This is a genomic window from Buchnera aphidicola (Mindarus abietinus), from assembly GCF_964059085.1.
Classification (GTDB): domain Bacteria; phylum Pseudomonadota; class Gammaproteobacteria; order Enterobacterales; family Enterobacteriaceae; genus Buchnera_A; species Buchnera_A aphidicola_C.
Genome location: NZ_OZ060398.1, coordinates 410,185 through 525,527, shown reverse-complemented (window position 1 = coordinate 525,527; position 115,343 = coordinate 410,185). Strand labels below are relative to the sequence as shown.

The following is a 115,343-nucleotide window of genomic DNA, read 5'->3' as shown; positions in this document are numbered from 1 at the left end:
TTCTAATATATTTAAAGAAGAAAATGCTTTTAAAATAATAATTTTTTTATTATTTATTTTTTCTTTGGATATTAAATGAAATAAATTTTCACTATTCTCTTGAATTAATGGAAATTGTACATTTTTTTTAGCATGATATGCTAAGCTAATAGCTGTGCTATGTCCAATAGCGTAATAAGAAATATTATTTGGCCAAACCATTTTTTTTTCTTTTAAAAATTTAGAAGCATAAAAAACTGACTTTTTAGATAAAGCACATAGAATGTCATTCTTTTTAAAAAAATTTATTTCTTTTAAAAAAATATTTAAGTCTGGTAAAGGAAAAAAATCTATTAATGGAAAATTATAAGCTAAAATTTTAAATTTAGATAAATATTTAACTAATTTTTCTCCTTCAGAAGAAGGTCGAGTTATTAATATTTTCATATTTTTTAAAAAAATTAATTATTAACGTAAAATTTTTTTTGCTCCTTTTTTTAGTAATTCAGATGCTAATCCATAACCTATTTTTTTAGCGTCGTTTACCGAACCGATTTTCTCTCCTTTAATTATATCTTTTCCATCAAAAGAACTAATAAAAGTTCTTAACCATATTTTTTCTTTTTTTAAAATAGCATAACTTCCTACAGGAAGTTGACAACCTATCAATAATTTCTTACAGAAAGCTCTTTCAGCTTGAATTAAAATTTTACTTTTATAATGATGTATTTTTTCTAAAATAGTTATAAGATCTCTATCTTTTATTCTGCATTCAATACCAATAGCGCCTTGTCCACAAGGCGGAAGAGATAGTTCTGGAGGTATCAAATAAGAGATTCTCTTTTGTAACCCTAATCTTTTTAATCCTGCAGCAGCTAAAACAATAGCATCATATTTTCCTTTATCTAATTTTTTTAATCTAGTTTCAATATTTCCTCTTAAAGGAGAGATAATTAAATCTTGACGATAATTCATAAGTTGAAATTTTCTCCTTAAACTAGATGTACCTATTACAGCATTTTTCGGAAGTTCATTAATATTTTTATAATTCTTTGATATAAGAGCATCCAGAGGATTATCTCTTTTACAAATACAAGCTAAACTTAAATTTTTATGAATATTCATAGGAATATCTTTTACTGAATGAATAGCAATATCTGCTTTATTTTGAAGCAATGCTATTTCTAATTCTTTAATAAATACTCCCTTCCCATTGGATTTGATAAAAGAAGCATTTAAAAATTTATCACCATGAGTAATTATAGGAATAATAGTAATTAATAAATTTGGAAAAATAGAAATTAACTTTTTTTTAACATACATAGCTTGAAATAGAGCAAGAGGGCTCTTTCTAGTAGCTATCCTTATTTTTTTTTTTAATAAATTAATAGTCATTTTTTAGATAAATATTGTAAAAGTAATTTTTTATTTATAAATAAAAATTCAATTTGGTTTGAAAAACTTTATGTTTTTTAAAAAAATTTTTAAAAAAATAAAAAAAAATTTTGGAATATATAAAAAAATATTTTTTAAATATTTTTTTAATTATTTTAAATAATTTAATTTATATAAATATATAAATTTTATTTGTAAAATTTTTTAATCATTAATTACAGTATAATCAAAAATAGTTCACAAGTATTTATTTTTTTTAAAATCAAAAATTTTTTTTAGTTACAAAAAATTTATTTTTTTCGGGGTATTAAAAACATTTTTCAGTTATAGGCACCAATTTCTTTCTCTATTGATAAATAGTAATTATAATACTTAAAGAATTTAAAAAATAAATAATATAGTTTTGATAACTTTATAAATAATAATAAGAAAAAAATATGAAAATTAATTTTTCAAAAATGCATGGATTAAGTAATGATTTTGTAATAATTGAAAATATTACACAAAACGTTCATTTAGATTCTGAAAAGATTCAAGTTTTATCTAATCGTTATACAGGGATAGGTTTTGATCAATTACTTTTTGTTGAAAAATCTTTTCAATCTGGAATTGATTTTAATTATAGAATTTTTAATGCGGATGGAAAAGAAGTAGAACAGTGTGGTAATGGAGCACGTTGTTTTGCTCATTTTCTATATTTAAAAGGTTTTACAAAAAATAAAAAAATTTTAGTCAGTACAAAAAAAGGAATTTTAGTTTTAAGTATTTTAAAAAATAAACTTATAAAAGTAAATATGGGAAAACCTGATTTTAAACCGTGTAATATTCCAATATTAACTAAAAAATTTAAAAAAAAATATTCTTTATTAATTAAAGAAAAAAAAATCTATTTTGGCGCAGTTTCAATGGGAAATCCTCATTGTGTTATTTCTGTTAAAAACATTAATACAACACTTGTTAATAGTTTATCACCTTTAATACAGAAAAATAAATTTTTTCCAAATAGCGTAAATGTAGGTTTTATGGAAATTATTAATTCAAAAAAAATTAAATTAAGAGTATATGAACGAGGATCAAAAGAAACAAAATCTTGTGGAAGTGGAGCCTGTGCAGCTGTTGCTATAGGAATTAAACAAAATTTATTATTAGATAGAGTTACAGTAGAATTAATAGGTGGAAAATTAGAAATTTTTTGGAAAAAAGAAGATGGATATATATATATGGTTGGTCCAGCAGAACATGTTTATGATGGAGTAATTCATTTATAATAAATCATAATTTAGTTAAAAAAATATTAACTTATTTTTTTAAAAAAATATAAATGAAATTCATATAAATGTATTTAATAATAAAAAATTATTTACTTTTAAATTAGCAGCAATTAAGTTAGTCAATTTAATTTTTATTAATATATTAAAATTTAATTTAGGAGTTAATTTTGTTTAATTTAATCAAAAATAAAAAAGAAATAGATTTTAAATCAACATTTAAAAAAAATAAAATAATTAATTTTTCAGAAAAAAAAACACTTACATCAAAAAAAGAATTAGTAAAGAGAAACACTAAAAAATTTATAAAAATAGCATTATCTTTTTTTTTTGCTGGATTTTCTACATTTTCTATTTTGTACTGCGTACAACCTATTTTACCGATTTTTTCTAAAGAGTTTCATTTAACTCCATCACAAAGTAGTATTTCGCTTTCAGCTACTACAATAACAATGGCAATTGGAATGTTATTTACCGGATCTTTTTCAGATTTTTTTGGAAGAAAAAAAGTCATGTCGATTTCATTATTAATATCAGCTATATTAACTATTTTATGCTCCGCAGTAAATAATTGGCATGAAATAATCATTATGCGATTGTTGATAGGATTAGCTTTAAGTGGTGTTACAGCGGTAGGTATGAGTTATCTTAGTGAGGAAATCTATCCAAATGATTTATCTTTTTCTATAGGATTATATATCAGTGGAAATACTTTTGGAGGTTTTATTGGTAGATTTTTAAGTGCAATAATAGGAAATTACTTTTCTTGGAGAATAGTATTTTTAATTATTGGTTTTTTTTCTTTAATTTCAACAATAATTTTTCTTTTAATGCTACCTAAATCAAAAAATTTTAAATCAGTTTCGTTAAATTATATATCTTTTATAAATAGCTTTTTATTTCATCTAAAAGATAGAGCTTTAATAATTTTATTTATAATCGGATTTATTTTGATGGGAAGTTTTATAACATTGTTTAACTATATAGGTTATCGATTGATGGTATCTCCGTTTTTTCTAGATCCTAATTTAATTAGTTTACTTTCAGTAGTTTACTTGACAGGAGTCTATACTTCCCCAAAAGCAGGTACTTTAATAAATCGATATAATCGAAGTACAATATTAATTTTTTCTTTCTTTATTATGATAATAGGATTAATTGTTACTCAATTTAATAATTATTTAAGTATTTTTTTAGGATTAACCCTATTTTCAGGTAGTTTTTTTTCTGCACATTCGATAGCAAGTAGTTCAATAGGATATCGTGTCAAAGAAGCTAAGGGACAAGCATCTTCAATGTATTTGATTAGTTATTATTTTGGAGCAAGTATTTTAGGAACAATAGGAGGATTATTCTGGTTATTTGGATGTTGGATAGGTGTCTCTATATTTGTCTTAAACTTATTACTTATAGGCATATATTTGTCTTTTAAGTTAAAAAAGTATTAAAATTATAAAAAATAAATTTTTTGAAAATATATTATTGTAGAATATTTATAAATAAATTTTAAAAAATTAAATATTTAAAGAAAATGAATTTATTTGTAAGAATTTTTTTAAGTTTTTAAATACTTTTTTGAGGAGGATAAATATCAAATCGATATTTATTAGTAATTATAGAATTAATAACTTTTTTAGAAAAAAAAGGTGGCAGTGAACGAGGTCGTTTTATTACAATTCTATGTTTTGCATAAGAAAATGAAAAGTTTAATAAATCTATAGCATCTGAATCTTTTCCTACAAAAAATTTTAATAGGTTCATTTCTTTTTTAGATAAAGCTTTTTTTTTTATAGCAAACATAGGATCTAAATAAATAACATCTGGACGTTTTAATAAAATTTTTTTCATTCTAAAACTAGAACTATAAGAAAAAAATAATCTTTTTTTTAACCATGATCCAAATTTTAAATTATTGTAAGCCCTTTTTAATCCGTCGAACAATAATAATGCAACTATTGGATTTCGCTCAAACATATGAACTTTACACCCTAATTTAGAGAGTATAAATGCATCTTGTCCCAATCCAGCAGTAGCATCTATTATAAAAGGAAAATAATTTTTTTTAAGACCTACTGCTTTTGCTATGGCCTCACTATTTCTTGTGGCTAAATTAGCTCTATAAGAAATACTCTTCTTATTAAAATCTACACATATAGTCCCTAAATTAGAAAAATATCTATGTTTTAGTTCTATTCTTAAAGGATTAATTATTAATTTTATTAAAGATGCAGGATTATGTTTTAATTTCCATTTTTCTTTTATAAATTTTAAACATTTTTCATTAGAATTATTTTCTATATAGACCATATTTTTAGTTATTAAAAAATTTTAGATAAATGAACTTTATTTATAACATAAATATTGTTTATTTCCTAGTAAAAACTAAAAAAAATATTCTTTTTGAGAAATATTTAAAATAAAATATATAAATTTAAAATTATTTAAAATATCTGTTATTGAGATCTTGACTAAGAAAAAAAATGCGAGTAAAAGAGAATTAATCGAAAGTAAAGAAAGGATGTAAAAACTATGTCATCTATAATGGTTATTAATAAAACAAACCTTTTCGATATTAACCAAAGTAAAAATATTACGCCCGCTTCAGATAAAAAAATTTTAAATTCTGACTTAAAATTTTCTAAAGAAATTAATGAAATACGCCAAGATAAATTTAGTAACTCAGGTACGAATGTTAGTCAAATAACATACTTTCCAAAAAATACAAATATTTTTCCTCAAGGTTTTAGTTTTTTTATTGATGAAAATGATGAGTTTGATGTAACAAATATGCAAGATGAAGATTTCGATAATCCTATTTGGCAAAGTTTATCTAAAGAAATTCCATCAAAAAAAGATCCTTTTCCTAGCAATCCTTTTCAAAAATCATTTATTCATTTAAAGAATACAACTCAATTAAATAATAATTTTGTAAAAAATCTTGATAAGAATGTATCAATAACTGTGGATGGAAAAGAAATTAATGGAAATTCTCCTGAAGAGCTATTAAATAATCTTAAAAAGAAAGTACCTAATCTTTCAGATAGACAATTAATATCTAGTTATGTACAACCTTCTGTTTTTAAAAAATCTCTTGATGATTTACAAACATTAGAATCAGATTTTTCTAAATTTTTACCTACTTCTAGCAAGTTAAGTTATAAACTTAATAGTTTAGGAGATGGAAAGTATACTTTATTAGCAACGAGTATATCCCAAGTAAAATTAAAAGATTCTGAAACTTCTGATAAGGATTATACTTCTTATGGAGTTCGTGCATTTTTAACAATTTCTCCTTACGAAAATCCAACAATAAAATACTTATTTTTTATGAAATAAATTTTTATTTAATTTAAAAATAATTTATTTACAATAAATACGTACAGAACATAATTTTTATTATGTTCTGTATATTTTAGGTCTATATTTTTATAAAATTTTTTTAATATACAAAAAGGTGTTTTTATTTAATAATTATGAAAAAGAAAATTCAATGGTTCCCAAATACTTCAATTGATATTTTAATAAAACGATCTTTGATTATTTCTAAAATTCGAAATTTTTTTTCAAAATTATCTGTTTTAGAAGTAGAAACACCTATTTTAAATAAATATCCTGTTACAGATCCTAATCTTTCTCAATTTGTTTCTACTTATTTTTTACCTAATAAGGAAAAGAAATACGACTTATGGTTAAGCACTAGTCCAGAATACTATATGAAAAGATTATTAGCTGCTGGTAGTGGACCTATTTATCAAATTAGTCATAGTTTTAGAAATGAAGAAATAGGAAATTTTCATAATCCTGAGTTTACAATGCTTGAATGGTATCAACCAGGATATCTAATGCATGATTTAATTTTAGAAGTTATAAAATTATTAAAGTTAATTTTTAAATGTAAAAAAGTAGATGTTATTTCTTATCAAAATATATTTTTAAAATACTTTAAAATAGATCCTCTTTCGGTTTCAATAAAAACATTAAAAAATATAGCTAAAAAATTAGGTATTACTAATTTAATTATTTTAACAAAAAACATTAATAATTTATTAGAAATATTGTTTATGAAAAGGATAGAACCAAAAATAGGAAAAAAATACCCAATTTGCATTTATCATTTTCCTCGTGCTCAAGCTGCTTTATCCGCAATTAATATTAATGATAATAGAGTAGCAGATAGATTTGAATTCTTTTTTAAAGGAATAGAGTTAGGAAACGGTTTTTATGAGTTAACTGATGCGAAAGAACAAAAAAAAAGATTTCAAATAGATAATAAAAAAAGAATAGAGTTAGGTTTACCAAAGTCTATTCTAGATTTAGATTTTTTGAATGCTTTAGAAAAAGGAAAATTTCCTAAATGTTCAGGAATGGCTCTGGGAATTGATAGATTAATTATGTTAGCATTAAAACAAAAAAAAATTCAAGATGTTATTGCATTTGATTTAAATAAGTAAGTAAATTTTAAAATTTTTTTTTAATATATGTATAATTACCAATAATTTTCTGAAGTAATTTCTCCTGGTTTTCTTCTTAAATGTTTTTTCATATTTCTTGTTTTTTGAAGTAAAAGAATAGTTTCTTTAACCATTTCCGGATTTCCACATAACATTATATGAGAAGTTTCTTTTGTAATATTTAATCCTATTCTTTTTTCTATTAATTTATTTTCTATTAATTGAGGGATTCTACCAAATAATGAATTAGTGTTTTTTTTTCGGCTTGTAATTGAAATAAAATGAAATTTATTTTCATATTTTCTTTGAATTTTTTTTATTAAATATAGGTAATTTAAATCTTCATAGTAGCGAACAGCATAAATTAAAACAATTTTTTTAAATTGAAATACTTCTTTTTTTTCTTGTAGTATGGACAAATAAGGTCCAATTGCTGTACCAGTTGCAAACATCCAAAGGATATCTTTTTTAGGAATTTCTCTTGTAGTAAAAAAACCAAAAGATTTTTTTGAAATACTAATTTCTTCATTAACTTTTAAATTATACAAGAAAGATGTCATTTTTCCGTTTGGTACTAAAACAATATAAAACTCTAGATTAGAATTACTTGAAGAGTTTACATAAGAATAAGCACGTTGAATTCGATCGTCTTTATTTAAAAGTAGTTTAGTATATTGTCCAGGTATAAATGGAGATATAGAAGCTTTTAGTATTATGCTAAATAAATTATGATTCCATTTTTTTATTTTTAAAATTTTTGCTTTGATCCATTCTGTCATTTGATTTGCCTAAAATAATATGAAAATTTTTTTATTATTTTTTTTTTAAAAAAATAAATTTTTTTAATGTTTTTAACAGTTTAATTATAACATATAAATTAGTTTTTTTATAAAAAGTATCAAATAAAAAGAATATCAATAGATATGAAAAATAAAGAATAATTTTTATTTAGATTTTATTAAAAAATCCATCTTAATTGAATAAAAAAGATGGATTTATATAAAAAATATAAAATTTTATTTTTAATTAAATAAATTAATAAAAATTATTTTTTTAATTTTTTATAAAATAAATCTACTAAGATCTTCATTTCCTATCAGTTTATCTAGATGTTTACTAACGTAATTAACGTCGATAATAATTGATTCTCCATTCTTTTCATTGGCAAAAAAAGAAATTTCTTCCATTAATCGTTCCATAACAGTATGTAATCTACGAGCTCCAATGTTCTCCATAGATTCATTAACCTTCCATGCAGCTTCTGCTATTTTTTTAATCCCTTCTTTAGTAAAAGTTACGTTTACACCTTCTGTCTTCATTAAAGCAGTGTATTGCATAGTAATAGATGCTTTAGGTTTTGTTAAGATATTTTCAAAATCATCTATAGTTAAAGCGTTTAGCTCTACTCGAATTGGCAAACGACCTTGTAATTCTGGAATAAGATCCGAAGGGGTACATGTTTGAAAAGCGCCAGAAGCTATAAATAAAATATGGTCAGTTTTAACCATTCCATATTTAGTTGACACTGTACATCCTTCAACTAACGGTAATAAATCTCTTTGGACTCCTTCTCTAGAAATATCCAAACCAGCTGCATTATTTCGTTTGCAAATTTTATCTATTTCATCAATAAAAACAATCCCATTTTGTTCTACTGAATTAATAGCTTCTTTTTTGATTTCTTCTGGGTTAACTAATTTTGTAGCTTCTTCTTCTGTTAGTAATTTGAGAGCATCTTTGATTTTTAATTTTTTAGTACTTATTTTTTTTCCACTAATATTATGAAAGAGAGATTGTAGTTGACTAGTTAACTCTTCCATTCCAGGTGGTGCCATAATTTCAACTCCAATAGGAGTATTTGAAATATTAATTTCTATTTCTTTTTCATCTAATTTTCCTTCTTGAAGTCTTTTCCTAAAAAGTTCAATTGTAGCTGTAGGTCGAAGAGTATCTCCTGGTTTTTCCCAATTGCTTTTGGGTGTTGGAACTAATACTTCTAAAATTCTTGCTTCAGCTCTTTCTTTTACTTTTTCTTTATTAATTTCAATAACTTTTGTTTTAATTAATTTAATAGCAGTATCGGTTAAGTCACGGATAATGGAATCAACTTCTTTTCCAACGTAACCGACTTCAGTAAATTTTGTTGCCTCTACTTTTATAAAAGGTGCATTAGCTAATTTAGCTAATCTTCTAGCAATTTCAGTTTTTCCTACACCAGTAGGCCCTATCATTAAAATATTTTTTGGAGTGATCTCATGACGTAATTCATGATTTAATTGCATTCTTCTCCATCGGTTTCGAAGAGCGATAGCTACGGCTCGTTTTGCTTTTTTTTGCCCAATAATAAATTTGTTTAATTCTAGAACAATTTCTAGTGGAGTCATTTCTGACATATAGAGGATCCTACTTTTTTTGAATGTAAAGTTTTTATGGTGAAAGTATGATTAGTATAAATGCATATATTAGCAGCAATATTTAATGATTTTCTAACAATTTCTTCCGCGTTAAGACTAGTATTTTCTATTAAGGCTTTAGCTGCTGCTTGAGCATAAGGCCCTCCAGAACCAATTGCAATTAAGTCATCTTCAGGTTGAATAACATCTCCATTTCCACTAATAATTAATGAACATTCTTCATTTGCAACTGCAAGTAACGCTTCTAATTTTCTTAGAATTCGATCGGTTCTCCAATCCTTAGCAAGTTCAATGGCTGCTCTTTGTAATTGTCCTTGATACATAGATAATTTTTTTTCAAATAATTCAAATAATGTAAAAGCATCTGCTGTGCTTCCAGCAAATCCAGCGATAATTTTTTCTTTATAAAGGCCTCTTACTTTTTTAACATTACTTTTCATAATTGTATTGCCTAATGTTGCTTGCCCATCCCCACCAATAACAACTTGATTTTTAACTCTAATACTTAATATTGTAGTCACAGATCAGTCCTTTATAAAAAATAAAAATCTTTATTATAAAGAAATTTATTTTTTTATTTTTTAATAAATTAAATGTTATTAAATGTATTTTTTTTTAATTGATTTTTTTTAAATATTGTTTATTTGATTTTAACATAGTTTATGATAACAAGTTAATTTTTGAATAATTCTGGTTTTTCTATATAAATTTTTATTGAATATTTTTTTTTAAAATAAAATATATAATTTTTTATTTAAATAAAATTTTTTAATTTTTTTATTTTTAAAATATGAAATAATGATTTAATTATATTGAATGAATATTCAAATTAAATAGAAGCAATAAATACATTATTTAAATTTTTTTTATTAAAATAGTTTGCTAGAAAAAAGAAAATTATTCATAATAATTATATACAATTATTACATTAGTTTATAATTCTAACATGAAAAAGAAAATTCATCCTAACTATCATCAAATACAAGCTGTATGTTCTTGTAATAAAATTCATATTTTTTTTTCAACAATAAAAAATAATATTCAATTGGATATATGTTCAGAATGTCATCCGTTTTATACAGGAAAACAAAGAACAATTAATACTGGCGGTCGAATTGAAAAATTTAAAAAAAGATTTAATTATTCAGGAAATTAAAAAAATAAATATTTTTATATGTTTATTTTTTAAAAAAATAATATTTTTTGTTACATAGATATATTTTAAATAATTTTTTTATATTAATAGTTTAAGATATTTTTTTATAATAAAATTTTTTGGAAATTTTATTTATAAAAATAATTTTTTTTAAATTTTATACCTATATTTTTTAAAAATAGTAAAAAATTATTTTTTAGATTTTTTATTTTTCAAGATTTTTAAAAAGAGAAAAAATTAAACTATTAATAAGCTCATTTTTTTATTTATCTTAAGCAAGAAATATAATTTTTTATATCAAAGTATTTTTTTAATTAAATTTATAAAAAAAATAATTTTTTTTTTAGAGAAATTTATTTTTTATTTAAAAAAATATATATTTTTTTAAAGTTTAGTTAAAACTGATAATTTTTCAGAAAAAAATTTTATATTTTTTCATAAATTGGTTTATTATTACTAGGCGGAATAATTTACTCGTAAAATTTTCAAGATATTTTTATATTATATATTTTTAAAAATTTAAAAATAAGTAGACCAGAAATTAAAATAATTTATTTTTTATTTTTTATCTTTTTTTTTATTAGTATATAAATACTTTTTTAAAAAAGTATTTATATATTTTTATGGTAACTAGATAGTTAAATAAATGATTTTTAACGTATAAAAAATTTTTTTTTATTTATGTGAAAGGTTGAAAATATTAAGTAATTTTAAATATTAAAATTTAATTTTTTAATAAAAAAAATAAATTATATTTATTTTTTTGGAGCGGGAAACGAGATTTGAACTCGTGACCCCAACCTTGGCAAGGTTATGCTCTACCGCTGAGCTATTCCCGCTAATTGAATTTAAAAAATACTTTTTTATTTATTTTAAATAATAAATTATTTTTAATTTAAGATAATCATAATTTTTTTTTTTAGAAAAAGCAATATAATTTATTTTAAATTCGAATAAATTTTTTCCGATAATAAAAAAGTTCATTTATTGATAAATAAATATCTTGTAAGGCTATATGTTGTTTTTCCATTTTTATTTTTTTTATAAGTATAGAAGGTTTCCATCGAGCAACTAATTCTCTAATTGTACTAACATCTATACATCTATAATGAAAAAATTTTTCTAATTTTGGCATATATTCATATAAAAATCTTCTATCTTGTCCAATACTGTTTCCACAAATTGGGGAAGTATTTTTAGGAACCCATTTTTTTAAGAACTTTATCGTTTCTTTTTCTGCTTTTTTTTCATTAAAACAACTTTTTTGAACACGCTTAATTAAACCATTATTAGTATGAACATTTTTGTTCCAACTATTCATTAAAGATATTTCTTTTTGAGGTTGATAAATCGGTATCACAGGACCTTCTGATAAAATCTTTAAGTTTTTATCAGTTACTAAAGTTGCAATTTCTATAATTTTATTTTTTTTTGGATTTAGACCGGTCATTTCTAAATCAATCCAAATTAAATGAGTTTTATTTATTTTCATTTTCTATATAAAAATTTTTTTTATAAAAGTAACATTTTTTTTTTAAATTTTAAATCAATTTGTTTTTTAATAATATATATTTATTTTTAGTTCATTTTTTTTTGTTAAATGTTAATATTTTTAAAAGGAAAATTCTAAGTTATTAAAATAATAGGAATTTTTAAAATTAAAATTTTTAAATAAAAAAATTTGATTATAAGGATAAATTAATTTTATGAAAAATATTAATCCACTTGAAACTAAATCTTGGAAAAAATTAGAAGAACATTTAAAAAATATAAAAAAAATTCATATTAAAGAGTTGTTTTTTGCTGATCCTAATCGATTTAAAAATTTTTCTGCTATATTTAATAATAAAATAATTGTTGATTTTTCAAAAAATTTAGTTACAAAAAATACAATAAAATTATTGCTAAATTTAGCAAAAGAAACTTTTTTAAAAGATGCGATTAAGGAAATGTTTATAGGAAAGATAATAAATTCAACAGAAAATAGAGCAGTTTTGCATACCGCCTTAAGAAATTTTTCTAATAAACCTATTTATGTTAATCAAAAAAATATTATGTTAGATATAAATAAAAATTTAAAAAAAATGAAAATATTTTCAGAAAAAATTATTTCTGGAGAATGGAAAGGCTATACCGGAAAATCCATTGCTGATGTTGTAAATATTGGTATAGGAGGATCTCATTTAGGCCCGGAAATGGTTACAGAAGCATTAAAACCTTATAAAAACAAATTGAATATTCATTTTTTATCTAATATAGACGGAACACATGTTACTGAAATTTTTAAAAAGATTAATTTAGAGAAAACTTTATTTATAATCTCTTCTAAAACTTTTCTTACTCAAGAAACTATGACTAATGCAAATACTATTAAACAATGGTTTACAGTTTATACAAAAAAAGAAATAGATTTTCAAAAACATTTTATTGCAATTTCTATGAATATTCAATTAGCAATTAATTTTGGAATTCATGAAAATAATATATTTCCAGTTTGGGATTGGGTTGGAGGAAGATATTCATTATGGTCTTCGGTAGGTTTACCTATAATGTTATCTATAGGATATAAAAATTTTGTTAATTTATTAAAAGGAGCTTATGACATGGATCAACATTTTTTAAAAACAAAATTTAATAAAAATATTCCATTATTATTAGCACTTATAGGAATTTGGTATAATAATTTTTTTCATGCAGAAACAGAAGCTATTCTCCCTTATGATCAGTATATGCATAAATTTTCATTATATTTTCAACAAGGAAACATGGAGTCTAATGGGAAATCTGTAGATAGAAATGGTTTTTCTGTAAAATGGAAAACAGGACCTATTGTTTGGGGTGAATCAGGAACGAACGGTCAGCATTCCTTTTATCAATTAATACATCAAGGAACTAGATTTATTCCTTGTGATTTTATTATTCCTGCAATAAGTCATAATTCTATTAATGATCATCATATAAAATTAGTATCTCATTTTTTAGGTCAAACATATGCTTTGGCTTTTGGAAATAGTAATGATTTTATAAAAAAAGAGAATAGTAAAAATGACTCTTTTCATATGTTTAAAACTTGTATAGGAAATAGACCGACAAATTCTATTTTAATAAAAAAAATTACTCCTTCTACATTAGGAAGTTTAATTGCTTTATATGAACATAAGATATTTGTTCAAGGAGTTATATTAAATATTTTTAGTTTTGATCAGTGGGGAGTAGAATTAGGAAAAGAGTCTTCAAAAAAAATATTAAAACAATTAAAAAAAATAAAAATAAAAAATTCTCTTGATTCTTCAACATTAGGATTAATAAAATTTTTTAATCTTTTTAAAAGAAGAGATAAATAAAAAATTCTTTATTTATCAAGGAAATACTTTTTAAGCATCTAAATAGATAATTTAAAAAGTTTAAATATATTATTTATTTTTTAAATTTATATGATTTTTTTTTTATTTTTAAAAAAATCTATAAGATATCAAAAATGTTTAAAATATTCAGTCAAATAACAGAGTTATTTTTTTATAACTTGATAAGTTTAATGCTTGTTATAAAGTTAATAAAATTAATTAAATTTAAAATTTTTTTTAAAATTAATATTTATAGCTTTTGAAAAGAAAATTTTTTAAATTTATAAGCGATTAGCGAATATAGTTATTTTAATTAAATAATAAAAAAAAATTATTTTTTTTATATTCTATAAAAAAATAAGATCTATTTTTATAATTTTTTTTATTTTAAAAAAATATTTTATTTCTAAAAAAAATAATACTTTTACTCAAATAAATTTTAAAAATTTTAAATTCATATTAATAACAATAAGAAAATAAAAAAAAAATTTACTTAAAATTTAAATCTAAACAATTAATTTTTAATCTTAATTTTTTAGATGTTGTTTAATAAACTTATATTAATTAAAATTAGAAAAATAGTTATTTTATATAATATACACAATATCAAAGATAAAAAAATTAGTTAAAAATTAATTAATAAATTTAAACTATTTTTTTAAATAAAATTTATAGAGATTTTTTATATAAAAAAATTAATTTGGTTAATATTGCAAATATTATTAACGATAACTTTTTTAGAAATAAAAATTATTCAAAGATAATAATCTTTATAAATTTAAAAAATTTAAATTCTTTTAATTATGAAAATTTAAATTCTTTTTTATTTAAATAGTAGAGTTATGTATATGTCTATTCAAAAATTATCTTCAAAAGTAATAAATCAAATAGCAGTAGGTGAAATAATAAGAGAACCCGCTTCTATAGTTAAAGAATTATTAGAAAATAGTTTAGATGCAAAAGCAGATCAAATTTTTATTGAAATAAAAAAAGGAGGAATAAGTTCAATTAGTGTAATTGATAATGGATTTGGTATTCATAAAAAAGATTTAATTAATGCTATTTCTTCATATTCAACTAGCAAAATTATTTCTTTGGATGATTTATATAATGTTAGTACTTTTGGATTTAGGGGTGAAGCATTATTTAATATGTCCCTGGTATCTCGCTTAGAACTAATTTCTAGAACTAATGTTCAGAAAGAGGGTTGGAAAATATACTTGGATGCAAATAAAAAAAGTAGTTTTTTAATGCAACCTTTATCGCATTCAGTAGGTACAACTGTAACAATATTTGATCTTTTTTATAATTTTCCTGTTCGAAGAAATTTTTTAAAGAAAGAAAAAACAGAATTTTTAAAAATTTTAAAAATAGTAAATATTATAGCTTTGTCTCAAAGTAACACTACTTTTATATTAAAGCATAATAAAAAATTAATAAAAGAATACTTAGTTAACAATAAAAAAAATACTAAAGAAGAAAGAATAAAATCCGTTTTAGGAAGAGTTTTTTTTAAAAGTTTATTAAAAATTGAATTTCAAGAGAAAAGAAACAAATTATTTGGTTGGATTCAGAACCCTACATGTAAAAACATACAGTACGGTAAAAAAAATCGATTTTTATATGTTAATGAACGTTTCATAGATTCTCAAAAAATAACTGCTTTATTAAAAAAGATTATCAAAAAAATTACAGGATGTAATTTTTTACATATTTCCTACATTTTATATTTACAGATACCTAGTAATTTAGTTGATGTAAATTATCATCCTACTAAAAATGAAGTTTTATTTAATAATTCATTTAAAATTTATGATTTTTTTTATAATTCCATGTTTTTTTTTCTAAAAAAACAAAGCAATAATTTTTTTTATTTTTCAAAGGTAAATAAAAAAAATATAGTTGAAGAAAGATTTATATATAAAAAAATTATTAAAAATAAGGAATATACGAATACAAAAAAATTTATTGACTATAAAAATTTTTGTTTATCTTCTTTCCAAGAAAAAAAAACTAGAAAAAAAATGATATTTTCTTTTGGAAAAGTAATAGCATTTATTAAAGAGTATTATGTTCTTATTGAAAAAAATGAAAATTTTTTTTTAGTTTCTTTACCAAATATCCAATCAATGATAATTAAAAAAAAGATAATTCATGGAAATTTTTATGATTTTAAGAAATTTTTTTTAAAGTTTCCTAAAAAAATATTTTTTCTTATAAAAATAAAAAAATTAATTATAAATTATCAAAAATTACTTTTTAAATTAGGGTTTAGTTATTCAATACATTCCAATTTTATTGAAGTACAATCTGTTCCTAAATTGTTACAAGATGCTAATTTATTGAATTTAATAATTAGTTTTTTTTTATTTTTAGAAAGAAAAAAGAATATTACAGATATTAAAATAATTAATTATTTTGTATTTTTAATAAAATTAGAAGTTAAATGCTGGGGGAAAGAAAAAATGTATAGTATTTTACAAAAAATAGAGAAGAATAATTTAATCATTTCGAATATTTCTTCTGAAAAATTTTTACAAAATATTAATATAAAAACAGCTTTGTCTATTTTTGAAAATGAAAATTAATAATAAGTGTTTTAAACAACCTACGTTAATTTTTTTAATGGGACCAACTTGTTCAGGTAAAACTAAATTAGCTATTAAATTATCAAAGTATTTTCCAATGGAAATTATTAGTGTAGATTCTGGATTAATTTATAGAGAAATGAATATCGGAACGGCAAAACCAAACACAAAAGAATTGTCTCAGGTCCAACATCACTTAATAGATATAAAAGATCCTAACGAATATTATTCAGCAGGTGAATTTAGAAACGATGCTTTAAAAAAAATAAAAGAAATCTTAGCAGCTGGAAAAGTTCCTGTTTTAGTTGGGGGAACAATGTTATATTTTAAAGTATTAAGTAATGGAATAGCAGTTCTACCTTCATCAAATAATGAAATAAGAAATTTTTTATTGAAAAAATCGGAATGTTTTGGTCATAAATACTTACATAATTTTTTAAAATTGGTAGATCCTGATTTATCTATTCGTTTACATCCAAATGATAAACAACGAATATTAAGGGGATTAGAAGTTTTTCTGTTAACTGGAAAGAAAATTTCCGAGTTACAAAAGTCTACTATTTCAAATTTTCCATATGAAGTTATACAGTTTTCTATTTTTCTTTCTGAAAAAAAAGAATTAAGAACAAGAATTGAACTTCGTTTAAAGCATATGATCGATGTAGGATTTGAAAAAGAGGTTAGAAATTTATTTTTAAGAACAAATTTAAATAAAAACTCTCCGGCTATTCGACGTATAGGATATTCTCAAATGTGGGATTATATAGAAGGGAAAATTACTTATAAAGAAATGAAAAAAAAAATAATTTTAGCAACATTACAATTAGCAAAGCACCAGATTACTTGGTTAAAAAAATGGAAAAATTTATACTGGATTGATAATTTTGATGAAAATTTATCAATTAATAAAATTTTAGACGTTTTTTTACGTTAAAAATTATTAATTTTAAAAAGTTAATATTCTCATATTTTAAGTTAAATTCTTTTAATGAAAATTATTATTTTCAGTAAATAAATGTAATATTAATTAATGTTAATAACATTATTTTTTAATATTATCAAAATAATTTGATAATTTTAATGGAGTATGAATATGGTCTGGAAACAGCCAATTAACAAAATTTTTAATAAGGATCTGTTAGTTGAGAAAAAAGATAAAAAAAATAGTCAAAATTATATTTTTGAAAAAAAAAATAACTTTTTTAATTTTTTTTTCAAGAATAAATTTGTGAAAAAAAAATCTACTTTAGATTTAAATTCATATAAAATTACTAATAAAAATAATAATTTTTTATCTTTTTTTTTAATTTTTCTTGTTCTTTTTTGGATTGTATCTAGTTTTTATATTATTTCAGAATCTGAAAGAGGTGTGGTGACAAATTTTGGAAAATTTACCTATATTGCTAAACCTGGTCTAAATTGGATCCCAAAATTTATTGGTAATATTTTTCCAGTTAATATTAAAGAAATAAAAACATTTTCTTCTACAGGATTAGTTTCTACTACGGATGAAAATGTATTAAATGTAAAAATTAACGTACAATATAAAATTGTTAATCCTAAAAATTATTTATTTTCTGTTGTTTCACCTGATAGTACTTTTAAACAAGTTGCAAATAGTGTGTTATTCGATACAATGAGAAATTGTAGTACTTACCAGATTTTATTTAAAAAAAAAACATTAATAGATAAGAAAATAAAAAATAAAATTAGAAAAATAACTAAAAATCAAAAGTTAGGAATTAAAATACTAAATATAAATTTTTGGATTATTTCATCTCCTTATGAAATAAGAAACATTATATCAAAAGTATTTACTGCGGAGAAAGAAAAACAAGAAGATATTAATCAGGCAAAGAAATACTTTATACAAAAACAGTTTAACAGCAGTATCAATGAAAAAAAAATTTTAGAACAAGCAAAAGAATATAAGAAAAAAATTTTTTTACAAGTTAAAGAAGAAATAAATTATTTTTCTAAAATTTTTTTAATTTATAAAAAGTCAAAAGAAATGGTACAAATTCATTTGTATAGTAAATTTATAGAAAAAATATTTTCTCACTCAAAAAAAATATTTATAGATAAAAAAAGTGATAATTTTTTTTTATCTTTAGATAATTTATACTCAATTAATAATAATTTTTTTGAAAAAATAAGAAAAAATAAAAAAATTAGATCATTCAAAAATAAATTTTTTTCTTCAAATATAAAAAAAAAAATAAGAGGAAGTAGTAAGAATCTATATATATTAAAAAATAATATATTAGAACAACGCAGAATAAATTCTTTACGAAAAAATATTTTTTAAAATTTAAGAGAAAAATAATGAGAATATATAAAATGTTATTTTTTTTATTTTCTTTCTTTTTAATTTTTTTTTCTTTTTCTTTCTTTATTATACATGAAGGAGAAAGAGGAATAATTTTTCGGTATGGAAAAATAATAAGAAATGACTTTAATAAACCAATAATTTATAAACCCGGTTTACACGCTATAATTCCATTTTTAGAATCTGTTCAAATTTTAGATTCTCGTATTCAAACATTAAATAATTATCAAGATCATTTTTTTACCAAAGAAAAAAAAGAAATTTTACTTAGTTCTTCTATAAAATGGAAAATAGATAATTTTAGCAGATATTATTTTTCTACAAGAGATAGAAATAAATTTCAGATAGAAAATTTTTTAAAAAGAAAAATTAAAGATAAATTATGTTCTGAAATAAATTTATTAAGTATTAAAAATATTAATTCTAATTTACCTAGAATTTTAGGGAAAAATTTTAAATTTAATAAAAATATTAATAAAAAACTTAATTTTAATCGCTATTTAAGCAATGGGAAAAGAAATAGCAATCTGAATGTTTTTTTTAAAACAAAAATAATAGATAAAAGCATTAATCAGTTAGGAATAAAAATTATTGATATTTATGTAAAAAAAATAGAATTTCCCAAAAGTTCTTTTGTTTTAATGTATGACTTATTTTTTAAAAAAGAACAAAAAATAGCAATAAATAAAAGATTAAAAGGAAAAAGAGAATCAAAAAAAATTAAATTATTAGCTAATTTTTTATCGAAAACTACTATTTCTAATGCTAAAAGAAAAGCACTTTTTATTAAAAAAAATGCAGAATTAAAATCAGAAAAACTATTTTTTAAAATTTTTAGTCAAGATGTAAATTTTTATGCTTTTATTCGTAGTTTAAAAGCCTATGAAAATAGTATTAAAAATACTAAAAATGTTATAATTATTAGTACGGAAAATAATTTTTTTAAAAATATACGAAATATTTTAAAAAAAATTAATAAATAAAATTTAGAAAAATTTTTTTTAATAATAAAATTTAAAGTACATAGTTTTTATATAAAATATGTGTATTTTATATGAGAGAATTTATGAATAAAACAATAGTAATTTTAGGAACACAGTGGGGAGATGAAGGAAAAGGGAAAATTGTTGATTTTTTAACTAAAAACGTAGATTTTGTCGTTCGGTATCAGGGAGGGAATAATGCAGGACATACTTTAATAGTAAATAAAAAAAAAATAATATTACATCAGATACCTTCTGGAATTATACATAAAAATGTTATTTCTATAATAGGAAATGGAACGGTGATATCACTTGTTTCATTAATAAAAGAAATAAAAATGTTAGAAAAAAATAATATATTTCCTAGAGATAGAGTATATATTTCTCCATATGCATCATTAATACTTAATTATCATATAGCTATGGATTTAGCACGTGAAAAAAAATTAAATTCATCTGCAATTGGAACAACAGGAAAAGGTATTGGCCCTGCTTATGAAGACAAAGTATCACGTATGGGCATAAAAGTTTACGATTTAAATAATTTACATGTATTAAAAATAAAAATTAAAAGAGCATTAAATTATTATAATTATCAATTAGTTAATTTTTATAAAGAAAAACCTATTGATTATAAAACTACTTTTAATGAATTAGCTGAATCAGCAGATTTAATACTTTCAATGGTTAAAGATGTTCCAAAAATTCTTTATAAAGCTATAGAAAATAAAAATTCTATAATATTTGAAGGTGCACAAGGAACATTATTAGATATAGATCACGGAACATATCCATATGTAACATCTTCAAATAGTACGGTTGGAGGAGTTTGCACAGGCACAGGTATTGGTCCTAAAGCTTTAGATTATATTTTAGGAGTTAGTAAAGTTTATATGACCAGAGTTGGTTTAGGTCCTTTTTTAACAGAAGTCTTTGATGAAATCGATAATTATTTTTTTATCAAAGGAAATGAATCTGGTTCAACTACAGGAAGAAGAAGAAGAACAGGTTGGTTAGATATTGTCTTATTAAAAAAAGCTATAAAAATTAATTCATTAACAGCGTTATGTTTGACAAAATTAGACGTTTTAGATGAACTACAAGAAATTAAAATTTGCGTAGACTATAAAATTTCTAATGTTAATTCTTCTGTTAAAAAAAATAGTTTTCTTTTTCTATATAATACATTAGAGAATATAATTCCTGTTTATGAAATTTTGCCTGGTTGGAATACATCGACAGCAGGTATAACAAGTTTTGATTCTTTACCTATTTTAGCACAAAGATATATTAATAGAATACAAGAATTAGTTGGAATTCCTATAGATATTATCTCTACTGGTCCTTCTAGAAATGACACAATTGTTTTAAGAAATCCATTCAAAGTATAATTATAATTTTTATAAAAATATAAACTTGATAAGAGTAATTTTTTTTTTAAAAAAAAATTATTCTTATTTTTCAGAAAATTTTTTTTTAAATGTTAAATTTAAGGTCTTTTAAAAAAATAATTTTATTAAATGGAAATATAATGATTAAAAAAAAAAAATATTAAACTGGATTATTTTTCATCAAAAAATAATTAATTTTAATAAATTGTTATTTAGTTTGAATTTAAGTTCACAATTAAAAAAAGAATTTTTAATTTCTCCTATTACATTTATAAAAAAAAATAATAAAGTACTACTTTTTTTTTATAAAAAAAAAAATTTGATAAGTCTATTAAAACCAATTGAAGGAAAAATAATAGGAAATAAAGATGGATATGGATTTTTAAAAACATCTTTTTTTGATAAAGATTTTTGGATTTCTAAAGAACAAATGAGTTCATATATACACGGAGATATTGTTTTAATACGTTTCGTAAAAATTAGTTGGAATAAAAATAATAAAATCAAAATAATAAAATTATTAAAACCTAATATTTCAAATATTATAGGAAAGTATTGTATAAGAAAAAATTCTGTTTTTGTACGTCCATATGACGAAAAATTTAATTTTAAAATTTATATTTCCCTTAATAACAGAAATAATAATTTAAGTAATTCAATAGTATTAATAAATTTAACTCAAAGACCAAGTAAAAATAAAAAAGCTATAGGAAAAGTAATTCAGATATTAGGTAAAAATATAAATATTTCTTTAATTAAAAAAATAGTATTACAAACATATAATGTACCTTTTTTATGGTCTAAAAAATTAGAACCAGAATTATTTTTATTAGAAAAAAATAATTTAACTCAAAAAAGTAAAAATCACATAGATATGACGCATTTGCCTCTAATTACTGTAGATGAAGAAAATGCAAAAGATTTTGATGATGCTATTTTTTGTAAAAAAAATAAAAATTCTGAATGGATTTTATACGTAGCCATATCTGATGTAAGTCATTACATTAAAGAAAATAGTATTTTGGATAGAGAAGCATTGAATCGTGGAAATTCTATTTATTTTCCAACTAATGAAGTTATACCAATGTTCCCAGAAAAAATTTCTGAAGATTTATGTTCTTTATTACCATATAAAAAAAAACTTGTTTTAATTTGTGAAGTAACAATAAGTGAAAATGGAGAGTTAATTAATTATAAGCATTATAAAGCTAAAATTAATTCTTTTGCGAGATTAACTTACACTGAATTAAATAGTATTTGGAAGGGCAATAAAATTTTATCTAAAAAATACAGTAATATCATTGAACATCTTTTAAATTTATTTACATTTTATAATGTTTTAAAACGTTTAAAATTATTTAAAGATAGTTTATTTTTAGATAGGGTCGAGCCTAAATTTATTTTAGATAATTATTTAAAAATAAAAAAAATTAATTTTTTCACAAGAAATAAAGCTCACAAATTAATTGAATTATGTATGTTGACAGTCAATGTTGTTTCAACATATTTTATTTTAAAAAATAAATCTAAAGCTTTATTTAGAGTTCATGATAAACCTAGTGAAGAGAATTTATTACGGTTTAAAAAAATATTGCTATCATTTAAATTAGATTTAATAAAAAATAAGCGTCTTACTCATAATGATTACTTAAATTTTTTAAAAAAAATTAAATTTCATTCTGATAAAGATATAATTCAAACATTTTTTATGAGAGCTATGAAACAAGCGAAGTATAGTATTGTTAATATAGGACATTTCGGATTAGCTTTATCAGGGTACGTACATTTTACATCTCCTATTAGGAGATATCCTGATTTATTAATACATCGAATAATTAAAAGTTTAATATCAAAAAAAAGTTATACTTTTTTAAATAAAAATAATTTAGAGAATCTTGCTAATCATTGTTCTATTACAGAAAGAAGAGCTGAAACTGTAACTAAAGAGATTTTAGAATGGATGAAATATGAATTTATAAAAGATCATAAAAAAAAATCTTTTGTAGCTATTATATTTAATATTTTAAAAGATAGAATTTTAATTCGCTTGAATAATTTATTTATTGATGGTTTTATAAATATTAAAAATTTTTCTAATTTAGATTATATCTATAATAGTAAGAAAAAACAAATAATAGAAAAAAATACAAATAAAGTTTATAGTTTAGGTAGTAAATTGATAGTAAAAATATCAGCAATTCGTTCAGAAGATAGACGAATTCAATTCGATATAGTATCATAATTATTGCTATCTTTTTTTACAAAAATAAACATGATTTAAATAACTAGTCTAATTAATTTAAATTAATTTTAATAAATTATTAATGTCAGTTATCAATAAGGATTATTTAATGAGATATTATGAAGTTATATTTATGATTCATCCAGATCATAGTGAAAAAGCTAAAAACATTATTAATGATTATGTTATGTTAATCAAAAATAATAAGGGGAAAATACATCGGTTAGAAGATTGGGGAAGAAAACAATTAGCCTATGCTATAAATAAATTACATAAAGCTCATTATGTTTTAATGAACATAGAAGTAAAACCTAAAATTATTTCTAAAATTGAATCTAGTTTTAGATTCAGTGATTCAATAATACGCAATATAATAATAGCAATGAAGAATGTTATTACGGTACCATCTCCTATGATGAAATTAAATGATGAAATAAAAGAAAAAAATGAAAATAATAAACAGTCAATATCATCATCGATTTCTTCTTTTAAAAATAAAAAAAATATTTAATTTAAAAAAATAAATTAAAAATTTATTATAAGTAGGATTAATTGCTTGGTTGAGGTATAATTTAGATGAATTTAAATTAAAAAAAACTTTTTTTTGGAGATGCTTATTTATGGCCCGCTATTTTCGTCGTCGAAAATTTTGTCGATTTACAGCAGAAGGAATTAAAGAAATTGATTATAAAGATGTTTCTTTATTAAAAAACTATATTACAGAAAGTGGAAAAATAGTTCCTAGCAGGATTACAGGAACTAAAGCAAAATATCAAAGAAAATTATCAAAAGCTATTAAAATAGCTAGATATCTTGCATTATTACCGTATACTGATCATCATCAATAATAATTATAAAAAGTAGAAAGGATATTTTTTCGTGAAAGTTATTATTTTATCTAGATTAGATAATCTAGGAAATATTGGAGAAATTGTTAAAGTCAAACCAGGATATGCAAGAAATTTTTTAATTCCAAATGAAAAAGTAGTATTAGCTACCAAGAAAAATATTGAAAAATTCCGAGTTTCTAAAATAGAGTTAAAAAATAGAATAGCTAAAAAGTTTGAATTAGCTAAGCTAAGAGGCGAAAAAGTAGATAAAGTTAGATCATTAACTATTTTTTGCAAAGCTAGTTCAGAAGGAAAAGTATTTGGTTCTGTTACTGCTAGAGACATTTCAAAAAAATTAATATCTTTAGGAATTGAAGTAAACAAAAAAGAAATTCAATTATCTGACGGTTCTATCAAAAAAATCGGGGAACATTCAGTAGTTTTTAAACCTCATAAAGAAATTTCTATAAATCTCAAAGTAAATGTTGTTTCACTTGAAGATTCTAAAAAAAATAAATAAATATTTTTATATTTTCTTAAAAATAATTTTTTTAAAATTAAAAAATTTTGTTCAGGAAAAATATGCTTTCTAAAATTTCTAAGATATTGTTCTATTCTGGAGATATTGCTATGAATTTTTATAATCAAAAAGAAAAAATTATAATTGAATATAAAAATGACAAATCTCCAGTTACAAATGTAGACATTCGGATTAATGAATTATTATTAGAACAATTAAAAAAAATAACTCCAGAAATACCTTGTTTATCTGAAGAAACATTATTAAACAATAAGATTAGGAAAAATTGGAAAAAATATTGGTTGATTGATCCATTAGATGGAACTAAAGAATTTTTAAATAAAAAAAAAGAATTTACAATTAATATAGCGTTAATCGAAAATGAGGTTCCAACATTAGGTATGATTTATTTACCTTTTAATAAAACTTTATATTTTGGTTATAAAAATGTTTCCTGGAAAGAAAGAAATGGTTGTAGAAAGATTATTCAATCAAAATCTACACATAATTCTCAATTAAAAACAATTTTAGTAAGTAGATCGCATCCTGATAAAGAATTAAATAAATATTTAAAAACTGTAAAAAATTTTAAAATAAAAAAAGTAGGTTCTTCTTTAAAATTTTGTCTAATTGCAGAAGGAAAAGCACAAATTTATCCTCGATTTGGAAGAACAGGAATTTGGGACACTGCAGCAGGTCATGCTATTGCTTTATTTTCTGGGGCTACAGTTACGATGTGGAATAAAAAAGAACTTCGATATTTATTAAATAATGATTCTTTATATAATCCTGGTTTTATAGTTTCCAGCTTACTAATTTAAAAAAATATTTTTTAAAAAATATTATTATGAAAAAAATTAATGTAATTATTCTAGACTCTAGAATTGGAAAAACAATTCCTATTCCAAAATATGAAACAAAAGGTTCAGCAGGGTTAGATTTAAGGTCTTCCTTTAAAAAAGAAGTAATTTTGTTACCTAATAAAACTATTTTATCTCCTACAGGAATAGCGATTTATATTAAAGAAAGTTTAATAACAGCAATTATTCTACCTCGATCTGGATTAGGGCATAAAAATGGTTTAGTTTTAGGAAATTCTATTGGTTTATTAGATTCAGACTATCAAGGAGAGTTAAAGATTTCATTATGGAATAGAAGTAAAAAATCTTTTTCTATCACTCCTGGTATGAGAATAGCTCAATTAGTTTTTTTACCAATAATTAAAGTTAAATTTAAGATAATAAGTAAATTTAATAATATTACAGAGAGAGGTAATAAAGGATTTGGACATACTGGAGAAAAATAAAAAAATAAAGAACTCAAAAATTATACAATTTTTTTAAAAAAAATATTTTTAATGAAAATGATATAAATACTTAATAAACATATATTTTTTTAAATATTAAATACGCAAATTGAAAAAAAATAAAAATTTTATTATATTTTATAATATAACTTTTTTAAGTTAACTAAATAAAATTGATATATATATCAGTATTTCTTAATTTAAAAAAAATATATAATTTATTGTATCTTATAAATTAATATTATTGGCCCTTGCTGGGTTTGAACCAGCGACCAAGCGATTATGAGTCGCGTGCTCTACCACTGAGCTAAAGGGCCTTTTCTTTAAGAAAAATCAGTTTATTTACAAATGATAGTATAGTACAGTATTTATAATTGTTCAAAGTTTTTTTTAATGAATTTGAAAATATTTTGTATAAAATTTTTGACAAAAAAAAAAAATACTGCGATAATAAATAAATTCCTCTGTAGTTCAGTTGGTAGAACGGCGGACTGTTAATCCGTATGTCACTGGTTCGAGCCCAGTCGGAGGAGAAAAAAATAGTATTTATTTAATAGATAAGGTTAAAAAGAAATACATTTTTTACTTTTAATAGAAAAATATATGTATAAAAAAAAAAAAAAATATCTAAATTCATTTGTATTTTACGATTATGAAACATTTGGAACAAACCCTGCATTAGATAAACCATGTCAATTTGCTTATATTCGAACAGATTTTAATATGAATCATATATATGAATCAGAAACCTTCTATTGCTATCCTCCTATAGACTATCTTCCAGATCCAAATGCATTGTTAGTTACTGGAATTTCACCAAAAGATACTTATCATAAAGGTATGAACGAATTTTACTTTTCTAAAAAAATATTTGATATTTTTAATCAACCTAATACTTGTATAGTTGGTTTTAATAATATATCTTTTGATGATGAAATAACAAGAAATATATTTTATAGAAATTTGCTTGATCCTTATGAATGGAGCTGGAAGAATGGAAATTCTAGATGGGACATTATTAATGTTGTAAGAACATGTTTTGCATTACGACCTGAAGGAATAGTATGGCCAAAAAATTCTGTAGGATTAAATAGTTTTAAGTTATCTGATTTAACAAATAGTAATAATATTAAACATAAAAATGCTCATCAAGCATTTTCTGATGTTATGGCTACCTTTAAATTAGCAAAGTTGATAAAAGATAAAAAAAAAAGGTTATTTTCTTTTTTATTAAAAAATAGATTTAAGGAAAATTTAAAAAGAATAGTAGATATAAAAGAAAATACACCTATTATTTATGTTTCTAGTTTTTTTGGAGCAAAAGAAAACAATTTTAGTATAATAGTTCCTATTTTCTGGAATATTAATAATTCGAATTCATTTATTGCTATTAATTTAATGTCTGATATTAAGAAATTAATTTCTTTTATTAAAAATAAAGAATTAAAAAAAAATAATTTACAATGTTTTTTTTCAAATGGAATAATATCTGTTTATACAAATAAATGTCCGGTTTTAGTCCCTATTAACGTGTTATCACCAACAGATATTATTAGATTAAATATAAATTTGAAATTGTATAAAAAAAATTTAATGATATTAAAAAAAAATAATTATTTTAAAAAAGAAATTAAAAATTTTTTCTTAAAAATTGAATTTTTTTCTTCTAAAAATGTTGATTTGCAGATTTATGATTCTTTTTTTAGTAATCGAGATAAAATTTTAATTAAAAAATATCGAGAAAATTTTTTTAATATTTCTGATATTAATTACCAACATTTTCAAGATCCTAGAATTAAAGAAATTATTTTTCGATGTAAAGCTAGAAATTTTCCTCATATGTTAAGTAATAATGAAAAAAAAGAATGGAAATTATATTGTATTCAGTTTTTTAAAGAAAATAATATAAAATTGTATATAGAAAATATACATCATTTAATTATTTTAGAAAAAAAAAATCAAAAAAAAGTTATTTTATTAAAAAATCTTCTAGAACATGTTGCTAATCTAGTTAAGTTTTTAATAGCTACGTAATAATATAATTTTTTGATAAATTATCTTTATTTTTTAAATAAAAACTTAAGCATATATGCTTCTATTTTTTTTCGATGATTAATATTAAACATATTTAGTTTTTTTTCATTAATTATTTTGGTTTGTTTTTCTATCCATTTTTCCCAGGCACATTGAGAAATTTCATCGAAAATTTTTTTTCCTAATTTTCCTGGATATAATTGAGAATTTTGTTTTTTTTTATTTTTTTGAAAATATGAACAAAATATTTTTTTTGACATATAATTTCTTTTTTTAATTTTTAAGTTAATTTTGAAAAGTATTTTTTTAATATTTTTTCAGTAGGTTTAGGAATTCCAATATATATTGGTTTTTCGGTATTATACCAGATATAATTTTTTGTATCTAATAAATCAAATTTTTCTGAAATAAAAAAAAATATTGGAAAAATTTTAATTTTAAAATGTGTAAAACTATGGATAAAACTACTTTTTTTTTCTTTTTTTATTATTTTTACATTATTTTTTTTTATCCATTTTTCTATTTCTATTTCTGTTTTAAAAATTGGAAAAGAAAATAAGTCTCCCCAAATTTTTTTGGACTCTATCTTTTTTAAAATTGTAAATTTTTTGTATTTAATAATTAAAAAAAAATATTTTTTAGGATTAATTTTCAATTTAATCTTATTAATTTTTTTTTTCAAGAAATTACTGTCATTGTACGAAAAACATTTTAATGATATAGGACAAATATAACACTTTGGTTTGTTTGGAGTACATATAGAAGATCCAATATCCATTAAACCTTGATTAAATTGTCGAGTATGATATATCGGAGTAATTTTCTGTATTAAAATCCATAATTTCATTTCTATTTTACTTCTTAAGGTGACATTATTAATTTGGTAATACCTATTTAAAATTCGTTTGACATTACCATCTAGTATAGAAAAACTAAACCCAAAAGATAGGGATAAAATAGCACCTGCCGTAGTTTTTCCTATTCCTGGTAATTGTATTATTTCTGTAAAGTTATCTGGGAAAATCCCGTTATATTTTTTTTTTATTAATTTAGCAGATTTATATAAATTTTTTGCTCGAGCATAATATCCTAGTCCGCTCCAAAAATATAATATTTGATTTAATTTACTTTCTGCTAATTTATTAATAGTTGGAAATGCTTTTATAAATTTTTCAAAATATGGAATTACAGTGTTTACTTTAGTTTGTTGTAACATAATTTCAGAAACCCATATTCTATATGGAGTTCTTTTTTTTTGCCAAGGTAAATTTTTTCTTCCGTTTAAGTGGTACCAGTTCAATACTAATTGAGAAAAAATCAAATTTAAATATTCCTTATTTTAGATTAATGTAGTCTAATATTAATTTAATTAAATTTAAAGTTAAATATTTTTTTAAATTTAAATAAAAAAAATTTTGGTGAAATATGAAAAATGATATTTTTATAAAAAAATATGAGAAAAAAGAAATTTTTTTACGAAAAATTCAAAGTTTTGTAATAAGAAGAGGAAGAATCACAAAATCTCAAATAAGAGCAATAAATAATTTATGGCCTAAATTAGGGGTAACATTTGAAAAAGATTCTTTTGATATAAAAAAAATATTTTTAAATAATAATCCTATTATTCTAGAGATTGGTTTTGGTACTGGTAAATCTTTAGTTGAAATGGCAATAAAAAATCCAAAAAAAAATTTTTTAGGAATAGAAGTGTATGAATCAGGAATAGGAAATTGTTTAAAATATATTGATAAACAAAATGCAAAGAATGTAAAAATTATTTTTCATGATGCTATAGAAGTATTGAATAATATGATTCAAAAAAAAACTTTTTCAAAAATTCAAATTTTTTTTCCTGATCCTTGGGAAAAAAAACGTCATAAAAAAAGAAGAATGATAAATATTAATTTTTCTAAAACTATTCATGCAAAATTAATTATAAATGGAACAATTCATATCATAACTGATAGTCAAACATACGCTGAAGAAGTTTTGCATATATTTAATAATTTTTCAGGATTTATAAATCTATCAAAAGATCAAAAATATATGAAAAGATCTAAAGATAGACCTATAACAAAATTTGAAAAAAAAGGAATTTCTTTAGGAAATACTATTTTTGAATTAATATTCAAACGTGTTAAATAAACAGTTTTTCATAAAATTTATTTTTTTTAAAAAAATAGATTAATTCTTTAAATTAACAAAATTCTTCTAATAAATCATTTAAAAAATTTTTTCCTTTTTCAGTAGTTATCCAGAAACTTGAATTTTCTATTAAATATTTCTTATTTATTGCATTTTTAATGATTAAAGAAATATTTTCTTTATTTAATCCTGTTTTTTTATAGAATTCTTTTTTATTAATAGGTTTCATTAATCGTAATACATTCATAAAATATTCAAGTAAGATATCTTTTTTAGAAAGTTCTTTTTTCTTATCAATATATGATCCATTCATAAATTCTAGTATTTTTTTTTGTTTAGAGATTCTAATAATTTTCCCATTATCTAGAGTAACTTTACTGTGTGCTCCACATCCTATTCCTAAATAATCTCCGAATTCCCAATAATTTAAATTATGTAAACAAGGATTTTTTTTAAAATACGAAGATATTTCATATTTTTTATAACCTGAAGAAATAAGAATTTCTTCACCTTTTTTGAATATTTTATCTATTGTATTTTCATTTGGAAATTTATGATTAACATAAAAAAAATTTGTATTAGGTTCTATCATTAATTGATACCAAGAAATATGAGAAGGATTAAATGAAATTGCTTTTTGTAAATCAAAAATTGCCATTTCTAAAGTTTGATTTGGTAAACTATGCATTAAATCAAAATTTATATTATTAAAATTAGCTATCTTAGCAATTTTTATAGAATTTTTAATTTCTTTTATAGAATAATTACGATTCAAGTAATTTAAACTATTTTTTTTAAAAGATTGTATTCCAATAGATAATCTATTTATTCCAGCATTTTTATATTCAAAAAATTTTTTACTTTCAACGGTAGTTGGATTTGCTTCTATAGTAATTTCAGCATTTTCTATAACGTCAACATTTTTTTTAATTTCTTTTATTAAAAAATTTATACTTTTTCCGCTAAATAAACTAGGAGTTCCACCACCGATAAAAATCGTATTTATTTTTCTAGAATTTATTAAAGGTATATTTTCTTTTAAATCTTGCAAAAGATGATAAATATATTTTTTTTCTGGAAGCAATTTTTTTTTCTTTTTAAATGAGTGAAAATCACAATAAGGACACTTTTTAATACACCATGGAATATGGATATATAAACTAATAAAAGATAATTTTTTCATCTTGATAATATTTAAATTTATATTTTTAATTTTTTTTAAGGAATATTTATATTAAAACTAACGAAGTTAAATAATATATTAAATATATTAATACGATAATTTTAAAAATTTTTAATATACAAAGAATGTAATTTAATAAAATAAATTAAATAAAAAAAAACTAATTTTTTTTAACTTTTTGTAAAGAAAAATACCAACTTTCTAAAATTAAAGCTGCTGATAAAGAATCAATTTTCCCCTTTTTTAGTGCTTTAAAACCACCGTTATTAAATAAATAATTTTTTGCTTCTATAGTTGTTAAATATTCATTGTGTAATTGAACTTTTAATTGAAATTTTTCTTTTAAAATTTCAACAAATTTTTTTATTTTTTTAGTTATATTTTGTTTTTTTTTATTTTTATATATAGGTAAACCGACAACAATCATACTAGGTTTCCAACAATTTATTAACTTACGAACAGAATCCCAATTTGGATAATTTTTTTTGCATTTTAAGTGTTTTAAAACTTTTGTTGTATGGAATAGTGTTTCTCCAACAGCAACACCTATAATTTTAGTTCCAAAATCAAACGATAGTACTATCAATTAAATAATTATCCTTATTTTAAAAAATTAATGAATATATATTCTTTTTAAATTTAATTGTTAATGTTAATTAAAAAAACAAATTAATTTTTTTTAGTTGAAATAAATTGTTAATTTTTAATTAATTATTTTTTTTTCAATAAAATGAAATAATTTTTGGGTAATAGAAATTTTAGAGAAATTTTCAATCTGACAAATCCCAGTTGGGCTGGTAATATTAATTTCAATTAATTTATTTCCAATAACATCTAGTCCAACAAAAAATATTTCTTTTTTCTTTAAAAAAGGTAATACACAGTTAGCAATTATATAATCTTGAGAAGTTAATTTATTAACTTTCCCTATACCTCCAACAGCTAAATTTGCTCTATTTTCTCCTTTTTTAGGTATTCTAGTTAGGCACCATGGAACAATATAATTATCCACAATAAGTATTCGTTTATCCCCGTATTGAACGTCTGAAACATATTTTTGAGACAAACAAAATTTTTTCCCATTTTTTGTCATAGTTTCTAAAATAACTTGTTTATTTTCATCTTTATCTTTTATTCGAAAGATGGATTTTCCACCCATTGCATCTAATGGTTTTATTATAATATCTTTATGTTCATATAAAAATTTTTTTATTTCAGCAATACTTCGACTCATTAAAGTTTTAGGTATAATTTTAGGAAAATTTGTAGCTAATAGTTTTTCATTATAATTTCGAAGACTAGTAGGATTGTTAATAACAAGTACATTTTCTTTTTTTAATTTATCTAATAAATAAGTCAAATAAATAAATTCTATATTTACTGGAGGATCTTTTCTCATAAGAATAACATTTAGTTCTGATAATAAAGTTATTTTTTCTTCTGAAAAAGAAAACCATTTTTTTTTATCTTTAATAACTGTCAAATATTTTGTTCTTCCATATACTTTATTTTCTTTAAAAAAAATATTTTTTGGTTCCATATAATAAATAATATAATTTCTTTCTTGAGCTTGTAATAACATTGAAAAAGTAGAGTCTTTTTTAATATTTATAGAAGAAATTGGATCCATAATTATTCCAAGATGAATTTTCATATTTTAACCTGATATTGTTATTATTTTAAATTTGAGATAATAAAATCTATATTTTATAGAAATAAATTTCAAAAAAATTTATTTCTATAAAATATAGATTTTATATTATTAATTTTTTTTAAATGTATATTAATAATAATTATTTATAGTGTTGAGTGGCATAGTTATCGAATCTAGACCAACTTCCATTAAACGTTAATTTAACAGTTCCTATCGGTCCGTTTCTTTGTTTTCCAATAATAATTTCAGCAATTCCTTTTAAATCACTATTTTGATGATAAATTTCATCTCTATAAATAAACATAATTAAATCTGCGTCTTGTTCTAAAGAACCTGACTCTCTTAAATCCGAATTTAAAGGTCGTTTATCTGCTCTTTGTTCTAAAGAACGATTTAGTTGAGACAAAGCAATAATAGGAATTTTTAATTCTTTAGCTAAAGCTTTTAAACTTCTTGATACTTCGGCAATTTCTAGAGTTCTATTTTCTGATAAAGAAGGTACTCGCATGAGTTGAAGATAATCAATCATAATTAAACTTAAACCGTTATTTTCTCTATAAATTCTTCTAGCTCTAGATCTAATATCGGTAGGAGTTAACGCAGAAGAATCATCTATATAAATATTCTTTTTTTTTAATAAAATATTAATAGTTCCATAAATTCTTGACCAATCTTCGTCGCTTAACTGACCGGTTCTAATATTTGTTTGATTTACTCTAGATAATGAAGATAACATCCGTATCATAATTTGTTCTCCTGGCATTTCTAAACTAAATATTAAAACAGGTTTTTCATATATCATAGCGGCATTTTCACAGATATTCATAGCGAAAGTAGTTTTTCCCATGGATGGTCTTGCTGCTATAATAATAAATTCAGAATTTTGCAAACCTGAAGTTTTTTTATTAATATCCGGATACCCTGTATTTAATCCGGTTATTCCATCCTGTGGAGTATTAAATAATTTTTCTATTTTTGTTACAGTAATATCTAAAATTTCTTCAATATTTTTAGGTCCTGAATAGTTTTTATTTCTATTTTCTGAGATTTTGAATACGCTGGATTCGGCATAGTCTAATAATTCTTCACTTTTTTTTCCTTTAGGATTATAGCCAGCATTTGCAATTTTATTAGCAACTAATATTATATCTCTAATAATTGCACGTTCTTTAATTATGTCAGCGTAAGCAGAAATGTTGGCAGTACTAGGAGTATTTTTAGATAATTCAGCAAGGTAAGAGAATCTTCCAGCATTATCTAGTGTACCTTTCTGTTCTAAAGATTCAGATAAAGTAATTAGATCAATAGGGTGTCCATGATTAAACAAGTGTTGCATTTCTAAAAAAATTATTCTATGTGCTTGACTAAAAAAATCATTAACAACGATTTTATCAGAAATAATATCCCACAATTCGTTATCTAGCATCAAACCTCCTAAAACTGATTGTTCAGCTTCTAGAGAATGTGGAGGGATTTTTAAGAATTCTTCTTTTATCTGTAATTTTTGATAAAATTTATTTTTAATCATATTTAATACAATACCAAAATTTAATTTTGTAGTTAATAGTTTTTTTAAAAAAATATATTTATTTATTTAAAAAATTGATTTTTTATTTTATAAAAAGTTTATTTGTGAAATATTTAATATTATTAATAAACGATATTAATGTTTTAAAAGTTATTTATAAATAAATTTATTTAGAAAAATATTCATTTTTTAATTTTATTACATTTTAAAAAAATAATTTTATCAAATAATTTTTAAAAATTATTATTTCTTATTTATGAATATTTAATATTCATAGAATAATAAATTTTAGATGATTCTTCGTTAAGCTATAAATTTTAAGGCATTATCTAAAACTTTTAAATCAGCATTATGCTTAATAGCATTTTTATTTAAATATTGTTTCCATAAAGAAGATCCTTTTTTTCCATGAAATGCATTTAAAAAATGTCTGGTTATATGATGTAAAGGTGTTTTTAAAGAAAGTTCTTTTTTAATATAAGGATACATTTTTTTTATTATATTTGACATTTTAATAGGTTTATAAGATTTATTGAAGATTAAATTATCTACATTTTGTAAAATTGATGGATTATTATATATTGCTCTTCCTAACATTACACCATCTGTTTTTTTTAAATGTTCTTGAGCTAAATTGATTGAGTTAATATTTCCATTAATAACAAATGTTAAATGTGGAAAATCATGTTTTAATTTATATATAAAATTATAATTTATTTTTGGAATTTGATGATTTTTTTTGGTGCTTATATTAGGAAGTAATGCTTTTCTAGCATGAACTATAAAAGTTTTACAAATATTATTTTTAGAAATTTCATATATAAAATTGCTTAAAAAATTATATTTATCTTGTTGATTTATTCCGATTCTCGTTTTAATAGTAATTGGAATAGGAACATATTCAGAAATAGATTGAATAATATTATTTACTGTAATTGTTTCATTCATTAAGGAAACACCAAAATAGGCTTTATTAATTCTATCTGACGGACAACCAACGTTTAAATTAATTTCATTAAAACCTTTTAAATATGCTAATTCAGCGCACTTTGCTATTTTTTTAGGAATTCTTCCAGCTAGTTGTATAGAAGTAGGACTTTCAATTTTAGGGTTAAAAATCATTTTTTTTTCTATTTTTCCTAAACAATCGTTAGCAACTATCATTTCTGTATATAAAAGTGATTTTTTTGTTAATTTTCTAAAAAAATAACGACAGTGTCTATTAGTATAATTAAACATTGGCGCTATTGAGAATTTATGGTAATAATTTTTTTTTAAAATCTTCATTTTATTTTTATATTTAACATTATTAGAAAAAATATCTAAATAATTTTTTTAAGATGTATTATATATGATATATATATTTTTATAGAAAAATAATAATTTTTTTATTTTTTTAAAAAAAAATAAAAAAACAGTTATAGATAAATTTAAAAAAGATTAAAAATTTTGAAAAATATAGTGAATTTAAGAAAATAATAGTAATAAATACTATTAATTATTTTTAAGTAAATAAATTATTTTAAATTAAATCTTACATTTAAGGACTAAAAATAATGGCAAGTCGAGGAATTAATAAAGTAATATTAATAGGTAATTTAGGTCAAGATCCAGAAGTGAGATATATGCCTAATGGAACAGCAGTATCTAATATAACTTTAGCTACTTCAGATGTTTGGAAAGATAAAAATACCGGAGAAAATAAAGAGAAAACAGAATGGCATAGGGTTGTTTTATTTGGAAAATTAGCAGAAATTGCTGGAGAATATTTAAGAAAAGGTTCTCAAATATATATAGAAGGTTCATTACAAACTAGAAAATGGCAGGATAAAAATAGTATAGAACGATATACAACGGAAGTTGTTGTTAATATAGGGGGAACGATGCAAATGTTAGGAAATAGACATTCTCACTCAAATAATATGAAAGATGAAAGTCAAATTTCCTCAGATTCTAAATCATTATCTTTTAATAAAAAATCTACTAATAGTAATTTAAATAATAAAAGTAAATTATCCACAGTAAACACTATATCTGATATTGATTTTGATGATGAAGACATTCCTTTTTAAAAAAACTTTATTTTAGATAGTTTAAATAATTATCAGTTTTGTTAAACTATCTAAAATTAATTTTTTTAAAAATTTAAAATTTTTTTATAAATAAACATTTTTTCAGTAAGTTTTTTTTAATTTAATGTTTTTACAAATAAAAAAATTATTTTACAAAAATGTTTTAAATGAGACAAGAAAGGAGCATGGGCTGCTTTATTGATAATAATAGATTTTGATCTAGTACAAAGTAAATCGACAGTATTTATAACTTTTTTAGGCACCATTGGATCTAGTGATCCATATATTCTAAGTAAAGGTACTTTAATTTTTTTTATTTTTTCTCTTAAATCAATAGAACACAAAATATTGAAACCTTCCTGTAAAGCTAAATGAGAGGGAGTCGGTGAAGCTAACATGATTTTTTGAAGGTTTTTCCAATAAATTAAATTTATATATTCTTTAGTTATATAAATTTGCTGTTGAAAAAAGTTTTTTATACAAAATTTATAATTTTTTTTTAATTGATTTTTATAATTTAATAATTGAGGAAATTTTATTCCTGGCCAATTTTTTTCTTTTATAAAATAAGGGGAAGAAGAAACATTAATAACTGATGAAATTTTTTCAGGATAAAGTAAAGCTAACTTATTAACTATTGTCCCTCCTAAAGACCAACCAATCCAAATTGCTTTGGGAGGCATGTAAATAGAAATTAATTCAATTAATTGATCAAATTTTAATATAGGAAAAAAATAATTTCTTCCGAATCCTGGTAAATCTATAACATAAATTTTAAAGTATTTTTTTAGTTTTTGAATAAGATAAAACCAAATTTTTGAGTCGAATCCATAACCGTGAATCAAAACTAAATTCTGTGATCCAGTTCCAACACTATATAGATGAAATTTTTTCATATTTTTTTAAAAAATTATTTACTTGATTAAAGATATAAAATAAAAGATGTACTTGTTTAGTACTAACATATAAGTAATAATAATTAATAATTTTAACTAATTCAATTTTTATATAAAAATGATTACTATTTCAAAATTGGCACAAGATTATTTTTTTGATCTTTTATCAAAAGAAAAAAAAAATACACATATCCGAATATTTGTAAAAAATCCAGGAACTAAATCTGCGGAATGTGGTTTAACTTATTGTTTTGAAAAAGATATATCTTCGTTAGATAAGGAAATTAAATATTCTAAATTTAATATTTATATTAATAATTCTATAATTCTATATTTTAAAAATGCAACAATAGATATTGTAAAAGAAAATGAAAACTCTAGATTAGTTTTAAATGCTCCTTATGTTAGAAAATCATTGTTAAATTGTTCAGTATCATTAAAAGATAAAATAATTATTTTTTTAAATGAAAAAATTAATCCAAAACTCAATCTGCATGGAGGTTCAATTTCTTTAGTAGATATTACAGAAGAAAAGCATGCTGTATTAGAATTTAAAGGAGGTTGTAATGGATGTTCAATGGCGCATATAACATTAAAATCAGGAGTGGAAAAAGAATTATTAAAACATTTTTCTGAACTTAAAAAAGTTATAGATGTCACGGAACATAAAAAAGGAAAACATTCTTTTTATTAGGAATAGTAGTTTGATTTTTTTTATTAATTTTTTTTTTAAAATAAATAGCGCTATTGCTTTTCAAGAGTTAATTCTCCACAAAGATTAGATTTCATAATTTTTTTAATTTCTTTTATAGATTTATAGCAACTAAATAAAAAATGTAACTTAGTTAATGCTGCTTCTATTGTTAAATCGTACCCACTGATTACACCTACATTAGAAAGAGCATTTCCAGTTGCATATCCCGACATATTTACTGTTCCAGATATACATTGTGTTAAGTTAACTAAAATAATATTTCGTTTAGATGCAGAATATAATTCATTTAAGAATTTTTTATTTTGAGGAGCATTTCCAACACCATAGGAGCATAATATTAAAGCTTTTAATGGTTGAAAAATAAAATTATGAATTATTTTTTCTGAAATACCAGGATAAATAGTAATAATTCCAATTGGTTGTGGAGTAATAGAATTTAATTTAAGTTTTTTTTTATATTTTTTTTTAAAAATTTTATAATTACAAGAAATGTCAATTCCTACTTTTAATAAGCAAGGAAAATTAGGAGAAGTAAAAGCATTAAATCCATTAGCATTAGATTTTGTAGAACGATTACCTCTAAATAATTTATGATTAAAAAATAATGTAACTTCATTAATTGGGTAATTAGCAGCAATTAATAAAGCATTTAATAAATTTTGTCTTCCATCAGATCGAATTTCTGATAAGGGAATTTGAGAACCGGTAATGATAATAGGTTTTTCTAAATTTTGTAACATAAATGAAAGTGCAGAAGCAGTATACGCCATTGTATCAGTTCCATGTAAAATAATGAAACCATCGTATTTTTTATAATTTTTATAAATATCATTAGCAATGATATTCCATTCGTTAGGAGTCATATTAGATGAGTCAATTAGAGGTTTATATTCATTTATTTTAAAAAAAGGAATTTCTTTTTTTTGAAAGTCTGGAATTTTCATTAATTTTTTTTGAAGATATCCAGAAACCGGAATATATCCGTAATTAGATTTTTTCATTCCGATTGTACCACCTGTATAAGCGATATATATATTTTTTCTTTTCATTTTTTAACTCTTGTTAGAATAATTAAAGGTTATTTTTAAATAGGAAATAAACTAATTTTATAAATTTTTTTTTAGTATAAATTTTTTTATTTGAATAATACTTACTTTATAAGTAATCAAATTTATTATTGATATAACGTATATATAATCAAGTTAATTAATTATTTTGTTAAATTTAATTATTTTGATATATTTTTTATATCTATAAAAATTTTATATATGTTATATTCATAAAATATATAAAGATTTTTTTATTGATTTAAGTTAGTAAAATATACTAAATAATGTATATAGTAACAAAGAAAATGAGTATTAAAAATACCGAAAAAAAACATTTAAAAAAAAATGGAAAGAAAGTATGAAACGAGTATTTATTTTAGTATTAGATTCTTTAGGAATAGGATCAAGTTTAGATGCAAAAAATTTTGGAGATAATGGAGCTGATACTTTAGGGCATATTGCCGAGCAATGCTTTTTAAATAAAGCTAATAAAAATAGATTTGGAAGTTTAAAAATACCTAATTTGATCAGTTTGGGGATAGGTGAAGCAGCTTATAAATCCACCGGAAGATTCCCTTTGGGAATAAAAAAAGTAATAAATACTATAGGTAGCTATGCTTATGCTAGTCAGATTTCTTCAGGAAAAGATACTATTTCTGGGCATTGGGAAATAGCAGGTGTTCCTGTTTTGTTTAATTGGGATTATTTTAAAAAGAAAATTAATAGTATTCCGGTAAATTTAATAAAAAAAATTATTACAGATTCAAATATTTCCGGAGTAATTGGAAATTGTCATGCTTCTGGAACAGATATTTTAGAAATATATGGAGAAGAACACATTAGAACAAAAAAACCAATCTTATATACCTCTGCAGATTCTGTATTACAAGTAGCATGTCACGAAAAATTTTTTGGATTAGAAAAATTACATAAGTTATGTTTGATAATACGAAAAATTTTAAATAAAAAAAAATATAATGTTGCACGAGTTATAGCTAGACCATTTATTGGAGAAAAAAAAGGATGTTTTTTTAGAACGAATAATAGAAAAGATTTTTCTATTAAACCAATTGATGATACTGTAATGGTTAAATTAATAAAAGAAAAGTTTGGTAAAGTTGTTTCAATTGGAAAAATAAGTGATATTTTTTCAAATGTAGGAATTACTTCTTCAATAAAAGCAAATGGATTGATTGATTTATTCGATGCAACTATTAAAGAAATAAAATATGCAAAAAATAATACAATAGTTTTTGTTAATTTTATAGATTTTGATTCTCTTTGGGGACATAGAAGGGATGTTGTAGGATATGCAAAAGGATTAGAATTATTCGATCAAAATTTACCAAGAATATTACAAAAAATTACCGATAAAGATCTTCTTATTATTACAGCAGATCATGGTTGTGATCCTACTTGGAAAGGAAGTGATCATACAAGAGAAAATGTTCCTGTTCTTTTATACAGAAAAAATCAAAAGTCTAATTTTTTAGGACACAGAAAAACATTCTCTGATATTTCTCAAACAATAGCTGACTTTTTTTCACTTTCTAAAATGGTTTACGGAAAGAGTATGTTATTAAAAAAATTAATTTAAAAAAGTATAAAAATACTAATACCTTATAGAGACTATTTATGGTTACTCCTCATATTAATTCTAAAAAAAGTGATTTTTCTGATTTTGTACTTATTTCTGGAGATCCAATAAGAGTACAATATATTGCTAAAAATTATTTAGAAAATGTTCGTCAAATTAATACTGTTCGTTCAATGGTTGGTTTTACAGGTACATACAAAGGGAAAATTATATCTCTTATGTCTCATGGTATAGGAATGCCTTCTTGTTGTTTATATGTAAGTGAATTAATTAATTTTTATAAAGTAAAAAAAATAATTCGTTTAGGAAGTTGTGGAACAGTAAGGGAAGATATAGAGCTAAATGATTTGATTATCTCTACTGGTGCTTGTACAGATTCAAAAATTAATAGAATTAGATTTTTAGATCATGATTTTTCTGCTATACCCGATTTTAATATGGTTTATAAATTAATAATTTCTGCTAAAAAAAATAAAACACTTATTAAGGTTGGAAATTTTTTTAGTACCGATTCATTTTATTTTCCTCATAAAGAAAAGTATATTTCTTTATTAAAAAAATATAATATTTCTGGAATTGATATGGAAACAGCAGGTTTATATAGTGTAGCAGCGGAACTAAACGTTAAGTCAGTATCTATTTGTACGGTTTCAGATAATATTCTTACAGGGGAAAATTTAACTGTTCAAGAAAGAGAAGTAAATTTTAATAAAATGATTTATGTAGCTTTAGAATCAATGTTTGTAAAAGGAATTTTTGATTAATTTTTTTATTATTACTATTCTATAAATAAAAAAATTAAAATAAATCTAAATTAACTTTGGTGAAGAAGGGATTCGAACCCTTGATACGTTTTCGTATACACACTTTCCAGGCGTGCTCCTTAAGCCTCTCGGACACTTCACCATCTTTTAAAAAAATAATATTTTTTACACTAAAAAAGAATTTTTTGAGTAAAAATATTTCTCTACAATATAAAAAATGTTTTAGTTTTATTTTGTTTATAATTTTTTTTAATTTTTTTATAAATCGTTCTTGTATATTTTATATAAGACGTTTAAAGTAATCAAAATATTTTTTTTAGTGCTTACGATATATTATAAACAATAATAGAAGTTAATCAATATTTAGACAAATTTTTTATAAATAAAAAAAATTATGTTTTTTATATTAATAAAATTTTTTTTATTAATTTTAAGTTATTTATTTAATAAATATAAATTTTATTTATATTGCTTCCAGCAATTAAAGTATTTATGCTGGGTTATATTAACAAATATTTTAGTAAAATAAAAAAATGGCAGAAAAACGAAATATTTTCTTAATTGGACCAATGGGGGCAGGAAAAAGCACTATTGGTAGACAACTAGCTCAACAACTTAATATGGATTTTTATGATTCTGATCAAGAAATTGAAAAAAGAACAGGAGCAGATATTAATTGGGTTTTTGATGTAGAAGGGGAAACAGGTTTTCGAAATAGGGAAAAAAAAATAATTAATGAGTTAACTATGAGACAAGGAATAGTATTAGCTACGGGAGGCGGATCTATAATTACAAAAGAAACAAGAAATCAATTATCATCAAGAGGTATAGTAATATATTTAAAAACTACAATTGAAAAACAGTTAATGCGGACTAATAGAGATAAAAAAAGACCGTTGTTAAAAAATAATACAATTTCTAATAAAGTTATTTTAGAAGAACTAGCTAATTGTAGAAATCCTTTATATGAAGAAATTGCAGATATTACTGTTTGTACTGATGAACAAAGTGCAAAAGTTGTTTCGCATCAAATTATAGATTTACTAAACAAAAAATAAAATTAAATTTAAATAAACTCAGTAAAGTTTATAATGAGGTTTATCAAATAATGGAGAAATTACAAGTTAATCTTGGAAATAGAAGTTATCCAATTACTATTGGTTCTAAAGTATTAGAATTAGATAATATTTTTTGGCCTTTAAATCCAGGTGATCACGCTATGTTAGTTACTAATAAAACATTAGCTAATATTTGGAAAGATAAAGTATTTTATCAATTAAGACAAGCAGGAATCAAATTAGATCAAGTAATCTTATCTGATGGAGAGCAATATAAAACATTAAATGAAATGGAATTAATTATTTCAGCATTACTAGAAAGATCTCATAATAGAGATACAACATTAATTGCTTTAGGAGGCGGAGTTATAGGAGATCTTACTGGGTTTGCAGCAGCTATTTATCAAAGAGGGGTTAAGTTTATTCAAATTCCTACCACTTTATTATCTCAAGTGGATTCTTCTGTTGGAGGAAAAACAGGAGTAAATCATATTTTAGGAAAAAATATGGTAGGAGCTTTTTGGCAACCCTCTTCTGTTATTATTGATATTGACTGTTTATCAACGTTACCAAATAGTGAAATGGTTTCTGGAATAGCTGAAGTTATTAAATATGCAATTGCTTTTGATGAAAAATTTTTTATTTGGTTAGAAAAAAACATTCATTTAGTTTTAGCTTTAAGCGAAACTGAAATTTCTTATTGTATTTCAAAATGTTGTCAATTAAAATCATACGTTATTTCTATTGATGAAAGAGAGAATAATGTTCGTGCTCTTTTAAATTTAGGACATACGTTTGGACATGCTATTGAAGCTCATTTAGGTTATGGAAGTTGGTTACATGGAGAAGCTGTTTCTGTTGGTATTGTTATCGCAGCAAGAGTTGCTCAACTATTAGATAAAATAAATAAAATTGAAGTTAATCGAATTATTAATTTATTAAAAAAAGCTGGTTTACCAACAAAAGCTCCAAAAAATATGACTGCTCATGCTTATCTTCCATATATTATGAAAGATAAAAAAGTACTTTCAGGATTAATACGTTTTATTTTACCAGTAAAAATAGGACAAGTTAAAATTTTCACTAATATAGATAAAAATATCCTTTTATCAGCTATTAGAAATAGTCAGTAACTATTATTAAATAATATTAATAAAAATTATTATAAAATAATAGTTGGTTTTTTTTAAAAAAATATATTTTTGATATTATTAATAATTTAAAAAATTAACTAATATTAAAATTTTTATCATTTTTTTTTAGATAAAAAATTTTTGGATTGAATATTTTTAAATAATCTTTTAAATTTATTTAAAGAATTATCTAAATTAAATTTTTTAATAGAAATAAATAATTTTTGTTAAAATAAGTTAAAGTTATTAAACACTTTCAATAAATAAAATAAATTTTTATATAAAAAATTTTTTTTTAAAATTAATAAATATGTTATAAAAAAAATAAATATTAAAGTCAATAATGTTTAAGCAATTAAATATAGGAATTAAAAATGAAAAGTTTTCTTTTAGCACCTTCTATTTTATCTGCTAATTTTTCAAAATTAGGGGAAGACGTTCAGAAATCAATCGATGCTGGAGGAGATATGATACATTTTGATGTTATGGATAATCATTACGTAGATAATTTAACCATTGGACCAATGGTTTTAAAATCATTACGAAATTATAAAATATCAGCAACAATTGATGTTCATTTAATGGTAAATCCCGTTGATTCTTTAATTCCGAAATTTGCAAAATCTGGAGCTGATTTTATTACTGTTCATCCTGAAACAACAAATCATATAGACAGGGTTTTGCGAATGATTAAAGATAACGGGTGTAAAGCAGGAGTAGGTTTAAATCCTGGAACTCCTATTAATTGTCTTGATTATATAATTGATCAATTGGATATGATTACTATCATGTCCGTTAATCCTGGATTTGGAGGACAAGATTTTATACCAGAAAGTATAAATAAAATTAGAGCGGTTAGAAATAAAATTAACGAAAGTTCAAATAATATTTTATTGCAAGTAGATGGTGGAATTAATACAAAAAATATTTCAGATATAGCTTTAGCAGGAGCTAATGTATTTGTTATTGGTTCAACTTTATTTCATTCTTCAAATTATAAAATAGTTATTAACAACTTAAGAAAAGAATTAGAAAAAGTACATTTTAATTTGATTCATTAATCATTTAATTTTTTTAAAAAAATATTTACTTTTAAAATTTTTTAATAATTAGAGTTTATTTTAAAAATTTTTTTTGTTTAATTTAATTTAACTTTTTGGAAAATAAATGGGTGATTTTAAATCTATTGTATTTAGTGCAATGCAGCCTTCTGGTTCGTTTACTTTAGGAAATTATTTAGGTTCTCTTAAACATTGGTCTAAAATGCAAAAAAAGTATCAATGTTTTTTTTGCATAGCAGATTTACATGCTATTACTACATTAAATATTAATAGTGATTTAAATAAAAATACATTAGATGCTATAGCATTATATTTAGCTTGTGGAATAGATCCTAAAAAAAGCATTATTTTTGTACAATCTCATGTCTTACAACATACAGCACTATATTGGTTTTTAAATTGTCGTTTAAGTTATAGTGAATTAACTCGCATGACACAATTTAAAACAAAAATAAGAAATAGCTCTTCTTTTTCTACTGCTGGTTTGTTAAACTATCCAATTTTAATGGCTGCAGATATATTATTATATCAATCTAGTAAAGTTATAGTCGGGGAAGATCAAAAACAACATTTAGAATTGACAAGAAAATTAGCAAAGAAAATTAATAATTTACAAAAAAATACTTTTTTAATTCCCGAGATAATAATTCCAAAATACAGTAAAAAAATAATGTCATTGTTTAATCCTACTAAAAAAATGTCTAAATCTGACGAAAATAATAATGGAACAATTTTTTTATTAGATAAAACAGCGTCTATTATAAAAAAAATAAAAAAAGCTACAACTGATTCAGATATAAGCTCTAAAATACGTTATGATTTGAAAGAAAAACCGGGAATATCTAACTTTTTAAATATTTTATCTAGTATTAGAGAAGTTTCGATATTATCTTTAGAAAAAGAATTTTCTGGAAAAAAATATAGTTATTTAAAAGAAATATTAATTAATGAAATTAGTATAGTCATTAAAAAAATTAAAAATAATTTTTATTTTTTTAGGAAAAATGAATTATTTTTAAAAAAAGTTGTTATAGATGGCGCTAAAAAAGCAAATTTTTTTGCAAAAAAAACAATGAAAAAAGTTTATAACTTATTTAAAGTGTTAAAGATTTAATATAAATAAATAACTATTTTAATTTCTTTATTATTTATTTACTATGTTTTTTCGGTGGTTAGTAAAAAAACCTAAAATTATAGAAAGAAAAAATACTGTTATATATAAAAAATTTGAAGCAATCAAAGCAGAAATTAGTCCTTTTTTTAAGATAATTGGTTTTGTGATTATAAAAGTTAATAATGTTCCAATAGTTCCTGAGGTTAGAACAAAACTTATTTGTTTAGGAGAAGGTACTTTTGTTTGTAGAGATGATAATGTAATTAATATGGTATAAATAGCACTGGAAAAGAATCCTAAGGCTATAATTATTAATGATAGTAATTTCATACTACTTGTAATAATAAATAAAAACATAATAAAACTTGAAAATCCTGTTAAGACGACTAAAATTTTTTGTAGATCAAAAAATTTTAGTATAAAACTAAATATCCACATTCCTACCATGTAAGACATCCAAAAAAAACTTACTAATTTTCCCGCTTCTTTTATATTAAATTTTAATGAATTAATAGCATATTCTGGAATCCAGGAAATAAAACTCAATTGACCTAAAATATATAATAGTGCTGTAATTGATAATATAAATGTATTGATAAAAGAACTTTTTTTTATTTTTAATTTTTTTTGACTATCTTTTTTAGTAAAAATTGGAAATTTTGCATTTACTGCTAATAAAAAAATTATTATATAGATAATAAAGATTATTATGTATATCCAATACCATAGCAAATTAAGATCAAAAATTTTTGTTATAATATAAGGAAAAATCATGCCTGACATACTAAAAAAAGAATCAGTTAATAATAAAAACTTTCCTCTTTCATTACCTTTGTATAACATAGTTATTAGAAAAGTACCTATTGACATTGTAATACCACTAACTAATCCAAATATAAAAATACTAGTACTAAAAATTATTAAACTTGAACTGTTAATTAATCCAAGAATTGCTAATAACATTAATAAAAATCCTAGAATAAGTTGTTTCTTAATTGAAATAAATTCAATTATCCATGCATTTAAAAAAATTGAAATTAAAATGCCAGCATTTAGAAATGTAAATATACTACTCATGTCAGTAATAGGGAGATTAAAATATTTTGCTATTCTTCCTAATATCATTCCAGTTGTTACAATTAAAGCACCAGTTATAGAATATGAAAAAAAACTAATTATTGTAAGTACTATTTTATTTTTCATGTATAAATTTTTTCCTGTTTTTTATTTTTTTTAAATTTTTTATATAAGTTAAAAAAAATTCACAAGTAATTTTAAATTAAATATTTTTTCATTAACGAAATGTACTATTTATATATTTAATATACATTAATAAAAATTAATCATTAATTAATATTTTTTTTTAATATCGTTAATTTTACTAAATAAATCAATATTAATTAAAAATTAAATTAACTTTATTTTTTTTAAAATTTGACTATTTCTTTGGAAAATAATAATTATTAACTATAAAAATCTATTTTAAAAAATTTAAAAATAAAAATATTTTTAAGATATATAAAAGTTTAGGTTAATTGAGTCATATGATTAAATCAATTGAAAATTAAAAAAATAAAACTTATAAAAAAATGTTTTTAATTTTTTTAATTAAATTATATATAAATATATTTTATTGGATAAAAAATATTTTTTGTTTATAATTATATTGATATAAATTTATTAAAGAATTAATAAATATATTTTTTTATAAGTTTTATTTTTTTATTAATTATTTTTTTTAATCTTTTTTTTAAAGATAAATAAAAATTAAAAAGAAATAGTATTTTTATTAATTTAATATCTAAGTAAGTATATATGAAATATATGTTAGTTATTACAGGTCCAATTTATGGAAATCAAAATGCTATAACAGGTTTATTATTTGCTAGAAATTTATTTTCTTCAGGAAATAATATTAGTAGTATTTTTTTTTATTGTAATGGAGTTACTAACGCTAATATTAATTATTCTCCTGATTATAATGAGTTTAATTTATTACAGGCGTGGATTGATTTACATAAAAAATTTAGAGTTAAACTAAAAATTTGCACTAGTGCTGCTTTAAGAAGAGGAGTTATTTCTAATAAGAAAAAAAATATGAATCAAATATCAATTCATTTTCAATTTATTGGATTAATAGAAATTGTTCAGGAAATGAAAAATTGTGACCGAATCATTCAGTTTTAAAAAAATAGATATATTATCTTCTATAGCATTTGTTTTTTCTAATGCTCCTCATGGTGATCATTGTAGTAGAGAAGGTTTAGACTATGTTTTAGCTTCATCGCTATTTTTTCAAAAAATAGGATTATTTTTTATTGGAGACGGAGTTTTTCAAATATTAAAAAATCAACAACCTAAAAAAATTTTTTCAAAAAATTATATTTCTGCATTTTGTATTTTACCTACTTATAATTTTTCAAATTTTTTTGTCTGTTCAAATTCTTTACTTGAAAGGGGTCTTACAAAAGAATTTAATTTTTTATTAAAAGTATGTTTACTAAATAAAAATCATATCAGAGAAGAAATAAATAAATTTAGTATTGTTCTAAATTTTTAGAAGGAATTTTAAAAATGCTACATACTTTGATGCAATCTCCGTTTAAAACAGATATGACATCATTACTTCATTTTTTGAAACCTGCAGATGATTTTTTAGCTTTACAGGATGGTGTTTTAGTTTCTTTTAAAAAAAATTTTTTTTTGAAGTTATTATTAACATCTAATGCTAACTTATATGTTTTAGATGCGGATTTAAAAGCTAGAGGTTTAATTAATAAAGCTTCTGATTCTTTTTTAAAAATTACTTATAAAGATTTTATTTCTTTGACAAAAATTAATAAAATACAGATGAATTGGTAGTAATTTTTTTTTTTACTTTATTTTTTAATCCAGCCACAAAATTTCATTTCATAATTTTATGCTTAATAGATATTTAATCATATTGGATATTTTTAATTTATTAAATATTAATAAGGAGTCTTAATGGCCACAGTAAATCAGTTGGTCCGTAAACCTCGTTTACGAAAAAATATAAAAAGCAACGTGCCAGCTTTGGGATCTAGTCCTCAAAAAAGAGGGGTATGTATAAAAGTTTATACAACTACACCTAAAAAACCAAATTCTGCATTACGTAAAGTATGCAGAGTTCGATTAACTAATAATTTTGAAGTAACGGCTTATATAGGAGGAGAAGGACATAACTTACAAGAACATTCTGTTATTTTAATTCGTGGAGGAAGAGTTAAAGATTTACCTGGTGTTCGCTATCATGTAGTGCGTGGAGCATTAGACTGTTCTGGAGTTAAAGATAGAAAAAAGGGACGTTCTAAATATGGAGTTAAAAAAAATAAAACTTAATTTTTTTATTTATTTAAAAAACTAATAAAAAAATTTTTTTTAAATAAAAAATATTTTTATAAAACAAAGGAGTTTTTTTTATGCCGCGTCGTCGAGTAGTTGGACAACGAAAAATTTTACCTGATCCTAGATTTTCTTCAGAAATTTTAGCTAAATTTATCAATATTTTAATGATTGATGGTAAAAAATCTATAGCAGAAACAATTGTGTATTCAGCGTTAAAAAATTTATCAAAAAGAGTAAAAAAATCAGAAATAGAAGCTTTTGATACAGCATTAGAAAATGTTAAACCTACAGTTGAAGTAAAATCTCGCAGAGTAGGAGGATCTACTTATCAGGTTCCTGTAGAAGTTCGTTCTGTCAGAAGAAGTGCTTTAGCAATGAGATGGATAGTGGAGTCTGCTAGAAAAAGAAATGACAAATCTATGGCTATACGTTTATCAAATGAATTATTTGATGCAATTTATAATAAAGGAAATGCAGTTAAAAAACGAGAAGAAGTTCACAAAATGGCAGAAGCAAATAAAGCATTTGCACATTATCGTTGGTAAATATTGTATCTTTGAATAAATTAATTAACATACGAATTAAAAAACATAATATTTATTATTAACAGCATTAAATGTAACAGTAGAGGAATTTAATGACGCGTAAAACCCCTATTACACGGTATCGAAATATTGGAATTAGTGCTCACATAGATGCGGGAAAAACTACTACTACAGAACGCATTCTTTTTTATACGGGGATAAATCATAAAATAGGAGAAGTTCATGATGGAGCTGCGACCATGGATTGGATGGCTCAAGAACAAGAAAGAGGAATAACTATAACGTCTGCAGCTACTACTACTTTCTGGGCTGGAATGAACAATCAGTTTAAATTACATCGTATAAATATTATAGATACTCCTGGACATGTTGATTTTACCATAGAAGTTGAACGTTCTATGAGAGTTTTAGACGGTGCTGTAATGGTATATTGTGCGGTTGGAGGTGTTCAACCACAATCAGAAACAGTATGGAAGCAAGCTAATAAATACCGTGTTCCTAGAATAGCATTTATTAATAAAATGGATCGAATGGGAGCTAATTTTTTTAATGTATTAAATCAAATGAAGAGTCGTTTAAGAGTAGATCCAATTCCTTTACAAATTCCAATTGGATCAGAAGACAATTTTTCAGGTATTGTAGATTTAATAAAAATGAAGACTATCAGTTGGAATGAAGAAGATCAGGGTTTAACATTTAAATACGACGATATTCCAGAAAATCTAAAAAAAATTTCAAAAAAATGGAATCATATCTTAATAGAGTCAGCGGTTGAAGCAGATGAAAATTTAATGAATAAATATTTAAACAATGAACATTTATCCGAAAAAGAAATTAAATCCGCATTGAGAAAAAGAAGTTTAAATGACCAAATAGTTTTGGTGACATGTGGATCTGCTTTTAAAAATAAAGGAATTCAAACTTTATTAGATGCAATTGTTGAATATCTACCAGCACCTAGCGACATAAATTCTATTAAAGGAATTAAAAATAAAAATAATGAAATTATTAGATTATCTAATGATAAAGAGCCATTTTCTGCTTTAGCATTTAAAATAGCAAATGATCCTTTTGTTGGAAATTTAACTTTTTTTAGAGTATATTCTGGAGTTGTTTCATCGGGAGATACTGTTTTAAACTCTGCAAAATCTCAAAAAGAAAGATTTGGTAGAATAGTTCAAATGCACGCTAATAAAAGAGAAGAAATTAAAGATGTTTATGCTGGAGACATAGCAGCAGCAATTGGTTTAAAAAATGTTACTACAGGTGATACTTTATGTGACCTAAAAAAACCAATTATTTTAGAAAAAATGGAATTTCCAGATCCTGTCATTTCTATAGCTGTTGAACCTAAAACGAAAGCTGATCAAGAAAAAATGGGTATTTCATTAAGTAGATTAGCAAAAGAAGATCCTTCTTTTAGAGTTTGGACGGACGAAGAAACTAATCAAACTATTATTGCCGGTATGGGAGAATTACATTTAGAGATTATTGTCGATAGAATGAAAAGGGAATTTAATGTTGATGCAAATGTAGGTAAACCACAGGTAGCTTATCGAGAAACAATTCGAAATTCTGTAAAAGATATAGAAGGAAAACATATAAAACAATCAGGTGGAAGAGGTCAATATGGACATGTAGTTATTGAATTATTTCCATTAAATCCAGAAGAAAAATTAAATTATAAGTTTATTAATGATATTAAGGGAGGCGTTATTCCTGGAGAATATATTTCAGCTATTGATAAAGGAATACAAGAACAATTAAAATCAGGACCATTTTCAGGATATCCAGTGGTAAATGTTGGAGTTCGTTTATATTTCGGTTCATATCATGATGTAGATTCTTCTGAATTAGCATTTAAGTTAGCTGCTTCTATCGCGTTTAAAACAGCTTTTAAAAAAGCAAGTCCGGTTTTATTAGAACCAGTAATGCAAGTTGAAATAGAAAGTCCTGAAAGCTACATGGGTGATGTTATAGGAGATTTAAATCGAAGAAGAGGAATTATTGAAGGAATGGAAGATACATCAATGGGTAAAATTATTCAAGCAAGAGTTCCATTATCTGAAATGTTTGGATATGCAACTGATTTGCGTTCTCAAACTCAAGGAAGAGCATCTTATTCGATGGAATTTTTTAAATATGTAGAAACTCCATTATCGATTTCTACTTCAATAATTGAATCTAGAATAAAGTAGTTTTTTATTTTTTAATTAATAAATTATTAAAAATATAATTAGGAGTTTGTTTTTTATGTCTAAAAAAAAATTTGAACGTTCTAAACCACATATTAATGTTGGAACAATAGGACATGTTGATCATGGTAAAACAACTTTAACAGCAGCAATTACTACAGTATTAGCTAAAAAATATGGAGGTTCTGCTCGTGCTTTTGATCAAATAGATAATGCACCTGAAGAAAAAGAAAGGGGTATTACGATCAATACTTCTCATGTTGAGTATGATACTCAAATCAGGCATTATGCTCATGTAGATTGTCCTGGACATGCTGATTATATTAAGAATATGATTACAGGGGCAGCACAAATGGATGGAGCTATACTAGTTGTAGCAGCTACTGATGGACCCATGCCTCAAACTAGAGAACATATCTTATTAGGACGCCAAGTAGGTGTTCCATATATAATTGTATTTCTTAATAAATGTGATATGGTTGACGATGAAGAGTTATTAGAATTAGTAGAAATGGAAGTTAGGGATTTATTAACACAATATGAATTTCCAGGAGATGATACTCCTTTTATAAGAGGATCAGCATTAAAAGCATTAGAAGGAGATCCTAAATGGGAGTCAAAAATTATAGATTTGGCAAATTCATTAGATACTTATATTCCTGAACCTAAAAGAGCAATTGAACAACCTTTTTTATTACCAATTGAAGATGTTTTTTCTATTTCTGGTCGTGGTACAGTAGTTACTGGAAGAGTAGAAACAGGAATAATTAAAGTCGGGGAAGAGGTAGAAATAGTTGGAATTAAACCAACTACTAAGACAATTTGTACAGGTGTTGAAATGTTCAGAAAACTTTTAGATGAAGGAAGAGCCGGAGAAAATGTTGGTATTTTACTTCGTGGAACTAAACGAGATGAAATAGAGCGTGGACAAGTACTAGCTAAACCTAATACCATTCATCCTCATACTAAATTTGAATCAGAAGTTTATGTTCTATCAAAAGAAGAAGGAGGAAGACATACACCTTTTTTTAAAGGTTATCGTCCTCAATTTTATTTTCGAACAACTGATGTAACTGGTTTTATTGAATTACCTGAAGGAATAGAAATGGTTATGCCAGGAGATAATATAAAAATTGTTGTTACTTTAATTCATCCTATAGCTATGGCAGATGGATTACGCTTTGCTATACGAGAAGGTGGAAAAACTGTTGGAGCAGGAGTAGTAACAAAGGTAATTAGTTAATAATTAATTATTATTTTAAATTTTTAAGATTATAAAAATCAAGAAAAGATGTTATCTTACATTCTTTTCTTGATAAATTTTATCAAATATTTTTGTAAAAATATTTTTAAAATACTTTAATAGTTTTAATTTATATTTATTATATTTATAATAATAAAATATTAGTTTTAGAGGAATATTTATGAATTTTTTTTATTAACAATTTTTTTTCTGATTAAAATATTTTTGAACGTTTATATTTTAAGAAAAAATAACTATTTTTTTATTAAAAAACATATATTTTTTATAAATTTAATTATTATATAAACTTTACAAAAAAAGAAGTTATTATTAATAAACCGTTAAACTCACTTATTTTAATAAGTCGAGAATAGCATTTTTAAAAAGTTTTATATTATTGGAGTTCTGTTCTAATGGAGAACCAAAGAATTCGTATTCGTCTGAAAGCTTTTGATCATCGTTTAATTGATCAATCAACTGCTGAAATTGTTGAAACCGCTAAGAGAACAGGGGCACAAGTTAGAGGTCCTATTCCATTACCTACTCATAAAGAACGATTTACTATTTTAGTTTCTCCTCATGTTAATAAAGATGCTCGTGATCAATATGAAATTAGAACACACAAAAGATTAATAGACATTGTTGAGCCTACTGAAAAAACAGTTGATGCATTAATGCGTTTGGATTTAGCAGCAGGAGTGGATGTTCAGATTAGTTTAGGCTAATTAACTTCTTAAATTTTTAAGAGGAATTAAAATAAATGATAGGTTTAATTGGAAAGAAAATAGGTATGACGCGTATTTTTAATGAAGACGGTTTATCTATTCCGGTTACTGCAATAGAAGTTAAAAAAAATTTTATTACACAAATAAAATATAAAAAAAAAGATTCTTATAATTCTATTCAAGTTACAACTGGAATAAAAAAAAATAATAAATTAAAAAAAACGGAAATAGGTCATTTTGTCTCTTCTGGTGTTAAGGCAGGTCGTGGTTTATGGGAGTTTAGAACAAAAGAAAATACTTCTTTTAAAGTAGGAGAATTTTTTACTGTGGAAATATTAAAAGATATTTCTAAAGTAGACATAACGGGATTTTCAAAAGGAAAAGGATTTTCAGGAACTATAAAAAGATGGAACTTTCACATGCAAGACGCTTCTCATGGTAATTCTCTGTCGCATAGAGTACCTGGATCTATTGGTCAAAATCAAACTCCAGGAAGAGTTTTTAAAGGTAAAAAAATGGCAGGTCATTTAGGAAATCATCGAGTAACAATACAATCATTAAAAATTATTAAGATTGACGTAAAAGAAGATTTAGTTTTAGTTAAAGGTTCTGTCCCAGGAGCGATAGGAAGTGATCTTATTATAAAACCAGCGGTCAAGGAAAAAAGAAGAGTATAATCAATGGAACTATTATTGCAAGATAGTAAAGAATCATTATTAATTTCAGATAAAGTGTTTAATGTTCCTTATAATGAACCTTTAATACATCAAATTATTACATCGTATAACACGATGAAAAGAAAAGGTTCAAAATCACAGAAAAGTAGATCTGAAGTTTCTGGTTCTGGAAAAAAACCGTGGAGGCAGAAAGGAACGGGTCGTGCAAGAGCAGGATCTTTAAGAAGCCCTATTTGGCGTTCAGGAGGGGTTACTTTTGCAGCTAAGCCAAAAGAATACTTTAAAAAAGTTAATAAAAAAATGTATAAAGGAGCACTAAAAAGTATTTTTTCAGAATTAATACGAAAGAATAAATTAGTTGTGTTTAAAGAATTTTTAATACGCTCTGCAAAAACTAATTTATTATTAGAAAAACTTAATAAATTAAAGATAGAAAAAGTATTAATTATTTTAGATAAATTAGACGAAAAAATTTTTCTTGCTTCAAGAAATTTATATAAAGTTTCTGTTCTTCATGTAAAAGATATTAATCCTGTTGATTTAATTCGGTTTCAACAAATCATAATTACCCAAAAAGCTTTAAAGTTAGTAGAGGAACTATTTTAATGATTAATGAAAGCAGATTATATAAAATATTAATTGGTCCCCTTATTTCTGAAAAATCAACAATACTTACTGAAAAAAATAATACTATTATTATTAAAGTTTTAAGAAATGCAACTAAATATGAAATCAAAACAGCTATTAAAAAAATATTTAATATTAGTATTAATTCAATCAAAACTTTATTAATTAAAGGAAAAAAGAAACGTCATGGAAATAAAATTAGTCGTTCTTCTACTTGGAAAAAAGCATATATTACTTTAGAAAAAGGGAAGAATTTAAATTTCATGGGTAATATTGAGTAAATAAGTAGAGGAATAAAATACAATGTCGATAGTTAAATGTAAACCAACATCTCCTGGACGTAGGCATGTTATCAAGGTTGTTAATTCAAGTTTATATAAAGGAAAACCGTGTTCTTCTTTATTAAAAAAGAGAAAAAAAACCGGAGGAAGAAATAATGATGGTCGAATTACAACACGTCATATTGGAGGTGGTCATAAAAAATTATATCGAATAATTGATTTTAAAAGAAAAAAAGATAGTGTATCAGCTAAAATAGAACGATTAGAATATGATCCCAATCGTTCAGCAAATATAGCATTAGTGCTTTATTCAGATGGTTTAAGAAATTATATTTTAGCACCGAAAGGAATAAAAGTTGGAGATATTATAAATTCTGGTTCAAAATCAGATATAAAAATTGGTAATGCTTTACCTATGAGTAATATTCCTATAGGAACTACAATTCATAATATAGAAATGAAACCTGGAAAGGGAGGGCAAATTGCTCGTTCTGCTGGAAATTATGCTCAGCTAATAGCTAGAGATGAATTTTATGTAACTTTACGATTAAAATCCGGAGAAATTAGAAAAATACTATCTAAATGTAGAGCTACTATTGGAGAAGTAGGAAACTCTGAAAATATGCTAAAAGTATTAGGAAAAGCAGGAGCATCCAGATGGAGAGGTATTCGACCAACTGTTAGAGGAACAGCAATGAATCCAGTAGATCATCCTCATGGTGGAGGGGAAGGGAGAAATTTTGGTAAACATCCAGTAAGTCCCTGGGGTTTACAAACTAAAGGAAAAAAAACTAGAAAAAATAAAAGAACTAATAAATTCATTCTTCATAATAGAAAAAAATAAAAATATCGGAGTGTTTCTAATGCCACGTTCCCTTAAAAAGGGTCCTTTTATAGATTCAAGTTTGTTAAAAAAAATAGAATTTTCCTTAAAAAATAAAGATAAAAAACCTATTCGTACATGGTCACGTAGATCAACTATTTTCCCAAATATGATTGGTTTAACTATTTCCGTACATAATGGTAGAAAACATTTACCAATATTTATCACTGAAGAAATGGTTGGTCATAAATTAGGAGAATTTTCTTTAACAAGAACTTATAAAGGACATACTGCTGATAAAAAAGTAAAGAAAAAATAAACGCACATGAGGTTTTAAATGGAAATTATAGCTAAGCATTATAAAGCAAATGCTTCTGCACAAAAGGTCAGGTTAGTCGCTGACCTAATAAGAGGTAAAAAAGTTGTAAAAGCATTAGAAATTCTTATGTATAGTAAAAAAAAAGCAGCAAATTTAGTAAAAAAAGTTCTTTCATCAGCTATATCTAATGCTGAACATAATAATGGTGAAGATATAGACAATTTAAGAATAAAGAAGATATTTATTGATGCAGGTCCAACTACGAAAAGGATGATGCCTCGTGCAAAGGGTCGTGCTGATCGAATTTTAAAACGTACTAGTCATATTACAGTAGTTGTGTCTAGTCTCTAAAAAAATACGGAGATAAACAATGGGTCAAAAAGTTCATCCTAATGGTATGCGACTAGGAATTGTTAAATCTTGGAATTCCGTTTGGTTTTCTGATAGCAAAAACTTTGCTAATAATTTAGAAAGTGATTTTAAAGTTAGAAAATTTTTAGTTAAAAAATTAATAAAAGCTTCAGTATCAAGAATTGTCATTGAACGACCTTCAAAAAGTATACGTGTAACTATTCATACTGCTCGTCCTGGAATTGTTATTGGGAAAAAAGGTGAAGATGTAGAAAAATTACGTATTATGATTTCAAAAATTTCTGGAGTACCTGCACAAATTAATATTTCAGAAATTAGAAAACCTGAATTAGACGCAAAATTAGTTGCGGATAATATCAGCTCTCAATTAGAAAGAAGAATAATGTTTAGAAGAGTTATGAAAAGAGCTGTACAAAATTCTATTCGTCAAGGTGCTAAGGGAATTAAAGTAGAAATTAGCGGTCGATTAGGTGGTGCGGAAATTGCTAGAAAAGAATGGTATCGGGAGGGTAGGGTTCCATTACATACTCTTCGTGCAGATATTGAATATAATACTTCAGAAGCTCATACTACATATGGAGTTATTGGTATTAAAGTATGGATTTTTAAAGGAGAAATTTTAGGACGTATACCATTAGGCGTTACTGTTGAGAAAAACAAAAAAAATTTTTCTAAAGCAAAAAAACAAAATAGAAAAAATAGAAAATAAGGAAAAATTTTTATGTTGCAACCTAAGCGAACTAAATTTAGAAAAATGCATAAAGGTCGAAATCGAGGTTTAGTTGTAAACGATAACGTTCACTTTGGGACATTTGGTTTAAAAGCAATAGAAAGAGGTCGTTTAACAGCACGGCAGCTTGAAGCCGCAAGAAGAGTAATAGCTCGCTTTATTAAGCGACAAGGAAAAATTTGGATAAGAGTTTTTCCAGACAAGCCTATCACTCAAAAACCATTAGAAGTACGAATGGGAAAAGGGAAAGGAAATGTAGAATATTGGGTTGCTTTAGTTCAACCTGGAAAAATTTTATATGAAATAGAAGGTATTTCGGAAGAAATTTCAAAAGAAGCTTTTAAATTAGCAGGAGCAAAATTATCAGTTAAAACTACTTTTGTAACTAAAATGGAGATGTAATGAAAGTAAAAGCATTAAATAAAAATAGTATTAAAGAACTAAAATTAGAATTATCAGAATTATTAAGAGAACAATTTAATTTAAGAATTCAATTCTCTGGAAAAAAATTAAAAAAAGTTCATTTATTAAAAATAAGTAGAAAAAAAATAGCTCGTGTTAAAACATCTTTACATGAAAAAATACGAGGAAAATTATGAGTTCTAAATTAAGAAATTTAAAAGGATGTGTAATTAGTAATAAAATGAATAAATCCGCAGTAGTAGCAATAGAGCGGTTTGTAAAACATCCTTTATATAAAAAATTTGTTAAAAAAACCACTAAGCTTCATGTTCATGATAATGAAAATAAAAGTTTAATAGGAGATATTGTAGAAGTTCAGGAATGTAGACCTATTTCTAAAACTAAAAGTTGGAAAATAGTTAGTATTATTAAAAAATCGAATATATAAAATATTATCGAATAATAAGAAAACATGAACAATTATATATAATTTTTTCATGTTTTCTAAAATTATTTCTTTAGAAAATTAATATATTTTTAATCTTAATATATATATAAAATTAAGGAAAGTTATGATTCAAGAACAAAGTGTACTTAATGTAGCAGATAATTCAGGAGCACGATCAGCAATGTGTATAAAAGTTCTTGGAGGATCTAATAGAAGATATGCTTGTATCGGAGATATAATTAAAGTTAGTATTAAAGAAGCTATTCCAAGAGGAAAAGTAAAAAAAGGAGAAGTGCTGAAAGCAGTTATAGTAAGAACTAAAAAAGGAATTCGTCGTTCGGATGGTTCTGTTATTAGATTTGATAATAATGCTTGTGTTATATTAAATAATAATGAACAACCTGTAGGAACAAGAATATTTGGTCCAGTTACAAGAGAATTAAGAAATGATAAATTTATGAAAATTATTTCATTGGCACCAGAAGTATTATAGGAGAAATTTAATTATGGCATTCAAAATACATTGTAATGATAAAGTAATCGTTATTTGCGGAAGAGATAAAGGAAAAATCGGAGTTGTTAAAAAAATAATTAAGAAAGATAAAGCAATCGTTTCAGGAATTAATATTGTTAAAAAACATCAAAAACCTATACCTTCTCAAAATATAAATGGCGGAATTATAAAAAAGGAATCTCCAATTCATATTTCTAATATAGCTTTTTTGAATCCAGTAACAAATAAAGCCGATCGAATAGGATTTAAATTTGAACAAGGGAAAAAAGTTAGATTTTTGAAATCTAATAAACATATTATATAGTATAAAATCTTCAGGAATAAGAATATGACAAAACTTTATAATTTTTATAAAACTAAAGTAATAAAAAAGATGATGCAGGAATTAAATTTTCGTTCTGTTATGGAAGTTCCTAAAATTGTTAAAATAACTTTAAATATGGGTGTTGGCTCTGCTGTAAATGATAAAAAATTATTAGATTTTGCAATTTCAGATTTAACTGTTATTTCAGGTCAAAAACCTTTAATTACAAAAGCTAAAAAGTCAATATCTACTTTTAAAATAAGAAAAGGGTACCCAATAGGGTGTAAAGTAACTTTAAGAGGAAAAAGAAAATGGGATTTTTTAGATAGATTAATTACTATTGCTATACCTCGGATTCGAGATTTTAGAGGATTTTCAAAGAAATCATTTGATGGTAAAGGAAATTACAGCATAGGAATTCGCGAACAAATTATTTTTCCAGAAATTAATTATGATAAAATAGATCGTGTTCGAGGATTAGATATCACCATTACAACAACAGCATGTTCTGATAAACATGGATTTTTGTTACTTAATGCTTTTAATTTTCCCTTTAAACAATAAAAAAATAAGGTGTATAAAATGGCTAAGCAATCTATGAAAGAAAGAGAAAAAAAAAGAATAAAATTAGCTAATAAATTTTTTGAAAAAAGAAAAGAATTAAAGAAAAAAATTATTGATATGCGTCTTTCTCCAGAAATTCGTTGGAATTCTGTATTAGAATTACAAAAATTACCTCGAGATTCTAGTTTATCTCGTCAAAGAAATCGATGCAGACAGACTGGTCGTCCTCATGGATTTTTAAGAAAATTTGGATTAAGTCGTATTAAGTTAAGAGAAGCAGCTATGCGAGGAGAAATTCCAGGTCTTAAAAAAGCTAGTTGGTAAATTTTAAAATTTATATTTTTTGGAGAAAATTATGAGTATGCAAGATCCTATATCAGATATGTTAACTCGCATTCGAAATGCTCAATTAGCTAATAAGGTATTTGTTAAAATTCCTACTTCTAAATTAAAAATAGCAATTAGTTTTGTTCTAAAAGAAGAGGGTTATATTAAAGAATATATTGTTGAATCAAGCACTAAACCAACTTTGAAAATTTTTTTGAAATATTTCAAGGGAAAACCTGTTATAGAAAAAATTAAAAGAATTAGTAAACCAAGTTTAAGGATTTACAAAAAAAAATATGATCTTCCAAAAGTTATGGGTGGTTTAGGTATATCGATTATTTCAACTTCAAAAGGTGTTTTAACAGACAAAAAAGCTCGAATTAAAGGATTAGGTGGTGAAGTTATTTGTCAAGTAACTTAATAGATTATAAGTCTATAGTAGGAGAAAAGTCAAATGTCTCGTGTAGCTAAACGTGCAATTTCAGTCCCTTTAGGAGTAGAAATTTTTTTAAAAAAAGAAAAATTTTTAGTTAAAGGAAAATATGGAACTTTAAGTCATAAAATACATGATTCTATTCATGTAAATTATGAAAATAATTTAATATCATTTAAAATAAAAAAAGAAAGCTATGCTAATAAAACGGCATGGGTTCAAGCTGGTACAACAAGGTCTTTAATTAATTCAATGATTATAGGAGTTAGTCAAGGATATGAAAAAAAATTACAATTAATAGGGGTAGGATATCGAGTATCGATAATTAATAGTAATGTTATTAAAATGTTTTTAGGATATTCTCATCCTATAGAATATTTATTACCTAATGGAATAATAGCTGAAATTCCATCTCAAACAGAAATTATATTAAAAAGTTCTAGTAAGCAGTTAATAGGGCAAGTAGCAGCAAATTTAAGATCTTTTCGCCCTCCTGAACCTTATAAAGGAAAAGGAATAAGATATTCTGATGAAATAATACGCATTAAAGAGGCTAAAAAAAAGTAAAATGATTTTTTTTAAAAGAAAAAAAATCGCAAGGATGCGTCGTGCAGCTAAAACTCGTTCGAAACTTAAATCATTAGGTGCGATTTGTTTGGTGGTAAATCGAACTTCTCGTCATATTTATGCTCAAATAATTTCAAAAATTGATTCCGTTACTTTGGTGGTAGCTTCTACTCTTGAAAAAAACATTTCAATTGATTTAAAAGGAAATACAGGAAATAAAAAAGCTGCTGATTTAATAGGAAAAAAGATTGCTGAAAGAGCATTAAATAAAGGAATTAAAAAAGTGTCATTTGATCGGTCAGGTTTTAAATATCATGGTCGAATAAAATCTCTAGCTGAATCAGCTCGAAAATTCGGACTTCAGTTTTAAGGTAAAATAATAGAATGATAAATATTGAAAAGCAAGTAAATCAAGATTTACAAGAAAAATTAATTTCAGTAAATCGAGTATCCAAAACAGTAAAAGGTGGACGTATATTTTCTTTTACAGCATTAACTGTAGTAGGAAATGGAAAAGGTCGAGTTGGATTTGGATACGGAAAAGCAAGAGAAGTACCTTCTGCTATTCAGAAAGCTATGGAAAAAGCAAGGCGTAATATGATAAATGTTTTTCTTAATAAAAAAACTTTACAGTATTCTGTAAAAGGTGTACATACAGGTTCTATAATATTTATGAAGCCAGCATCAGAAGGAACAGGAATTATAGCTGGAGGTGCTATGCGAGCTGTATTAGAAGTAGCAGGAATACATAATGTATTAGCTAAAACATATGGTTCTACGAATCCCATTAATGTTGTTCGTGCAACAATAAATGCTTTAAAAAATATGAAATCTCCTTTAATGATAGCAGAAAAAAGAAATAAATCTGTTAAAGATATTATTTAATATACATGAAAAAAATAAAAATAACTCAAATAAAAAGTAGTATAGGCAGAATACCTGTTCATAAAGCTACATTAAAAGGATTAGGTCTTCGACATATTAGAGATGTAGTTTTTAGAAAAAATACGCCTGCTATTCAAGGAATGATTAAAAAAGTATCTTATTTATTACATACGGAGGAAATTTAATTCATGCGATTAAATACACTGTCTCCTAAATTTGGATCTCGAAAAAATAAAAAAAGATTAGGAAGAGGAATCGGATCTGGATTGGGAAAAACTGGAGGAAGAGGTCATAAGGGACAAAAATCTAGGTCCGGCTCTAGTATACGTAGAGGTTTTGAAGGTGGACAAATGCCATTATATAGAAGATTACCTAAATTTGGTTTTACCTCAAGAAAAAAATTATTAGTAAAAGAAGTTCGTTTATCAGATATAGAATATTTATCTAATAATATTATTGATTTAAATTTATTAAAAAATCAAAAAATTATTAAAAAAAATATAAAATATGTGAAGATTATTTCTTCAGGAGCATTAAATAGTGCGTTAACAATAAAAGGTATACAAGTTACAAAAGGTGCTCTTTCTATTATTAAATCTTCTGGTGGTCAAGTAGAGGAATAGTTAGTAAATAATGGCAAAAAAAATAGAATCAAGTTCGAATAAAATTAAAAATGGAATTTGGGATTTAAAAAAAAGAATTTTATTTGTTATTGTATCTTTAATTATTTTTAGAATTGGTTCTTTTATTTCAATTCCGGGTATTAATACTGTTTTTTTATCAAAAATGTTAATGGGACAAAAAGGTACTATCATTGATATGTTTAATACATTTTCAGGTGGTGCCTTAAGTCGTGCTTCTATTTTTTCTTTAGGCATAATGCCTTACATTTCAGCGTCTATTATCGTTCAGTTATTAACGCTAGCTAATTCAAAATTAGCAGAAATAAAAAAAGATGGCGAAATAGGAAAAAGAAAAATTAACAGATATACTAGGTATATGACGTTATTAATAGCTTTCGCACAAGCTATCAGTATAGCTATTACTTTACCTAATATTCCTGAAATACATCAGTTAATTATTCATGTAAATTATTTTTTTTATACAACAACAGTATTTAGTTTAGTAACAGGAACAATGTTTTTGATGTGGTTAGGAGAACTGATTACGAACAAAGGTATTGGAAACGGAATATCTTTAATTATTTTTACAGGAATTATTTCTAATTTTCCTTCAACTATAGCCTTTCTTTTAAAAGAAATAAAACAAAATTATTTACATGGATCAATAGTATTTTTAATTATTTGTTTATCTTTTTTAATTACTTTTTTAGTAGTTTTTATAGAAAAAAGTCAAAGAAAAATAATTGTACATTATCCAAGACGTCAAAAAGGTCGCAGAATGTATATAGCTCAAAGCACTCATCTACCATTAAAAATTAATATGGCAGGAGTGATACCAGCGATATTTGCTTCTAGCATAATTCTTTTCCCTACAACAATTGCATCTTGGTTTGGATTATATAATTTAAAATGTATGTGGTTAAAAAAAATAATATTTTATTTACAACCTAATCATTTTCTTTATCTAGTTTTATATTCAGCTGCTATTGTTTTTTTCTGTTTTTTTTATACAGGACTTGTATTTAATTCAAGAGAAACAGCAAATAATTTAAAAAGATCGGGTGCTTTTATATCAGGAATTAGACCTGGAGAACAAACAGCAAAATATATTGATAAGATTAGTGATCGTTTAACTTTAATGGGTTCTGTATACATTACTTTTATTTGTTTATTTCCTGAATTAATACGAAATATAACTAAAATTCCTTTTAATTTTGGCGGTACTTCATTATTAATTATAGTATTAGTTATTATGGATTTTATTTCACAAATTCAAACTTTTCTTATGTCCGCACAATACGATTTAGCATTAAAAAAAGCTAATTTTTATTTTAAAAAGTAGTATTTTAATAAAAAAATAGGATTTATTTATTATGAAAGTAAGAGCATCTGTTCAAAAATTATGTAGAAATTGTAAGATAGTTCGTCGAAAAAATGTTATCAAAGTTATTTGTAATGAAGATCCGAAACATAAACAGCGACAAGGTTAATTAATATTTAAAAAAAATTTAAATAGAAATAAATAATTTTTTTACTTTTATTTGATATTTTTTATTAAAAATATATTTTTATAGAATCTGAAACGCAAAATTAAATAATTTTAATGGGAGAGAATAATGGCTCGTATAGCAGGTATTAATATTCCTGATAATAAACATACGGTTATTGCTTTAAGTCAGATTTATGGAATAGGAAAAACTCGTGCTTTTAAAATTTGCATTGATTCTAAAATATCGGGAAATGTAAAAATTAAAAATTTGTCTGAAAAACAAATTGAATTATTACGGGAAGCTATATCCAAATTTGTTGTCGAAGGAGATTTACGTAGAGAAGTAACTTTAAATATTAAACGTTTAATGGATCTTGGTTGCTATAGAGGTTTTCGTCATAGAAAAAGTTTACCAGTAAGGGGTCAACGAACTAAAACTAATGCGAGAACAAGAAAGGGACCTAGAAAACCAATACGAAAATAAAAAAGGAAAAATAAAAATGACAAAAATACCGATACGTACTAGAAAAAAAATAAAAAAACAAATTTTAGACGGTATAGCACACATTCATGCTTCATTTAATAATACTATAGTAACTATTACTGATAGGCAAGGTAACACATTAGGTTGGGCAACATCAGGAGGATCAGGATTTAGAGGATCTAGAAAATCAACTCCCTTTGCTGCTCAAGTAGCAGCCGAAAAATGTGCTGAATTAGTTAAGGAATATGGTGTAAAAAATTTAGAAGTTATGGTAAAAGGTCCAGGTCCAGGAAGAGAATCAACTATTCGAGCTCTGAACGCTGCTGGATTTAGAATTACTAATATTACTGATGTTACACCTATTCCACATAATGGCTGTCGTCCACCTAAAAAAAGAAGAGTATAATTTTTTATTTTTTGGAGATAAATTAAAGTGGCTAAGTATTTAGGACCTAAATTAAAATTAAGTAGAAGAGAGGGAACTGATTTATTTTTAAAATCAGGATGTCGTTCCATAGAATCTAAGTGTAAAATTGATCAACTTCCAGGACAACATGGAAATAGAAAACAACGTTTATCTGATTATGGTATTCAGTTAAGAGAAAAACAAAAAGTAAGAAGATTATATGGTATTTTAGAAAGACAATTCAAAAAATATTATACTATAGCTTCTAAATTAAAAGGAAATACTGGAGAAAATTTATTAAAACTTTTAGAAAATAGATTAGATAACGTAGTGTATAGAATGGGATTTGGTGCTACTAGAATTGAAGCGCGACAATTAATTACGCATAAATCTATAACAGTTAATAATCATATTGTTAATATTCCATCTTATCAGGTTAAAATTAATGAAATAGTAAGTATTAGATTAAAATGTAAAAATCAGTCTCGAATTAAAGCAGCTCTAGAATTATATGAACAAAGAGAAAAAGCTAGTTGGTTGGAAGTTGATATTAAGAAAATGACAGGAATTTTCAAAAGAATTCCAGATAGATCTGACTTATCAGCAGAAATCAATGAACATTTAATTATTGAGCTATATTCTAAATAATATTCTAATAAAATAGAGGATTATCATGCAGAATACAGTTTCAAACTTTTTAAAACCACGTTTGGTTGAAGTTAAGCAAATTAGTCCTACTTGTTCTCGGGTTGTACTAGAACCATTAGAGAGAGGTTTTGGACATACATTAGGCAATGCTCTTCGTAGAATTTTATTATCTTCTATGCCTGGATGTGCGATCACAGAAGTCGAAATTGAAGGTGTACTCCATGAGTACAGCACTAAAGAAGGAATACAAGAAGATATACTTGAAATTTTATTAAATTTAAAAGAAATTTCCATTAAAATTCATGGTAAAGAAGAAGCAATTCTTCATTTAAATGCTTCTGGTATAGGTTTAGTTACAGCAGGAGATATTATACATGGACAAGATGTAGAAATAGTTCAACCCGATCAAAAAATTTGTAATTTAACATATGAAAAATCATTTATAAAAATGAAAATGAAGGTTGAACGAGGTAGAGGTTATGTACCAGCAGTATCTAGAATAAAATTAGATTCTGAAAATCGTTTATTAGGAAAATTATTATTAGATGCGAGTTATTCTCCTATTAGGAGAATTGTTTATAATGTAGAATCAGCTCGCGTAGAACAACGAACTGATTTAGATAAATTAGTTATTGAATTAGAAACCAATGGTTCTATAGATCCTGAAGAAGCTATACGAAAGGCATCTACAATTTTAGCGGAACAGTTAGAAGCGTTTATTGACTTAAAAAATGTTCATGAAACAGAAGTAAAAGAAGAAAAACCTGATTTTGATCCTATATTACTCCGACCTGTGGATGATTTAGAATTAACAGTAAGGTCAGCTAACTGTCTTAAAGCAGAAAAAATTCACTATATAGGAGATTTAGTTCAAAAAACCGAAGTAGAATTATTAAAAACTCCTAATTTAGGTAAAAAATCATTAACAGAAATAAAAGATGTTCTAGCTTCTAGACATTTTTCTTTAGGTATGCGGTTAGAAAATTGGCCTCCTAAAAATATGACAGAAGAATAAATTTATATAAAATATTTTTTTTATTTTATAAGGATAAAATATGAGACATAGAAAAATTGGTCGTAAATTTAATCGAAAAAGGAGTCATGTTGAACTAATGCTTAAAAATATGGCTTGTTCTTTATTTCACCATGCATTTATTAGAACAACTTTGTATAAAGCTAAAGAATTAAGGAGAATAGCAGAGCCAATAATTACTTTAGCTAAGGTTGATTCCGTACCAAATCGACGTTTAGTTTTTTCTAAAATTAGAAATAATAAAATAGTAGCAAAATTATTTAATATGATAGGACCTCATTTTACTTCTAGGTTGGGAGGTTATATACGAATTTTAAAATGTGGTTTTAGATCTGGAGATAATGCGAAAATGGCTTATGTAGAATTAATTGATTTATTAAAAAGTAAAGAAAATAAAAAAATGTTAAATATAAAAAAATAAAAAATAAATAAACCCTATTTACATATTTTACTAGTAGGGTTTTTCTAAAAAAATATATTTTTTTTAAATTAAAAAATTTTTTTTTCTTTAAAGAAAAAGTTTTTTTTTGAATTTATAAGATCTTGAATAGTAATAATTTTTTTTCCAGGAAACTGAATTTTTTCTAAATTTAGTATTTCTTTTTTTGTATTTATTTGAATTCCATTAGAATTAATTTCTACTATGGTTCCAATTGGGAGTAAACAATTAGTATTTATTGTTTTTGCTTTCCATACTTTTATAAAAATATTTTTAAATTGGAAATATGCTATGGGCCATGGATTAAAAGCCCTAATTTTTCTTTCCAATTGTATAGCGGGAACATTCCATTCTAATAAAGCATCTTTTTTGTTAATTTTCCTTGAATACGTCGCATACTTTTCATTTTGAGGTTTTTTAGAAAATGTTTTAAACATTATTTTTTTTAAAGTTAATTTTAATAGTTTTACGCCAATGAATTGAAGTTTATTTAATAATGAATATGTTGTTTCATTTTTTGAGATGTAGCAAGAATGGGAGAGAATAATGTCTCCTTTATCTAATTTTTTATTAATTAAAATAATGCTAATTCCTGTAATTTTTTCTCCTTTTAAAATCGAAAATTGAATAGGAGCAGCTCCTCTCCAACGAGGTAACAATGATGCATGTACATTTATACATCCTATTTTAAATAAATCTATTATTTTTTTAGGAATAATATGCCCGTATGCGACTATTATCATTAAATTAGCATGATAAGAAATTATTTCTTTGCTAAGTTCTTTTTCATATAAAGATATTGGCTGTAAAATAGGTATAGAATTTTTTATTGCTATTTTTTTAACTGGAGAAAAAATTATTTTTTTTCCTCTTCCTGAAAAATTATCAGGTTTTGTTAAAATAAGAACTATATTATATCCAGCATTTAATAATGCCTGTAAATGAATAGCTGAAAATTGTGAAGTTCCTGAAAAAATTATATTTAAAAAGTTTATTTTTTTATACATATACTAAGTATTTTTATAGTTAAAAATTTGTTAAAGGTAATCAAGTATTAGTTTTCCTATTAAATGATCAATTTCGTGTTGTATGCAAATAGAAAGTAAAGATTCAGCTGTAAAAATTATTTTTTTTCCTTTTTCATTTATTCCTTTAACTTTTATTTTTTTATATCTTGGAACAAAAAATTTTTTTTTAGGAATAGATAAACAACCTTCTTCAATACTGGTATAACCAGATTTTTTTATTATTTTTGGATTTATTAGAGCAAATGGATTGCATAAATTATTTATTTTTCCTATAACAATGATTTGTAAATGAATATCAACTTGTGTTGCTGCTAATCCTATTCCTTCATTATATAACATAGTTTTAAACATATTATTTATAATAATTTTAATTTTTTCATTAATTTTTTGTACTGGTTTTGCTTTTTTTCGTAATTTTTTGTCAGGATAAAGTAGTATTTTCATTTTTTTTATATTTAAAATATATATATTATTGTAATAATACAGTTATTTTGTAATTTTTTTTTACCAATATCAAATATTTTTATTTTTTTTTAAATTTATATAATTTCTTTATTTTACAAAATAAATAAAATTTTTTTAATATTTTTTTATAAAAATGATAGTATTTAAATACTTATTATTTTTTTTAGAAATTTTTTAATATGTTAAATAAACTTAAATATTTTTCTGTTTTTGGAAATCCTATTAAGCATACACTCTCACCTAAAATACATAGTTTATTTTCAAAACAAACTAAAATTCCTTGTGTTTACACAGCCGTTAAAATTTCACTTAATGAGTTTGATAAAAAAATTAATTTTTTTTTTAATACTATTGGTGATGGTGCAAATATTACTTTGCCGTTTAAAGAACAAGCATATCATATTTCAGATGTATTAACTAATAGGGCTAAATTATCTAAATCTGTTAATACATTAAAAAAGATGGAAGATGGAAAAATTTTAGGTGATAATACAGATGGAATTGGGCTCTTATATGATTTAAATAGATTAAATTTTTTACAGAATAGTAATAAAATATTATTAATAGGGGCTGGAGGAGCTGCAAAAGGAATATTACCTTCTATTTCTTTAAAAGAAAATAAAATTTTTATTTTTAATCGAACCTATCTTCGTGCAAAAAAATTAGAAAAAGAATTTAGTTACTTAGGAGATATTAAGGCTATTACGTTTGAAGATTTATTAAATATTAAAATAGATTTAATTATCCATGCTACTTCATCGTATATAAAAGGAGAAAAATTAATTTTGCCTTCTTCTTTAATTCATAAAAATATTTATTGTTATGATATTTCTTATGTTAAAAACAATCGATTTACTCCTTTTTTAAATTGGAGTAAAGAATTAGGAGCAATTAATTTATCTGACGGAAAAGGAATGTTAATTAGTCAGGCTGCTTATTCGTTTTTGCTTTGGAATGATGTTCTTCCTGACATTGATTCTACTTTATTAAAAATATAAATATTAAAATTTTTAAAAAATTTAACTTTTATTTTTTTTAATTAAACATATAAAAAAACTTGACTCTTTTTTTTACTAAGGTAAGATGATTAACTCAATAATTTTATTATTATTAATTTAATTAATCATAATTTTTTACTTAAATAAAAAAATATTTTTTTTCTTTGTCTCTTTCGTCTAGTGGTTAGGACATCGCCCTTTCACGGCGGCAACAGGGGTTCAAATCCCCTAGGAGACATTTAATATTAAAATTATTTAAAATTAGTTTGTACATTTTGTGTAAATAGTGTATGATTATATCGATTCAATAATTTGTTTAACATTTCTGCTCTTTTACAATTCGGTAAAATAAAAAACATCTTTGGTGTTGCAAGATTAAGTAATTAAGCGTATATGGTGGATGCCTTGGCAATCAGAGGCGAAGAAGGACGTGCTAATCTGCGAAAAGCGTCGGTAAGTTGATATGAGGCGTTATAGCCGACGATATCCGAATGGGGAAACCCAACATCTTCTAGATGTTATCATTAACTGAATTCATAGGTTAATGAAGCAAACCAAGGGAACTGAAACATCTAAGTACCTTGAGGAAAAGAAATCAACCGAGATTCCCTTAGTAGTGGCGAGCGAAAGGGGAACAGCCTAGAGTAAAAATAATAAATTAATTATTAGTAGAATGCTTTTGGAAAAAAGCAGCGATACAAGGTGATAGCCCCGTATATGAAAATAATTAAGTTATTAACTCGATAAGTAGAGCGGGACACGAGAAATCCTGTTTGAAGATGGGGGGACCATCCTCCAAGGCTAAATACTCCTGATTGACCGATAGTGAACTAGTACCGTAAGGGAAAGGCGAAAAGAACCCCGGTTAGGGGAGTGAAATAGATCCTGAAACCATATACGTACAAGCAGTAGGAGCTTATTATTTTTAATAGTGACTGCGTACCTTTTGTATAATGGGTCAGCGACTTGTATTCTGTAGCAAGGTTAACTGTATAAGGGAGCCGAAGGGAAACCGAGTCCTAAATAGGCGTTTTTAGTTTCAGGATACAGACCCGAAACCCGGTGAGCTAGCCATGAGCAGGTTGAAGGTTGGGTAAAACCAACTGGAGGACCGAACCGACTGATGTTGAAAAATCAGCGGATGACTTGTGGCTAGGGGTGAAAGGCCAATCAAACCGGGAGATAGCTGGTTCTCCCCGAAAGCTATTTAGGTAGCGCCTCGTGAATTCATCTTCGGGGGTAGAGCACTGTTTCGGCTAGGGGGCCATACTGGCTTACTAATCCGATGCAAACTCCGAATACCGAAGAATGCTATCACGGGAGACACACAGCGGGTGCTAACGTTCGTTGTGGAAAGGGAAACAACCCAGACCGCCAGCTAAGGTCCCAAAGTCATAGTTAAGTGGGAAACGAGGTGGAAAGGCATAAACAGCCAGGATGTTGGCTTAGAAGCAGCCATCATTTAAAGAAAGCGTAATAGCTCACTGGTCGAGTTTTTCTGCGCGGAAGATTTAACGGGGCTAAACTATGCACCGAAGCTGCGGCAATAAATATATTAATTATTTTTATTGGGTAGGGGAGCGTTCTGTAAGCCGTTGAAGGTGTGTTGTAAGATACACTGGAGGTATCAGAAGTGCGAATGCTGACATGAGTAACGATAAAGCAGGTAAAAAACCTGCTCGCCGAAAAACTAAGGTTTCCTGTCCAACGGTAATCGAGGCAGGGTTAGTCGACCCCTAAGGCGAGGTCGAAAGGCGTAGTCGATGGACAACAGGTTAATATTCCTGTACTTGATATTACTGCGAAGGGAGGACGAAAAAGGTTAGGTTATCCGGGCGATGGTTGTCCTGGTTTAAGTGTGTAGAAATGAAAATTTGGAAAATCCGATTTTCTTTATTTTGAGGCATAAATACGAGTTATTTAGTTAACGAAGTAACTAATACCATGTTTCCAAGAAAATTCTCTAAGCATCAGGTAATATCAAATCGTACCACAAACCGACACAGGTAGTTAGGTAGAGAATACTAAGGCGCTTGAGAGAACCCAGGTGAAGGAACTAGGCAAAATGATGCCGTAACTTCGGGAGAAGGCATGCTAATATTAAGTGATAAAATTTACGTTTAAAGCTGAAATTAGTCGAAGAAAGCAGCTGGCTGCAACTGTTTATTAAAAACACAGCACTGTGCAAACATGAAAGTGGACGTATACGGTGTGACGCCTGCCCGGTGCCGGAAGGTTAATCGAAGGAGTAAAAAGTAAAATTTGAAGCTCTAGACTGAAGCCCCGGTAAACGGCGGCCGTAACTATAACGGTCCTAAGGTAGCGAAATTCCTTGTCGGGTAAGTTCCGACCTGCACGAATGGCGTAATGATGGCCAGGCTGTCTCCACCTGGGACTCAGTGAAATTGAAATTGCTGTGAAGATGCAGTATACCCGCGGCAAGACGGAAAGACCCCGTGAACCTTTACTATAGCTTGACACTGATTTTTGATATGTAATGTGTAGGATAGGTGGGAGGCTTAGAAGTTTAGACGCTAGTTTAAATGGAGCCAACCTTGAAATACCACCCTTTCCATTTTAAAATTCTAACCTAATATCGTTATCCGATATAGAGACAGTGTCTGGTGGGTAGTTTGACTGGGGCGGTCTCCTCCTAAAGAGTAACGGAGGAGCGCGAAGATTGGCTAATTACGGTTGGAAATCGTAAGGTTAGTGCAAAGGCATAAGCCAGTTTGACTGTAAGCGTGATAACGCGAGCAGATGCGAAAGCAGGCCTTAGTGATCCGGTGGTTCTGTATGGAAGGGCCATCGCTCAACAAATAAAAGGTACTCCGGGGATAACAGGCTGATACCGCCCAAGAGTTCATATCGACGGCGGTGTTTGGCACCTCGATGTCGGCTCATCACATCCTGGGGCTGAAGCAGGTCCCAAGGGTATGGCTGTTCGCCATTTAAAGTGGTACGCGAGCTGGGTTTAGAACGTCGTGAGACAGTTCGGTCCCTATCTGCCGTGGGCGTTGGAAAATTGAGGGGGGCTGCTTCTAGTACGAGAGGACCGAAGTGGACGTATCACTGGTGTTCGGGTTGTCATGCCAATGGCATTGCCCGGTAGCTAAATACGGAAAAGATAAGTGCTGAAAGCATCTAAACACGAAACTTGCCCCAAGATTAGTTTTCCCTGTAAATTATATTAATGTAGTTTACTGAAGGGACGTTGGAGACTACGACGTTGATAGGCTAGGTGTGTAAGCATAGCAATATGTTGAGCTAACTAGTACTAATGACCCGATAGGCTTAATCTTGTAACACCAAAGTTGTTTTTTTTAAAAATTAAAAAATATTATAATTTTTTTATTTTTAAAATTTACTGAATTTATATTTGAGTAAATATTTTAAATACCTGGCAAAAATAGTGTAGTGGTACCACCTGAATCCATTCCGAACTCAGAAGTGAAATACTATAACGCCGATGGTAGTACGGGGCCTCCCCGTGTGAGAGTAGGAAATTGCCAGGTATAAAAATGTTACATCAATCAAAAAATGAGAATACAAGAAAATATATTATTATTACTTTAATTTTTTTATTTTCTTAGTACAAGAACAGTTTATTTATTTTTCACGTAAAGGTAATATAGATGTCCAAGATTAAAGGTAATGTTAAGTGGTTTAATGAGTCTAAAGGCTTTGGTTTTATTACTCCTGAAGATGGAAGTAAAGATGTTTTTGTTCATTTTTCAGCAATTCAAAGCAATGGGTTTAAAACATTGGCGGAAGGCCAAAGTGTTGAATTTGAAATCACTGAAGGAGCAAAAGGCCCGTCTGCTGCTAACGTTATCAGTTTGTAATTTCTAATCAAAATTTACAAAGAATTCAACTAATATTACGATACAGTTATACTGTATCGTAATTTTTTTAAATTTATAAATTTTATAAAACCATTCTAACCATATTTATTTTACTAATATCGTAATATAAATTTTCAATTTGTTCAAAATTACGAGCAAATACAGTAATTGAAACAGAAATATATGTTCCTTTATTACTTGATTTTATTTGGGGAATATAATCCCCCGGAATTCTTAATTGTATAACTTTTACTAGTTGATCAATAAGTTCTGGTCTCGCTATTCCTATAACTTTATAAGTAAAAGAACATGGAAATTTTAACAACTCTTCTAATTTATTTTTCATATAAATATCCATTATTTAGTGTATTTAATTAAAATAATTTAAATTAATAATTTTTATAAATAAATATTTATTTATAAAATACAATTTGTATATATTAACATACTTAAAAAAACAACATTATAATACGTATGTTTCAATTTAAAATTTATATTCTATAGACTTTATTATGCTAAAAATTTTTAATACCATCACTCGTTCTAAAGAAAAATTTATATCTATAAAAAAAAATATAGTTAACATGTACGTATGTGGAGTAACTGTATATAATTTTTGTCATATAGGACACGGAAGAACATTTGTAACATTTGATATTGTTTATCGTTACTTTCGCCACATAGGTTATAAAACGATGTATATAAGAAATATTACAGATATTGATGATAAAATTATTAATTTAGCTATCAAAAATAATGAAAGTATCTCTGTTTTTACTAATCGAATGATAAAAAATATGCATCGTGATTTTTCTTCATTAAATATACTCTCTCCGGATGAAGAGCCAAAAGTTACTGAAAATATTGATGCAATAATCAAAATAATAAAAAAATTATTAAAAAATAATTATGCTTATATTCAAAACAACGGAGATGTCATATTTTCTGTGGATAGCGATATACATTACGGAAAGTTATCTAATCAATTTTTGAAAAATTTACAATTAGGTAAAAGAATAAAAATTGATAAAAATAAAAAAAATCCTCTAGATTTTGTCCTATGGAAAAAAGTTTCATCTTCAGAAAAATATTATTGGAATTCTCCTTGGGGAAAAGGTAGACCTGGTTGGCATATAGAGTGTACAGCTATTTCTTCGCTTAAACTGGGAAATTTATTAGATATTCATGGAGGAGGAATAGATTTATTATTTCCTCATCATGAAAATGAAAGAGCACAATTTAGTTGTTTTAAAAAAAAGCATAAGATAAATTACTGGATGCATTCTGGTATGGTAATATTAAATAATAAAAAAATGTCAAAATCTTTAGATAATTTTATTTTATTAAAAGATTTATTATCTAAATATGATGGCGAAAGTATTCGGTATTTTTTAATTTCCACACATTATAGAAAACCTTTAAATTATTCTGAAGAAAATATAAAAAAATCTAGTATTTCTTTGCGTCGTTTGTACTTTTCATTAAAAAACACTACGATAAATAAAAATTTTTGTTCTTTTCCTAATAAATACCAAATTTCTTTTGAAGAAGCTATGCAAGATGATTTTAATACTCCAAAAGCATTATTAATATTACATTCTCTTTCTAAAAAAATAAATATATTTAAAAATGAAAATAAATTAGAAAAAGTAGAAAAATTTTCTAATTTATTAAGAAATTTAGGGAAGGTTTTAGGAATTTTATATTCTGTTCCAGAAGAATTCTTGCAAAGAAATATAAAAATAAAAGAAGAAAAAGAAATTAATTCTCTAATTAAAAAAAGAAATATAGCGAGAAAATTAAAAAATTGGCCAGTTTCAGACAAAATTAGAAAAAAATTATTTAAGTTAGGAATAATTTTGGAAGATAATAAATTATCTACGACATGGAGAAAGAAATAGATTTTTTTCTTTTTTTTCGTAAGACTGGATAATATTATCCAATAAACTGACAATAGTCATTGGTCCAACACCACCAGGAACAGGTGTAACATAGGATGCTTTAGAGGAAACTGAAGAAAAATCAATATCTCCGACAATTTTATTATTTTCTAATCTATTTATTCCTACGTCTATAATTATAGATCCTTTTTTTATCCAATCTTTGTTAATAAACAAAGGTTTTCCAACTGCAACAATTAGAATATCAGCTTGTTTTGTATATTTTTTTAGTTCTTTTGTAAATCTATGAGTAATAGTAGTAGTACATCCTTCCAGTAGCATTTCCATGCTCATGGGTCTGCCTACTATATTTGATGCTCCTACAATTACACTATGTAAACTTCTTAAGTTTATTCTTTCTTTTTTTAACAAAGTAATAATTCCTTTAGGAGTACAAGATCTAAAAATTGGATTTTTTTGAACTAGACAACCAACATTAAAAGGATGTAATCCATCAACATCTTTTGTAGGACAAATATGGCTAATAATTTCTAACGAATTAAATTTTTTATCTATTGGAAACTGTACTAGTATTCCATGAGTAAGTGAATCAGAATTTAATTTTTTAATTAATTGTAAAATTTTAATTTCCTTTGTATCTATAGAAAAATTCCAGTGATTAAAAAGAATTCCCACTCTTTCACAAGCTTCTTTTTTTCTTTGAATATATACTATGGAAGCAGGATCGTTTCCTATTGAAATTATTGATAATCCTGGCGGATTATATCCAGATTGAGTATATATTTTTACTTTTTTTAGAATGTTTAACTCTATTTCTTTGGAAATTTTTTTACCATCAATTATTTTAGCTGACATTTTTAATATTTTTTTAAAATTTTAATAGTTTATTTTATCATAAAATTATAAATAATATTTTTTTTAAAAATAAAATTTTATTTTTTTAAAATAAATTAAATAATTTATTTTTAAAAAATAATTGATTTTATGTGTTTTGAGATATAAAATGATACTTTCAACAATACTAAATCAATAAAGCGCTTTTAGCTCAGTTGGATAGAGCAACAGCCTTCTAAGCTGTCGGTCACAGGTTCAAATCCTGTAAAGCGCACCATACTTTAAAAAATTATTTTTGAAGAATCTTTTTTATTAAATTATTAATTTGTTTAATGTCGTTTAAACCTTCAATCTTATAATAATTTAAATTTCCTATTTTTTTTTCTCTAATATAAAATTTAATTAAAGGAATAGTTTTCTTTTTATATTCTAAGAATCTATAATCTAAAGAAGATAGATTATCATCTTTTCGATGAGTTAACTGTTCTCCAGTTATATCGTCTATTCCTTCTTTTTTTGGTGGTTTAAATTTATTATGATATAGTCTTCCAGAAGGAAGATGAATCATCCTTCCAATAATTCTTTCAATTAAAATATTTTTTGGAACATGAAAATTTAAAACAATATCTATTTTTATATTATTTTTTTTTAAATAAATTCCTTGAGATAATGTTCTAGGAAATCCATCCAATAAAAAACCATTTTGACAATCTTTTTCTTTAATTCTAGATTTTATTAGTAAAAATAAAATGTTATCTGGAACTAATTTTCCTTTTGAAATTAAATGTTTAATTTCTTCTCCTATCTTTGTTTTTTGATTAATTTGTTTTCTAAGCATATCTCCAGTAGAGATATGCGGAATATTATAATTATGGCTAATATAATTAGCCTGAGTTCCTTTTCCACTCCCTGGAGCTCCTAGTAAGATAATTTTCATATTTTTTTAAAATTTTAGTTTTTTATTGTATAGTAAATATTTTTTGTGTTAATAAATTATTTAATCGAAAAATAAATTTATTTGGATCTTCTAATGATCCGGTTTCAACAAATAATGCTTGTTCAAATAATAAATATATCCACTCTTTTAACTGTTTTTTTTCAGAAATATTATTGATATGTTTAATTAAAAGATGATTAGGATTAATTTCGAATATATATTTTATAGGAGATGTTTTTTGTCCTGCTGCAGAAAATAATTTTGCCATTTGTGTGCTCATATCAGCTGAATCAGTTACTAATACAGCAGGAGTATCAGTTAATTTATTAGTGAATTTAGCTTCTTTTATTTTATCTTTTAATATTTCTTTTACTTTTTTTATAAAATTATTTTTTTCAAATATTTTTTGATTTTTATTTTCTTCTTGTATTAAGTTATTTAATGATTCATCATTTTTACTTATTGATTGAATTTTTTTATCTTTAAATTCAGTTAAATGATTCATCATCCATTCATCAATTTTATCTGATAATAAAAGAACATCGATACTATTTTTTTTAAAGAATTCTAAATGAGGGCTATTTTTAGCAGATAAATAGTTGTCTGAAGTAATAAAATAAATTTTTTCTTGTTTTTCTTTCATATTTTTTATATAACTTTCTAGTGAAAGCGTTTGTTCAGATTTGTTATTAAAAACAGATGTAAATCTTAAAAGATTTGCAATTGTTTCTTTATTATATAGATCTTCAGCAATACCTTCTTTAAGTACTAGCCCAAATTCATTCCAGAATTTTTGATATTTTTCTGGTTCGTTAATAGATAATTCTTTAAGAAGCTTTAATACTCTTTTAGTTAAAGATTTTTTTAAACCACTAACAATTTTATTTTCCTGTAAAATTTCTCTAGAAACATTTAATGGCATATCATAAGAATCTACAATTCCGCGTATAAACCGAAGATAATTAGGTAGAAATTGTTGTACGTCATCCATGATATAAACTTTTTTTACATATAACTTTAGTCCGTGTTTATTATCTCTATTCCACATATCCCAAGGGGCTTTTGAAGGAACATAAAGTAAATTAGTATATTCTTGAGTTCCTTCTACAGTATTATGCGTCCAAATAAGAGGATTATTAATATCATTAGTTATGTATTTATAAAAATTTTGATATTCCTCTTGCTTTATTTCTGTTTTTTTTAAACTCCATAATGCTTTTGCTTTATTAATTTTTTTAAAAGAATAAGTTTTTTCTTTTTCATTATAAGAATTTATTTTTACTGGAATAGAAATATGATCGGAATATTTTTTTATAATGTTATTAATTTTCCATTCTTCAAGAAAAATTTTTTCTGAATCGTTTAAAAATAAAATTACTTCTGTACCTGTTTCTTCTTTTTTGATATTTTGAATAGAATATTCTCCCTTTCCATAAGACTCCCATAATACACCTTCATTTTTAGAACAATTTATAGATTTAGTTTTTACTATTACTTTTTTTGATACTATAAATGTTGAATAAAAACCTACTCCAAATTGACCTATTAACTTATTTTTTTCTTCTGTATTTCTTTTTAATTCACTTATAAATTTTTTTGTTCCAGATTTTGCAATAGTTCCTAAATTTTCAATAACTTCTTTTTTACTCATTCCTATTCCATTATCTGAAATACTTAAAGTATTATTTTTTTTATCTATAGACACATAAATATTAAAATCAATACTATTTTTATTTAATTCAGGATGAGATAAAAAATAAAATCTTAGTTTATCAATAGCATCTGAGGCATTAGAAATAATTTCTCTTATAAAAATTTCTTTATTTGAATACAATGAATGAATCATTAAGTGAAGCAGTTCTTTTGCTTCTGATTGAAACGAATATGTTTCTTTATTAACTTTTTCCATATATTTTCCAAATTATAAGTGATGAGTAAGATTTAGGTGCAGACAAATAAATTTAAACTAATTTAGTTTTTAAAAAATTAAATTGTAAATAAAACTAAATAATGTTAATTATTAATTAATTTATACCTTAAAAAGGTAAAGAAAAACCAGAAGGTAATTGTATATTATTTGACATATCTGACATTTTTTGTTTTTGAATTTCAGAAATTCTTCTAGATGCATCATTAAAAGCAGCAACAATTAAATCTTCCAGCATTTCTTTATCATCAAGCAATAATGAAGGGTCTATTTCTATTTTTTTACAATTATGTGCCCCATTAATAGTAACTTTAATTAAACCTGCTCCTGACTCTCCTGTTACTTCTACATTTGCCATTTCTACTTGTACTTTATTCATTTTTTCCTGCATTTGTTGAGCTTGTTTCATAAGGTTATTTAAACCATTTTTATTAAACATTTTTTTCTCTTTATTTATTTGATAAAAATATTATATAAATAATGTAAATTATTTTTTAAAAATAGAACTATTTACTTTTTTAAAGTTTGTTTCAAAAATTTTTTCTATCTTTCTTATTTTTTCATTTTTTATATTTTTTTTATTTATTGTATAAAAAATAATATTTTTCTTAGAATTTTCTTTTTCATTATTTTTTATAATATCTAAATTTCTTGTTTTTTTCAATTTTGTTTTATTATTATTATGATTTAAATAAATATTAATTTTTTTGTTCGGAATTTTTCTTTTTTCTATTTTTTTTTCTTTATTATTAATATCTTTTTCAGACTTAATTGATGATAGAAGATTAATCTTTTTTTTTATTTCGAGCAATTTTTTTTTTTTTTATTAATTTATCTGTTAATATTTCCGTTTCATTGAAAGTGTTTAAATTTTTATTTAAATTTTTTTTTAAAAAAAATTCTTTTTTAGATATTTTATCAACATAATTTTTATTATTGTTAATATTAAATATATTTTTATATTTTAAACTGTTTGAAAGAATATATTCTTCTTGATCTATAGATAATAATCGTAATGCTATCATTTCCACGCCCATTTTTTCTGTAGGAGAGTATTTTAGTTCTTTTCTTCCAATTAATATCATTTTATAGTATAAATGAATTATTTTTGAATCAATTTTATTTGATAGTTCTAAGATATTTTCTTTATATTCTCCTATATTATGTTCTTTCCAAAAAGAAGAAAACATTTGATTCATAGCAATATGATGTAAAGTTTTTAAGATAGCCACTAATACCTCCTCCCATTTAATTGATAAATAATTTAATTGACTTAATAAAGATTTAAATTCACTAATATTTTGCATAACTAAAGATTTTGTTAAAAAGAAAGAATAATAATCATTTATTCCTCCTATTATTTTTAATACATTTTTTGTTTTTATTTTTTTAAAATCGATAGAAATTGCTTGTTCAGTTAGATTTAGAGCATCTCTAATACTTCCATCTGCAGTAATAGCTAATAATTCTATAGCTCTAGGTTCGAATTGAATGTTTTCTTTTTTTAAAACATATTGAATATGATTATTTATATCTATAGATGATATTTTTTGTAAATTTAATTTAAAGCATCGTGAAAGGATAGTATCTGGTATTTTTTCAATATTAGTAGTAGCTAAAATAAATTTTATATGTTTTGGAGGTTCTTCTAAAATTTTTAATAAAGCATTAAAACTATGCTTAGATAACATATGTACTTCATCAATTAAATATATTTTAAAACGGCTTTGAGTAGGAGAATATTGAACACTTTCAAGTAACTCTCGCATATCTTCCACTTTTGTTCTTGAAGCAGCGTCTATTTCTAACAAATCTAAAGAACAACCTTTTTCTATATTTTTGCAATTTTGGCAAGTTCTACAAGGATTAGCAGTAATACCTGATAAACAGTTTAAACATTTAGAAAGCAGACGAGCTATACTTGTTTTTCCTATACCTCTTGTTCCAGAAAAAATCCAAGTTTGATGTATTTTTTTTAAATTTAAGGTATTAAATAAAGTAGCTATAATATTTTTTTGCCCTATAACTTCTGTTAATAATTGAGGTCTATATTTTCTAGCAAGAATTTGATAATTCATATTTTATAATATAATTATGTAGTTAAATAACTAACAATATAGTTGCGGAAGATATAATCTTCAACCTTTTATATTATAAGTTAATAAAAATTAAATATTTCTTGAATTCTTTTTAAAAAATAGTATAGTAGACCAACTTCATTAGCATTTTTGTGATGTTAGTTTAAACAACTGGTCAGGTTTGGAAGAAAGCAGCCAATTTAAATGATACAGGCACAATAATAATGTTAATGAAGTTATTATAAATTTTATAAAGATTGAAATTTTTTCATTTTCCAGTACTTTCCTTTTTTTTTCAATAAATCTTGATGCGATCCTTCTTCAATTATTTTTCCGTTTTCTAAAACTATGATATAGTCAGCATTAACAATTGTTGATAGACGATGAGCAATTACTATTAATGTGGTTTTTCTTTTTATGGAAAATAAAGCTTTTTGTATAGATTTTTCTGTTTTGGAGTCAATATTTGCAGTTGCTTCATCAAGTATTAATATTTTAGGTTTTCTTACTAAGACTCTAGCTAAAGCAATTAATTGTTTTTGTCCTACAGATAAATTATTACCTTGTTCTCCTAGAGAGGAATGTATTCCTTTTGGAAAAGAATTAATTAATGGAGATAAATGTACAATGTCTAATATTTTCCAAAGTTTATTTTCAGAAATATTTTTTCCTAAGGTTATATTTTCTAAGAAAGTATCAGCTAAGATAATAGGATCTTGTTGTACCATTAAAATTCCTTTTTTAATAGTTTCATAACTAAGAGAATTTATATTGTTTCCATCTATAAAAACTTCTCCTTTTTTAATGGGATAATAACCCATTAATAAATTAGCTAAAGTACTTTTCCCACTTCCAGTATGACCTACAAATGCTATAAAATTTTTTCCTGGAACATAAAGATTAATATTTTTTAGAACATGCATTTTATTACTTTCATATCTAAAATTTAAATTTCTTATTTTTATTTCCCCTTTTTTTATTAGAAATTTTTTTTCCCCAAATTTTTCCTTCGGAGAATCTATAAGCTCAAAAATCCTTTCTCCTGCTACTATTGCTTGTTGAAGTATAGATTGTTGACTACTAATGGTAATTAAAGGTTCACTAAGTCTACCTAAATAGCTCATAAAAGCATATAATGTGCCTACTTCAAAAATTTCATTCGGAATGATACTAATCAGTAAGATTAAACTACATAAAATACAAGAAGAAATTAAACTTAGCAATGGTCTAAGTAAAAATCCATCTAGTTTTAATATCTTCATTCTTTCAAGATAATGTAAGTTACTAACTTTTTTTATTAAAAGTTTAAATTTTTTTTCTTGATTAAATTGTTGAATTACATTCATACCATTGATGTATTCGTTAAACTTGTTGTTTAAATTTGCTACATAGTATCTAACTTTTCTTAAAATAGGAGTACTATAATGTTGGTAAGTTATCATTATTAATATTACCAATGGAAAAATAATAATAGATATTATAGCCATATGCCATTCTAAGCTAAACATTGCAATAATAGTTATTGCAATTAAAACTACGCTTCTCATTGTAGTTGCTATTACGGTATCGTATAATTCTTTTATTAATTCGGTATCATTTGTAATTTTAGAAATAATCTGTCCTATTGGTTGAGTATCAAAAACACTAATTGGCTGAAATAATGCTGCATTCATAACATCACATCTTAGTTTTTGTACTATTTTTAATGCTGTTTTATTAAAAACTACACTCTGTAGATAATATAGGTAAGCAGAAATTATTTGTAAAATAATAAATATCAATATAAAAAAAAGTACTTTTTTTAGTGATTCAGAATGTTGAAAAATAATATTATTAATAAAATAACTAATTAATATAGGTCCTATTACTTCTGTAATAGATGCAAATAACAACAAAAAAAGCGCTATGATAAAAAAATTTTTCCAAATCATTCCATATAAGAGTAAACGTTTTAATACGGACCAAAATGAGATTAGATTAACCATAATAATATTTTTCCTAATATTTTTTATCTAATTCTTCTAATAATCTTTGATCATAGTAGGTTTTACTATACCATTTATTTTTTTTTATTAATTCAACATGAGTTCCCTTTTGCATTATAGAACCTTTATCCATTACTATGATTTCATCAGAATTAGAGATGACAGATAATTTATGACTACTAATTATCATGGTTTTATTTGTTCTATTCCATATTTTTAAGTTATTTAAAATTTTTTCAGCAGTATATCCGTCAACTGCAGATAAAGAATCATCTAAAATCAATATTTCTCGGTTAGTTAACAATGCTCTTGCAATTGCAATTCTTTGTTTTTGACCGCCAGAAAGCATAACTCCTTTTTCACCTACTTGAGTTTTATAACCCTTAGGTAATCGGATAATATCTTTATGTATACAAGCAATAGAAGCGACATATTCAATATCTTTAAAATTTGAATTTGAATTTCCTAAGGAAATATTATTTTCTATGGTATCTGAAAATAAAAAAGTGGTTTGATTAACAACAGCTAATCTAGATCTCCATTCATTTAAATTTATTTTTGATAAAGACATATTATGGAAATAAATATCTCCTTCTAAGTTAGTAAAGTTATATTGAATTAAATTTAGTAGAGTGCTTTTTCCACACCCTGTTGGACCACATAAACCTAATTTTTTTCCTGGTTTAAGAGAGAAAAATAAATTTTTGATTGATGATTTTTTATTATTAGGGTAATAATAATTTTTGATATTAACGTTTAAAACACCAGGTAATGGGGGTATATGTTTTTTTTTATCTTTTTTCTTTTTATCGTTAAATTTAATAATTTTTTCTATTCTTTCCCAAGCCGCACTTCCTCTTTCTACGATATTAAACATCCACGCTAAAGCTAACATAGGCCAAACCATTAAACCAAGATACATGATAAAAGTTGTTAGTTCTCCTAATGTTATTACATTATTCCATACTAGCCACCCTCCTTCAGTAATAGCTAACAAGTTTGAACAAGCAATAGTTAAATGTATAGTTGGATCAAACAAAGCATCTATTTTAGCTACTTGCATATTTTTTTTTCCAGCATCCTTAGCTATTAAATTAAATTTTTTAGATTGTTTTTTTTCTAATCCAAATGATTTTATCATTCTAATACTAGTTAAACTTTCTTGAGTTTGATTATTTAATAAAGAAAAAGAAGTTTGTGCTTGATAAAATGATTTATGTAATTTTTCACCATATCTTTTTATAATTATTGCCATAATAGGCATAGGTAAAAGAGAAATTATGGTTAATATCCAACTGATTTGAGAAATCATAACAACAATAACTAAACACCCCATTACTAAGGAATCAACTAATGTTAATACTCCTTCTCCTGACGCAAATACTATACGATCTACATCATTCGTTGCACGTGCTATTAAATCTCCGGTTCTATATTTTAAAAAAAAATCTTGGTTTTGCTTGCTAAAATAAGAAAATAATTTTTCTCTAAGTTCTATCGCTAATTTGTAAGCTGCCCCAAAGAGTAATACTCTCCAAATATATCTTAATATATACACAATAATAGCAGCGATTAATATTATCCCTATCCAGGGAATAATTGTTTTATTTTCTATTCTTTTTTGAATAATCAAATCTACTAACATTCCAACGAGTTTAGGAGGTAATAATTGTAAAAATGCTATAATAATAAGAAGAAAAACAGCTCCTAGATATCTTTTCCATTCTCTTAAAAAGTACCAACTTAATTGTTTAAAAAAAATCACAAAAAATTCCTAAAATTTTAAAATAAATATTTAAAAAAATTTGGTTATCAATAATTATATTTACATATATAAAAGATCTAAAAAAATTTATCTTTAATTTTTTATTTTGAACCAAAAATATTTTTATTGAGAATATGATATTATCATAGAATATATTTTCTATATAAAATTAATTTTTTAATTTTTTTTTAATAAAAATATATTTGTAATATGACAGTGATATAATTAATAGTTTATATTTAAACTTTTTTTATAAAAAAATGAAAAAGAAAAGTAAAGCATTAGTAATTTTTAGTGGAGGACAAGATTCCACCACTTGTTTAATTCAAGCAAGAAAAAAGTATGAAGAAGTTCATGCAATTACTTTTAACTATGGACAACGGCATCAACAAGAAATAAAAGTAGCTGTTGATTTAATTAAAATCATTAATATTTATAAACATAAAATAATTAATATTTCTAATTTGAATAAATTGTTTTTAAGCAGTTTAACTAATAAAAATTTGTTTTCTAAAAAAAAAAAAAATAATTTTTCTGATTTACCGGATACTTTTGTACCTGGCAGAAATATATTATTTTTAATCTTATCTTCTATTTATTCATATAATCATAATATTCAAGATATTATCTTAGGAGTAAATCAAATAGATTTTTCAGGATATCCGGACTGTAGAAGTGAATTTATCAATAGTATAAACAGTTCTATAAAACTAGGAATGAGTTATCCTTTTTTATTAAAAACACCATTGATAAACTTAAATAAAAGTGAGATATGGGCTCTTTCAGATTTTTATAATCAAACTTCTTTAATTATGCATTATACCTTAACTTGTTATAATGGAATTAAAGGAAAAGGTTGTGATAAATGTAAAGCATGTCAAATTAGAAATACTGGTTATAAGGAATGGAAACAGGATAAAAAATTTTTTATGAAATCATTAAAATCAAAAATTAAGTTAGATTAATTTCACTGAATTAAAATAATTAGAGTTGTATTTATTTTTGATAATATAATAATTTAGTATTTAATATTATAAACAATTCAGAATTTTTTTTAGATACCGAATTTTTTATTTACATATAAATTTTAAAAAAAATAGCTGGTACAAAATTAAAATTTTGCCAGCTATTTTTAATAAAATACATTTATTTTAATATAAAATAAAAATTTTAAAAAATATACGGATTATTTTCTAATGCTAAACTCAATACTTCTTCAATTTTTTTAACTGGATATATTTTTAAACCTGATAGGATATTCTTAGGAATTTCTTCTAAATCTCTTTTATTTTCATAAGGAATTAATACTTTTTTAATTCCTCCTCGATGAGCAGCTAATAGTTTTTCTTTTAATCCACCTATAACTAATACATGGCCATGTAAAGTAATTTCTCCGGTCATAGCTATAGTTGATTTGACGGGATTTTTAGTTAAACTAGATACGATAGCCGTACACATTGCAATTCCTGCACTCGGACCATCTTTTGGTGTAGCTCCTTCTGGAACATGAACATGTATGTCATGTTTTTCATAAAAATTTTGATTAATTCCTAATTTTTTTGCGTTTGATCGAACAACTGTTAAAGCAGCTTGAATAGATTCTTGCATTACTTCCCCTAAAGATCCAGTATAAGTTAATTTTCCCTTTCCAGTTACGCATTCTGTTTCTATGGTTAGTAAATCTCCTCCAACTTCAGTCCAAGCCAATCCCACTACTTGACCAACATGATTTTTTTTATTAGCTTTCCCATATATAAATCTTTTTATTCCTAAATATTCTTTTAAATTATTTTTATTTATTGAAATAGATGTTATTGCTTTATTAAGTAGTAATAATTTGACAGATTTTCTACATATTTTAGATAATTCCCTTTCTAAATTTCGTACTCCAGCTTCTCTAGTATAATATCTAATTATACTTAATATAACATCATCGGTTATATGCAATTCTTTTTTCTTTAATGCATTTCTTTGAATTTGTTTTGGTTTTAAATGCGTTTTTGCAATATTCAATTTTTCGTCTTCGGTGTATCCGGAAATTCGTATAACTTCCATACGATCCAATAAAGGAGAAGGTATGTTCATCGAATTAGATGTAGCAACAAACATAACATTGGATAAATCATAATCAACTTCTAAATAATGATCATTAAAAGATACATTTTGTTCTGGATCAAGTACTTCTAATAAAGCAGAAACTGGATCAACTCGCATATCACAAGATATTTTATCAATTTCATCTAATAAAAAAAGAGGATTTTTTACTCCTACTTTAGCCATTTTCTGCATTAATTTTCCTGGCATTGAGCCTATATATGTTCTTCTATGACCTCTGATTTCCGCTTCGTCCCTCATACCTCCTAAGGCCATTCGTACATATTTTCTTCCAGTTGCTTTTGCTATAGATTTTCCTAATGATGTTTTACCTACTCCCGGTGGGCCTACTAGACATAAAATCGGACCTTTCATTTTAGAAATTCTACATTGTACAGCTAGATATTCCAAAATTCTTTCTTTTACTTCTTTTAATCCAAAATGGTCTAAGTCTAATTTTTTTTTAGCTATTTTTATATCTTTTTTAACTTTACTTCTAGAATTCCAGGGTACTTGTATCATCCAATCAATATAACTTCTAACTACAGTTGCTTCAGCAGACATGGGTGACATCATTTTTAATTTTTGCAATTCTAATAAAGTCTTTTTTTTAGCTTCTTTTGACATTTTAGCTGCAATAATTTTCTTTTTTAAATATTCATTTTCATCGGGAACATTATCAATTTCTCCTAATTCTTTTTGAATAGCTTTAATTTGTTCATTTAAATAATATTCCCTTTGGCTTTTTTCCATTTGTTTTTTAATTCTATCTCTAATATTTTTTTCTATTTTAAGTAATTCTATTTCTGATTCCATTAAGGCCATCAAATATTCAAGTCGTTCATTTATTGAAATCATTTCTAATATTGATTGTTTATCTGTTAACTTTAAAGGTATATAAGCAGATATGGTATCAGCAAGTTTTGTAGCTTCTTTGATATTACTAATTGAACTTAATATTTCAGAAGGTATTTTTTTATTTAATTTAATATATAAATTAAATTGAGCTATTGTTGCACGAATTAGAACTTTTTCTTCTTTTTTTTCAATAGTATTATCTTTTATTTTTTCAACTTCAGCAAAAAAACATTCATTATTTTCATTGAAAGAAATAATTTTTGCTCGTTGTAAACCTTCAACTAGGACTTTTACTGTTCCATCAGGCAATTGTAGCATTTGTAAAATAGAAGCAATTGTACCTATTGAAAACAAATCAATAGATTTAGGTTCTTCCATAGAAGCTTTTTTTTGAGCTACTAACAAAATTTTTTTGTCATTATTCATAGATTTTTCAATACATTTGATTGATTTTTTTCGACCTATAAATAATGGAATTACCATATGCGGATAAACTACGACGTCACGCAATGGTAATACGGGAATTTCAATGCGTTCAGAACGCTCAATATTCATAGAGCTCTCTCTTAGTTTAATTTCCGCTAAGTATTAAAAACTATAATTTCTAATATACATAGAGGTAAAAAATTTTAATTCAGTATATCTTGATGTAATGTTAATTTTCAATGAAAAGTAATTAAGATTATTTAAAATAGTAAAAAATTAATTATTAATTAATTAATAAAATTAATTTTTTTTATTTATTATTTTTATAAATTATTTCAGGAATATTGATTCCTTTAACTACTTTTTGAGTAATTAATACTTTAATTACATTTTCCATTGAAGGTAAATTATACATAGTTTCTAATAAAATATTTTCAAGAATTGATCTTAAACCTCTAGCACCAGTTTTTCGTTTTATTCCTTTTTTTGCTATTTCTAAGATAGCTTCTTTATCAAATTTTAGTATTATATTTTCTATTTGAAATAAAGTTTTATATTGTTTTATTAAAGAATTTTTTGGTTCTTCTAAAATTTTTACTAATGATTGTTCATCTAATTCTTCTAATGTTGTAAGAATAGGTAACCTACCGACAAATTCTGGAATTAGTCCAAATTTAATTAAATCTTCTGGTTCAATTTTTTTTAGTAATTTAGAAGATATATTCTTTTTTAATTTAGTTTCTAAAATAGCATTAAAGCCTATACTTTCTCCTGAATTTATTCTTTTAGAAATAATTTTTTCTAGTCCTAAAAATGTTCCTCCACATATAAATAAAATTTTAGAAGTATCTATTTTTATAAATTCTTCTTGAGGATGTTTTCTTCCACCTTTAGGTGGAATTGAAGCGATTGTTCCTTCTACTAATTTTAGTAAAGCTTGCTGAACTCCTTCTCCAGATACGTCCCTAGTAATAGAAGGATTATCTGATTTTTTAGAAATTTTATCAATTTCATCTATATAGATAATTCCATATTCTGCTTGGTTAACATCAAATTTGCTATTTTGTAAAAGTTTTTGAATTATGTTTTCAACATCTTCTCCAACATATCCGGCTTCTGTTAAAGTAGTAGCATCTGCTATGGCAAAAGGGACGTTAAGTAATTTAGCTAAAGTTTCGGCTAATAATGTTTTTCCACTTCCGGTAGGTCCAATTAGTAAAATATTGCTTTTTCCAAATTCCATATCGTTTTTATTAGCAGTATGTATTTTACGTTTATAATGGTTATAAACAGCTACTGATAATACTTTTTTAGTTTGTTCTTGCCCTATAACATATTGATCAAGTAGAGATTTAATTTTTTGAGGAGTTGGTAATTTATCAAGATCATAGTTAAAGTTATATTTTTTTTTCTCTTTTAAAAAAAAATTATAAAATAACTTTGTACATTCAAAACAAATAAAAACTAAAGGTCCAGCTATTATTTTTTTTGTTTCTTTTTGGTTTTTTCCACAAAAAGAACAATTTATATTCTGATTAGATTCAATATTTTTTTTATCTTTCATTAATTACAATCCTATAATTTAATTCATTATCTTTTGAAAAATTAAAAATAATTAAAGTTTAGTTAATATTAACTAATATTTTTATCGATGATTTAAAATTGAATCTATTAATCCATATTTAAGAGCTTCTTTAGCTGAAAGAAAACAGTCCCTTTCAGTATCTTTTTCTATTTTTTTTATTGATTTTCCTGTTTGTATGGAAAAAATATGATTTAATTTTTTTTTTATTTTAATAATTTCATTTGCATGAATTTCTATATCTGAAACTTGCCCTTTATAACCGCCTAACGGTTGGTGTATCATAATTCTAGAATTAGGAAGAGAAAATCTTTTACCTTTTGTACCTGAAGATAGTAAAAAAGCACCCATGGAGCAAGCCTGCCCTATACAAATAGTATTGATTTCTGGTTTAATGAATTGCATGGTATCATAAATAGATATCCCTGAAGAAATGATACCTCCTGGAGAGTTAATATATAATGAAATATCCTTATTTGGATTCTCAGCTTCTAAAAATAAAAGTTGAGCAATAACAGAATTAGCTAAATAATCTTCTATTGCTCCTGTAATAAAAATAATTCTTTCTTTTAATAATCTAGAATATATGTCATAAGAACGTTCTCCTCTGGGAGTTTGTTCTATAACCATAGGTAAAAAATTTATTTTTTTATTTTTTGTAAATAATAAAGAATTATGATTAAACATAATTATTTCCTTTCATTCTTATTTTTTTTAAGTAAATATATAAAAAATATATTTTTAATTTATATGTTCAAAGCGTAATAAATAGCTTTTTTGAAAGAACATTTTTTTTTATTTTTTTCTGTTTTTTTTATTAAAAATTTTATAGCTTTATTTTCCAGTAAAATATTCTTTATTTCTTCTTTTTTTGTTTCTATACTTTTTTGAGAAAAATTTTTATATTTTCTGATTATTTTTTCGTTGTATATTTTTAGTTTTTCATCTTTTATTTGAATATGATTTTCTTCAATAATTTTATTTAATAATAATTTACTTTTTATTCTATTTTTAGATTGAAGAATAATATTATTATAAGGCAGTGGTATTAAAAAATTTTTTTTATTTTTTTTAAAAATGTAATCGTTATAAACTTTCAATAATTTTAATTCTTTTTTAATCCATGTAGATGGTAATTTTATAGGATTTTCAGCAATTAAATTACTAATAATTTGTTTTTTTAAATAAATAAAATTTATATTTTTAATTTCTAATTTCATTTGTTGATTAACTTTATCAAAAAATTTTTTGATTGATTCGTTCCAATTCATTAATTTTAACTTTTCTTTATTTATTAATTGTTTTTCTTTTTGTTTGATAGTTAAAATTTTTATATTTATTTGTATTTCTTTTCCTTGAATTTTTTTTTCAGGATAGTATTTATCAATTTTAACAAATACAGAAAATGTTTTATGTTTAGATGAAGTAAATATTTTTTTTTCTATTTCTTTTAAAATTTCATTTTTTCCCATGAAAAAAGAATAGGTTGAGGAATCTAATTTTCTTTTTTTATTTAGTAAATGAACATCATATTTTATTGTAACTTCATCTCCAATATTAATATTTTCTTTTTTTTCAATCCAACTATTATTGTGAATAAAGTTATCAATAAAAAATTGAGTGTCCTGATCATCAAAATTAACAGTTAATTTCTTTATATTGTCAAATTTTTTTTTTCTTATTTTAATTGATGGATATTTTTCAACATCTACAAAGTAAATGAAATCTTTTCCAGTTATATATTTAGAAGGGTAATATTTTGGTTCTTTGATAGGTACTATTTTTTTTTCTAAAATAAAGTCTAAAAATTTTTCTTTCATTTTTTTTAAAATAACTTCTTTTTCTATTGTTGCTTGATAGTTGTTTTGAATTATTTGAATAGGAACCCTACCTGTTCTAAAACCATTTATTTTTATTTTTTTACTAAAAGATGATAATTCTTTTTTTATTGCTATATTAATATCATTATATGGAATTGTTATTTTTATATATTTTTTAGAATCTTTACTAGTTTTCATAGTATTTTACTATCCTTATAAATAATGATTTATGCTATTAATTTTAGAAGAAATATGAAAAATATTTTTTAATATTTAAAAAAAAGAAAAATTTTGTTATTAATAGCATAATTTTTTTAAAAAAAACCGTATTTTAAATAGTTAAAATTTTTAAAAATAAATATGTTTAAAGTAATACTTTGATATAATAATGTTATTATAAGAAATGAGTATATATTTATTTTTTAAAACATATTAATATAATTTATTTTTTATTGTCTTTTAATTTCTTTAAATTACTAGAAATATAAAAATTAAAAAAATAATTAATTTATAAAACGTTTTTTTTGGAAAGAAAATAAAAAATATTTTTACAAAATATATAGTTTTTCAAACTAATGTTTAAAAATACAAAATTATTTAAAACAATTATAATATTTAAAGTTTTATAAAACAAGAATATTGTTTTTATCTTTTTTTTAAATGATAAGTAATTTTAAATTTTATTTAAAAAATAAAAATCAATTTTTTTTCAAAAAATTTTTAGAAAATAAGTTATTATATTTTTAATATTTAATTATTAATTTTTTTAAGAAATAGATTATATGTTAGTAAAAAATTTTAAAAAATATATGATATATATCAAAAATATATTGTTTATTAAAAAATATTATTTTTAAGGTTTTTAAAAAATGAAATTTCCAATAAAAAAAAAAAATATTATAATATTAGTATTAATGACAATTATATTATTTATGAATTCTTGTCATGCTTCTTTGTTAGAACCTCAAGGGGAGATAGCAATAAATCAAAAAAAAATAATATTATTTTCTTTAGGAATGATGTTAATAGTAGTTGTTCCAGTTATTATAATGACTTTTTGGTTTGCTATTAAGTATAGAAAATCAAATATTAAATCAAAATATACTCCTAATTGGTCTTATTCTAGAAATATAGAATTATTAGTTTGGATAGTACCGATATTAATCGTTTCTTGTTTATCAGTAGTAGCGTATAAAACTACTCATAAATTAGAACCCAGTAGACCTTTAATTTCTCAAAGTAAACCTATAAAGATAAATGTAATTGCTTTAGATTGGAAATGGCTATTTATTTATCCAAAATATCGAATTGCAACTATTAATGAAATATCATTTCCAAAAAATGTTCCTGTTCAATTCAAAGTTACTTCTAACTCTGTGATGAATTCTTTTTTTATTCCTTCTCTTGGAAGTCAAATTTATGCGATGCCTTGCATGTCAACTACTTTAAATTTAATAGGAAATAATTCAGGAAAATATACTGGTATATCTTCTAATTATAGCGGGAAGAATTTTTCTAACATGAAGTTTTCTGTCTTAATTACAGAAGATAATTTATCTTTTATTTCTTGGGTAAATAAAGTTAAAAAAAATGGAATTTCTTTAAAAAATAAAGAAGAATATCTTAACGATATTTTTAAACCAGATGAAAAAGATAAAGTGCAGTACTTTTTTGATATAGATAATAATATATTTAATAATTTAATTCGTAGTTGCTATTTACAACCTAAAAATTATATTAATAATAATTATAGAAAAAATTAATCTAATTTATTTTAAGAGATATAACAATGCTTGGAAAATTAACTTTATCTGATATACCTTACAATGAACCGATTATTATGTTCACTTGTTTTTTTATTATATTAACAGTTACTTGTATATTTTTTTTAGTTACTTATTTTAAAAAATGGAAAATTTTTTGGACAGAATGGTGCTGTTCTGTTGATCATAAAAAAATAGCAATAATGTATATTATTTTAGCATTTGTAATGCTTTTTCGAGGATTTACTGATGCTATTATGATGCGATTACAACAGGTAATTTCCTCTTCTGGAAAACAAGGATTTTTACCTTCTCATCATTACGATCAAATATTTACAGCACATGGTGTCATTATGATTTTTTTTGTTGCCATGCCGTTGATTATAGGTTTAATGAATTTTGTTGTGCCTTTGCAAATTGGAGCTCGAGATGTAGCATTCCCATCACTTAATAATATAAGTTTTTGGTTAACTTTTAGTGGAGCGATGCTTTTAAATATTTCTTTAGTAGTAGGAGAATTTGCACAGACAGGATGGTTAGCATACCCCCCCTTATCAGAGTTACAATATACTCCAGGAGTAGGTGTAGATTATTGGATTTGGAGTTTACAAATTGCAGGAATAGGTACAACATTAACTGGAATTAATTTTTTAGTAACAATTTTAAAAATGAGAACAGCTGGAATGGATATGTTTAAAATGCCAATTTTCACCTGGACATCTCTTTGTGCTAACATATTAATAATATGCGCTTTTCCTGTATTAACCGTAGTATTAACGTTATTAACTTTAGATAGATATTTAGGTTTTCATTTTTTTACTAATGGTTTTGGTGGAAATCCAATGATGTATATAAATTTAATTTGGATTTGGGGTCATCCAGAAGTATATATCTTAATTCTTCCAGCTTTTGGAATTTTTTCAGAAGTTGTTCCAACTTTTTCTAAAAAAACATTATTTGGATATGTTTCATTAGTTTGGGCTACTATTGCTATTACTATTTTATCATTTATTGTTTGGTTGCATCATTTTTTTACTATGGGATCGGGTGCTAATATAAATAGTTTTTTTGGTATTGCTACTATGATTATCGCTATTCCAACAGGAGTTAAAATTTTTAATTGGCTTTTTACCATGTATCAGGGAAGAATTGAATTACATTCAGCCATGTTATGGGCTATTGGATTTTTAATTACTTTTTCTATTGGTGGTATGAGTGGAGTATTGCTATCTGTTCCCAGTGTTAACTTTGTGCTTCATAATAGTTTATTTTTAGTTGCTCATTTTCACAATGTAATTATAGGAGGAGTAGTATTTGGTTGTTTTTCGGGAATAACTTATTGGTTTCCTAAGTTATTTGGATTTACGTTAGATGAATATTGGGGAAAAAAAGCATTTTATTTTTGGATAGTTGGGTTCTTTTTAGCTTTTATGCCATTATATTATTTAGGGATAATGGGAATGACTAGACGTTTAAGTCAAAATATAGAAAATCAATTTCATTCTTTTTTATTAGTTTCAGTGGTAGGAACTTTTTTTATTACCCTAGGTATAATATCTCAGGTTATACAAGTTATAAAATCAATTATTTTAAGAAAAAAATATGCTGATTTAACAGGAGATCCATGGGATGGTAGAACACTAGAATGGTCTACATCATCTCCACCTCCAGTATACAATTTTTTAACGCGTCCTAAAGTTAGAGAAAGAGACGAATTTTGGAGAATTAAAAAAAATAATTGTCTTAAAAATGTTAATATATTTCATGAAAAAAATATTATTATTCCTAATAGTACGAATATAGGTGTAATAATTTCTTTTTTTTCTATTTTATTAGGATTTTCTTTTGTTTGGCATATTTGGTGGATAGCATTATTATCGTTTTTAACTATTATTTTAATCTGGATCAATGATAGTTGTAAGAAAAATTCTAAAACTATACTTAATATAAAACAAACGAAAAAAATAAAATAATAAAAAAATTAGGTTTATAAAAATGTTAATTAATAATTTAAACAATGTTATTAAAAAAAAACATATATCTAAAAAAAAAGATATTAATGAAAAAATAGTTTTTGGATTTTGGGTATATTTAATTAGTGATTGCATATTGTTCGCAACAATGTTTGCAGTATATGCTGTAATGATGAATAGTGTTTCATATTTTTGGATTAAAAAAGATTTTTTTAATTTATCAACTGTTTTCTTAGAAACTATTTTTTTGCTATGTAGTTCTATTACTTATGGAATTGCTAATATTTTAATTGATTATAATAAAAAAAAATATTTTTTTATTTTTTTTATTGTTACTTTTTTATTTGGATTTTCTTTTATCAGTTTAGAATTTTTCGAATTATATTCATTAATTTTAAAAGGTTATACTCCAACAAATAATGCTTTTTTGTCCTCTTTTTTTGTTTTAGTAAGTACTCATGGAATTCATATTTTTATTGGACTAGTATGGCTTTTAATATTAATTTTTAATATAAAAAAAATAGGATTAGTTAAGAAAAATAGAACTCAAATTAAATGTTTAGGGTTATTTTGGCATTTTCTTGATATTATATGGATTTGTATATTTACTTTTATTTATTTATTTGGAAAATTAATATGAAAGAATTAGCTTCTAATAAAAAAAAAAAATTTCTTGAAGAAATATATGTTTATGGAATAGGTTTTCTTTTATCTTTTATTTTGACAGTTTTTCCATTTTTTATGGTAGTTTCTAACTTTTTTTCAAAATTTAACACTTTATTTTTTATTTCTATATTTGCAATTATTCAAATAATAATACATTTTAAATATTTTTTTAAGCTAGAATTTTCTAAAACAAATCCTTGGTATTTAATATCAATATTTTTTTCATTAATAATTATTTTTATTATTATTTTTGGATCTATATGGATTATGTTTAATTTAAGTTACCATTTAATGGATCATTAAAAATGAATTTTATAATTTTTAAAAAATATTTTGAACTTATAAAACCAAAAATTATATTAGGAAATTTAATACCTGTAATAGGAGGTTTTTTCTTAGCTTCTAAAGGACATATCCATTTATTTTTATTATTTAATGTTTTAATAGGAACATTTTTAATTATTGCTTCTGGCTGTGTATTTAACAATATTATAGATAGAGATATAGATAAAAAAATGCATAGAACAAAAAATAGAGTATTAGCAAAAAAATTATTAACTATAAAAGTTGCTTTTATTTATGGAACTTTATTAGGTTTTTTTGGTTTTTTGTATTTATTTTTTTTTACAAATATATTAGTATTTTTCTTAAATTTAGTTGGATTCATAATCTATGTTTTTTTGTATAGTAAATATATGAAACCTTATTTTATTTATTCAACTGTTATTGGTGGATTTTCAGGTTCTTTACCCCCAATAATTGGATATTCTATGATAGAAAATAAAATAAATTTATGTACTTTTGTTTTGTTTTTAATTTTTTTATCTTGGCAAATTGCTCATTTTTATTCGATTTCTATTTTTAGATTTTATGATTATCAGTCAGCAGGGATACCTATTTTTTCTGTTATTAACGGTATTAGAAAAACTCAATACAATATATTATTATTTATCTTTTTTTTTATTTTTTTTTCTATTTTTTTATATTTTTTAAATATAACTAATTATTTTTATTTTATAAGTATGTTCATATCAGGATGGTTATGGTTTATTTTAGGAATTTTAACAATTGATTATTTCAATTCCATTATTTGGTCAAAGATTATGTTTTTTATTTCCATAGGCATAATATTTTTCTTCAGTTTATTAATTTCTATATGTTATGTAAGTTAATTATTAATTTTTAAAATTTATAAACAATTAGTGGGTTTCGGTATACCAGCAATTTTGCTAGCTTGTTTTGCAGCTCCTTTTGGAAATAAAATAAATAAATGTTGACTATTTATTTTTTTCTTTTTTTTATAATTTATCGTTGTTATTAACAATCTAATAGAAGGTGTAATCTTAAATTTAAGATAAAATGTTCTTATAAAAAAAATTATTTCCCAGTGTTCTTTAGTCATTACAATAGATTCTTTAATAGCAATATTTATAGCTATTTTTTTATTCCAATTTTTATAATTTAATAGATATCCTTTTTTATTAAATAGATTAGTTGAAGTTTTATTTTTCATTTTTTTGGTTTTTTTAACTAAAATTTAATATTTTATATTATAAAAAATATATTTTCGTCAAGTTTTAAAATTTAATGCAAATTAATTTATTTAAAATTTTTATTTTTTTTAAATATTAAATAATTTTCTTTTGCTATATTTAATATATTAAAAATTTAAAAAAAAATTATAAAAAAAGATATAAAAAATGAATATTCGAGAAATTAGAGTCACTATTTTTGTATGTTTGCTATTCTTTTTAAGAATATTTGCATTATCTATTGTAATGTCTTCATTTAGTCAATATGGATTAAAATTTAAAGATACCAATGAATTTTTAATCGGATTAGCAATTGGTACTTATGGTTTTTTTCAATTTATTTTTCAAATAATTTTTGGTTTTTTATCCGATAAATTTGGTAGAAAAGTAATTTTAATTTTAGGAATGTTTTTATTTTTTTTAGGATGCATCTTTTTAGCTTTAAATAAATCTATTTGGGGAATAATTATTGGAAGATCTATACAAGGTGCAGGAGCAATTTCTTCTGTTTTAATAGCTTGGATATCTGATATAGTTCTAATTAAAAATTTTTCTAAATCTATGATGTTTATAGGATTAACTATTGTTTCTTCTTTTTTTATTTCAATTATCTTTTCTCCTTTAATATTTTTATATATAAATATAAATTTATTATTTTGGATAATGTCATTTTTTTCTATTTTGTGTTTAATTACATTATGGTATTTTTATGATTTTTTTGATACATCTAATTTTTTAGAAAAAAAAATAAGAATTAGAAAAAAAAATCTCGTTTCTATTTTATTTAATTTTAAATTATTATTTTTGAATATAGGAACTTTTTTTCTATATTTTACATTGACTTCTAATTTTATAGAATTACCTAAAATAATGAAAATATTAAAAATATTGCCTTTTCTTCAATTTAAAATTTATGCATTAACAATATTTATTTCTATTTTTTTTACTATGCCTATAATTCATTTTTTTGAAAAGAATAATTTTTTAAAAGAAATTTTTATTTTATTTATTACTTTTTTAATAATTTCAGATTTTATTTTATTGAATTTTATAAAAAATTTTTTAGGTTTAATAATTGCAATTCAATTTTTTTTTCTTTCATTTTCTATTTTTTCTTCTTATATTCCTTCATTAATTAATAATTTTTCCTATAAAAATTATAAAGGAACTACTTTATCTATTTATTATTCTTTTCAATCATTAGGATCTTCATTAGGTGGAATTTTTTCGAGTTGGATTCAATTTAATTATTTAATTTCTCCTTTTTTTATAAATATATTAATAAATATATTTTGGTTAATTTTTACTATTTATTTTTTTTATAAAGTTAAATATAAAAATAGTTAAATTAATAGTTGTACATTTTTAAATCCTTTTTTTCTTAAATAAAGTTTTTGTAATTTGCTCATAATGCCTTTTTTACAATATAATAACCATGTTTTTTTTTGATCTAGTTTTTTAAATTCATTTTGTAATCGATAAAAAGGTATCCAATGTATTTTCATATTAGATATATTTATTGGATCTTCAATATGTTCTTCATATGAACGTATATCTAAAATAGCAGTATAAATTGGACAGTAAAGAACAATATTATTTTTATTCATTTTTTTTTAAAGTAAAAATATTTTTTTATATATAAATATTATAATAAAGTTATAAAAATAAAAAGTAATAATTTTTTAATTATTATTTATATAATTTCTAAAAAAAATTTTATTTTTTTTAATTTAAAATTTAATCTATTTTAAAAAAGTGAAGCATGATTAATGTTTAATCATATTTTTTAATAAAATTAAACATTTATTTTTATAAAAAATTAGTTACCTTAAAAAGTTGAGTAATAGTATGAATCATTTTTTAAAAAAATATCCAACTTTATTATTAGCGAATTCCGTTCAAAAATTACGATTATTATCAATTGAAATATTACCAAAATTATGCTTTGAATTACGAGATTATTTAATAAATAGTATTCAAAGATTTGGAGGTCATTTTTCATCTAATTTGGGAGTAATCGAAATTACAGTGGCGGTACATTATGTATATAATACGCCATTTGATAATTTATTATGGGATATAGGACATCAATCCTATCCTCATAAAGTATTGACAGAAAGATCTAAAAATATATTCAGTATTGGAAAAAAAGAAGGATTACATCCATTTCCTTCTTTTAGTGAAAGTATATATGATTGTTTTGGAACAGGACATTCTTCTACTACTATTAGTGCAGGATTAGGAATGTCTGTAGCAGCTCAAAAAGAAAATAAAAATAGAAAAACAATATCTGTTATAGGAGACTCCGCTATAGCTAGTGGAATGTCATTGGAAGCAATTAATAATATTGCAAATATTTCTTCTGATTTTTTAATTATTTTAAATGATAATAAAATGTCTATTTCCAATAGTGTTGGTATGTTAAAAAATTTTTTTTCGATATTATCTAAAGGAAAAAAAAATTTTTTATTTAAAAAGAAATATTTTTATAAAATCATAAATCAATTCGGAATAAATTATTACGGTCCTTACGATGGACATAATCTATTATTTTTAATTAAATTTTTAAAAAAGTTGCATTCTATTAATGGAATAAAATTATTCCATATAAAAACAAAGAAGGGAAAAGGTTATTCTCCTGCTGAAAAAGATCCAGTTAAATGGCATTTTATTTCAAAAGAAAATAAAAAAAACAAAAATTTTTCTTTTTTTTTTAAAAAAAAAATTACTTATTCAAAAATATTTGGAGATTGGCTATGCAAAATTGCTATAAAAGATAAAAAAATAATAGCTATTACTCCTGCAATGTCAATAGGTTCTGGAATAGAGGAATTTTCTAAATTATTCCCTAAACAATATTTTGATGTAGGTATTTCGGAACAACATGCAGTAACCTTTGCTGCTGGATTAGCATCTAAAGGATATAAACCGGTAGTAGCAATTTATTCTACTTTTTTGCAAAGAGCATACGACCAAGTAATTCATGATGTTTCAATACAAAATTTACCGGTTTTATTTATAATAGACAGAGCTGGTATAGTAGGACATGATGGAAAAACTCATCAAGGAATGTTTGATATTACATATCTTAGATCTATACCAAATTTTATTGTTATGGCACCTAGTAGTGGTAATGAATTATTAAAAATGTTAAATACTGCATATTTAAATTTTAATAAACCTATTGCAATAAGATATCCTAAAAAAAATTTTATAGATAATATATTATATTCTTCTAAAACTATACCAATAGGTAAAGCTTTAATCAAAAGAATAGGTAAAAAAGCTGCTATTTTAAGCTTTGGATCATTATTTTCATCAGCTAAAATAGTAAGTGAAAAATTAAATTTTACTTTAGTAGATATGAGATTTATTAAGCCTTTAGATATTAATTTAATTCTATTATTAGCAAAAAATTATCAATTTTTAATAACTATTGAGGAAGGTATTATTTCAGGGGGAGCGGGAAGTAGTGTAAATGAATTACTAATGTTTTATAAAATTAATATTTCAGTACTAAATATAGGTTTACCAGATAAATTTGTGTTTCATGGAGAACAAAAAGAAATTAAGAAGGAAATAAAATTAGATGCAGATGGAATACAAGAAAAAATATTGCAGTGGTTAGATTAATTTTTTTTAAAAAAAAATTTATTACACTAATTTAATTAGTGTAATAGATCATAATAATGTAAATTTTATATTTAATTTTTTTTAAAATTAGGTTTTTAATTTATAAAAAATAAATAAATCAAATTTTACAAGATATTTCTAGTTTAGAAACAACTTTATCTAATACTCCATTAATAAATTTATGACTTTTTTTAGCACCAAATAATTTAGCGAGTTCTATCCCTTCATTAATTACAACTTTATAAGGAATATCTTTTCTTTTAATTAATTCATATAAAGAAATTCTAAGAACTGTTTTTTCAATAGGATCTAACTCAGTTATTTTCCTAGATAAATATGGTTTTATAAATTCATCTAAAAATTTATAATGATCAGTAATTCCTATAATTAATTGACAAAAATAAATTATGTCTATTTTTTTATTAGTTATTTTTTTTAAAAATTGATTTTTAATATCAACTATATTATTTTTTGATAATTGCCAGGAATAAATAGCTTGTACTGCACATTCTCTTGCTTTTCTTCTAGTTAAAGGATTCATTTTTCTTCTTATTGTAAAAATGTTTATAAATGTTAAATTTTTTTTAAAAAAAATAATTAGTTATATAAATTATCGTCAGGTTTTAATATGATTCGTATATCTGAATCAATTTTTCGGATATTGGAAAAAAATAATTTAGGTGTTTTTGAAATTTTTGAATAATTGTCTAATAAACATAAAGAATTTGAATATTGGCCAAATAGTCTAGGTGCTATATAAATAATTAATTCATCAATTAATTTTTTTTTTAATAGAGCACCGGATAAAGAAGGCCCAGCTTCAATCCATAGATTATTAATTTTTAATTTTCCTAATTTCGTAAATAAATAGTTTAAATCTATTTTTTTTTCATAAGACGGAATTAATATTTGTTTTACGTTTTTAGGCCAAATAAAATTATCATATTTTAATCGAGCTAAAATAATATTTCCTTTTGTATGTATAAATTTATTAGAAGGAGTTAGTCTATTTTGACTATCAATAATGACTCTAATAGGTTGTTTTTTTTGATTTATATTATATTTTTTTAATTTTTCGCTGTTAAATTCATGGTATCTTACGTTTAATGAGGGATTATCGTAAAATATAGTTTTGCTAGTACTTAGAATAGCATCGCTTTTTGCTCTAAAATATTGAACATTTATACGCGATTTTTTAGAAGTAATCCATTTACTCTTACCATTCTGAAGAGAAGTTCTTCCGTCGATAGACATAGCTAATTTTAATTGAATCCAGGGAATACCCGTTCTCATTCTTTTTAAAAACCCTTGATTTATATATTCTGCTTCATTTTTCAAAATACCTTCTTTTACTATAATTCCTTTTTTTTTTAACCAAAAAATCCCTATTCCATTAACTTTTGGATTTGGATCCTTCATAGCTATTACTACCCTTGATATACCGGCAAAAAAAAGAGCTTCACAACAAGGAGGGGTTTTTCCGTAATGACAACAAGGTTCTAAAGTAATATAAGCAGTAGCTCCTTTTGATTTTTCCTTTGCTATTTTTAAAGCATGTATTTCGGCATGTTCTTCCCCTGATTTTTTATGCCATCCTTCTCCTACAATTTTTGATTTTTTTACAATAACACAACCTACATTTGGATTAGGACATGTAGTAAATTTTCCTAGTTTTGCTAAATTTATAGCTTTTTTCATATAAAAAATATCTTTCATTTGGAATCTCTTTTTTATAACAATAAATATATTTTTTTAAAAATGATTGAATCCTTTTTTATTAAACTTTATAGATTTTTTAAATTCTAACAGTTTATATCCTTTTTTTAATTCAGTAATATTTCCAATATGTGTATAAGGTACTTTACAAAATTTCATTAAATTATCTAAATATTTTTTTTGTTTTTCTGGTATAGTAAAACATAATTCATAATCTTCCCCTGAATATAAAGCCCATTTTATCCAATTTTTTTTATTGAAATTTTTTTTTAGTATTTTTGATATGGGAAAATTTTCTAAGTTTAAGTTTGCACCACATTGACTGGAATCTAAAATGTGTTTTAAATCCATAATTAATCCATCCGAAACATCGATTGCTGAGGTAGCAATATCTCTTAAAATTTTCCCTTGTGAAATTCGTGCAATAGGTCTTAAATGTTTTTTTACAAGAATATTATAAATTCTATTATTTTTTATTGAGATTTTTTTTGTTAGTAAATCAAATCCAGCTGCGCTGTCTCCTAATGTTCCTGTTACATAGATTAAATCTCCATTTTTAGCGCCTGTTCTAAATAATCCTTTTCCTTTTGGAATTAAACCATAGGCACTAATAGTAATGCTTAATGGCCCTCTAGTGGTATCCCCCCCTATTAGTTTCATATTATTTTTATAAATTAATTTAATTAAATTTTTGCTAAAAAATTTTATCCATTTTAAATTTATATAAGGCATTGTTATAGATAAGGTTAACCATTTTGGTTCTGCTCCAATAGCAGCTAAATCACTAAGATTTACAGCAAGCGCTTTATAACTTAAATCTATAGGATGTATATTTTTTAAAAAATGAATACCTTCTACTAAAGTATCTGTACTGATAGATAAAGCTTTATTTTTTGGTATTTGTACTACTGCACAATCATCTCCTATTCCTTTAATTAAATATTTATCTTTTTTTTTGAAACGATTAAAGTATTTATCTATAATTTTAAATTCATCAATTACCATATTTTTTAAATTTCTAGTTGTTTAAAATATTTTAAAATTTTTAAGTAATTTTTTTAATTTTACAATTATTACTTTATTTTTTTTATAAGATTTACCATTTCTAAAGCAGATATTGCCGCTTCCGAACCTTTATTTCCTAATTTAGTCCCTGCTCTTTCAATAGCTTGTTCAATGGTTTTTGTTATTAATATACCGATTAAAATCGGAATTTCATTTTTAATGCTAAGATAGGATAAATTTGAAAAAATAGGATTTGCTATAGATTTATAATGAGGAGTATTTCCTTTAATAATAGTCCCTAAAGCAATAATAGAATCATATTTTTTTTTTTTACATAAAATTTTTGCAATGATTGGTATCTCATAAGTTCCAGGAACATAAGATATAAAAATATTTTCTTTCTTCACTTGCCCAATTCTTATTAACGTATCAATAGCTCCATTCAATAAATGATTATTGATGAAATCATTAAATCTAGCTATAATTATAGCAATTGACGCATTTTTAGAAACAATACTTGATTTTAATATATTCATGTAAAAACCTTTTTAGTAAAAAATATTGTTTATATTTTATAAATATTTTTTGTTTTTTTATATATAACATAAAAATATTAAATTTTTTATTTTTTAATTTAAAAAATATTAAATTTATTAAATTTTTGTTTAAGAAAACATAATAATATATTTAATTTTTTTAAGGAAACAGTAATTGTGATTATTTTTAAAATAAATAAAAAATAAAATATTTTATAATAAAAAATTATTTTTTTTATTTTTTTAAAAAAATACTTTTAATTTAATATATTTTTTTAAATTTAGTTTTTTAGAAGATTTTTTTTTACTTAATTAAAAAATTTTTATGAATAAATAAATATTTTTTAATAAAAATATTTTATTTATTAATATTTTAGATTAAAATAGTTGTTTTTTTTATATTTTTAATATAAGATATAAATATATCGCGGGGTGGAGCAGTTCGGTAGCTCGTCGGGCTCATAACCCGAAGGTCGTTGGTTCAAATCCAACTCCCGCAACCAAAAATAAATAGAAATATTATTTCTAATATTTCTTCTTTTTTCAAATATTAAAACTCTTAAATTTTAATTACTTAAAATTTAATTAATTAAAATATAAATAATATTAATGATTAAACTAAAACCAAAAAACTATTTTTAATAAATTCTCTTTATTAAATTCATTATTTTTAATATATAAATGTATTAAGGGATTTAATTATGTATAAAAATCCTATTACTAACTTAGTAGAAGAGTTTAGACATAGTGTTCCTTATATTAACGCTCATAGAGAAAAGATATTCGTAATTACGTTGTCGGGTGAAGCTATTAAACATAAAAATTTTATTCATATAATAAATGATATAGGATTATTGCATAGTCTAGGAATTCATTTAGTTGTAGTATATGATGCCTCTCCACAAATTAAAAAACGTTTAATCAATAAAAAAATAAATTTTCATTATCACAAGAATGTATTGGTAACAAATACTGAAATATTAGAATTAGTTAAAGAAGAAATCGGAAAATTACAATTAGATATAACAGCGTTACTTTCTATGAGCTTAACTAATACTCCTTCTCAAGGAGCTAATATTAATGTTGTTAGTGGAAATTTTATTGTTGCTCAACCATTAGGTGTTGATAATGGAATAGATTATTGCCATAGTGGTCGAGTTAGGAAAATAGATGGGAAATATATTCAAACACAACTTAAAAATCGATCTATTGTTTTAATAGGTCCAATTTCAGTTTCTATTACAGGAGAAAGTTTTAATTTAATTTCTGAAGAAATAGCTGCGGAAATTTCAATAAAATTAAAAGCTGAAAAAATGATAGGTTTCTTTGATTCTCAAGGGGTTATTGATAAAAAAGGAAAATTTTTTTCTGAATTATTTCCTAGTAAAGTAAAAAAAATGATTTTAATGAAAAAAAAGTATTCTTTTTCATCCTCTATGATTAAATTTTTAAGATCTTCTGTAAAAGCGTGTTCAGAAGGAGTTAGAAGATGCCATTTGATTAGTTATAAAAAAAATGGCGCGTTGTTGCAAGAACTATTTTCCAGAGATGGAATTGGAACTCAAATAGTTATGGAGTCCTCAGAAAAAATTAGAAAAGCAACTATTGATGATATAGGAGGTATTTTAGAATTAATTAGACCACTAGAAGAAAAAAAAATATTAGTTCGTCGATCTAGAGAGCAATTAGAAGTAGAAATAGATAAATTTACTATTATTGTTAGAGATAATTTAACTATAGGATGTGCTGCTTTATATCCTTTTAAAAATGAAAGGATAGGGGAAATGGCTTGTGTGGTTATTCATCCGAATTATAGAAATTCTTCTAGAGGAGAAATGTTATTACGAATAATACAAAAAGAAGCTAAAAAATTAAATTTAAAAAAAATATTTGTATTAACTACCTACAGTATTCATTGGTTTCAAGAAAAAGGATTTCTGTTAACAGATATAAACTCTTTACCTGAAAGAAAAAAAAGAATGTATAATTATCAAAGAGGTTCTAAAGTATTAGAACTTAATATTCTTTAACTGAATGCTATTTTTTATTCATTAATACGTTAATTATTTTCTTTATAATTTTTTAATTTTTCTTTTATTCCACTATATCTAGTAATTTTTCTATCTATTGTTAAACTAAGAACTTTTTTATTTCCATATATAGTTAATTTTTTTTTTGATCGAGTAACAGCAGTATAAAGTAATTCTTTACTTAAAGTTTTAACATATGTTAATGGTAATAATATTCCTGTATGAGAAAATTCTGAACCCTGTGATTTATGAACGGTGATTGTCCATGCTGTTTCGTATTTAGGTAATAAATTAATTGGGATAGTTTTAATCGAATCATCTAATGATAAAAAAAATACTGAAAAATTCATTTTTGCATCTAAAAATGTAATACCTATATTTCCATTGAAAATATTTAAATTTTTATTATTTTCTTTAATTAATATAGGTTTTCCAACATACCAAATTTCTTTTTTGATTACCGTAGGTTGAATATAAGAAAGATCTTTCATTTTTTTTTCTATATTTCTGTTAACATATTTAGTTCCAAATAATCCTTTTTTTAATACGCAAATTAATCGATAATTATTGAATAGAGTTATTATTTTTTTAGGAGATTGTTTTTTTTTAATGCTTTTAAAGTATTTCTTATATTCTAAAGCGACTAAAAGTATCATTTTTTTATATTCTTTATGGTTAGTCACAGGAACATATTTAATATCTGAAAAAGTATTATTAATAATTTTTTTTATTATTTTTTTTTTACCTAACTTTAACATTGATGAAAATTTGTAAATTCCTGATTTTGAAGAAAATCTGTAACTTTTTTTTAGCATACAGATATTATTGTTAATAATTAAGTTAGATGTTTTATATTGAGATTTTTTATCTAAAAAATTCATTTTTTTTAATAATTCTATGAATTTTTTTGTATATCCGTATTGATAAAAAAAAGAAATATCGTTTAATAAAAAACCTGTACCAATGGGAGGTAACTGGTTGTGATCTCCTATAAATACTAATTTTGTATGTGAAGATATAGATCCTATTAATTTATACATCATGAAAAAATCAATCATTGAAGATTCATCTATAATTAATATGTCAGCGTTGATCTTGATTTTTTTTTGGATTAATGAATTATTAATTCCTGGTTTTATTTTTAATAAATGATGTAAAGTATTCGCATTATTTGGAAAAATTTTTTTTTCTAATTTTGTTAAATTTAAAGTAGGAATAATAGTTTTTATTGAAAATGACAAATTATCAGCAGCTTTTCCGGTTGTAGCTACTAATTTAATTATAGGAGAAAATTCTGAGAATCTAATAATTGAAATAATTAATTTTGATACTAAAGTTGTTTTACCTGTTCCTGGTCCTCCCATAATAAAAGAGACTTTATTGAATATTCCCATAAAAATAGCTATTTTTTGATAAATATTTTTTTCGTCAAATTTAATTTTTTTATTTATTTTTTCAAATTTTTTTTTGTTTATTCTTATTGTATTATTTCTTGTTTTAATAAAATTAAAAATTTTTTTTTCCATTTTCCAAGCTTTATAAAGATATAGATTTTTTTTAAATAAAATTATTGGATTTCTGCTATTTTCCATTCCAATAGAATGACTTTTTTTTAAAATTTCAACCCAATCTTGAGTAGATTTTATTTTATTTATAATTTTCCACATTTTTTTTATGATTTTTTTTTTAGGATTTTTAAAATATTTTTTTAATAATAATTTTATGGGTAGACAAATGTTTCCTTTTCCATAAAAATTACTTGTACAAGCTGCTGCTAGCATAACAGCAGGTTCATCATTTTTACAAATAAAATTAGAAAATTGAAAATCTATAGATTGAATTAATTTCTTTTTTACCGCTTCTTTTAGTAGTTTTTTCATTTTAGTTTATAGGTTGTGAATATCAGTATATATTTTTTTATTTTTTAACATACGTTATAAAAATTTAGTTTTTTTAAAAAAATTTAAGTAATAATTTTTTTATATTTTAAAAATCAATAAAATCTTATTTTTTGATATGAATCATATAATAAAAAATTAATTTTTTAAAAAAAATTATTTTGTTTTTATTTATATACGTTTATTTAGTTAAAAAAATAATTTTTATTATATACAATTAGGAAATTATATTCCTTTAAAAAAATTATCTAATTCATCTATGTATTTTTTTTCAGGAAGAAAATGATAAATTCCGTCGTTTTTGTTATTTTGATTTTTTTCAAGATACATTCCTCTAATAAATAAAAAATAAAAACCTCCAAAATTTTTATTAAAATCATATTTTTTTATTTTATTACTTAGATATCTATTAACTGCAATTATATACAATAAAGATTGTATGTCATATCTGTGTTTAATTATTTCTTTTTTTATATTTTTTTTAGAATAAAAAGTGTTATCATTTCCAAGCCAATTAGATTTATACTCTAAAATATAATATTTTTTATTTGAAAAAATAACGAGATCAACAAATCCTGTTAATATTCCTTTTTTGTTTTTAAAATTAAAAAAAGGAATTTTTTGATTTTTTAAACTACAAAATTTAATTATTTCATTAAATTTATGTTCATTTATTATTTTTTTAATAGGAAAGTAGAATTTTAATTCTTTTATGTATTCGTTTTTTTTTAAATTTGATAATAATAAATTATTTTTATTAATATTTTTATGAAATATTTGATATATCCAGTTTTTTACTATGGGGATCCATTCTTTATTTAATTTTACTGATTTAATTTCTTTTTCAATGTATTTTTCTTCTATTTTATAAGAAAATTTACATTTTTTTAAGATTTTATGAAGCATAGATCCAAACCCCCTCCCCCTTGGAAAAGAATAAGGGTTTAACGTATTTTCAGTAAAAATAATATTTTTATTATTTAAATTTTTTTGTTCATTTTTTTTCGTAGTTAAGTTTTCTTTTTTTAATTTAGAAAAACTTGTTATATCCCAATAATTTGTAATTTTTCTATTAAATAATGCAAGGCTTATCGGAGTATTAATCTTAGATTTTTTTTGAAAAGATTTTTTTTTAAAATTTGAAAAAAATTTGATATTTTTATATTTTTTAATTTCTTTTAATTTTTCTTTAAAAGTAGAAAAATTACATTTTTTTCCTTGTTGTAGAAGATATCCAAAAGCACTTTCATGTACATCAGAAAAAGTATTGTATTTTTTACTTTTTTTCTTCTGAATTCTACCTATACCTATACTACAGTGTAGTATAGATCTTGTTAGAGAAACATATAATAACCTTATATCTTCTGAAAGTCTTTCTTTATCAACTAATTTAGAATTTATTGAATTTTTTTCTAAATTTATTAGAAGTTGATTTTTTTTATTAGGATAAAATCCTATTGTTCTTTTCGTATAATTCATAATAAAAGGAATCCATACTATTGGAAATTCTAATCCTTTAGATTTATGTACAGAAATAATTTTTATACTATTATTATTATCTGGAACATGTATAAAATTATTAATTACAAAATAGTCTTCAGTATTATTAATTTTTTCTTCTAACCAAAAAAGAAGTATTTTTTTTTCATTTAATAAAAAATATTTTTTATCTATTAGTTCTCCTAAATATAAAAAATTATGAACATTAAATGTATTTTCTTTTTGTTTATTAAAATCAACTTTTGTTTTTTTAATTTTTATTAAATATCTTATTAAGGAGAAAATTCCTAATTTTGTCCAAATTTCATAAAAATATTCAAATTTTTTTAATATTAGTGACCAATTTTTTAAATTTAAGCAAAGTTTATTTATTTGATTAGAATTATTTTCTAATAAATTAGTGCAGAGTGCTCTCTTAATTTTTTTTTCGTTTTTTGAATCTAATATGGCACTGAGTATCCAAAATATTTCTTTTGCTTCTAATGTATCAAATACGTTTTTTTTGTTTGATAGATAAATAGATGAAATCTTATTACTTTTTAAAGCATTTTGTATATAATTAGCTTCATTTTTATTTTTAACTATTACAACAATATCTTTTGCTGAAATATATTTTTTTTTATTTTTAATAGATATCAAAGCTTCTTTAGAATTTCCTTTCATTAACCAATAAGATATGCTTTTAGCACATTCATTGGAAATCCATTCTTCATAACTTTTCTTAGAAATAATTTCTTTTGAATTAACAAATATAGAAAAAGAAGGTTGAATAATTTCATCAATTTTAAAATAATTAAATTTATTTTTTTTTGAAGAAGTAGAAGGAATAAATTTTATTTTAGAATTTAAAAATGAATTTTTAATTCTAGAAAAAAATAAATTTATATTATTTACTATATCAGGTGTAGATCTCCAATTTTTTTTAAGGAAAAAATGTGATTTAATTTCTGATTTTGATTGAAAGTAAGAAAATATATTGGCTCCTCTAAAATTATAAATAGATTGTTTTGGATCTCCAATTAACAATAATAATATTTTTTTTTCTTTATAGAATATTTTTTTTATAATTTTATATTGTTGAAGATTAATATCTTGAAATTCATCAATTAATACAGCAGTAAAATTTTTACTTATTTCTTTCGAAAAATTTTTTTTATTTTTTTTTAATGTGTTAAGAAGTAAATTTGAAACATCAGAGTATTCTAAATATCCATTTTTTTTTTTTTTAAGTTAGCGTAGTATATAATTTTTTGAATCGAAAAAAGAATAAATTTTTTTTCTATCGAAAAATTTTGTTTTAAAAAAAATTCTGTAAAAACAAAAAAATTATATAATTCTTTATTTTTTTCATTTTTTACCTTTTTTATTTTTTTTTTAAAATAAGATAATTCTTTAGGAATAAAATAATCAATTGTTTTTTCTTTTGCCCATTTGTTTATTAAGTTTATCCATCTTTCTTTATTTTTTTTATTAAAAATTCTTTTATTTATATCAAAATTATCTATTAAATTAAATATTTTTTTACTAATTCCTAACCAAGATTTTTTATAAAAATTAATTTTTTTAATATTTTTTTTATGTAATGTGATTAAACAATATTTTTTTTTTATTTTAAGATAAGGATTGTTATTTTGATAATTTATCCAAGATTCTATCTCTTTAAATAAATTTAAAGGATTTTTCCATCTTTTATAAATAATATTTAATAAATTTTTTGGAAAAAAAAAACATTTTTTTCTCCAAAAATCTATAGTACTTTGTAAATATATATTTTTTTCATTTTCATTTTTTTTTATTTTGTTTAGATTATTTAAATTCAAAGTATAATAGTCTAATGTTTTAAAAAAGAAGCTATCTATAGTAAAAATTTTTGCTTGTTCTAAATCAAATTCTACTTTTAAAAGTAGAATATATGTTAATTTTAAATTTTTAATATTTTTTAATATAAAATCTATATTTTTATCTTTAATTTTTTTTTTAAAGAAAAATTTTTTTAATTTTTGAATAGTATTTTTTATTCTTTTAAAAATTTCTTCCTTTGCTGATTTATTGAATGTTAGTACAAGAATCTTTTTAACTGGTATAGGTTGCATATTTTTTTTTGTATTAATTCCTAATATCAGTCTAATATATGTCAAAACTATAAAAAAAGTTTTTCCTGTTCCAGCTGATGCTTCAATTACATGTTTTCCTGTTAATGAAAAATCAAATATTTCTTTTATTTCTTTATTTTTTTTCATAGTATTTTGTTAAAAAATTAATCATTCATGTGATTTAAAATAGGAACAATCCATTTTTCACATATTTTATACATTTCTTGAAGTAACTCTTTTGTTATTTCAGGTATAATTTTTTTTATATATAAATCTTCTTTTTCTCCTGGAATAATTATATTTCCATTCCAAGTACTAAAAAAATTTTTTTCGGATTTCATCATATTTTCTTTATCAAAAATTATAATTTTTTTAATTTTGTTATACGCTGTTTTTATCCAAGAGAAACTAGATTTGGTTAGTAATAAAGGATTATTTAATCCTGTTAAATATCCGTTAATATAATTTTCTAAATAAAATAAAGCTTTATTTTTTTTAATAGGTAAAAATAAATATTTTTTATTTTTTAATCCATATATTACAGAAGCACCTTTTCCTCCGGAAATACAATAGGTAAGGTGTTCGAACCATAAAGAAATCATATCATTATAGTTTAGTAATGTTGGTTTCCATCGTAAAATACCTGTTTCTTGAACATTTTTTAATATTCCATAAATTTTATTATTAGATAAATTAATATCTATTTCTTTAACTGTAAGTTTTGTTTTCTCTATTAAAATTTTTTCCGATAGTAGTAATAATTCTTTATATATATTTTTATATATATAAAAATAGTTAAAATTATAAGGAAGTATTCCTGAATATTCAAATTTTTTTATAATTTCTTTTATGTTCTTTTTTTTAATCATCCCGTTTAATATTTCTTTATTAATTTTATAAGTTTCTAACGAATTTAATGAAAAAGGTTCTACTTTTACAAAATTTTCATTTTTATCAGGAAATATTATTTTAATTCTATTTTTTAAAAAAAATTTAATAGGATTTTTCCAAAATAAAATAAATTTTTTTAATTTAATTTCTTTTTTAAAATAAAAATCTGTTTTTTCTAAAAATGTAAATTTATTTTTATTATTATTAGATAATAATTTAAACCAATCACTATCGAAACTTTGATAATTATATTTATTTTTAAAATTTATAATATCGAATCCGTTCACTGAATGAAATAAATAAATATGCTTTATAATTTCTTTTTCTGATTTTTTATCTTCGATAAAATAATTATTTTTAATAAATAATAATAATTTATCTATTAAAATAGAAGGATTCATTTTAAGTTCATTTTCTGAATTATAGTTAATAAAACTCAAAATTAAATAATCTTTAGCAGATATTAAAATTTCTAAAAAAGTATAAAAATCTTTTTCTCTTAAATTTGAATCTTCAATAGTTTTATTTTTTTGAATTAAATCAAAATATTTAGTATTCTCAATACGAGGATAAACTTTTTCGTTAAAACCAATTATATATATTACTTTAAACGGAATAATACTAAAATTATATAAATTTAAAAAATTTACTTTACTTTTAGAAAAATTTTTTTTTCTAAAAAAATTTTTTATATTCAAAAAAAATTTTTCATTTAATATATCAATAGATACTTTTTTTTTATAATTTGCTTTAATAGAAAAAAAAATAGTTTTTTTCCATAATCTTTTATATATTTCATATTTTTTTTTTAAAAAAAAGTCTTTTTCTAAAAAAAAATAGAATATCATTTTTTTTAAAATAGGAAACCAATTAATAAATAATTTTGGTTTTGAGATAATTTTTCTCCATTTTTTTAAAATAGATATAAATTGAATTAATTTTTGTAAAATATTTATTTCATTTTTTTCTAAAATAGAAAAAGGAAGAACATTTCTCCATAATTTTTGACTATTATTTATAGCGTATCCTAATAAAAATCTTTTAATTCCAAATTCCCAGGTATTTCTATTAGTCAAAGGTAAATTTAAACTCTTGATATGTTGATTATCTAATCCCCATCTAATATTAGAATTTTTTATCCAAATTTTTAATATTTCTATTTCTTTTTCTGAAAAATTAAATTTTCTTGATATGAATTTTATTTCCAATAATTTTATTATATCTGTATTGTAAAATTTACAATGATGAAGTTTAAACAATTTTTTTAATAAATAAATAATAATTTTTTCTTTTTTAGATACTTCATCTAAAATAGTAAAAGGAATAAATTTCCCCTTTTCTTCTTTATTAAAAACAGATTTTATACATGAAGAATAGTTTTCAGTATTATTATAAAGAATTAAAATATCTTGAGGAAATATTTTTTTGTTTTCATTTAAAATTTTTAATAAATTATCATGCAAAATTTCTATTTCTCTTCTAATATTATGGCAGGAATGTATAGATAAAGAAAAATCTGTTTTTAATATTTTTTCTTTTGATTCTTGATTAGCATTTTTTTTTTCGTTAAAAAAAAATGCTTTATTTTGTAAATAAAGTAATAATTTTTTTTTAGGATTTTTAATTTTTTTGTTTATAAACATACTTTTTTTTATTTTTATATTTTTTAGTAAAAAAAAACGTTTATAAGCATATTTAGAAAATAAAAATAAAGGATTTTTTAAATTTTCTTCTTTGATTTTTTTTCTTATATGTAAATGAGAAGGTTTATTTTTTTTAGAAAAAAATAAATTTTGTATTTGATAAGGAGAGATTGTAAAAATATATATATCTAAATAAGGGCTAATTTGATTTAAAAAATTCAAATAACTATCGTGTAAATGATGTATTCCGATT

At 23.3% G+C, this 115,343-nt stretch carries 116 protein-coding genes, 7 tRNA genes, 2 rRNA genes, 1 other RNA gene and 1 pseudogene (2 of these 127 only partly in view); 81 read left to right on the top strand and 46 right to left on the bottom strand.

Translation table 11 applies throughout. The annotated features are described in order from the left end of the window. Positions 1–426 carry the 5' portion of a uroporphyrinogen-III synthase gene (locus AB4W62_RS02515; protein WP_367679906.1) on the bottom strand. It extends 342 nt beyond the left edge of the window, so 426 of the gene's 768 nt are visible here — the first part of the coding sequence; it begins with the start codon at positions 424–426; the stop codon falls past the left edge of the window. A gap of 21 nt (positions 427–447) precedes the next feature. Then, positions 448–1,374, bottom strand: coding sequence for a hydroxymethylbilane synthase (gene hemC / locus AB4W62_RS02510; RefSeq protein ID WP_367679905.1), 927 nt, complete (start codon positions 1,372–1,374; stop codon positions 448–450). 443 nt (positions 1,375–1,817) lie between these two features. Here hemC and dapF point away from each other — a divergent pair, with 443 nt between their 5' ends. Both dapF and AB4W62_RS02500 read left to right on the top strand, forming a co-directional pair. After that, a complete protein-coding gene (gene dapF / locus AB4W62_RS02505; protein WP_367680148.1) occupies positions 1,818–2,642 on the top strand; it encodes a diaminopimelate epimerase in 825 nt (274 codons plus the stop codon). A 170-nt stretch (positions 2,643–2,812) separates the two neighbouring features. Further along, a complete protein-coding gene (locus tag AB4W62_RS02500) occupies positions 2,813–4,090 on the top strand; it encodes an MFS transporter (RefSeq protein WP_367679904.1) in 1,278 nt (425 codons plus the stop codon). Between the two features lie 115 nt (positions 4,091–4,205). On the opposite strand, the gene AB4W62_RS02495 is transcribed toward AB4W62_RS02500, so the two are convergent. Then, positions 4,206–4,949 carry a class I SAM-dependent methyltransferase gene (locus tag AB4W62_RS02495; RefSeq protein WP_367679903.1) on the bottom strand — a complete coding sequence of 248 codons (744 nt, stop codon included), beginning with the start codon at positions 4,947–4,949 and terminating at the stop codon, positions 4,206–4,208. Between the two features lie 222 nt (positions 4,950–5,171). Here AB4W62_RS02495 and AB4W62_RS02490 point away from each other — a divergent pair, with 222 nt between their 5' ends. Both AB4W62_RS02490 and epmA read left to right on the top strand, forming a co-directional pair. After that, positions 5,172–5,978: a hypothetical protein gene (locus AB4W62_RS02490; protein WP_367679902.1), complete on the top strand. Its 807-nt coding sequence runs from the start codon at positions 5,172–5,174 to the stop codon at positions 5,976–5,978. A 137-nt stretch (positions 5,979–6,115) separates the two neighbouring features. Further along, positions 6,116–7,093, top strand: coding sequence for an elongation factor P--(R)-beta-lysine ligase (gene epmA / locus AB4W62_RS02485; RefSeq protein WP_367679901.1), 978 nt, complete (start codon positions 6,116–6,118; stop codon positions 7,091–7,093). Between the two features lie 35 nt (positions 7,094–7,128). On the opposite strand, the gene AB4W62_RS02480 is transcribed toward epmA, so the two are convergent. The 3 genes from AB4W62_RS02480 to hslV form a co-directional block, all read right to left on the bottom strand. Further along, the gene (locus AB4W62_RS02480; RefSeq protein WP_367679900.1) at positions 7,129–7,872 is read right to left on the bottom strand and encodes an FAD-binding oxidoreductase; all 744 of its coding nucleotides are present in this window, start codon (positions 7,870–7,872) and stop codon (positions 7,129–7,131) included. A gap of 282 nt (positions 7,873–8,154) precedes the next feature. Next, the gene (gene hslU / locus AB4W62_RS02475; protein WP_367679899.1) at positions 8,155–9,486 is read right to left on the bottom strand and encodes an HslU--HslV peptidase ATPase subunit; all 1,332 of its coding nucleotides are present in this window, start codon (positions 9,484–9,486) and stop codon (positions 8,155–8,157) included. Further along, complete coding sequence (gene hslV / locus AB4W62_RS02470) at positions 9,474–10,028, bottom strand: ATP-dependent protease subunit HslV (protein WP_367679898.1); 555 nt, start codon at positions 10,026–10,028, stop codon at positions 9,474–9,476. The genes hslU and hslV overlap by 13 nt, the downstream gene beginning before the upstream one ends. A gap of 425 nt (positions 10,029–10,453) precedes the next feature. On the opposite strand from hslV, the gene rpmE reads away from it, so the two are divergent. Next, positions 10,454–10,663, top strand: a complete 210-nt coding sequence (gene rpmE, locus AB4W62_RS02465) for a 50S ribosomal protein L31 (protein WP_367679897.1) — start codon at positions 10,454–10,456, stop codon at positions 10,661–10,663. Between the two features lie 764 nt (positions 10,664–11,427). Here the strand turns inward: rpmE and AB4W62_RS02460 are convergent. Together AB4W62_RS02460 and orn are read right to left on the bottom strand one after the other, a co-directional pair. Beyond that, positions 11,428–11,502: transfer RNA gene (locus AB4W62_RS02460), tRNA-Gly, on the bottom strand. A gap of 104 nt (positions 11,503–11,606) precedes the next feature. Next, entirely contained in the window at positions 11,607–12,155 is a 549-nt protein-coding gene (gene orn / locus AB4W62_RS02455; RefSeq protein ID WP_367679896.1) for an oligoribonuclease, read from the bottom strand. 214 nt (positions 12,156–12,369) lie between these two features. On the opposite strand from orn, the gene pgi reads away from it, so the two are divergent. The 12 genes from pgi (at position 12,370) to dut (ending at position 26,196) form a co-directional block, all read left to right on the top strand. Next, positions 12,370–14,007 carry a glucose-6-phosphate isomerase gene (pgi, locus tag AB4W62_RS02450; protein ID WP_367679895.1) on the top strand — a complete coding sequence of 546 codons (1,638 nt, stop codon included), beginning with the start codon at positions 12,370–12,372 and terminating at the stop codon, positions 14,005–14,007. A gap of 848 nt (positions 14,008–14,855) precedes the next feature. Continuing rightward, positions 14,856–16,595: a DNA mismatch repair endonuclease MutL gene (mutL, locus tag AB4W62_RS02445; protein WP_367679894.1), complete on the top strand. Its 1,740-nt coding sequence runs from the start codon at positions 14,856–14,858 to the stop codon at positions 16,593–16,595. Next, complete coding sequence (gene miaA, locus AB4W62_RS02440) at positions 16,585–17,529, top strand: tRNA (adenosine(37)-N6)-dimethylallyltransferase MiaA (RefSeq protein ID WP_367679893.1); 945 nt, start codon at positions 16,585–16,587, stop codon at positions 17,527–17,529. Before mutL ends, miaA begins: the two co-directional genes overlap by 11 nt. 153 nt (positions 17,530–17,682) lie before the next feature. Next, positions 17,683–18,903 (top strand): FtsH protease activity modulator HflK, encoded by a 1,221-nt coding sequence (hflK, locus tag AB4W62_RS02435; RefSeq protein ID WP_367679892.1) that lies wholly within the window; start codon positions 17,683–17,685, stop codon positions 18,901–18,903. A 17-nt stretch (positions 18,904–18,920) separates the two neighbouring features. After that, the gene (gene hflC, locus AB4W62_RS02430) at positions 18,921–19,907 is read left to right on the top strand and encodes a protease modulator HflC (RefSeq protein WP_367679891.1); all 987 of its coding nucleotides are present in this window, start codon (positions 18,921–18,923) and stop codon (positions 19,905–19,907) included. Between the two features lie 83 nt (positions 19,908–19,990). Beyond that, positions 19,991–21,298, top strand: coding sequence for an adenylosuccinate synthase (locus tag AB4W62_RS02425; RefSeq protein WP_367679890.1), 1,308 nt, complete (start codon positions 19,991–19,993; stop codon positions 21,296–21,298). A gap of 157 nt (positions 21,299–21,455) precedes the next feature. Then, on the top strand, positions 21,456–23,540 hold the full coding sequence (gene rnr / locus AB4W62_RS02420) for a ribonuclease R (RefSeq protein WP_367680147.1): 2,085 nt from the start codon (positions 21,456–21,458) through the stop codon (positions 23,538–23,540). Positions 23,541–23,649: 109 nt separating this feature from the next. Beyond that, on the top strand, positions 23,650–24,051 hold the full coding sequence (rpsF, locus tag AB4W62_RS02415) for a 30S ribosomal protein S6 (RefSeq protein ID WP_367679889.1): 402 nt from the start codon (positions 23,650–23,652) through the stop codon (positions 24,049–24,051). 109 nt (positions 24,052–24,160) lie between these two features. Further along, positions 24,161–24,388, top strand: a complete 228-nt coding sequence (gene rpsR, locus AB4W62_RS02410; protein ID WP_343152701.1) for a 30S ribosomal protein S18 — start codon at positions 24,161–24,163, stop codon at positions 24,386–24,388. A gap of 31 nt (positions 24,389–24,419) precedes the next feature. Next, complete coding sequence (gene rplI / locus AB4W62_RS02405; protein WP_367679888.1) at positions 24,420–24,890, top strand: 50S ribosomal protein L9; 471 nt, start codon at positions 24,420–24,422, stop codon at positions 24,888–24,890. A 62-nt stretch (positions 24,891–24,952) separates the two neighbouring features. Then, complete coding sequence (cysQ, locus tag AB4W62_RS02400) at positions 24,953–25,711, top strand: 3'(2'),5'-bisphosphate nucleotidase CysQ (RefSeq protein ID WP_367679887.1); 759 nt, start codon at positions 24,953–24,955, stop codon at positions 25,709–25,711. A 23-nt stretch (positions 25,712–25,734) separates the two neighbouring features. Beyond that, positions 25,735–26,196, top strand: coding sequence for a dUTP diphosphatase (gene dut / locus AB4W62_RS02395; RefSeq protein ID WP_367680146.1), 462 nt, complete (start codon positions 25,735–25,737; stop codon positions 26,194–26,196). Positions 26,197–26,441: 245 nt separating this feature from the next. On the opposite strand, the gene AB4W62_RS02390 is transcribed toward dut, so the two are convergent. Further along, positions 26,442–26,513: transfer RNA gene (locus tag AB4W62_RS02390), tRNA-Ile, on the bottom strand. A gap of 143 nt (positions 26,514–26,656) precedes the next feature. Here AB4W62_RS02390 and AB4W62_RS02385 point away from each other — a divergent pair. Both AB4W62_RS02385 and sbcB read left to right on the top strand, forming a co-directional pair. After that, positions 26,657–26,729, top strand: a tRNA-Asn gene (locus AB4W62_RS02385). A gap of 70 nt (positions 26,730–26,799) precedes the next feature. Further along, on the top strand, positions 26,800–28,230 hold the full coding sequence (gene sbcB, locus AB4W62_RS02380; protein WP_367679886.1) for an exodeoxyribonuclease I: 1,431 nt from the start codon (positions 26,800–26,802) through the stop codon (positions 28,228–28,230). Between the two features lie 26 nt (positions 28,231–28,256). On the opposite strand, the gene AB4W62_RS02375 is transcribed toward sbcB, so the two are convergent. Next, positions 28,257–28,490, bottom strand: a complete 234-nt coding sequence (locus tag AB4W62_RS02375; RefSeq protein ID WP_367679885.1) for an oxidative damage protection protein — start codon at positions 28,488–28,490, stop codon at positions 28,257–28,259. A 20-nt stretch (positions 28,491–28,510) separates the two neighbouring features. Next, positions 28,511–29,551, bottom strand: a complete 1,041-nt coding sequence (gene mutY / locus AB4W62_RS02370; RefSeq protein WP_367679884.1) for an A/G-specific adenine glycosylase — start codon at positions 29,549–29,551, stop codon at positions 28,511–28,513. A gap of 104 nt (positions 29,552–29,655) precedes the next feature. Here mutY and trmB point away from each other — a divergent pair, with 104 nt between their 5' ends. Next, positions 29,656–30,375 carry a tRNA (guanosine(46)-N7)-methyltransferase TrmB gene (gene trmB / locus AB4W62_RS02365; protein WP_367679883.1) on the top strand — a complete coding sequence of 240 codons (720 nt, stop codon included), beginning with the start codon at positions 29,656–29,658 and terminating at the stop codon, positions 30,373–30,375. A 52-nt stretch (positions 30,376–30,427) separates the two neighbouring features. Here the strand turns inward: trmB and hemW are convergent, their stop codons facing one another. The 5 genes from hemW to dusA form a co-directional block, all read right to left on the bottom strand. Further along, positions 30,428–31,558, bottom strand: coding sequence for a radical SAM family heme chaperone HemW (gene hemW, locus AB4W62_RS02360; RefSeq protein ID WP_367679882.1), 1,131 nt, complete (start codon positions 31,556–31,558; stop codon positions 30,428–30,430). A 160-nt stretch (positions 31,559–31,718) separates the two neighbouring features. After that, complete coding sequence (gene ruvX / locus AB4W62_RS02355) at positions 31,719–32,144, bottom strand: Holliday junction resolvase RuvX (protein ID WP_367679881.1); 426 nt, start codon at positions 32,142–32,144, stop codon at positions 31,719–31,721. Between the two features lie 117 nt (positions 32,145–32,261). After that, complete coding sequence (gene gshB, locus AB4W62_RS02350) at positions 32,262–33,212, bottom strand: glutathione synthase (protein ID WP_367679880.1); 951 nt, start codon at positions 33,210–33,212, stop codon at positions 32,262–32,264. Positions 33,213–33,351: 139 nt separating this feature from the next. Next, positions 33,352–34,740, bottom strand: coding sequence for a replicative DNA helicase (gene dnaB, locus AB4W62_RS02345; protein ID WP_367679879.1), 1,389 nt, complete (start codon positions 34,738–34,740; stop codon positions 33,352–33,354). 303 nt (positions 34,741–35,043) lie between these two features. Next, positions 35,044–36,027 (bottom strand): tRNA dihydrouridine(20/20a) synthase DusA, encoded by a 984-nt coding sequence (gene dusA / locus AB4W62_RS02340; RefSeq protein WP_367679878.1) that lies wholly within the window; start codon positions 36,025–36,027, stop codon positions 35,044–35,046. A gap of 269 nt (positions 36,028–36,296) precedes the next feature. On the opposite strand from dusA, the gene AB4W62_RS02335 reads away from it, so the two are divergent. Next, positions 36,297–36,812 carry a single-stranded DNA-binding protein gene (locus AB4W62_RS02335; protein ID WP_367679877.1) on the top strand — a complete coding sequence of 172 codons (516 nt, stop codon included), beginning with the start codon at positions 36,297–36,299 and terminating at the stop codon, positions 36,810–36,812. Positions 36,813–36,928: 116 nt separating this feature from the next. Here AB4W62_RS02335 and bioH read toward each other — a convergent pair whose 3' ends face one another. After that, positions 36,929–37,708: a pimeloyl-ACP methyl ester esterase BioH gene (gene bioH, locus AB4W62_RS02330; protein WP_367679876.1), complete on the bottom strand. Its 780-nt coding sequence runs from the start codon at positions 37,706–37,708 to the stop codon at positions 36,929–36,931. A gap of 118 nt (positions 37,709–37,826) precedes the next feature. Between bioH and AB4W62_RS02325 the strand changes: the two genes are divergently transcribed. Then, positions 37,827–38,402 carry an NfuA family Fe-S biogenesis protein gene (locus AB4W62_RS02325; protein ID WP_367679875.1) on the top strand — a complete coding sequence of 192 codons (576 nt, stop codon included), beginning with the start codon at positions 37,827–37,829 and terminating at the stop codon, positions 38,400–38,402. Between the two features lie 50 nt (positions 38,403–38,452). On the opposite strand, the gene ansA is transcribed toward AB4W62_RS02325, so the two are convergent. Further along, positions 38,453–39,472: an asparaginase gene (gene ansA / locus AB4W62_RS02320; protein ID WP_367679874.1), complete on the bottom strand. Its 1,020-nt coding sequence runs from the start codon at positions 39,470–39,472 to the stop codon at positions 38,453–38,455. Positions 39,473–39,830: 358 nt separating this feature from the next. On the opposite strand from ansA, the gene AB4W62_RS02315 reads away from it, so the two are divergent. Together AB4W62_RS02315 and deoD are read left to right on the top strand one after the other, a co-directional pair. Beyond that, the gene (locus tag AB4W62_RS02315) at positions 39,831–41,069 is read left to right on the top strand and encodes a phosphopentomutase (protein WP_367679873.1); all 1,239 of its coding nucleotides are present in this window, start codon (positions 39,831–39,833) and stop codon (positions 41,067–41,069) included. 38 nt (positions 41,070–41,107) lie between these two features. Further along, positions 41,108–41,833, top strand: coding sequence for a purine-nucleoside phosphorylase (gene deoD / locus AB4W62_RS02310; RefSeq protein WP_367679872.1), 726 nt, complete (start codon positions 41,108–41,110; stop codon positions 41,831–41,833). Between the two features lie 57 nt (positions 41,834–41,890). Here deoD and AB4W62_RS02305 read toward each other — a convergent pair. Beyond that, positions 41,891–41,975 (bottom strand) — tRNA-Ser (locus AB4W62_RS02305). Between the two features lie 391 nt (positions 41,976–42,366). Between AB4W62_RS02305 and aroK the strand changes: the two genes are divergently transcribed. From aroK to trpS, 4 genes are all read left to right on the top strand, one after another. Further along, the gene (gene aroK, locus AB4W62_RS02300) at positions 42,367–42,891 is read left to right on the top strand and encodes a shikimate kinase AroK (RefSeq protein ID WP_367679871.1); all 525 of its coding nucleotides are present in this window, start codon (positions 42,367–42,369) and stop codon (positions 42,889–42,891) included. Between the two features lie 50 nt (positions 42,892–42,941). Then, the gene (aroB, locus tag AB4W62_RS02295) at positions 42,942–44,024 is read left to right on the top strand and encodes a 3-dehydroquinate synthase (protein ID WP_367679870.1); all 1,083 of its coding nucleotides are present in this window, start codon (positions 42,942–42,944) and stop codon (positions 44,022–44,024) included. A 374-nt stretch (positions 44,025–44,398) separates the two neighbouring features. Beyond that, on the top strand, positions 44,399–45,085 hold the full coding sequence (gene rpe, locus AB4W62_RS02290; RefSeq protein ID WP_367679869.1) for a ribulose-phosphate 3-epimerase: 687 nt from the start codon (positions 44,399–44,401) through the stop codon (positions 45,083–45,085). 106 nt (positions 45,086–45,191) lie between these two features. Beyond that, positions 45,192–46,199 (top strand): tryptophan--tRNA ligase, encoded by a 1,008-nt coding sequence (trpS, locus tag AB4W62_RS02285; protein WP_367679868.1) that lies wholly within the window; start codon positions 45,192–45,194, stop codon positions 46,197–46,199. Positions 46,200–46,229: 30 nt separating this feature from the next. Here the strand turns inward: trpS and tsgA are convergent, their stop codons facing one another. Beyond that, complete coding sequence (gene tsgA / locus AB4W62_RS02280) at positions 46,230–47,402, bottom strand: MFS transporter TsgA (RefSeq protein WP_367679867.1); 1,173 nt, start codon at positions 47,400–47,402, stop codon at positions 46,230–46,232. Positions 47,403–48,014: 612 nt separating this feature from the next. Here tsgA and tusD point away from each other — a divergent pair. From tusD to rplQ, 35 genes are all read left to right on the top strand, one after another. Continuing rightward, entirely contained in the window at positions 48,015–48,386 is a 372-nt protein-coding gene (tusD, locus tag AB4W62_RS02275) for a sulfurtransferase complex subunit TusD (protein WP_367679866.1), read from the top strand. Beyond that, the gene (gene tusC, locus AB4W62_RS02270; protein ID WP_367679865.1) at positions 48,364–48,759 is read left to right on the top strand and encodes a sulfurtransferase complex subunit TusC; all 396 of its coding nucleotides are present in this window, start codon (positions 48,364–48,366) and stop codon (positions 48,757–48,759) included. The genes tusD and tusC overlap by 23 nt, the downstream gene beginning before the upstream one ends. 14 nt (positions 48,760–48,773) lie before the next feature. After that, positions 48,774–49,061, top strand: coding sequence for a sulfurtransferase complex subunit TusB (gene tusB / locus AB4W62_RS02265; RefSeq protein ID WP_367679864.1), 288 nt, complete (start codon positions 48,774–48,776; stop codon positions 49,059–49,061). A gap of 123 nt (positions 49,062–49,184) precedes the next feature. Next, positions 49,185–49,559, top strand: a complete 375-nt coding sequence (gene rpsL / locus AB4W62_RS02260) for a 30S ribosomal protein S12 (RefSeq protein WP_367679863.1) — start codon at positions 49,185–49,187, stop codon at positions 49,557–49,559. Between the two features lie 80 nt (positions 49,560–49,639). Further along, the gene (gene rpsG / locus AB4W62_RS02255; RefSeq protein ID WP_367679862.1) at positions 49,640–50,110 is read left to right on the top strand and encodes a 30S ribosomal protein S7; all 471 of its coding nucleotides are present in this window, start codon (positions 49,640–49,642) and stop codon (positions 50,108–50,110) included. A 92-nt stretch (positions 50,111–50,202) separates the two neighbouring features. Continuing rightward, a complete protein-coding gene (fusA, locus tag AB4W62_RS02250; protein WP_367679861.1) occupies positions 50,203–52,308 on the top strand; it encodes an elongation factor G in 2,106 nt (701 codons plus the stop codon). A gap of 55 nt (positions 52,309–52,363) precedes the next feature. Beyond that, positions 52,364–53,548, top strand: coding sequence for an elongation factor Tu (gene tuf / locus AB4W62_RS02245; protein ID WP_367679860.1), 1,185 nt, complete (start codon positions 52,364–52,366; stop codon positions 53,546–53,548). A 413-nt stretch (positions 53,549–53,961) separates the two neighbouring features. Beyond that, positions 53,962–54,273, top strand: coding sequence for a 30S ribosomal protein S10 (gene rpsJ / locus AB4W62_RS02240; RefSeq protein WP_343152651.1), 312 nt, complete (start codon positions 53,962–53,964; stop codon positions 54,271–54,273). A gap of 35 nt (positions 54,274–54,308) precedes the next feature. Next, a complete protein-coding gene (gene rplC, locus AB4W62_RS02235) occupies positions 54,309–54,950 on the top strand; it encodes a 50S ribosomal protein L3 (protein ID WP_367679859.1) in 642 nt (213 codons plus the stop codon). A gap of 3 nt (positions 54,951–54,953) precedes the next feature. After that, positions 54,954–55,556, top strand: coding sequence for a 50S ribosomal protein L4 (rplD, locus tag AB4W62_RS02230; RefSeq protein ID WP_367679858.1), 603 nt, complete (start codon positions 54,954–54,956; stop codon positions 55,554–55,556). Then, the gene (rplW, locus tag AB4W62_RS02225; RefSeq protein WP_367679857.1) at positions 55,556–55,858 is read left to right on the top strand and encodes a 50S ribosomal protein L23; all 303 of its coding nucleotides are present in this window, start codon (positions 55,556–55,558) and stop codon (positions 55,856–55,858) included. Before rplD ends, rplW begins: the two co-directional genes overlap by 1 nt. A gap of 22 nt (positions 55,859–55,880) precedes the next feature. After that, positions 55,881–56,702 (top strand): 50S ribosomal protein L2, encoded by an 822-nt coding sequence (rplB, locus tag AB4W62_RS02220; protein ID WP_367679856.1) that lies wholly within the window; start codon positions 55,881–55,883, stop codon positions 56,700–56,702. A 19-nt stretch (positions 56,703–56,721) separates the two neighbouring features. Beyond that, complete coding sequence (rpsS, locus tag AB4W62_RS02215) at positions 56,722–57,000, top strand: 30S ribosomal protein S19 (RefSeq protein ID WP_343152638.1); 279 nt, start codon at positions 56,722–56,724, stop codon at positions 56,998–57,000. Between the two features lie 18 nt (positions 57,001–57,018). Beyond that, positions 57,019–57,351: a 50S ribosomal protein L22 gene (gene rplV / locus AB4W62_RS02210; RefSeq protein ID WP_367679855.1), complete on the top strand. Its 333-nt coding sequence runs from the start codon at positions 57,019–57,021 to the stop codon at positions 57,349–57,351. 19 nt (positions 57,352–57,370) lie between these two features. Then, positions 57,371–58,081, top strand: coding sequence for a 30S ribosomal protein S3 (gene rpsC, locus AB4W62_RS02205; RefSeq protein ID WP_367679854.1), 711 nt, complete (start codon positions 57,371–57,373; stop codon positions 58,079–58,081). Positions 58,082–58,093: 12 nt separating this feature from the next. Next, the gene (gene rplP / locus AB4W62_RS02200) at positions 58,094–58,504 is read left to right on the top strand and encodes a 50S ribosomal protein L16 (RefSeq protein WP_367679853.1); all 411 of its coding nucleotides are present in this window, start codon (positions 58,094–58,096) and stop codon (positions 58,502–58,504) included. Continuing rightward, a complete protein-coding gene (gene rpmC / locus AB4W62_RS02195; protein ID WP_367679852.1) occupies positions 58,504–58,701 on the top strand; it encodes a 50S ribosomal protein L29 in 198 nt (65 codons plus the stop codon). Before rplP ends, rpmC begins: the two co-directional genes overlap by 1 nt. Next, on the top strand, positions 58,698–58,952 hold the full coding sequence (gene rpsQ, locus AB4W62_RS02190; RefSeq protein ID WP_367679851.1) for a 30S ribosomal protein S17: 255 nt from the start codon (positions 58,698–58,700) through the stop codon (positions 58,950–58,952). Before rpmC ends, rpsQ begins: the two co-directional genes overlap by 4 nt. A 124-nt stretch (positions 58,953–59,076) precedes the next feature. Then, positions 59,077–59,445, top strand: a complete 369-nt coding sequence (rplN, locus tag AB4W62_RS02185) for a 50S ribosomal protein L14 (RefSeq protein ID WP_367679850.1) — start codon at positions 59,077–59,079, stop codon at positions 59,443–59,445. Between the two features lie 13 nt (positions 59,446–59,458). Continuing rightward, complete coding sequence (gene rplX / locus AB4W62_RS02180; RefSeq protein WP_367679849.1) at positions 59,459–59,770, top strand: 50S ribosomal protein L24; 312 nt, start codon at positions 59,459–59,461, stop codon at positions 59,768–59,770. A 24-nt stretch (positions 59,771–59,794) separates the two neighbouring features. After that, positions 59,795–60,334 (top strand): 50S ribosomal protein L5, encoded by a 540-nt coding sequence (gene rplE, locus AB4W62_RS02175; protein WP_367679848.1) that lies wholly within the window; start codon positions 59,795–59,797, stop codon positions 60,332–60,334. A gap of 18 nt (positions 60,335–60,352) precedes the next feature. Further along, positions 60,353–60,658 carry a 30S ribosomal protein S14 gene (rpsN, locus tag AB4W62_RS02170; protein ID WP_367679847.1) on the top strand — a complete coding sequence of 102 codons (306 nt, stop codon included), beginning with the start codon at positions 60,353–60,355 and terminating at the stop codon, positions 60,656–60,658. A 31-nt stretch (positions 60,659–60,689) separates the two neighbouring features. Further along, positions 60,690–61,082, top strand: a complete 393-nt coding sequence (rpsH, locus tag AB4W62_RS02165) for a 30S ribosomal protein S8 (protein ID WP_367679846.1) — start codon at positions 60,690–60,692, stop codon at positions 61,080–61,082. A gap of 33 nt (positions 61,083–61,115) precedes the next feature. Beyond that, the gene (rplF, locus tag AB4W62_RS02160; RefSeq protein WP_367679845.1) at positions 61,116–61,661 is read left to right on the top strand and encodes a 50S ribosomal protein L6; all 546 of its coding nucleotides are present in this window, start codon (positions 61,116–61,118) and stop codon (positions 61,659–61,661) included. Position 61,662: 1 nt separating this feature from the next. Continuing rightward, positions 61,663–62,031 (top strand): 50S ribosomal protein L18, encoded by a 369-nt coding sequence (gene rplR / locus AB4W62_RS02155; protein WP_367679844.1) that lies wholly within the window; start codon positions 61,663–61,665, stop codon positions 62,029–62,031. A 14-nt stretch (positions 62,032–62,045) separates the two neighbouring features. Then, positions 62,046–62,546, top strand: coding sequence for a 30S ribosomal protein S5 (gene rpsE / locus AB4W62_RS02150; protein WP_367679843.1), 501 nt, complete (start codon positions 62,046–62,048; stop codon positions 62,544–62,546). Positions 62,547–62,551: 5 nt separating this feature from the next. Continuing rightward, the gene (gene rpmD / locus AB4W62_RS02145) at positions 62,552–62,731 is read left to right on the top strand and encodes a 50S ribosomal protein L30 (RefSeq protein ID WP_367679842.1); all 180 of its coding nucleotides are present in this window, start codon (positions 62,552–62,554) and stop codon (positions 62,729–62,731) included. Between the two features lie 3 nt (positions 62,732–62,734). Beyond that, positions 62,735–63,169, top strand: coding sequence for a 50S ribosomal protein L15 (gene rplO, locus AB4W62_RS02140; protein WP_367679841.1), 435 nt, complete (start codon positions 62,735–62,737; stop codon positions 63,167–63,169). A 10-nt stretch (positions 63,170–63,179) separates the two neighbouring features. Beyond that, positions 63,180–64,511 (top strand): preprotein translocase subunit SecY, encoded by a 1,332-nt coding sequence (secY, locus tag AB4W62_RS02135; RefSeq protein WP_367679840.1) that lies wholly within the window; start codon positions 63,180–63,182, stop codon positions 64,509–64,511. A 31-nt stretch (positions 64,512–64,542) separates the two neighbouring features. Then, positions 64,543–64,659, top strand: a complete 117-nt coding sequence (rpmJ, locus tag AB4W62_RS02130) for a 50S ribosomal protein L36 (protein WP_367679839.1) — start codon at positions 64,543–64,545, stop codon at positions 64,657–64,659. Positions 64,660–64,785: 126 nt separating this feature from the next. Next, entirely contained in the window at positions 64,786–65,142 is a 357-nt protein-coding gene (gene rpsM / locus AB4W62_RS02125) for a 30S ribosomal protein S13 (RefSeq protein WP_367679838.1), read from the top strand. Positions 65,143–65,158: 16 nt separating this feature from the next. Beyond that, on the top strand, positions 65,159–65,548 hold the full coding sequence (rpsK, locus tag AB4W62_RS02120; RefSeq protein ID WP_367680145.1) for a 30S ribosomal protein S11: 390 nt from the start codon (positions 65,159–65,161) through the stop codon (positions 65,546–65,548). A 27-nt stretch (positions 65,549–65,575) separates the two neighbouring features. Further along, the gene (gene rpsD / locus AB4W62_RS02115) at positions 65,576–66,196 is read left to right on the top strand and encodes a 30S ribosomal protein S4 (protein ID WP_367679837.1); all 621 of its coding nucleotides are present in this window, start codon (positions 65,576–65,578) and stop codon (positions 66,194–66,196) included. 25 nt (positions 66,197–66,221) lie between these two features. Continuing rightward, positions 66,222–67,211 carry a DNA-directed RNA polymerase subunit alpha gene (gene rpoA / locus AB4W62_RS02110; RefSeq protein WP_367679836.1) on the top strand — a complete coding sequence of 330 codons (990 nt, stop codon included), beginning with the start codon at positions 66,222–66,224 and terminating at the stop codon, positions 67,209–67,211. A 40-nt stretch (positions 67,212–67,251) separates the two neighbouring features. Further along, positions 67,252–67,650: a 50S ribosomal protein L17 gene (gene rplQ, locus AB4W62_RS02105; RefSeq protein ID WP_367679835.1), complete on the top strand. Its 399-nt coding sequence runs from the start codon at positions 67,252–67,254 to the stop codon at positions 67,648–67,650. A 68-nt stretch (positions 67,651–67,718) separates the two neighbouring features. Here rplQ and fmt read toward each other — a convergent pair whose 3' ends face one another. Next, the gene (gene fmt, locus AB4W62_RS02100; RefSeq protein ID WP_367680144.1) at positions 67,719–68,663 is read right to left on the bottom strand and encodes a methionyl-tRNA formyltransferase; all 945 of its coding nucleotides are present in this window, start codon (positions 68,661–68,663) and stop codon (positions 67,719–67,721) included. Positions 68,664–68,705: 42 nt separating this feature from the next. Beyond that, on the bottom strand, positions 68,706–69,140 hold the full coding sequence (gene def / locus AB4W62_RS02095) for a peptide deformylase (protein ID WP_367679834.1): 435 nt from the start codon (positions 69,138–69,140) through the stop codon (positions 68,706–68,708). Between the two features lie 200 nt (positions 69,141–69,340). On the opposite strand from def, the gene aroE reads away from it, so the two are divergent. The 5 genes from aroE to cspE all read left to right on the top strand — a co-directional run bounded on the left by aroE (position 69,341) and on the right by cspE (position 74,004). Beyond that, on the top strand, positions 69,341–70,159 hold the full coding sequence (aroE, locus tag AB4W62_RS02090; protein WP_367679833.1) for a shikimate dehydrogenase: 819 nt from the start codon (positions 69,341–69,343) through the stop codon (positions 70,157–70,159). A 166-nt stretch (positions 70,160–70,325) separates the two neighbouring features. Then, positions 70,326–70,397: transfer RNA gene (locus AB4W62_RS02085), tRNA-Glu, on the top strand. A 135-nt stretch (positions 70,398–70,532) separates the two neighbouring features. Further along, positions 70,533–73,461, top strand: a 23S ribosomal RNA gene (locus AB4W62_RS02080). A 97-nt stretch (positions 73,462–73,558) separates the two neighbouring features. Next, positions 73,559–73,674 (top strand): 5S ribosomal RNA (gene rrf / locus AB4W62_RS02075). A 120-nt stretch (positions 73,675–73,794) separates the two neighbouring features. Continuing rightward, on the top strand, positions 73,795–74,004 hold the full coding sequence (gene cspE, locus AB4W62_RS02070; RefSeq protein WP_009874442.1) for a transcription antiterminator/RNA stability regulator CspE: 210 nt from the start codon (positions 73,795–73,797) through the stop codon (positions 74,002–74,004). Between the two features lie 82 nt (positions 74,005–74,086). Here the strand turns inward: cspE and ybeD are convergent, their stop codons facing one another. Then, positions 74,087–74,350, bottom strand: a complete 264-nt coding sequence (gene ybeD / locus AB4W62_RS02065; protein ID WP_367679832.1) for a DUF493 family protein YbeD — start codon at positions 74,348–74,350, stop codon at positions 74,087–74,089. A gap of 166 nt (positions 74,351–74,516) precedes the next feature. Between ybeD and cysS the strand changes: the two genes are divergently transcribed. Further along, positions 74,517–75,905: a cysteine--tRNA ligase gene (gene cysS, locus AB4W62_RS02060; RefSeq protein WP_367679831.1), complete on the top strand. Its 1,389-nt coding sequence runs from the start codon at positions 74,517–74,519 to the stop codon at positions 75,903–75,905. Here the strand turns inward: cysS and folD are convergent. Further along, entirely contained in the window at positions 75,879–76,760 is an 882-nt protein-coding gene (gene folD / locus AB4W62_RS02055) for a bifunctional methylenetetrahydrofolate dehydrogenase/methenyltetrahydrofolate cyclohydrolase FolD (RefSeq protein ID WP_367679830.1), read from the bottom strand. The genes cysS and folD overlap by 27 nt on opposite strands. Before the next feature lie 179 nt (positions 76,761–76,939). Between folD and AB4W62_RS02050 the strand changes: the two genes are divergently transcribed. Continuing rightward, positions 76,940–77,016: transfer RNA gene (locus AB4W62_RS02050), tRNA-Arg, on the top strand. 12 nt (positions 77,017–77,028) lie between these two features. Here the strand turns inward: AB4W62_RS02050 and adk are convergent. From adk to dnaX, 5 genes are all read right to left on the bottom strand, one after another. After that, entirely contained in the window at positions 77,029–77,676 is a 648-nt protein-coding gene (adk, locus tag AB4W62_RS02045) for an adenylate kinase (RefSeq protein ID WP_367679829.1), read from the bottom strand. A gap of 22 nt (positions 77,677–77,698) precedes the next feature. Further along, positions 77,699–79,585, bottom strand: a complete 1,887-nt coding sequence (htpG, locus tag AB4W62_RS02040) for a molecular chaperone HtpG (protein ID WP_367679828.1) — start codon at positions 79,583–79,585, stop codon at positions 77,699–77,701. 127 nt (positions 79,586–79,712) lie between these two features. Then, on the bottom strand, positions 79,713–80,042 hold the full coding sequence (locus AB4W62_RS02035; protein WP_367679827.1) for a YbaB/EbfC family nucleoid-associated protein: 330 nt from the start codon (positions 80,040–80,042) through the stop codon (positions 79,713–79,715). 48 nt (positions 80,043–80,090) lie between these two features. Beyond that, positions 80,091–80,414 (bottom strand): hypothetical protein, encoded by a 324-nt coding sequence (locus AB4W62_RS02030; protein WP_367679826.1) that lies wholly within the window; start codon positions 80,412–80,414, stop codon positions 80,091–80,093. Continuing rightward, a complete protein-coding gene (dnaX, locus tag AB4W62_RS02025) occupies positions 80,389–81,681 on the bottom strand; it encodes a DNA polymerase III subunit gamma/tau (protein WP_367679825.1) in 1,293 nt (430 codons plus the stop codon). Before dnaX ends, AB4W62_RS02030 begins: the two co-directional genes overlap by 26 nt. 139 nt (positions 81,682–81,820) lie before the next feature. Between dnaX and ffs the strand changes: the two genes are divergently transcribed. After that, positions 81,821–81,917: signal recognition particle sRNA small type (ffs, locus tag AB4W62_RS02020), an RNA gene on the top strand. Between the two features lie 12 nt (positions 81,918–81,929). On the opposite strand, the gene AB4W62_RS02015 is transcribed toward ffs, so the two are convergent. Then, positions 81,930–83,666, bottom strand: a complete 1,737-nt coding sequence (locus AB4W62_RS02015) for a SmdB family multidrug efflux ABC transporter permease/ATP-binding protein (protein ID WP_367679824.1) — start codon at positions 83,664–83,666, stop codon at positions 81,930–81,932. A gap of 13 nt (positions 83,667–83,679) precedes the next feature. Beyond that, the gene (locus AB4W62_RS02010) at positions 83,680–85,431 is read right to left on the bottom strand and encodes a SmdA family multidrug ABC transporter permease/ATP-binding protein (protein WP_367679823.1); all 1,752 of its coding nucleotides are present in this window, start codon (positions 85,429–85,431) and stop codon (positions 83,680–83,682) included. A 260-nt stretch (positions 85,432–85,691) separates the two neighbouring features. Here AB4W62_RS02010 and queC point away from each other — a divergent pair, with 260 nt between their 5' ends. Then, complete coding sequence (gene queC / locus AB4W62_RS02005) at positions 85,692–86,396, top strand: 7-cyano-7-deazaguanine synthase QueC (protein WP_367679822.1); 705 nt, start codon at positions 85,692–85,694, stop codon at positions 86,394–86,396. Positions 86,397–86,601: 205 nt separating this feature from the next. Here queC and lon read toward each other — a convergent pair whose 3' ends face one another. The 4 genes from lon to AB4W62_RS01985 form a co-directional block, all read right to left on the bottom strand. Further along, the gene (gene lon / locus AB4W62_RS02000) at positions 86,602–88,938 is read right to left on the bottom strand and encodes an endopeptidase La (protein WP_367679821.1); all 2,337 of its coding nucleotides are present in this window, start codon (positions 88,936–88,938) and stop codon (positions 86,602–86,604) included. A gap of 181 nt (positions 88,939–89,119) precedes the next feature. Next, positions 89,120–90,373 carry an ATP-dependent Clp protease ATP-binding subunit ClpX gene (clpX, locus tag AB4W62_RS01995; protein WP_367679820.1) on the bottom strand — a complete coding sequence of 418 codons (1,254 nt, stop codon included), beginning with the start codon at positions 90,371–90,373 and terminating at the stop codon, positions 89,120–89,122. Between the two features lie 81 nt (positions 90,374–90,454). Continuing rightward, positions 90,455–91,078, bottom strand: a complete 624-nt coding sequence (gene clpP, locus AB4W62_RS01990) for an ATP-dependent Clp endopeptidase proteolytic subunit ClpP (RefSeq protein WP_367679819.1) — start codon at positions 91,076–91,078, stop codon at positions 90,455–90,457. 59 nt (positions 91,079–91,137) lie between these two features. Next, on the bottom strand, positions 91,138–92,409 hold the full coding sequence (locus AB4W62_RS01985) for a trigger factor (protein ID WP_367679818.1): 1,272 nt from the start codon (positions 92,407–92,409) through the stop codon (positions 91,138–91,140). 671 nt (positions 92,410–93,080) lie between these two features. Here AB4W62_RS01985 and cyoA point away from each other — a divergent pair. The 5 genes from cyoA to cyoE are packed head-to-tail and all read left to right on the top strand — an operon-like array spanning position 93,081 to position 97,785. After that, positions 93,081–93,974: a ubiquinol oxidase subunit II gene (gene cyoA / locus AB4W62_RS01980; RefSeq protein ID WP_367679817.1), complete on the top strand. Its 894-nt coding sequence runs from the start codon at positions 93,081–93,083 to the stop codon at positions 93,972–93,974. Between the two features lie 26 nt (positions 93,975–94,000). Continuing rightward, positions 94,001–95,947 carry a cytochrome o ubiquinol oxidase subunit I gene (gene cyoB / locus AB4W62_RS01975; protein WP_367679816.1) on the top strand — a complete coding sequence of 649 codons (1,947 nt, stop codon included), beginning with the start codon at positions 94,001–94,003 and terminating at the stop codon, positions 95,945–95,947. Positions 95,948–95,969: 22 nt separating this feature from the next. Then, positions 95,970–96,587 carry a cytochrome c oxidase subunit 3 gene (locus tag AB4W62_RS01970; RefSeq protein WP_367679815.1) on the top strand — a complete coding sequence of 206 codons (618 nt, stop codon included), beginning with the start codon at positions 95,970–95,972 and terminating at the stop codon, positions 96,585–96,587. Then, complete coding sequence (gene cyoD / locus AB4W62_RS01965; RefSeq protein ID WP_367679814.1) at positions 96,584–96,916, top strand: cytochrome o ubiquinol oxidase subunit IV; 333 nt, start codon at positions 96,584–96,586, stop codon at positions 96,914–96,916. Before AB4W62_RS01970 ends, cyoD begins: the two co-directional genes overlap by 4 nt. A 2-nt stretch (positions 96,917–96,918) precedes the next feature. After that, positions 96,919–97,785, top strand: a complete 867-nt coding sequence (cyoE, locus tag AB4W62_RS01960) for a heme o synthase (protein WP_367679813.1) — start codon at positions 96,919–96,921, stop codon at positions 97,783–97,785. 17 nt (positions 97,786–97,802) lie between these two features. Here cyoE and AB4W62_RS01955 read toward each other — a convergent pair whose 3' ends face one another. After that, positions 97,803–98,126 carry a TusE/DsrC/DsvC family sulfur relay protein gene (locus AB4W62_RS01955; RefSeq protein ID WP_367679812.1) on the bottom strand — a complete coding sequence of 108 codons (324 nt, stop codon included), beginning with the start codon at positions 98,124–98,126 and terminating at the stop codon, positions 97,803–97,805. A gap of 187 nt (positions 98,127–98,313) precedes the next feature. Here AB4W62_RS01955 and AB4W62_RS01950 point away from each other — a divergent pair, with 187 nt between their 5' ends. Further along, positions 98,314–99,492 carry an MFS transporter gene (locus tag AB4W62_RS01950; protein ID WP_367679811.1) on the top strand — a complete coding sequence of 393 codons (1,179 nt, stop codon included), beginning with the start codon at positions 98,314–98,316 and terminating at the stop codon, positions 99,490–99,492. On the opposite strand, the gene thiI is transcribed toward AB4W62_RS01950, so the two are convergent. Further along, entirely contained in the window at positions 99,489–99,752 is a 264-nt protein-coding gene (thiI, locus tag AB4W62_RS01945) for a thiazole biosynthesis protein (protein WP_367679810.1), read from the bottom strand. The two genes, AB4W62_RS01950 and thiI, sit on opposite strands and share 4 nt — an antisense overlap. Before the next feature lie 241 nt (positions 99,753–99,993). Here thiI and dxs point away from each other — a divergent pair, with 241 nt between their 5' ends. Then, positions 99,994–101,778 (top strand): 1-deoxy-D-xylulose-5-phosphate synthase, encoded by a 1,785-nt coding sequence (gene dxs / locus AB4W62_RS01940; RefSeq protein WP_367679809.1) that lies wholly within the window; start codon positions 99,994–99,996, stop codon positions 101,776–101,778. A 118-nt stretch (positions 101,779–101,896) separates the two neighbouring features. On the opposite strand, the gene nusB is transcribed toward dxs, so the two are convergent. The 4 genes from nusB to ribE all read right to left on the bottom strand — a co-directional run bounded on the left by nusB (position 101,897) and on the right by ribE (position 105,035). Continuing rightward, positions 101,897–102,319 carry a transcription antitermination factor NusB gene (gene nusB, locus AB4W62_RS01935; protein WP_367679808.1) on the bottom strand — a complete coding sequence of 141 codons (423 nt, stop codon included), beginning with the start codon at positions 102,317–102,319 and terminating at the stop codon, positions 101,897–101,899. Between the two features lie 56 nt (positions 102,320–102,375). After that, complete coding sequence (gene ribD, locus AB4W62_RS01930) at positions 102,376–103,494, bottom strand: bifunctional diaminohydroxyphosphoribosylaminopyrimidine deaminase/5-amino-6-(5-phosphoribosylamino)uracil reductase RibD (protein WP_367679807.1); 1,119 nt, start codon at positions 103,492–103,494, stop codon at positions 102,376–102,378. Positions 103,495–103,530: 36 nt separating this feature from the next. Then, positions 103,531–104,499, bottom strand: coding sequence for a thiamine-phosphate kinase (thiL, locus tag AB4W62_RS01925; protein WP_367679806.1), 969 nt, complete (start codon positions 104,497–104,499; stop codon positions 103,531–103,533). A gap of 68 nt (positions 104,500–104,567) precedes the next feature. Beyond that, complete coding sequence (gene ribE, locus AB4W62_RS01920) at positions 104,568–105,035, bottom strand: 6,7-dimethyl-8-ribityllumazine synthase (RefSeq protein ID WP_367679805.1); 468 nt, start codon at positions 105,033–105,035, stop codon at positions 104,568–104,570. Between the two features lie 426 nt (positions 105,036–105,461). Between ribE and AB4W62_RS01915 the strand changes: the two genes are divergently transcribed. Continuing rightward, positions 105,462–105,538 (top strand) — tRNA-Met (locus AB4W62_RS01915). Positions 105,539–105,736: 198 nt separating this feature from the next. Continuing rightward, the gene (gene argA / locus AB4W62_RS01910; RefSeq protein WP_367679804.1) at positions 105,737–107,065 is read left to right on the top strand and encodes an amino-acid N-acetyltransferase; all 1,329 of its coding nucleotides are present in this window, start codon (positions 105,737–105,739) and stop codon (positions 107,063–107,065) included. A gap of 29 nt (positions 107,066–107,094) precedes the next feature. On the opposite strand, the gene recD is transcribed toward argA, so the two are convergent. The 5 genes and pseudogenes from recD to recC all read right to left on the bottom strand — a co-directional run. Beyond that, on the bottom strand, positions 107,095–108,945 hold the full coding sequence (gene recD, locus AB4W62_RS01905; RefSeq protein ID WP_367679803.1) for an exodeoxyribonuclease V subunit alpha: 1,851 nt from the start codon (positions 108,943–108,945) through the stop codon (positions 107,095–107,097). A gap of 243 nt (positions 108,946–109,188) precedes the next feature. Further along, the gene (locus tag AB4W62_RS01900) at positions 109,189–111,408 is read right to left on the bottom strand and encodes a 3'-5' exonuclease (protein ID WP_367680143.1); all 2,220 of its coding nucleotides are present in this window, start codon (positions 111,406–111,408) and stop codon (positions 109,189–109,191) included. Between the two features lie 51 nt (positions 111,409–111,459). Then, a pseudogene (locus AB4W62_RS01895) lies at positions 111,460–111,630 on the bottom strand (UvrD-helicase domain-containing protein); the annotation flags it as partial. A 35-nt stretch (positions 111,631–111,665) separates the two neighbouring features. Further along, positions 111,666–112,703: a UvrD-helicase domain-containing protein gene (locus tag AB4W62_RS01890; protein ID WP_367679802.1), complete on the bottom strand. Its 1,038-nt coding sequence runs from the start codon at positions 112,701–112,703 to the stop codon at positions 111,666–111,668. Between the two features lie 17 nt (positions 112,704–112,720). Continuing rightward, on the bottom strand, positions 112,721–115,343 hold the 3' portion of the coding sequence (recC, locus tag AB4W62_RS01885; protein ID WP_367679801.1) for an exodeoxyribonuclease V subunit gamma. Its footprint extends 602 nt past the window's final position; 2,623 of the gene's 3,225 nt are visible here — the last part of the coding sequence; its start codon lies off the right edge, out of view; the stop codon is at positions 112,721–112,723.

Coding starts and splice junctions, on each gene's coding strand:
- rplP (WP_367679853.1), top strand. CDS start 58,094: ATGTTGCAACCTAAGCGAACTAAATTTAGAAAAATGCATAAAGGTCGA.
- AB4W62_RS01890 (WP_367679802.1), bottom strand. CDS start 112,703: ATGAAAAAAAATAAAGAAATAAAAGAAATATTTGATTTTTCATTAACA.
- ybeD (WP_367679832.1), bottom strand. CDS start 74,350: ATGAAAAATAAATTAGAAGAGTTGTTAAAATTTCCATGTTCTTTTACT.
- rpoA (WP_367679836.1), top strand. CDS start 66,222: ATGCAGAATACAGTTTCAAACTTTTTAAAACCACGTTTGGTTGAAGTT.
- tusD (WP_367679866.1), top strand. CDS start 48,015: ATGAAATATATGTTAGTTATTACAGGTCCAATTTATGGAAATCAAAAT.
- AB4W62_RS02480 (WP_367679900.1), bottom strand. CDS start 7,872: ATGACAGAATGGATCAAAGCAAAAATTTTAAAAATAAAAAAATGGAAT.
- rplQ (WP_367679835.1), top strand. CDS start 67,252: ATGAGACATAGAAAAATTGGTCGTAAATTTAATCGAAAAAGGAGTCAT.
- secY (WP_367679840.1), top strand. CDS start 63,180: ATGGCAAAAAAAATAGAATCAAGTTCGAATAAAATTAAAAATGGAATT.
- rplE (WP_367679848.1), top strand. CDS start 59,795: ATGACAAAACTTTATAATTTTTATAAAACTAAAGTAATAAAAAAGATG.
- rplR (WP_367679844.1), top strand. CDS start 61,663: ATGATTTTTTTTAAAAGAAAAAAAATCGCAAGGATGCGTCGTGCAGCT.
- argA (WP_367679804.1), top strand. CDS start 105,737: ATGTATAAAAATCCTATTACTAACTTAGTAGAAGAGTTTAGACATAGT.
- rpsR (WP_343152701.1), top strand. CDS start 24,161: ATGGCCCGCTATTTTCGTCGTCGAAAATTTTGTCGATTTACAGCAGAA.
- rplV (WP_367679855.1), top strand. CDS start 57,019: ATGGAAATTATAGCTAAGCATTATAAAGCAAATGCTTCTGCACAAAAG.
- AB4W62_RS02490 (WP_367679902.1), top strand. CDS start 5,172: ATGTCATCTATAATGGTTATTAATAAAACAAACCTTTTCGATATTAAC.
- rpsF (WP_367679889.1), top strand. CDS start 23,650: ATGAGATATTATGAAGTTATATTTATGATTCATCCAGATCATAGTGAA.
- dusA (WP_367679878.1), bottom strand. CDS start 36,027: ATGAAGATTTTAAAAAAAAATTATTACCATAAATTCTCAATAGCGCCA.
- aroB (WP_367679870.1), top strand. CDS start 42,942: ATGGAGAAATTACAAGTTAATCTTGGAAATAGAAGTTATCCAATTACT.
- rpsK (WP_367680145.1), top strand. CDS start 65,159: ATGACAAAAATACCGATACGTACTAGAAAAAAAATAAAAAAACAAATT.
- lon (WP_367679821.1), bottom strand. CDS start 88,938: ATGAATATTGAGCGTTCTGAACGCATTGAAATTCCCGTATTACCATTG.
- AB4W62_RS02325 (WP_367679875.1), top strand. CDS start 37,827: ATGATTACTATTTCAAAATTGGCACAAGATTATTTTTTTGATCTTTTA.
- AB4W62_RS02335 (WP_367679877.1), top strand. CDS start 36,297: ATGGCAAGTCGAGGAATTAATAAAGTAATATTAATAGGTAATTTAGGT.
- htpG (WP_367679828.1), bottom strand. CDS start 79,585: ATGGAAAAAGTTAATAAAGAAACATATTCGTTTCAATCAGAAGCAAAA.
- hemW (WP_367679882.1), bottom strand. CDS start 31,558: ATGAAAAAATTATCTTTTATTAGTTTATATATCCATATTCCATGGTGT.
- AB4W62_RS01950 (WP_367679811.1), top strand. CDS start 98,314: ATGAATATTCGAGAAATTAGAGTCACTATTTTTGTATGTTTGCTATTC.
- rplX (WP_367679849.1), top strand. CDS start 59,459: ATGGCATTCAAAATACATTGTAATGATAAAGTAATCGTTATTTGCGGA.
- AB4W62_RS02015 (WP_367679824.1), bottom strand. CDS start 83,666: ATGGTTAATCTAATCTCATTTTGGTCCGTATTAAAACGTTTACTCTTA.
- dxs (WP_367679809.1), top strand. CDS start 99,994: ATGAATCATTTTTTAAAAAAATATCCAACTTTATTATTAGCGAATTCC.
- deoD (WP_367679872.1), top strand. CDS start 41,108: ATGGTTACTCCTCATATTAATTCTAAAAAAAGTGATTTTTCTGATTTT.
- folD (WP_367679830.1), bottom strand. CDS start 76,760: ATGTCAGCTAAAATAATTGATGGTAAAAAAATTTCCAAAGAAATAGAG.
- rpsQ (WP_367679851.1), top strand. CDS start 58,698: ATGAGTTCTAAATTAAGAAATTTAAAAGGATGTGTAATTAGTAATAAA.
- clpX (WP_367679820.1), bottom strand. CDS start 90,373: ATGAAAGATAAAAAAAATATTGAATCTAATCAGAATATAAATTGTTCT.
- rpsH (WP_367679846.1), top strand. CDS start 60,690: ATGAGTATGCAAGATCCTATATCAGATATGTTAACTCGCATTCGAAAT.
- rpmC (WP_367679852.1), top strand. CDS start 58,504: ATGAAAGTAAAAGCATTAAATAAAAATAGTATTAAAGAACTAAAATTA.
- ansA (WP_367679874.1), bottom strand. CDS start 39,472: ATGAAAAGAAAAAATATATATATCGCTTATACAGGTGGTACAATCGGA.
- rpsM (WP_367679838.1), top strand. CDS start 64,786: ATGGCTCGTATAGCAGGTATTAATATTCCTGATAATAAACATACGGTT.
- rpe (WP_367679869.1), top strand. CDS start 44,399: ATGAAAAGTTTTCTTTTAGCACCTTCTATTTTATCTGCTAATTTTTCA.
- AB4W62_RS01985 (WP_367679818.1), bottom strand. CDS start 92,409: ATGAAAACTAGTAAAGATTCTAAAAAATATATAAAAATAACAATTCCA.
- cyoA (WP_367679817.1), top strand. CDS start 93,081: ATGAAATTTCCAATAAAAAAAAAAAATATTATAATATTAGTATTAATG.
- cyoD (WP_367679814.1), top strand. CDS start 96,584: ATGAAAGAATTAGCTTCTAATAAAAAAAAAAAATTTCTTGAAGAAATA.
- epmA (WP_367679901.1), top strand. CDS start 6,116: ATGAAAAAGAAAATTCAATGGTTCCCAAATACTTCAATTGATATTTTA.
- rplF (WP_367679845.1), top strand. CDS start 61,116: ATGTCTCGTGTAGCTAAACGTGCAATTTCAGTCCCTTTAGGAGTAGAA.
- bioH (WP_367679876.1), bottom strand. CDS start 37,708: ATGAAAAAATTTCATCTATATAGTGTTGGAACTGGATCACAGAATTTA.
- hflC (WP_367679891.1), top strand. CDS start 18,921: ATGAGAATATATAAAATGTTATTTTTTTTATTTTCTTTCTTTTTAATT.
- AB4W62_RS01955 (WP_367679812.1), bottom strand. CDS start 98,126: ATGAAAAATAAAACTTCAACTAATCTATTTAATAAAAAAGGATATCTA.
- rpsG (WP_367679862.1), top strand. CDS start 49,640: ATGCCGCGTCGTCGAGTAGTTGGACAACGAAAAATTTTACCTGATCCT.
- AB4W62_RS02495 (WP_367679903.1), bottom strand. CDS start 4,949: ATGGTCTATATAGAAAATAATTCTAATGAAAAATGTTTAAAATTTATA.
- rplN (WP_367679850.1), top strand. CDS start 59,077: ATGATTCAAGAACAAAGTGTACTTAATGTAGCAGATAATTCAGGAGCA.
- rpsN (WP_367679847.1), top strand. CDS start 60,353: ATGGCTAAGCAATCTATGAAAGAAAGAGAAAAAAAAAGAATAAAATTA.
- rpsS (WP_343152638.1), top strand. CDS start 56,722: ATGCCACGTTCCCTTAAAAAGGGTCCTTTTATAGATTCAAGTTTGTTA.
- rpsE (WP_367679843.1), top strand. CDS start 62,046: ATGATAAATATTGAAAAGCAAGTAAATCAAGATTTACAAGAAAAATTA.
- rpmJ (WP_367679839.1), top strand. CDS start 64,543: ATGAAAGTAAGAGCATCTGTTCAAAAATTATGTAGAAATTGTAAGATA.
- queC (WP_367679822.1), top strand. CDS start 85,692: ATGAAAAAGAAAAGTAAAGCATTAGTAATTTTTAGTGGAGGACAAGAT.
- rpmD (WP_367679842.1), top strand. CDS start 62,552: ATGAAAAAAATAAAAATAACTCAAATAAAAAGTAGTATAGGCAGAATA.
- AB4W62_RS02425 (WP_367679890.1), top strand. CDS start 19,991: ATGAATAAAACAATAGTAATTTTAGGAACACAGTGGGGAGATGAAGGA.
- rplC (WP_367679859.1), top strand. CDS start 54,309: ATGATAGGTTTAATTGGAAAGAAAATAGGTATGACGCGTATTTTTAAT.
- rplW (WP_367679857.1), top strand. CDS start 55,556: ATGATTAATGAAAGCAGATTATATAAAATATTAATTGGTCCCCTTATT.
- fusA (WP_367679861.1), top strand. CDS start 50,203: ATGACGCGTAAAACCCCTATTACACGGTATCGAAATATTGGAATTAGT.
- ribD (WP_367679807.1), bottom strand. CDS start 103,494: ATGAAAGATATTTTTTATATGAAAAAAGCTATAAATTTAGCAAAACTA.
- mutL (WP_367679894.1), top strand. CDS start 14,856: ATGTCTATTCAAAAATTATCTTCAAAAGTAATAAATCAAATAGCAGTA.
- hslU (WP_367679899.1), bottom strand. CDS start 9,486: ATGTCAGAAATGACTCCACTAGAAATTGTTCTAGAATTAAACAAATTT.
- rplB (WP_367679856.1), top strand. CDS start 55,881: ATGTCGATAGTTAAATGTAAACCAACATCTCCTGGACGTAGGCATGTT.
- hflK (WP_367679892.1), top strand. CDS start 17,683: ATGAATATGGTCTGGAAACAGCCAATTAACAAAATTTTTAATAAGGAT.
- rplD (WP_367679858.1), top strand. CDS start 54,954: ATGGAACTATTATTGCAAGATAGTAAAGAATCATTATTAATTTCAGAT.
- rpsL (WP_367679863.1), top strand. CDS start 49,185: ATGGCCACAGTAAATCAGTTGGTCCGTAAACCTCGTTTACGAAAAAAT.
- AB4W62_RS02375 (WP_367679885.1), bottom strand. CDS start 28,490: ATGTCAAAAAAAATATTTTGTTCATATTTTCAAAAAAATAAAAAAAAA.
- recD (WP_367679803.1), bottom strand. CDS start 108,945: ATGAAAAAACTACTAAAAGAAGCGGTAAAAAAGAAATTAATTCAATCT.
- cysQ (WP_367679887.1), top strand. CDS start 24,953: ATGCTTTCTAAAATTTCTAAGATATTGTTCTATTCTGGAGATATTGCT.
- dnaB (WP_367679879.1), bottom strand. CDS start 34,740: ATGATTAAAAATAAATTTTATCAAAAATTACAGATAAAAGAAGAATTC.
- dnaX (WP_367679825.1), bottom strand. CDS start 81,681: ATGAATTATCAAATTCTTGCTAGAAAATATAGACCTCAATTATTAACA.
- aroE (WP_367679833.1), top strand. CDS start 69,341: ATGTTAAATAAACTTAAATATTTTTCTGTTTTTGGAAATCCTATTAAG.
- nusB (WP_367679808.1), bottom strand. CDS start 102,319: ATGAATCCTTTAACTAGAAGAAAAGCAAGAGAATGTGCAGTACAAGCT.
- miaA (WP_367679893.1), top strand. CDS start 16,585: ATGAAAATTAATAATAAGTGTTTTAAACAACCTACGTTAATTTTTTTA.
- tsgA (WP_367679867.1), bottom strand. CDS start 47,402: ATGAAAAATAAAATAGTACTTACAATAATTAGTTTTTTTTCATATTCT.
- cysS (WP_367679831.1), top strand. CDS start 74,517: ATGCTAAAAATTTTTAATACCATCACTCGTTCTAAAGAAAAATTTATA.
- def (WP_367679834.1), bottom strand. CDS start 69,140: ATGAAAATACTACTTTATCCTGACAAAAAATTACGAAAAAAAGCAAAA.
- rplO (WP_367679841.1), top strand. CDS start 62,735: ATGCGATTAAATACACTGTCTCCTAAATTTGGATCTCGAAAAAATAAA.
- hemC (WP_367679905.1), bottom strand. CDS start 1,374: ATGACTATTAATTTATTAAAAAAAAAAATAAGGATAGCTACTAGAAAG.
- trpS (WP_367679868.1), top strand. CDS start 45,192: ATGGGTGATTTTAAATCTATTGTATTTAGTGCAATGCAGCCTTCTGGT.
- tusB (WP_367679864.1), top strand. CDS start 48,774: ATGCTACATACTTTGATGCAATCTCCGTTTAAAACAGATATGACATCA.
- aroK (WP_367679871.1), top strand. CDS start 42,367: ATGGCAGAAAAACGAAATATTTTCTTAATTGGACCAATGGGGGCAGGA.
- rpsJ (WP_343152651.1), top strand. CDS start 53,962: ATGGAGAACCAAAGAATTCGTATTCGTCTGAAAGCTTTTGATCATCGT.
- rpsC (WP_367679854.1), top strand. CDS start 57,371: ATGGGTCAAAAAGTTCATCCTAATGGTATGCGACTAGGAATTGTTAAA.
- tuf (WP_367679860.1), top strand. CDS start 52,364: ATGTCTAAAAAAAAATTTGAACGTTCTAAACCACATATTAATGTTGGA.
- orn (WP_367679896.1), bottom strand. CDS start 12,155: ATGAAAATAAATAAAACTCATTTAATTTGGATTGATTTAGAAATGACC.
- clpP (WP_367679819.1), bottom strand. CDS start 91,078: ATGTTTAATCATAATTCTTTATTATTTACAAAAAATAAAAAAATAAAT.
- cyoE (WP_367679813.1), top strand. CDS start 96,919: ATGAATTTTATAATTTTTAAAAAATATTTTGAACTTATAAAACCAAAA.
- AB4W62_RS01970 (WP_367679815.1), top strand. CDS start 95,970: ATGTTAATTAATAATTTAAACAATGTTATTAAAAAAAAACATATATCT.
- ribE (WP_367679805.1), bottom strand. CDS start 105,035: ATGAATATATTAAAATCAAGTATTGTTTCTAAAAATGCGTCAATTGCT.
- thiL (WP_367679806.1), bottom strand. CDS start 104,499: ATGGTAATTGATGAATTTAAAATTATAGATAAATACTTTAATCGTTTC.
- pgi (WP_367679895.1), top strand. CDS start 12,370: ATGAAAAATATTAATCCACTTGAAACTAAATCTTGGAAAAAATTAGAA.
- thiI (WP_367679810.1), bottom strand. CDS start 99,752: ATGAATAAAAATAATATTGTTCTTTACTGTCCAATTTATACTGCTATT.
- AB4W62_RS02035 (WP_367679827.1), bottom strand. CDS start 80,042: ATGTTTAATAAAAATGGTTTAAATAACCTTATGAAACAAGCTCAACAA.
- trmB (WP_367679883.1), top strand. CDS start 29,656: ATGAAAAATGATATTTTTATAAAAAAATATGAGAAAAAAGAAATTTTT.
- cspE (WP_009874442.1), top strand. CDS start 73,795: ATGTCCAAGATTAAAGGTAATGTTAAGTGGTTTAATGAGTCTAAAGGC.
- gshB (WP_367679880.1), bottom strand. CDS start 33,212: ATGAAAATTCATCTTGGAATAATTATGGATCCAATTTCTTCTATAAAT.
- cyoB (WP_367679816.1), top strand. CDS start 94,001: ATGCTTGGAAAATTAACTTTATCTGATATACCTTACAATGAACCGATT.
- adk (WP_367679829.1), bottom strand. CDS start 77,676: ATGAAAATTATCTTACTAGGAGCTCCAGGGAGTGGAAAAGGAACTCAG.
- sbcB (WP_367679886.1), top strand. CDS start 26,800: ATGTATAAAAAAAAAAAAAAATATCTAAATTCATTTGTATTTTACGAT.
- AB4W62_RS02315 (WP_367679873.1), top strand. CDS start 39,831: ATGAAACGAGTATTTATTTTAGTATTAGATTCTTTAGGAATAGGATCA.
- rpmE (WP_367679897.1), top strand. CDS start 10,454: ATGAAAAAGAAAATTCATCCTAACTATCATCAAATACAAGCTGTATGT.